Below are 113,117 nucleotides of genomic sequence, written 5' to 3' on the forward strand. Positions count from 1 at the left end.
ATGAACTGGTACAAGAGGATCAGGAATCACATTTCATATTATGGCACGATCTGGAGCCTGAACGCAAACTTATCGAAAAGACTTTCCCTGACTGTAAATCCGTATTCGGCTCCCAAAAGCTGGAATTAAGGGAAGAAATTGTTTCGGACTTTTCAGAAGGTAAGCTTAAAAAATTGGCAGGTAAACCGTGCATGCTTGGTTCAGGAACCAACCTGCAGAGATTTTGCAGCCGGTCCATCTATGCCGGTATCGGATTCAAGTTTAATGATTTCATACAGTCAATTCACCGTACTCATCGATTTGGACAGACTGGCCAAGTGATTATCGACCTGATCTATACTGAAGCTGAAAGACAGATCAGAAAGCAGCTGGAAAGAAAATGGAATCAACACAATGTAATGGTTAAAAAAATGATTGAAATCATAAAGAAATATGGCTTATCGCAAGCAGCGATGGCGCAAATGCTTACTCGTAAAATGGGTGTTGATCGTGTTGAGGTAAAAGGCGATCGGTTTACATATGTAAATAATGACAATGTTTTGGAGTTACCAAAGATTGAAACCAACTCAATTGGGTTGATATGCTCTTCCATTCCATTTGAAATGCAGTATGAGTATTCTCCTAACTACGCGGATTATGGCCATTGTGAAAGCAGTGCTGAATTTTGGCAACAAATGGATTATTCTACACCAGAAGCATTTCGTGTGCTAATGCCTGGTAGAATTTGCGCTATACATGTGAAAGATAGGATTGTGCCAGGGGGTATAAACGGACTAGGGTTCCAAACAGTTAGCCCAGTACACATCAAGTGTATTGATCATTACACCAAACACGGGTTTGCTTACATAGGAATGAAAACCATCGTGACAGATGTAGTACGTGAAAACGCGCAAACTTATCGTTTGGGATGGACTGAACAGTGCAAGGATGGCTCTAAAATGGGTGTGGGTATGCCTGAGTACTTGCTATTATTCCGTAAGCCACCAAGTGACAACAGCAATGCATATGCTGATATCCCTGTGTTTAAGGAGAAACGTGAATACATAAAAACTACTGGCAGTTTTTCCGGAAACGGTTATTCCCGTGCTAGGTGGCAAATGGATGCGCACGGATTTACCCGTAGTTGTGGGGAGAGACTTTTGAACCCAAAAGAAGTTGCAGTACTGGAATCTGATGCCATTTTTAAACTATTCAAAACACACAGCTTAGAAGAAGTTTGGGACTTTGAGCAAATTGTAAAGATAGCTGAAACTGTTGAAGCAGCTGGCAAACTCCCTCCTGGATTTATGTTGCTTCAACCTCAAAGCTGGTCAGAAGAAGTATGGACTGATATTACACGTATGCTTACCCTTAATGGGTCACAATGGAGCAACGGAAAAGAAGCCCATGTATGCCCAATGCAGTTTGATATTGCCGACAGGGTTATTGAGCAGATGAGTAACCTGGATGATATCGTTCTTGATTATTTCGGAGGATTGGGTACCGTACCACTAAGAGCAATTAAGAAAGGTAGACGAGGTTACGGTATAGAACTGAACCCTGTTTATTTTCTGGATGCTGTAGGTTATCTGAAATCTGAAGAGCTGAAGCAAAATGTTCCAACACTTTTTGACTTGATTGAGGAGGGTGCAGCCTAATGACTTTTAAGCAAAAATCCAAAAAAAGAATTTTCGATTTAGAATCTGAGATTCTTGAAGTAATAGGCAAAAGAACAACTGATGTATCTAGCATCACATATCTGGAAATCAATACTGCCTTAATAAATGTACTCAACAAAATGAACTATGAAGAGCGGAAAGGCTGGTATAACAGCGAGGTGGTTGTGAGTTATATTGCTGACTATTCAGGCGAAATAAATAAGGTAGATCACGAAAATATCTTAAAAATGGGCAGTCTTTTGGAATGCTCAAACTACAGTAAGGAGGTAGGAAATGAAAAGTAAGCAACATTTCCTGTACACAGAGGGTGGCGGGTTTAGGCCAACATTAGTAGCAAATCCTGAAGCTATTGAATTTATCATTATTGACCTTTTTTGCGGTGCTGGGGGGACTACTACCGGCTTTGCAAACGCTGAATTAAACGGCAAAAAGATAGCTCTTATAGCTGCATGTGTTAATCACGATCCAATTGCCATTAAGTCACACTGGAGAAATCATCCTGAAGTAGTACACTTTGAAGAGGATATCAGGACATTAAACCTTTCTGGACTTGCTGATATAGTTTTAAAGTATAGGATAATGTATCCTAATGCTAAAGTTATCCTATGGGCTTCTTTAGAGTGTACAAACTTCAGTAAAGCAAAAGGTGGCCAGCCTCGTGATGCAGATAGTAGAACCCTTGCAGAAAACCTGTACATGCATTATGATCCAACCAAAAAGGAGTATTACACCGGTGATTCCTACATACAGATCCTAAACCCTGATTACATCATGATTGAGAATGTTGTGGAGTTCATGAGTTGGGGACCTCTTGACGATCGTGGCAAACCAGTAAGCAAGAAATCTGGATCAGACTGGTTGAGATGGAGAAATGATATTAATAATTTGGGATATCATGATCAATGGAAAGAGATTAATTCGGCTGATTTTGGTGCATACACATCAAGAAACCGGTTATTTGGTTGCTTCGCAAAACATGGTTTACCGATCGTATGGCCGGAACCTACACATTCTAAAAAACCAACTTTCAATGGTTTATTTGGCAATCTTGAAAAATGGAAACCAGTAAAAGACGTACTTGATTTCGATGATGAGGGCAAAAGCATATTTGGACGCAAAAAACCACTATCGGACAAAACCCTAGAACGGATTTATGCTGGTCTTGTCAAATATGTAGCTGGTGGAAAGGACGCTTATTTATTACGATACAATAGTATGAGCAAGGATGGTAGCTTTAAACAAACTGCTACTGATATTGACAATCCGTGTCCAACAATATCTTGTCAAAACAGACTTGGAATGTGCTTTATTACAAAGTACTTCTCTGGAAAACCAGAAGGAAAGGTTATTTCTGTCGATGGGCCAGCAGGAACGGTTACATGCGTTGATGGTCAATCTCTTGTACAACCTATCCCCTTTAACCCCGCTTTCATTGCAAAATATTATGGTAATGGCGACAATATTAATTCGATAGATGAACCTGCTGGCACTTTAACTACAAAAGACAGACTTACAAAAATACAGGCTGTTTGGTTAGATAAAACTTTTAGCGGAAAAGCAAATCACCAATCAATAGAACAACCTGCAGGATCAATTTTAACAAATGATCATCACAATAAGGTAACAGCTGTTCCTTTTATTATGGATTCAAGTTATGGAAATGTCGGTAGATCTGTAGATGAACCGGCCCCAACATTACTTGCAAGCAGAAGACATCATTACATAGTAAATCCTTCACATGGTGGTCACTCTACCTCAACAGATGCACCTTGTCCTGTTATTATTGCGAGACAAGATAAAGCCCCTCTGTATTTAACGCAGGTGATTCCAGGATTAATGGATGTAGAGTTTAATAGCTTCTTTACGGATATAGATATTGAACTACTAGAAGAGTTGTGCAGCGTAAGATATCAGAATCTGATCAACGATAATCAACCGATTTACGGCCCTATGATAGAAAAATCTATCCGAATGAAGATTCTGGAATTCATGATCATGTTTAAGATCGGAGATATCAAGATGCGAATGCTTAAGGTTCCAGAACTACTACTTATTCAAGGATTGACCAATAATCAGGGTAAACCAATTGAGTTAGAAGGTAACCAATCCCATCAGAAAAAGCAGATAGGGAATTCAGTTCATCCATTGGTACCAAAGGCAAAGGCTGAAACATTGGGCAGAAGATTAAGAGAAATAAGACAGGAGGCAGCGTAATGAAAAAATTCAGCTCATTAAATGGTTGCAGACTATCTCCTGTTGAATTAGCAGACTTGTGTGAACTGTTCGTATCTGGTGAGCTGAATGAATTTCAACTAGCAAAAAAGTTCTCAATATCGCTTACAACCGTTGATAGATACCTATACAAACACTACTACGGATTAGTAGACAAAAAAAAACAAACAACAATAACGCTTAAAAGCAAAGAAATACAGGAGTTTATATGAATTATATTGACCTTTTAAACCACTTCTGGAAGTTAAATAAAGAGTTCTCATTCACCCCGAATGAAAAGGCTGTTTATTTCGCACTGCTTTTTAAGTGGAATGATCTACATAGAAAGAATCCATTTAATTACAGCAATGAGCATTTAACAGATGATTCTGGTATGAGTGTGAACGCTATGAAGAAGTGTAGAGAGGTCCTAAAATCCCGCGGTTTAATAGATTTTAATTCTGGTGATGGTAGAAAAATAAATACAATTTATTTGGTAAAAAATCACAAAAAAGGTGTCACATCTGAACACCTTTATGATAAACTAAAGGTGTCACCAGATGATACTTTACCACTTAAAAAGGTATCACCAAATGACACCTTATCAGAAAAAAAGGTGTCACCAGATGACGACTACATAAGTAAACTTATAGAGGAAAGGATTCCAAGTATAGATGAGGAGGTGATAGAGGGAAAAGAAGAGGAAAAATCATCACAAAAAAATCCAATTCCTTTTGGCATTTCTTCAGTGTATTCTTCCATGGAAGATGTCGAATTCATTTGCTTAAATCAAAGCCAGGTTTGGCATGAAAGCATGATGAAAAAATTTGGCATAAATGATCAGAAAGAAATGAAGAAATGGATTTCAGAATTCTTTGAATTACAGCGAGCAGCTGGACAGGACAAAAGAGATCTCAACGATTCTCGTAGACACTGTTTTAGCTGGATCAATCTTCAAATCAAAAATCAAAAAGAAAAAAGTTCCGCGCAAAAAGAAAAAGTTATCCAGAATGCACCTGCCAGCAATAAAGGTGTAGATGCAGCAATGGAATGGGCCGGAGTAGAAAGGAGGAAAAATGTCTAAAGATATTACACAAATAATTGTTGATTACACAGAGAATAATCAATCATTGCAGCGAAATGGTCAGGAGCTTGTTATTCCTGACCTCCCATCGGTAAACAATCCGCTAACAGTACCGTCAATTAAGCATAATTCTGATGATGACATATTTGCTGTTATCCTTATGGCACTGGCAACGTCTTACACTGATTTAAGCTGGAAACAGCCATCAAACAAAGATAAAGAATACATGGCTAATAAGCTTGCAGATAGTATTCCATCTAAATTCCCATCAATCAGGCTGCACGAAATACCAGAAGCATTTGCAAATGGTATCCGCGGAAAATATGGTGAATTCATGGGACTGGGAGTTGTAAGTTTTGAAAATTTTATTGAAGCACACTTATCATCAGAAAAACGTGAACAATTCGCAAAGGAAGTATTAATGATACCAGAAAGGATAGAACCGGATATCAATACAAAGTTTATAACAGCCAAAAACAACGCCTTAAAAGCTTATCAGGACAAAAAGTACGGAAAAGACATATCGCTAGTTGCGCTAGTAGTCTACACGTTCTTAAACCGATTAAAATTGATTCAATATTCAGCTAAAAAGAAATGGGAGTTTGTTGATAAAGCAAAAGAAATCCTGATAACAGGATTAAAACACAAGCTAAAACTAACATTAAGCAAACAAGATAGAAACATCATCAAACGAGACATCGAAAATATTCAAGAAGGTTTCGCAGTGGACTTGATACTTAACATGTCCAAAAGAGTAGCACTCCTACAGTACTTCGATGACATTGTCCTTTCAGGGACAAACCTTGACGAACTCATCGATAGCAAGCAGTACTTGTTTAACGAAACCGAACCAAATATTAACAAAAATGAGAATCATGAACAGCAAGAGAGTGAACAAAAATGAGAACACACGTATGTCCAGCAGCCTCGCATGTAGAAAAAATTCTGAATTGCTGATGGTGATAGGGATTGATCCTGGTACCAAGACCGGTGTTGCTGCTTACGGATACAGGAACAAATCATTGATGGATGTTAAAACGATGAAAATCCATGAGGCTTTTAAGTTTGTAAAAGATCAATGGGAGCTTGCACTTGCATTAGGAGGAAAAATACTTGTCAGAGTTGAGGATGCTCGAAAGCGTAAACGTTACGGTTTCAACTCAAACGCAAAGATGCAAGGCGCTGGAGCAATAAAGATTCAGTGTAAGCAATGGGAGGAATTTCTAAAGGCTGAAGGAATATCTTATGAGCTTGTGGCCCCTCAACGTATCAGGACAAAGGTAGATGCAAAACAGTTCCAGATGATCACCGGATGGATGGAAAGAACCTCTAACCATGGGAGGGATGCTGGCATGTTGGTTTATGGATTATAAAAAAACAAAATATGGAAACAACAATTGAAATATGCCCATTCACTGGGCGACTGGCAGGATACCTAGATCTGCCTAACGGAGATAAGGTTTGTAAACATTGTGGATCATGGGAACCTGAACAATTTTTAAAATATGTCGATGAGACCATTAAAAACGATGACATTGATTTTAGAATCGAACTTAATGACACCAGGGATAAAGTTTATGTCAACAAAGAAGGAATTAACAATGCCAAAGAAGGCGCTATCAAACACTATTTAGTGCATCTTAAAAAGTATTGTCAGGATACTGGTATAAGTGTAGAGGACATGGATAAAAAGCTTCACGTGGCTTTTACCATTAGCAAAGATAAGTCCTATGTATTTCTTCAAATTTTCGAGCAAAAGTTAAAAAACAATATGCTATGAAAGCTAACGAATTGAGAATCGGTAATTTGGTTTTAATGGCATTTGAAAATGTTGTTGAACCAGTAACATCAAGGAGGATAGGGTTTATAAATCAAGCGACATCAAAAGGACATTCACATCCATTTGAACCAATACCATTGTCAGAAGAATGGCTCATTAAGTTCGGTTTTGAAGGAGACGATGATGAAAGGCACATTGTTCTAGGCTTCGGTGGCGGGGAAGAATTAAGTGTTGAGCTGTTGACAAAAACATGCTGTTTAACCAGAACTAATAAAAATGAGCGTGATGATTATGTTTATGTAGCATATCCAGAATATGTACATCAGCTGCAGAATCTTTATTTCTCTTTAACTGGAAAGGAGCTGAAATATGATGAAGAATAACGAACTAAGGATAGGAAATATAATCAGCAAACGAGGAACTGTTATTAATGTAAAACCTGAAACGATTTTAAAAATATCAAGATATCCACTCCCCTACAAACCTATTCAAATAACAGTAGAATGGTTATTGCTTCTTGGATTTGAAAAAACCTATCATAGCAATGTAAGAACCAGATTTGACCTGATTGACAATGCAAAAATAGGATACGATTTTAACAATTATGGTGAAATTGACGGCATGATTGGATTTAGATACGTAGGAAATTATTTTGGTCACATTCAATATGTTCATCAGATTCAAAACCTCTATTTTGCTTTAACAGGTGAAGAACTGGAGGTTAAACCATGAAAGAGCAATCCGAAAAGCAGAAATACAGCAAGTCTCCATTGTACGGGTATCGTAAGCCGGAGGGTGAAGAAACTAATGGTCCATTGTGGTGTAGATGCACAAATCCTACCCTAACATCCAATCATGGTATTGGACCAAGTGCAGCATATTGTTTGCGTTGTGGGTGTAATTGGTATCATTGATAGAATAAAGGCTCTATAAAATCATATTATAGAGCCTCTCTTCTATTTATTTCTTTGCCTGAATATCTTTATAGCTTTTCACTTGTATACCTGTGATCTTAATCAGTGTTACTGAATCCTCATCATTGTTCCAAACATTAGCATCAGATCCCCAATAGAAAAAATGTTTTCCAACATTACCATTTTTAGGGGGCTCGTAAGTGTAAGTCTTTCCTCCTGAATGTTTTTTAGTGTACAGGATAACTTTTTCTCCTCGTTTAACCTGTTGATTGGGAAACCAAAAAATGTGTCTAAAGATGTTTGTTAGCTCATCAGAGGCTTCGTCATACGTAGAATCCATAGCAGCATATTCACCTATATCAGCATCAGAATTTGCCAACAGTACTAATCGCTCATCTTCACCGTCTGAACGGTATAATCTCGAAATTTCAAAATCCATAATTTAAGTTTGTTAATTCACTTCCAATATAAATGATTTCAGCTAAATTTTTGAGTTATACGCAAAAAATTACATCATCAACTTAGCATTATAGAATCAACTGCATCTATTGGATACACCATTACCTAATTTTGTTTATATAACAGATCTGGTAATGAATTTTAAAACCAAACTAATTCCTACAGTAAACATTTGGCCTAATGATGGTCAGATATCTGGCATTCCTAAAAATCCAAGATTCATTCGTGATGAGCGGTTTGACGCACTTGTAAAATCAATCATTGATGATCCGGAAATGCTGCAACTAAGGGAATTATTAGTAGTTCCTTATGCTGATGCATATGTTTCTATTGCTGGAAACATGAGGCTTAAGGCAATAATTCATGTCAAAGGACTTCCAGATGCCGACTTCATGGCCATTGTTGAACAGAAACAAGAGAATGAAAACTTTAATGAGTGGTTAAAAGCCATTACTGATTTCAGAACCGATAAAACAGTTCTCTGTAAAATCATCCCTATTGAAACCCCTATTGAAAAGATCAAAGCCTACATCATTAAGGATAATATTGCTTTTGGTCAGGATGACTTTGATTTACTGGCAAATGAGTGGGATGAACAAGAGCTTACCGATTGGGGAATGATCCTGCCTGACCTTACCCCTATCGAAGTTGATGAGCCGATCGACAAAGTATCTAAAGTCAGGTTAACGATCGAGTTTGACGAACTCGCAGAATACGACACTGTAAGAATTGAGATTGAAGATTTACTTACCAGATATCCTGGTGCTAAACTTAAGTAGATGGGAAAGAACGATCCAAATCTTAAAGCAAAGCAGAAACGTGAGCATAGGCTCGTATTGGTAGCTGACTTACATAAACGTGGTTACTCATTTAGAGTGATCAGAGAAAGAGTACTTGAAGAGTTTCCGGCTATTATCACCTATTCACTGGCCACTGTTAAAAAAGATGTTGATTTCCTGCTGACCGAAGCACGCAAAGCCAGATTAGAAGATACTCAGATTGCTATTCAGTTGGAGCTGGAAAGAATCGATATGCAGCTTGTAGAGCTTTGGGAGGCATGGGATAAGTCTAAAAAGGACAATAAGCTTACTTCAAAAAAGCAATCCGGAACAGCTGCAAAGGCTACACCGGTAAAGGTTGTTGATTCAAAAGGTGCGCTGAAAGATGAAGTTGATGATGCAAATACCGGTATCAAAACCACTTCAATAGAGCAAACAATCAAAGACAACATCAATTATGGTGATCCGAGGTATCAAGACCTGATCTACAAGCTTGGCATCGAGCGTAGGAAGATTCTTGGCCACTATGCTGCTGAGAAAAAAGAGATCACCGGTAAGGATGGCTCTCCAATATTCAATGGTTTTGATGCCTTTATGGCCCAATGTGAGGAATTAGCCAATAACGACAATGACAACTAAATATTTTGAAGCAGCTAAGCAAGAAACAATTAATAGCACTGGGCAAACTCCATTGGAATAGCCTTGTAAAGTTTGTTTTCTATGGCGGTGCAGCTGGAGGTGGTAAAAGTTGGTTAGGATGTTTTTGGTTAATGACAATGAGCTGGAGGTTTCCAGGTACAAGGTGGTTCATTGGTCGTGATAGTTTAAAAGATACGCGGGAATCCGTGTTAATCACATTCGGAAAGGTTGCCAAAGAGTATGGTTACACCGAATGGAAATATGCAGATAACGAGATTAAGTTTAATAACGGATCTGCGATTGTGTTCCTTGACTTATCGTTTTACCCTCAAAAAGACCCGATGTTCGAGCGTTTAGGCTCAAAGGAATATACTGGAGGCTGGATTGAAGAAGCTGGTGAGGTTCACTTTGCTGCTTTCGATACACTCAAATCTCGTGTTGGTAGGCACATGAATGCAGAATATGGTATTAAGCCTAAAATCCTGATCACCGCCAATCCAAAAAAGAATTGGTTATTCACAACCTTCTGGAAGCCATTCAAAAACAAGATGCTTGATCCTGCATATGCTTTCATCAGAGCATTGTACCAGGATAACCCATTTCTATCACAGGATTACATTGAGAACATGGAGCAAATCACCGATAAGGTGAAGCGTGAAAGGCTTCTTAAAGGAAACTTTGATTATGATGATAATCCAGCTGCTCTATGTGCTTATGATGACATCTTAGGAATGTTTGGCATCAACTCCGTTAAGCGTACAGGCAAAATGTATCTGACAGCAGATATAGCCAGGTATGGATCAGACAAGGCTGTTATTCTGGTTTGGGATGGTTTTGTAGTTATTGATCATATAATGTTCGAGAAATCATCTACAACCGATCTACAAACTGCTATAAACCACTTTATATACAAATACAACATCCCTAAAGACAGATGTATTGCTGATGATGATGGTGTCGGTGGTGGTGTAGTTGACAACTGTGAGATTTTGGGATTCGTTAACAACAGCAGCTCACTATTAAATCCTGAAACGAATCTCGAAGAAAACTATGCTAACCTTCAGACTCAATGCGGTTACAAGCTTGCTGAAATGATTAATGCAAGAGAAATCCTGATTGATTTAGAACTAGATCCAGATACAAAGGATGAAGTAGTGATTGAGATTGAGCAGCTGCAAACATGGAAAGTTGACGATGATAAGGTATTACGATTAAAGCCAAAGGCAGAAATAAAAAAAGATTTAGGCAAATCTCCAGACTGGAGGGATGCCCTATTGATGAGGATGTATTTCGTTTACAACGACACTGCACCACAAGAATTAGAAGATGTATTTTAAGTAACAAAGCATGAAAATAAATGATATCTCACCTGGTGCCAAAGTATCAGACCTGATTAAGATCTTAAAGAATAGGGCCACTCCTAACCCTGATATTAAAAAGCTAAAGAAACAATTGGATCCTAAACAACATGATATCCATGATCACGCTATAAGGCCTGATAAACCAATCAAGACTGATAAGGGTCCTGATTCGGTAAAGGTTGCCAGGGTGTCTTTAGCCCTTCAAAAAAAGATAATTGGTTTAGGTGCTGCCTTCGCTTTTGGTAATCCTGTAAAGCTTAATGCAGAAATCGAACAAAATAGAGAAGATCTTAAAAGTTTGCTGTTGGCACTCAAAAAAGTACTTAAAAGAAACAAAACACTTTCTCTTGACAGAACGATATATAAAACCATTTCATCTTATAAGGAAGTGGCAGAATACTGGTATTTAGTTCCAGTTGATACTAAGTTTATGGGGTATGGATTCGCCTCAAAATATAAGCTTCGAGTAACACTATTTAACCCTAAAGATGGCACCAAGCTATATCCTATTTGGGATAGTACTGGTGATTTTGTTCATTTCAGCAGGGAGTTCCAAAGAAACGACATTGATGGAAAGCCAGTTGAGTATTTTGAAACATTTACCGATGAGGAGCGAGTTCTTTGGAAGAAGAGTAATACTGACCAGGATTGGGTACAAGAGAGCAAAAGCATTTTCAAGTACAAGAAAATGCCTATTGTATATGGTAGCCAGGAGGAAGTTGAATATTATGATGTCGAAGATCTGATTAGTGAAATAGAAACACTGCTTTCAAATTTCGATGACACAATTGCCTATCATGCATGGCCAAAGATCTTCGTTAACGGTAAAGTTGTTGGTTTCGCTAAGAAAGGTGAAACTGGTGGTATTATCGAAGGTGCCCCAAATACAGAAGCAAAATATTTAAGCTGGGATCATGCCCCTGAATCAGTAAAACTATCGCTGGAAACCAAGCTTAGAATGATCAACACACTTACCAGCACTCCAGATGTCTCCATTGAATCTATGAAGTCTATTGGCGCTGAAAGTGGCTTTGCAAGAAAGATGCTCTTCATGGAACCACATTTAAAGGTCAGAGATAAAGAAGAAATATACATTCCATACATGGAAAGGCGATATAGCATCATTAAAACGCTTCTTGGTGAAATGAATAACAAATTCAAGTCAATTATTGATGATTTGGATATTGATCCAGAATTAACGCCTTACATGATCGATGATGAGGAAGGTGCAATTAATCTTATGACCATTGCCACCGGTGGTAAACCTATAGTTTCTCAAAAAACAGCAATAAGACTTTCAGGACTAGTTGAAGATTCTGATGCTGAATTGACTCAACTTAAAGCTGAAGATAAGGAATCCAAAACACTTGATGTTTATGGGCCTCCTGTTGAATAATTTAATCTTATAACCATGGAAAAAACAGTGCATTATGCAGGTATACCCTGCATCACGGGTAACAAAAAGGCACCTGAAGTTCTATCGTATACTTACACGGTAAAGTCAGTAACATGCAAGGCATGCCTTAAAAAGCTTCAATCACCACCAAAACAGTAAGAATCATCCCTTAGATGGCTAAACGCAAATTCAAGAACATTAATTCAAGTGCTTATGAAAAGGCCCACTTTGACCGTATTGAAAAATATGCTTCCAAAGTGGACTTTATTTATAATTGGGCTGCTGATGAGTTTGCGAAAATAGCCTCAACGCTTAAAAATGTTGATCAGGAAAAGTTGTTTTCTTTTTCTGATTACCCGCAAACAAATGATAGGGTAAACAATCTACTCAAACAGGTTTATTCAAACCTTAACCTGGTCATCAAAACCGGAAGTGAAACAGAATGGCTGGAAGCTGCTAAAAAAAACGATGATTTAGTCAATACCATTTTCAAGAGTAGTAAGCTTACAAAAAAGCAGCTTAACAAATACAATGATCATAACTTAGAAGCACTAAAGGCATTTCAAGATCGTAAATCTGATGGCATGACCCTATCAAATAGGGTTTGGAATTACACACAGTCTTTGAAGTCAGAAATGGAGCTGTCTCTTGATTTAGGCCTTGGTGAAGGTAAGCCAGCCACAGTGTTGAGTCAAATGCTTAGAGCTAACCTAAAAGAGCCAGAAAAGCTATTCAGAAGAATAAGAGACAAGCATGGCAATTTAGTTCTATCACAAGCTGCAGATAGATTTAATCCTGGTCAAGGTGTTTACAGATCATCCTACAAAAACGCAATGCGTTTGACAAGGACCGAAACCAACATGGCATATAAGGCCAGTGATCATATGCGCTGGAATCAGATGGACTTTGTTGTTGGTATCGAAGTAAAGCTATCCAATAACCCTAACCATTGCCCTACTTGTGTCACGCTTGCCGGTAGATATCCAAAGGAGTTCAAATTTGTTGGGTGGCACCCACAATGCCGGTGCTTTATGATATCGATCCTTAAAACAGATGAGGAAATTGATGCTGATGATATCAGGATATTGCAAGGCAAAGAGCCTTTGCCTGATTCAGTCAATAAGGTGACCGCTATGCCACCTAATTTCAATAAGTGGATCAATGACAACAAAGATAGAGCTGAACGCGCTAAATCAACGCCATACTTCATCAGAGACAACTTTAAAAACGGCAAGATAGCTGAAGGTTTAAAATTCGACACCACAAAACCAATTATTAAGAAAGCAGATGTTAAGCCTATTGTTCCGGAAAAGGTAAATTATGCTCCTGCTAACATTGAATTTTATGAGAATAAGCTTGGTGTTAAAGTGGATAAAAACCTATTTGATTTACTAAACAGATCTACTCCTTTAAAAAATGAGATTGGCGGTGCATACTTCCATCCTGACAAAAACTATGTAAATATTCCATTCGATAAAAGAAGGCTGGATAGTAAATGGTATTCAGAGGCTGTAGTTTATCACGAGTATGGCCATGCTATTGATTGGCAGCACAACATTAGAACCATGCCTGACATAAAAAATGTAATGGATAAGTACAGGAGTACATTCTCTAAAAGGAACAATGCACAATACAAATCTATTGATAGCACATTGCAAGATTTAGGTTTTGATAGCTTTGTAAACAATGATTACGACAAAATGAATAAAGTTGGTGCTGCTCATGATACGCTTATGGCTTTAAATAAGCGGTTCGGAATGGGACATTCAAAAGAATATTTTTCAAGGCCGGGTATGTCTGAAGCAGAATTCATTGCCCACATGTTTGAGAATAAATTTGCAGGTAACGAGATCTTTAAACAAGTAATGCCAGATCTGTATGATGACATGATCAAAACACTTGATGCAATCATATCTAAAATAACGGAATAGTTATTTTATAACTATTATCGGTTCCGATGGCCCCACATCAGGAGAAATAGGATATTCAATTGCTAGCTTCTTACCTTCTGCTTCTGCCTTTTCAAGCAATTCATAAATACGATCTGATTCTACATATAATGCAGTCATAACCACCCGTGAATAGTCGTCTTTCTTGTCTAGGTATTTCTTTAATAGCTCTTGTCCAGTCATTTTATTGTTTATTTTTAATTGCCGATTCAATTTGTTCTATTTCATGCTTTGAAAACTTATTCAATAAGAATTCTCTATCAGTATTTGATAAGTCTACGTATCCGGCAAATATTCTATCAATATCAACTGAAAAAAGTTCTCTCTGACCTTTAACAGGTGTTATTATTATATCCTTATCCCCTAATTGCAATTGTATCTTATCCATTATGCAAAACTCGGTTTCTTGTCCAGATAAAAAAGTCCACCTGGTGAGGTTAGTTTATCAATAACGGTCACGAAATCTGGGTACCTGATTACATGATCACGGCTCATTGGTCTAACTTGGGACATTTCACAACCAAAATGATCAGCAAATGCCTTAAAAATAGGAATACCCATACTGGCCAATTGCATGATATCAGTTTCCAACAACAAACCCTGAACCTCAAAAGTCTTGAAAAGGTATTCAATTTGGTCTATTGGTGTGCCTGTACAATAATATATCATTTCAGCCTGAGTTAATGGACGGTTACGCTCAAATTCGTTTTTAGCCATAGAATCAATTATATCTTTATACAACCTAAGAAATACTGTTTTACCATAAGAAACTCCTCCCAAAATTATCCTTTGACTGTTTTTCATAACTGCCATTTAAATTTCACTTTTAATACTAACTATTTCAGACACACGTTCCCCGTTCCTCCTTATGTAAGTCCCAACACCTTCATGATAACACACGTCAAATCCAGCTTTTTTAAACTTAGATTTAGTTGGTTTTCCTTTTATAACACCATCAGAGATAGCCTTGTCATAAACAGCTTTAAATTGAACGTCTAATGCCTTGTAGAACTGATCAAGCTGATTCGAGGCCTCTTGATGCACTTCCTTAAGGAGCATTTCCATACCAGGATTATTAGGCGTTTTATTTATTTCACTTAATAATGTCCTATCCTTCTCTGAAAGGCTATTCATGGTTCCCATGCGATGTATTTCTCCAAATAATTGATTTTTCATATCGTTACTCATTATTTGTTAATTCACCATGTCTGTATTTATAATGGGTTACATCCAGGTAGTAGATTGGGTTACTAATGTCATCATTCACGAATTGGTAACCTATTGGGGTCCTAAACCCAATATAAAATATTCCTTCACAATCAATAACATTCCCATCTTTCTGTAGTAAGACTAACTCTTCGCCTTCTTCAGGTGGGTTTCCATCAAGTAAGATCCACTCTTGCTCTTTCATTTAATTTTCTATTTAATAGTTAATACAACAAAGTAATATCAAAATAATGCTTAATGCCAATCGAAGACTTTGATAAACTAAGCAGTGAATTGATATCAATTAATTTAATCACTTGTATTGAAGCATCTTCTATGCTATCCCCTCTAAGAAGAAAGTGTTTAATAGCCTGTAATACTGGTAAGTCGCCCAAAAACCTTGATGGTAGTTGTGCTACTTTTTCTTTATGGTATTCTAATATTGCTGCAATATCATTTATATCAAAGCAAGGCAAAACACGTTTTATATCGGCAATAACCCCATCTATCTGTAAGTTATAATTTACGTTCATCATTTTGCTAATCATTATTTGATATTTCTGTTGCTACACTATCACTATTTTTCAAACGTGATTTAATCTTTTCAAAAACCTCGGTATCAATTGGGCCCGCCTCTTCAATCCATATATGATTATGTTCTATGTAATCACCACGATCTACCGAACTAGATTCTAGCTTTATGCCGAAACCTTCGTTAAGATCCATACCATTAAAAGTGATTTTACTACCTGATTCCATATTCAAATTTACTTAATTTTATCAGCTATCTTTTCCAATCTATCTGAAAAATTGGTGTCTCTTATTTCTCCAGATTCGTCAAGTTGTTTCATAAGCATTACCAAGGCCTGATATAGGTCTAAAGCTTCTTGTTCGGTTAATTCCAGTTTTTTCATGTATTCAATTTTCATTTTACATCAAGAATTGCAAAGACGATATCGATTACTACTATTCCAAGGATATAAACAAGTAACATAATCCTGGCTGTTCTATTCTTACATAGCCTAAGCCAGGTTAGTCTAAGTTCCTTACATTTCATATAAAGCGTATCTCTCATGAGTTTTATTTTACAGAGTAAGGTTAATTATGCCGGGGAAATAATGAGCATTATCCATTGCTTCCTTAACATCTTCCATCTTTAAATACACCTCCAGCTTCAACTTGCAATATCCAGCATCACTTAATTCAGGTTCAACAATTAATTCCATTGAGTCTTTTACAACATTCGGTATAGGATTACCATCAGGCATAACAGGCAGGTACTTGTTTTTCATACCGCTGACCATTTTAAGTTTAATACTCTTCATGACTAGTACCTCATATCAGTAAAATGTATAATTGCCAACTCATCGTTATGCTTAACTTTTTTAAACCATTCCCTAAATTCTGAAGCTAAAAGACCATCATTTTCAGCCAAAATTGAAGTTGTTACATCATTATCGATATCATCAATCCAATATCCCAGTAAAAAATCAACAGTAAGTTTCTGAACCCCAATTAGTCCCTTACCAAACTGCATTATCTCTTGTTGAGGGCTACAATATGGTTTATCTGACCATTGTCTAATCGAAATTATCGCAATGCCTTGATTCACCTCATCAATGCGCTTCTTCCATAATGGGTAATTAGCCCGAATGGTATGTTTCTTCTCTTTACTTAGTATCTTCTGAAAGAAATTGGTAGGCTGTCCTTTCATTGAATGCGTTACTGGGAAATTACGGGAAACCGTAAGTACGTATGTTTTCATTACTTCTTATTTAGTGGTTTATAGTTTGGATTCATCGATTCTTCCTTAAAAACTCATCCCTAATCTTAACTGCATTATTGTACGACCCTCTCCATGGAAACATTGAACCATTAACATATAATGGCTCCCACGATGATAACCAATACCGTTTAACTTCTACTTCATATGTGCCTATATTACGACCGTTAATTACTCTTGCTTTCATTTTATTGATTCTTGCCAGTCTAAAAATAATTTATGTGTAGTTCGTCCTGCAATTACTTGATTATCGCACCAGATCTTAAAAGCCTTCGCATTGTATAGGGTCCATTTTGATGCGACTATCATCATTAAGTCCTCAACTGATCTCCAACCGAAATTTCTTACGTTGGCCCAATCATCATAGCCTTTCTGTTTAGCAATACTTTCTTTTAGCTCTTCTATTGTCATAGTTTATGCCTCCCTTAAATCAGTTATCAAAAAAGAAAACGATCCTAACATCATCTTCGCTTGCTCCTGTAGCAATCATCTTTGGAATTACTTCCAGTAAAAAATCATTGCAGGTTTCACCGTAATCCCGCCAATCAAAGTTTTCAAGATCATACCGGTAAAGAAAAGAGTGCGTGTGACCATCAGTTCCATACCTATCAACCTCTTGCTTAATCTCTTCGCAGCTATCCAAAGGAATGCCACGAGGTGCAGCAACTATTTTTGGTTCGTTACAAAACTCGAATGATCTTGCACCAGCCAGTGCGCAAAAAAGATTATAGTTTCGACCTCCTGAGTAAAACTTATCTTCACGTTTTATTTCAAATTCGGGTTCACCAAATTCATCACCTTCGCTATAATCTTCATTCTTAGTATATTTATCTAAACTTTTCCATTTGCCATCAATCCTTTGTTCGGCAAACAAATGTATATCACAGCCCATTAGTACATCCCTCCTTTAACTTAACCCAACCTACCCGTACCAATTCATTCACCGACAAGCCCATCCATGACACAGCATACCCTTTTGATCTTAGAAAGTCTATAGCAATTGCAGGAAACATTTGATCATTTAATAAAACGATTGTTTGAGCAACACTATTTCCTTTTGCTGGCCAATGCATTATCAATCTAAAAACTTCTGAATCTTCATCAGTTATGGCTGAAAGCGGTTTCAGCTCTAAAATGTATTCGTTACGCTTTGTGGACACAATATCTACATCACTCCCATCAACAGCATACAAAATAGATTCAGCATGCCACATTAATACTCGTTGAAACATGTATTGTGCAAAAAAATTTGCTTTATTCTCACTGTTTATTTCTGTTTTCATTATCCTTTTTTTTGTTTGTAGCAATTAACACATAGTAGTTTGCCGTTATACTCGTGCATTGCAATGCTTTTACATCTTTTTCTACTGATATTACCATAATGACTTTTGCCTATCTTAAAAACTTGACAGTATTGTTTTTCCATATTAATCCGTATTAATTGCCAAACAAACTAGTCCAGAAAGCACAAACCAAAACAGATAGATTATTGTAGCAGTAGTGTCCCACGTTCGAGTATTTAAACCTTGAAACATAGCGCCAATTAAATAACCTGTAAGCATCATACCGAAGAATATTATTATTGATTTTGGCTTCATATTATTGAGTTACTGGTGGTTTTAAGTTGGCTATATTGTTTTTAATACCAGTTAGCAACCTTTCTGCTGTAGATTCGATCTGCAATATCTGATCAACTAGATGATCTATACCACCTTTGGTAATTAAATTAACAGCATTCCCCACCTTCTCCATATTAGTCTGTCTCCAGCTATCTACCTGACCGATATCTATTCCGGTATACTGCCTGAATTCACTGAATTGTTTTTGTAATACTGAAAGCCTTTCCTCCATTTGAGAAAGCTTATAATTTTTTGAGTTCTCACCCTCCAGTTTTGCAACTTCTAAACGTTCAGCAATGCTGTCAGCCCTGATAAATCCGTCTTTAGAAGCTGCTCTTTTCAAAATACAAGCGAGAAAACTTCTATCCATAGAGCAAGGGGCCAACTTAGGAGCATCCTTTAATATTTTAATCTTGCCGTTTGCTATATGAAGCCACCCCCACATTTCAGGTATTTCATCCATTTTAGCAACACCATCATTAGTGGTTAGTAACCACCAATAATCACAATACTTGAAAATCTCATCAGCTTTTTCAGGAGATTTTAATTCCTTTGTCCAATCTGATCTAAATGATTTTTGTTCAATACCGTGTAGAGAAAGGCCACGAGAAGGCCATAAATTCATTGCCATGTAATCAGCGGATCTACTAGCACCAAATCCAGCTGCATTACGAACCTCTTGCATTAATGCGTATTCCTTTTCAGGGAAATACTTCCTAACTATTTCAAATATGTTTAGTTTATTCATGGCTATACTCTATTATAATCAGAAATCATATCTTTAAGAACCATTATCACAGCTTGAACTTTATCATTTATCTGAAACTGCTTTGGTTCAGTATAAAGGGCATCCACAACAAACGGGACGCCTAGCACTAGGCTTTCATCCTTATCAAATCCAAGCTCTTCAACAATCCACATAGATCCTTTTGAACAGGATATTGTATGAAACTCTTCAGTATTCATATTGATTGTACCACCAACTGGAACGGTAAACTCATCAACTCTGTAGTTTCGATCGGAGTGGTACATTAATCCTTTACCCCCATTTAAGAAACTTTTGTAACCATATCGTGAAAGTTCCACGGTATGACCATCGGGATAATTTACTTCAGATGCAGAATACTGCTTAATAGAGCCCTTTATGGCTGTTAATCGAATAGGATACCTATGTGTATGCAATTGAACACCGTACGGCTTAAGTTTTTTATCCGCTATAAAAATCCTGGTTAGTTTACCAGCTTCTGAGCCATCAACCACAAGAGAGAATAAACCCTGTGCGTGGACATTGTTTAGTGACATTTTCAATGAATCGTTTTCACCACTTTCTAATCGATTCACGATGTGTTGTAAAAATTCTTGTTTTTTCATATTAGTTAGTGTTTATTTCCAAAAATCACAGTGCATATGTACACGACAGCCAACATTATTATGGCGAAAATTATTTTTGCTTTCATATCTCTTAATTTCAATTTAGTTGTGGTAAATCATAATCAATTCTAACTCCCGTTTCCTCATCAATTTCAGCACGTAATCTGCCAGTAACTTCAACACCTTTGATAAATGCCATGAATTCAGCATGTGACCAACAAAGGCAATTCAATCTTGGCCCACTCCATTTTGTGCCGTTGGACAGGTAGTAATGTGTTGTGAAAATCATGGCTCATCCTCCCAAAAGTCGCTCTCTATTTCAGACAGTAAAACCCCAGCGTAACATCCTATAACAAAAGACCATACAATGCCAGGTTTAATTAAAAAAACGGCATATGCAACAGCCAAAATGTAGAAGAACTTGAATACTACTTTATTCATCGTGGGCTATTACATTGATTTTGACCATCCATTGTGTACATAGCTAAAGGAGGAAATCCGTTTCCAATAACTTTAAGATATAGTGGTCGACCAGCGTTTAAGGCTTCGAGATCTTCTTTGTTAGGCACCCATGCAGTTAAGAAGAATTGAAAACCATCGTTATCTTCTCCTTTGTATGCGCTTAATGGTATGCACTGATCATCAGTCATAGAAGCCGGTTTACCTAAAACAATATTGGATTCTGGGAAATCTATTGGTAACATGTTATTTAATTTTAAGTTCTTATATTAGCTCCTGAGAGCGTTAATTTGGGGTTACATCGAAAGGTGTATCCCCTTCCTTTTAATATCCTACTGATCTGCGACCTTCACGTTCTATTGACACTTGGGAATCTGTTGGTTCGTTGTAAATCTGAACAACCTTAAGGCTTAAAATCAGCAACAGAATCACAATAGAAATCCCAATAACAAATCCCCTAGCCCAATTTATCGAGTACTCGTAATCCAATCGTCCAGTATCAATTCTGTATAATTGAACGAGTACCTGAGCCTCATAATTCATCATTTCACAAACCTCAGACTCCTGATCAGATATGGCTTCAGTCCAATTAGAGTACCCGTAATTGGATGCGACGTGTTTTTTAGCTTTTGAAAGTGTCATTTTGATAATCTTTTGTTTTTACCTGTTTTAACCTCTTTAATTAACACATCCATATTTGCCGTGATGTAATCAGAAACTCTACCTGCTCTATTATTATCGTGCAGAAAAAGAAGGTATTCAGCTGGAACGTTAACCATTGGATAGTCCTTGTATTGTCCAAATGGCATCTTAGATGCATCCGTTATTATTTCAACCATGATCAACTTTTAAAAAGGTTCCCTTGACTTGTCATCGATGGAATACCGACTTGATCAATCATTTTGTCAACATCCGATTCCAACTTTTTAGCCTGATTTAATGATATTCCAGATCTTGTACGGAAATATTCTTTCTGAGCATCTCGCATTTTCTTTACTGCTTCAGTAAATTTTAACAAATCTGTCATACTGCCACCTCCCTTACCTCAAATGCTCCATATGAAGCCATTGATGCATTGTTTACGATCTTTAAATCAAAACCATTCTTATCTATGATAGTATTGGCTTCTTTAATTGTACCCTCTAGGTTGCTGATGCCTCTTATTTCAGCACCACCTTTAATTATTTTGTATTTATCCCTTCCAAGTAAATGAAGGAATGACTTTAATTGACTTCCTGTTTCCATTATCTGCGTGTTAAGTCCTCTGTTAGAATTGTTTTAATATCGATTTCAATGTCCTCCGAAAGCCGGATAAGTAATAAATAGCTCGGATTGGCTCTACCTTCTTCATATGATCCTACGGACGATCGAGAAATGTTGTATCGATTTGCAAACTCATTCTGTGAAAAACCCATTGACTTCCTTAAATGAGTTACATTCTTGATCAGCGTTGAATTGATGTATTCTTTAGTGAGGTGGTTAAATCGTTGGGGTTTATTGGTTACATCTTTAGGAATCTCATCCTGATATAAGTGTATCAGCATTCGAATTGCCATGGCTGCAGTTTGGATACATTCGGTCTTTAATCCCTGAATAGATCCTTTTCCCTCATCCAGTAAATTAGCTTCTCTGACTAGTTCACCAGCCTCTTCATTGACAATTGCTGCTCTTTTAATATTGCATTCAGGCCAGAAAGGATGCTTTTTAATAGCATTATCCAGCTCCATATTGACCAATACCATGATCTCCGCATGGTCCTTGCCCATACCGGTTATTTTTAATGAAACCATAATGTTACTTGCTTTTAACGAATTCGGATGAATTACTCTGCCCCTTTATTGACTTTGAATTTTGGAAACTGATGTACAAGACACAAAGTGCCAATAACCAGGCTGCTCCAATAACCATCAAAGTAATCTTTGTTTTTGCGAGCTGTGATTGCTCTTTACTCGTGGTACACGACGTGCCACGACCATTAGACTGATCTATCATAATATTGCTGTTAAGTTGTTAATCCGTTGTTGTTGCGATCTAATAGGGCAAGGTTGCTGAATCCCCTAAAAGACAATACAATAATAAGTTACTATTTTCTAATATCCAAATAATTTAGCAAAAAAATAAACTAATCAGTTTACTGCTACAAAAGTTATCATTATTGCTATTTTAAGGCCATTTGTCTTAGTAATTGTTTCTATTAGATACGTATTAAACTAATTTTGATCAACTAATTAGTTTAACACTATGGCATATAGAAAAGAAATCTTTGCTGGGCTTAGAAAAAAGCATAAAAACACTCCTAAAGTTGTATTGGACAAAGTAGCTGATCACATCGAAACCGGTGTCAATGAAGAAGATGAAGTCGAAGCTGCCGTTGAAGGTGCAGATGGTCTTGTAATCATGATATCAGGACTTGTACAAACAGAAGGCGATAAGCGTGTAGAGGATGCTTTGAAAAAGAATGGCATTGATCCTAAAAAACCAAAAACTGGGGGCGAAGTCGATGATGACGATCCGAATCCAGGAGAAACTGGGGATAAAGCTCCAGCCTGGGCAAAAGGGATGCTTGAAATGAATAAAACATTGATAGCAAAAGTTGAAGCCTTAGAACAGGGAAAAACAGTAGAATCTAGGCTTACAAGGCTTCAAGACATCTTAAAAGATGTTGATGATAAAGAAGTCTTTAAAATCAAGATTCTAAAAGACTTCAAACGCATGTCGTTTGAAAAAGACGAGGACTTTGAAGAATTTTTAACGGAAACTGGGACTGACTTGGAAGCTTTCAATCAGGATCTTTCTGACAAAGGACTTAGCTCACAAACCGCACCACTGATGGGAGAATCCAACAAGAACGGCATTTCTACTAATGTACAGGCTTACATTGATAGTAAAGCTGCTGATAGCAAGACTGGGGGCAATCTGGGTGGTAAAGAAATCTAATTTATTCACCGTTTTAAAAAATTAAAATGCAAAATTTTAAGAGAACAGAAACTCGTAGCAAATTGGTGTTTATCACCAAGATCGAGGATGTACCTGGTGGAGTAACAGTGGCCGTTGCTGATTTAACACAAGCAGCAGTTCTTGCAGGGACTCCAATAGGAGCCGACAACAATGGGTTATACCATGTTGTTAAAACAGCTGCCTTAACTGCTGATGCGACTAACACCGCCACAGATTACCAGGTAAAAAAAGGTCACAACTTTAAAGTTGGAGATTTTTTAGCCGTTAAAACAGGCGCAAAAGCCTATGCCATTACTAACATCGTTACATCAAATGCAAATTATGATGTAATCTCAGTTGGTACAACACTCGGATTAGCCGTGTCCACCGGTGGTGTACTAATTCAGGCAAATGCCGAATCAGCAACTACTACTTCAGCATTCAAGTATGAACCATCATTAGTGACAGGTAATGACTTTGATGTGGTTGTAGGTGGTAACCATCTAGTTGATGCATGGAGAAGGTCTTCATTGAATTCAGTAAATGCACCAGCTGTTTCAGCCGACATCAAGGCTAAAATGCCTTTAACTCAATGGGTGTAATCACAATTTAATTTGAAAGGAATTTTTAATAATGAGAAAATCACTTATACAAGGACTTGAAGAAAAAGACATGCAAGCAGTCGTAAATACTTACGTACTAAACGCATTCTATTTCCCAACCCTATTCCCATTAAGGTTTACACCAACCTTAACATGGAAGGCCATTGTTGCGGATCTAGGTATCCCAGTAATGGCAGATGTGGTGTCGTTTGATTCACGTTCACCAAGAAAAACAAGGCAGATTGTATCAAGAGCGCAAGGAGATATCCCTAAGACATCTATCGGGCGCGACAAGGTAGAATCCGAAATTAATGAGTACAACCAGTTATTGCACTATGCAAATACTACTGAGGGTGCTTTAGCAATAATGAAATGGATTTGGGATGATCCTGAATTCTGCTGGACTGGTGTTAATGCCCGTTTAGAGTGGTTAGCCTTAAGAGCTGCCTCAACTGCTAAAATCTCATTAAATGCTGGTAATAATGCCGGTATAGTTACAGAGGTAGATGTTGACTTTTTGGTACCAGCTGCAAACAAAATCGGAGTTGCAGTACCAATTACTGACGCTAACGCAGCTACTTCTAAGCCAATTACCATGTTTAAAAACGTGAAAAAACAGGCTAAAGACGCAGGCTTTGTAGTAAACTATGCATTCACTAATCAGGACACGGTTGATAGAATGCTTGTATCCGAAGAAGTTATCAAAAAAGTAGCTCCTTGGATTTTACAAGCAACCCAACTTGAAGCTGGTGCAACGCTGGATTCTTTGAACAAATACCTGGCTTCCCAAAAGTATGCTCAAATAATTGTTATCGATCAAATTTTAACATTTGAAGATAAAAACAATTCCAGAACTACGGTTGAGCCATGGGAAGATGGTGTAATCACTTTTGCGCCTGAGAAAGTACTTGGAACCACCTTCCATGCTCCTTTAGCTGATGAGACAGTAGAAAGTGCTGCTGTTAAGGTTAAACGTGGTCACGTATTGATCAAAAAGTTTGCGAATGATGAGCCTTTAGTGGAATCAACTTTAGGTATGGCCAATGCATTTCCTGCTTTAGCCAATGCTTCAAGAACGATTTTCGTCGACACTTTAAACACTACCTGGACTAAGTAATACTTAACGGATATGACAATCGGGAATTACATACAAGCAAAACTTAATCGGTTTCATTTAAGCATGGGAAACGATGAATTAGATGTGATTTTATCGGCTGATAATCTTACATCAGAATCAGAGTATATCCCATCGCATGATGTAATTGTAAAAAAAGCTTTGATCACTGTAATTCCCGAATTGCTGCTTGCTCCTGATTTATCACAAGGTGATTTTTCGATTAAAAGAAACATAGCTGGAGTACGCGCTTATTACAGCCTACTATGCAAGGAACTTGGAATGCCAGATTTACTTAGCCCTGAAGTCTCTTACGATGTAAATGATAAATCAGACCTATGGTAACTAGCTTTCAATATCCTCATATTCTGCAAACCAAGAACAATCAGGGTCAGTGGGAAGATTTTTCCATTTGTCGTGATCAGCCAAATGACAAGGGGGCGATTATTCAGGTCGGAGAAGGTACATTTTATCAGTTCAGATCTATTGTATTCATGGCTATTGGGGTTGAAGATCTGCTTAACGGACAAGATGTAAGGGTTATTGATATAAACAGAAAAATAAGACTTGAAACCGAGGTGAGAAGATTTTCACAGGACAATTTACACTGTAGGTTATGGGTATAAAGCCACACTTCAAAAAAGCAGATGTAATGAAAGCTTTTCAAAAGAAAGCTGCTGACATCGAGAGAGTGATGATTCGCCAATTGAAAGTACTGGGAGAAAAGTGTGTCAATAAAGCTAGAACCCTTGACACCTACAAGGATCAAACCGGTAATCTAAGAAGCTCTATTGGCTATGTTATTTATGTAAACGGTTCACCTAAGTATGTAAACTTCGAGCAAAAAGGTAAAACAGAATCTGGAGAGTTAGGAGTAAAAAAGGCACTTGATACCGCCAATGAATACGCTGCTCAGAATGTTAAAAATTATTACGCATTGGTTGTTGTCGCTGGGATGGATTATGCTGCTGCTGTCGAATCCATGGGAATCGACGTTTTAACACCTTCTGAGCAATTGGCGGAAACTGAATTTCCTAAACTCATGACAAGGTTAATGGATAAAATAGGAAAGGCAGGTGTAATATGAAAACTCCACAAGACGGGCTAGATGAGGTATTATCCTATTTGCAGGTTCCACAGCTCATTGATGTAATTACAGGATCTGTATTCGAGAATAACGAACGTGGCAATTCAAAATTAGAAGATGTATGCCTCAATGCACTTTCAATGTCAGATGCAGATAGGCAGCAAGGAGTGATAAATGTAAATGTTTTTGCCCCTGACATAAAGCGAGAGATCAACGGGGAAATAGTTCCGGTGGCCGACAAAGAACGGTTAAAAATAATCGTCAACATCATTAAGGTACTACTGGGAGAAAAACGAGGCAAATACTTCGATGGTGGCAATTTCTGGATTTCAAATATATCTGGAGCATTACAAGAAAAGGAGATCAAACAGCACAAAGTCAATATCCGAGTAGAAATAAGGTTCAACAACTAACAGAATTATAACATTAAAATTTAAATATCATGGGATTAGTAACCATAGGGTTAAATGGATTTAATTTCGCTCCATTAGCGAGTGACGGGGGGCCAGGGACCGTATTTGTTAAACTAGGCAATACCTCCAAAGGAACCTTCTCATTTGAAGAAGATGATCCATCTGAAAAAAGGGTTGAGATTGAAGAAAGCCCAGATCCATTAAAAGTATTCAAGCGTCAAGGTGCTAGAAGAATGAAATTCAGCATTCCAGATGTTGATGTCGATGCATTGGCAAAAATTAGAGGTGGTACCGTTACAACTGCCACTGGAAAGAAAACTTATTCAGAAGACAATGCTGTATCATTAGTTGGTACTGTTCAGGTTATTCCAGAAGAAGGATTTGATTCGATTCAGTACAACCATGTTTCAATTTATGGGAAACTGAATGGTGGCCTTGGACAAGACCAGGAGCTATTACTTGAAGTGACTGTAGATGTATTAAAACCTGCAAAAGCTGGGACTAAAACATTAACAATAATCCAAGACGCACCTATTTAAGCAATTATTTCACACAGGAGGTTCTTAATTGAACCTCCTTTCTAACAGCAACACAGTGGAAGAAATTCAACAAAAGGAACTAGAACAAAGTATTATCAACATACTTCTTGACAGAGGTATGGAATTTAGCATCCCTAAAAGAAGCCTACTAAGACTCTTTTCAAAAAATAGAGAAAGGACATTCACCCTTCATGAATCCTACCTGGGAACACTTGATCTTTTAACTGATCAGTACCTAAAACTTGATATCGTAGAAAAGTCATTACAGGAAAATGTATTCCTTGAAAGTGATAGAGTGGTTAAGGTGAACCACAAACGCACAGCAAGAATTGTAGCAATCGCATGGCTTAACAGATACTGCTATGTACCGGTGATTCCATTTGTGTGGGGCTTCTATAATTACCCTTTGATATGGCTAGTCTCAAGATACTTTCACACAAGACTTAAGCCCTCAAAACTCTTAAAAATAACCACAATCATCCGTCAGTTAATGAATACAGCGGATTTTATACTCTCTATCAGATTAATGGTGGCGATCCAAAGAACGTCACAACCCAAAGCAAGTCTGGTAGAGGAAAAACGGAAGGTCTAAAAAGCACACTTGGAACCAGAGGTTCTATTTGCGCACATTTTGGATGGACCGAAAAGTATGTGCTTTGGGGAATACCGTGGATCAGAATTCAATTAATGATGATTGATCAGCCGGTTTATGTACCAGATGACCCAGATGAGGATGAAGGCACAATTAGTAACGACAATAAAAAACCTGTAGAAAACAAACCCAAAAATAAACAGGATCAATATAAAAACTTTTTAAACGGACTTGAATAATGGATTTAAACGGTGGAGCTTTAAAGTTTGATGCACTCATAAATAGGACCGATTTCGATAGGCAAATGCAAGCTATTGAAAATCGTATCCTTGGTCTATACGACCGTACTGAAGCAGAAAGTCATCGCCTTGATAAAGCTTTCACTACACTAAGCGCAACTATCACCGGTGCCTTTTCAGTAGCTGCAATTACTGGCTTTGTTCAAAGCCTAGTTAAAACAAGGGGCGAATTCCAACAAATCGAAGTTGCATTTACAACAATGCTAAAAAGCAAGTCAGCTGCTGATAAGTTGATGAAGGAAGCTGTTACTTTAGCTGCTACCACTCCCTTCGGCTTACAGGACGTAGCAACTGGAGCAAAGCAACTTCTGGCATATGGAACACAGGCTAGCGAAGTTACTGGCACATTAACAATGCTAGGAAACGTTGCAGCTGGTGTATCGGCTCCACTAGGCGATATTGTTTACCTATATGGAACCCTCCAAACACAAGGTCGTGCATACTCAAAAGACATCCAACAGTTTACTGGTCGTGGTATCCCGATCATAAAAGAACTTGCAGAACAATTCAGTGTTTCAGAATCAGAAGTTATGAAACTCGTTGAAGCCGGAAAAGTAGGTTTCCCTGAAGTTCAAAAAGCTTTCCAATCAATGACATCATCATCAGGAATTTTCTACAACCTGATGCAAGAACAATCTAAAACCTTAACTGGCCAGCTTGCAAATCTTTCAGATGCCTGGGATATGATGTTAAATAGCCTTGGTAGGTCAAATGAAGGTATCCTATCCGGATCTATTGAATTGGCTACTGAGTTGGTAGAAAATTACGAGAAAGTTCTAAGCATACTCGGTGCTTTGATTGCCGGTTATGGTGCTTATCGTGCTGCATTGATGGCTACAGCAGTCATGGAAACCTCAACTAACCTAATCAGAGAAGTTACTTTGATTAATGGAGCGAGGCTAACAGCAATGCAGAAGCTTCATGTTTTATGGATTGCAATTGAAACTAAGGCACAAGCAGCCTTAAACACCGTAATGCTGGCAAATCCCTACGCACTTGTTGCAGCTGCTGCTGTTGCATTGGGAGTTGCAATGTACGCTTTACATGATAGCGTAAGTGCTACTGAAAAGGCTCAAAGGCAATTAAACGATGAGAATGAAAAGTCAGCTAAGCACTTTGAAGATCTTAAAAATAAGGCAAATGATTTAAACACTATACTTCGCGACAAAAACGCTACCGAATTCCAACAATCAAAGGCCTACAAAGAACTACAAACTCATTACCCTGGATTACTTTCCAACCTTTCAAAAGAAGCCTATCTGAAATTAGAATCGGCTGAAGCACAGAGACAACTAAATGCTGAAAATGACAAACTAGAGATCGGAGATATCAGTAAACGTTATGATGACGCTAAAGCTAAAATAGTTGAAGTTAACAGCGAAATACAAAAGTACAATGACCTAATTCGCAGCACTGGTGATCAGGGTGGAGCGATGGTTAGACATGTAGAAGACCTTAGAAAAGAACTTGAAGTATCTAATATCAAAGCTGAAGAGCTAGGAAAGGAGTTTCAGGTTCAAAATGAAGCATTGATTTATTCTCTAAAGTCAGAAGAGGAAAAGAAAAAATATTTACAGGACCAACTAGCAGAATTGGGTAAACAGAAACAAGCAATGGTTGATCTGAATGGATCTGCGATTGATCTGCAAAATACTTTTGCATCATATAATTTCAACAATTTACTTACGCAAATTGATGCTGTTCAACAGAAACTAAATGGCCTCAATAAGGTTGACAAACAGGTTAGAACCATAACTGTTATTGATTCTGATATAGAAAAACTTAAGGATGATCAAAAAGGAACATCAACTAGAGCTGATTATGTAAAAATACAAAACCAGATAGACAAGCTGGAAGAAGAACGCGCCAAAATAACAGGAAAACGATCTAAAGAGACAACAAAATTAGTTGACGAGGAAGCTGCAGCCTTAAAAAGGAAAGCTGACATGCTTAACAAAGTTTATGACCTCAATTCAAAATACAATAACAAAACCCTAACTGATGATGAGCAAAAGTTTCAGGAGATCAGAGAAGAATACAAGGCTTTGCAGCGTGATATTGATGCATATAATAACGACCCTAAGAATAAGAAGATAAATCCGAATCTGAAGCCTCAAATGGAAAAGGCGATCGAGTACAAACAGTATGAGATTGATACGGAGAAACTAAAAACATCCTTAGATAAGGAAAAACAACTTTATTCTGAATATGAAGAATATAAATCAGCACTTGGAAAAGAAGCAGCCGATAAAAGGTATGCAAATGAACTTACAACTACTGTTAATTTCCTTCAAAAACTTGAAGCTGAAAGAGGAAAGCTTTTAGATAAAGATCCTACAACAATGACAGGTCAGGAATTGGCCAGATTGAAGCTATATGACAATTTAATTAATGAAGAGGTTTCTGCTGAAAGAAAAAAGCAGGATGACCTTACTAAGTCGCTTATCTCCTATCAACAAGAAAGATTAAATCTTATTGCTAAATACAATGAAGATCTAAAATCGCTTGAAAATGATCCTGAAGCTAAAGCAGAAAGGACAACCCGATTTAATGACGATTTGAAGGACTTGGATGATTCCCATATCAAGAAACTGGATTCATATAAGTTGCTGTTCGAGGGTATTGACCAGTTATCAGAAGCAAATGCAAGAAAAGTTGTTGCAAACGCTGGAAATTTATTGGATGAACTTATCAAGAAAGGCATTGGAAGCCCAGAACTAAGGAAGGAATTAGCCCGATTATTAAAGCAATCGACCGATGCTCTTGATCAAAAACTACCAGGTAAGCTAATAGATCTTGCTGGTCAAATAGATGGAATTGCAAACTCTGTTAGTTTAGTAGATGAAGAATTTGGCAAAGTACTGGGCACACTAGGGAACGTACTTGGACAGGTTGGCAATATTAAGAAAGGGATAAAAGATTTTGGAGATTTCGGCTCTAAAGGTGACACACTTGGTCAATTAGGTGCTGGTCTTGGTATTCTAGGTGCTGGAATTTCAATCTTCCAATCTGTCTTTAAGTTGTTTGATCGTTCCGCACAAAGGGAAGAACAAGCAGCATATTCTAGGAACCTACAAAATAAACAGACTGAAGCTCTTAATAAAGCTTTAGAGCGTCAAATATCGTTATTAGATCAGGTTTATGGCACCCAAAGAATAAAGGACTATGAAGCTGCCATTAAACAGGCAAATGAAAACGAATCGAAATATCTAGGCCAATTATCAGGAAAGTTCTTACTTACTAATGATGCTGAAACAAATAAGTTAATCACCAAAATTAACAACGGTGAGAAGGCAAAAAATATCTTCGAGAAACTCGCTATTGAGGATTTAAAAAAAGGTGGAAGTTTAAAAGGATTACCAACCGACATAGCATCACTTCAGGTTTTACTTGACGAAGGTAAACTTGATGCCAATACCGCTAATATAGTTGAAAACTTAATTAAGGCTAATGAAACTGCTCAACAATTAGCCAACAATTTAAGAGCTGAACGAGTTGGTGCAGGCCTAAGTACTATCGTTGACGAGTTCATTTCAACTCTAACTGATGGCGCACAGGATTTTGGTGGCGCCTTTGAAAAGATTATCAGAAGATCATTATTAAATGGACTGAAAGGGCAAATTACTGCTGAATTTCTTCAAAAGTTTTACGAACAACTTGATACAGCTCTTGCTGATGGTGCAATATCATCCGAAGAAGATGCCTCTCTAAAAGAGCTGTATAAACGTGCTGAAGAATATGGCAAAAAGAAGCTTGAATACATTGATACGATTGCACCGGATGATTCCAAAGACAAAGATCCTTCAGCTTTAAAACCTAATACCTTAACAGCTTCCATGAACCAGCCAACTGCTGAACGATTAGAAGGATTGTGGAGGGGACAATATGACTTAACTGATCAGATAAAATCGATTTCATTAGAGGCATTAGATATCTACAGAAGGGAATTGGAGCTTTCTGAAAAGTTCGGATTAGGGTTTCAAGATCAACTTAGCATTTTAAATAGTGTATTACTCCACATGGCAAACATTGACACAAATACACTGAGATCAGCAAACAATACAGATGGTATTGCAGACAAGCTTGATCAGATAATTAACAACACTAAGCAACCTAAAAACACGAGAGACTAAATTATGAATGCAAGTGGATTATATAAACTGGAAGGTTTGGATGTGTGGACAGCTTACAACTATGCCGTAGGTTCTGGAAGCGATGATTTATTGCAGTTATATAAATCAAAGGAAGTTTATTCTTTCGACTGGAAAGGCCAAAACGGAAGGCAGTACGATCTAACTAAACGATTTTTTGAGGACAAAATAGTAACGATATCAGGACACATAGTTGTTGATACTAAAGAAGATTTCTGGGAAAAATATTTATCCCTTTGGGATTTACTAAAAAGTCCAGGTTCAAAGCTTCTCTATTCACATGAATTAGAGCAAACATTCTCTGTTTTTTATTTGGATTCTCCTAATACCAAAAGATTCACCAGGCTACAGGAATTTCCGGATATGATAGCAGTGAAGGTTGATCTGCAACTTCAAGTTATGTTTATGGAAATGGAGCCACCATCCAGTGTACCACAACCTCCTGTAGTAAATGCAGGTGGAAACAAATCAATAACATTACCTACTAATCAATTAACAATTTCTGGTGCGTCGGCAACTCCAAAAGGTGGATCTGTGATATCTAGTATGCTTTGGGAATATATGTATAGTATCCCAGAAGGATTACAGGCACTTGTCTCACAGCAAACAACATTAACTCCCAAAGTATCCCTATTAACAGAACCTGGAGCTTATCGATTTCTGTTTACAGCGGTAGATAGTAATGGTAACCAGTCGGATGATCAAATGACGATAAATGTCCTTCCAGAGCCAGTTTCAAATAACTCACTTCCATACACTCTACCATTTAATCTAGCTTAAAAATGGCAACACAAAAAATCCAATTCCCTGATAAAATAACAGGACAACAACTATCAGCTGCTGAATTAACCAGTATAAAAACAGTTGTAAATAATAATGCTGATGAATTAAATCTAAGACCTGCTGCATCAAATGGGGTTTATCAGCCTGAAAACTTACCACCAGTGTACTTTGCTGATGTTACAGGTACTGGTACACAATCTGATCCTTTCAGGGTTTCTGGAGGTGGTTTTTCAGAAGCTCAACTTATTTCATGGCTACAGTCAAGACCTAACTTTGCACCAGATAGGGTTTTTAGAGGTGATTTAACTTGGGTCGACATGATTGACAATTCACTTGAAAAACTTGCAACCCCTGTTCTATCATTCGGAACTGCTACAGGTGATTCAATTCCTGTTAATTGGACAGCAGTAACAAATGGAACTACCTACACAGTGGAACGTGCCAGCTCGGTTACTTTCGCGGATGCAGTAGTTATTTATTCCGGATCACTATTAACTTTTACTGATATAGGGCTAACTCCTGTAACTCAATATTTCTACAGAGTTCGAGCCACTGCAAATGGGTTTAATGGAAGTAATTATGCTACCGGCAATAAAACTACCGATGTAGCTGGTAATGTTACTCCAGTGGCACCTACAATGACTGCTGATGATTCTTTAGACACTTTAATAATAGCTCATGCAAGAGGTGAAGCCGAAATTGTAGTAAGTATAAATAATGCTGCTGATGTTGCATTAACAGCCGTTGCAGGTTGGAATACAAGTACACACAAAATTGATGTTGGCAATGTGGCTAGAGCAGCCGGCTACTATAGAGCAAGAACTAAAGCTGCTTCAGGTTTTAATGCCTCACCATACGTAAGTAGTCCAGCCTTCTCCGTTTCACTACCAACACCATCGGCACCTATTACACCTGTTACTGATAATAGTGGTCGTACATTCGGATGGACCAACACCGGTGGCTTAACAAACGCTGATACAGAAAGAACATTAAACGGAGGAACTACTATTGTAGCCAATTCAGTTAATCCATTCCCAGTTGGAGATTTAGCAATTGCTGCTGGTCAAGTTGGAATAAGATATAAAGCCGTTGCAGGCGTTCGCAATGCATCCGCTTGGTTATTTAACACCGTTGCCTTTACAGCAGCACCACAATCAACTATACCACTGACATCTTGGAGAACTCCAGTAAATAATGGCGTGCTAACTGGCAATTCTTTTTTGTTTACCACAACTTCAGCATTTGGTGGAGCTAAAAGTAATTATATGATCCCTGCTGGTGGATCAGGGTGGGTAGAATTTACCGCGGATACCGCATTAAACGGAGCTATTACCCTGCATGAAGGATTAGAAAGCTACGGAGATAGAAGTTCTACTGGCTCAGGTGTAGCCTCACCTTTGGCAATGGATTACGCAAATTCTCGTTTTCAAACCTGGGTTAATGCAGTTGATAACTTTGCGAACCCGCGCCCGGCATTTGGGCCAAATACAAAAGGACGTATCAGATTTGACGGTACTACTGCACATTTTGAATGCAGTACCGATGCAGGTGTTACTTGGTCGTCAATGCGTACTACGCCACAACCGCAAGTTGACCTGTACATTAAAGCTTGGTCAAATATTAATCAGACCAACACTCCAATTAACAACATCCGTGGATTTAATTTAACTCTTGTATCATAATGGCAATAATTAAAGGCAGAAGGTTCATTGTGGTTGATGGTCCAGTTGATCCAGGAGAAGGTGATGCTATCGAGATTACTGTAACTTTTGCAGCAGCTCCTTCTTCAGTATCATCTGCATTCCCAAAAATGAAATTCAATAAGAATAAAGCTATTTTATTTGAATTTGATGATGATAGTCCCAGCGTTTTAACTGCCTATGAAAAATTAAAACTCAGTTATTATACAGATGGCTGTGGAAATAACAAAAATTTCAGTTGTGGGCTCGCTATAAATGCTAAAAACAATTTTAACAATGCAGAATGGGGGGATAATTACCCAGGGAAAACAACTTATGCAGAAAGAGGTGCATTGGTGCCTTTCGGTCTTGATTTAATGAATCACTCCTACTATCATGAGCCAACAGGGAATTTTAATAACGGATCTGATATTCAAAAAAATTTCAGAGATATGGATGCATTTGTTTTGGAGAAAGATAACCATTACAAAATGAATGCATTGGTTGTACCTACAAATTATGCTGGATACCAATTGGAAGCGCAAAATTTCGGGTATCTATTTGGAGCTTCAGAAGGAACATTTGATGGCTTAACACCATATCCTGCTCAATTTAACGCTGTTGGAGCAATAGCAAATATTCCAAAACAGGCATACACGGCAATCAAAAGAACTTTTAGTGATAACTGGACGAATGGGGGGCCACAATGGACCGCATTAACCAATTTATTTGCAAGTGGCTCTGTTGATTATTTTGAAATAGGTAGTCACGGCATTGGTGACGGGGTAAACTTTAACGCTTGGATAGATTCAATAGTTTCCCAGGCTAATGATACTCTACTCTTTCAGAGCATGCGCGAATTCATGGAATATAAGCACCTCAAAGAATATGTAACCAAAACCGAAGCTATAAACGGCAACTCGGTTAAAATAACTCTGGATTATTCTACAGTACCTAATCAGAACATTTCATGGTATGATTTATCACTGCTTCTAACTACTGACAAGGCAATAACAAATGTTAGCATCAATAGATCTGACTTTGCGCTTTCTTATAATGCCACAACCAAATTAATTAATGTTAAAAAACGAAAAACTATTTGGACATAATGGGACTTGAAATTTTCAGAGGTAGTGATGTTATAGCCGAAATACCATTTGGTAAAAACCTACGCTTCAGCCATGGCTTAATGAACCAGCATAAGATAGTTGCTACCGGCTTAAGTGGGTATGAACCTATATTGGTACAATTGGAGGACTATATTATATTTAAAGGTGTAAACTTTAAGATAAATACCGTTCCAGAACTTAATGCTAATGATCAATTAACCTATGACATAACATTTGAGGGACCAAAATACACCTGGCATGATAAATTATTCATGCAACTGGGAGAAGCCGAATTCACATACTACGGAGATTGCCTGCTATTTATGCAGCTGTTCATATCGAATATCAACGAGATAGATCCTGTTTGGGGGTTAGGTGAGATAACAGCTACTGGAAAAAAATACATAACTTTTTCAAACGTTACCTGTCATGAAGCTATTATTATTATTGCCGAATCTTTTAAACTCGAATTTGATGATGTAAATAAGATAATCAATATGGTGCCTAAAATAGGTAGAGATTCAGGATTATCATTTGAATACGGTATGGGTAAAGGCCTGTATAATCTTACTAGAACATATGTAAGTGATAAAAACGTTGTTACTAAAGTTTATGGATTTGGAGGTACAAGAAATTTACCTGTTGGCTATAGAGGATCGAAGCGTAAATTAACATTTACACCAGGCTATCATACTAACAACACAGAATTATATGGTATTAAAGAGGGTCAATTTACAGATGAAACAATTGTTCCAGAACGCGAAGCAACTGTTATCGGTGTAACATATGGCAACCCCGTTTCGACAATAACAGATAACACATTAGATTTCAATATAAACGACTGCATCATTGAAGGTCTTGATCCTAAGATAAGTTTCACCACCGGTAGACTTGCAGGCGAAGAGTTTGTGATCACTGATTACAATCCCACAACAAAAACTATTAGCTATAAAGGTTTTGTTAACTCAAACAATGTTGTACTGCCAAATGAAACTACACAGGCTGCTGTTGGCGACAAATACACACTGATTGATATGGAATTGCCAACACAATATGTAACTGCTTCAGAACAAAAAGTAAATGACAAAACCCTTCAATACGTTTTAGATAACTCTGTACCTCGTGTTGAGTACGGAGGCACTTTGGATCCTATTCATTTAAGAGACAATAGCATTGAGCCTCAACCTGGTGACCGTGTAAACTTTAAAGATGCTCGGATTGGTCTTAATGATACAATTAGGATCACGGAGATTAGCTATCCATTAGATTTTCCGGAAGTGATTTCCAAAGACACAAACATTGAAATTGTTATTTCAAATTTTGTAACCTATACCCAACAGCAGCGACTTAGGGACGACAAATTAATTGAAAGGCATGAGGTTAAAACAATTGATCTAAGATCAGTTGAGTTAGCAAGGCGAAATAGCGCAAATTTGCTAAACCTACGCGATTTGGTTATTGATCCAGATGGCAACTATTTTACAGATAAAATAAAGCCTGGTAGTATAGAGACTCTTTATTTGGCTGTTGGAGCAAAGTACACTAACTTCTCATTAAAAAATGTTGCATTCAACACCAACGCTGGAGGTAATCCAAATTCGTTTTTGGTAACTGCTGGTCAACTTGTGCATTTCAGTATGAATATTGAAGGAGTTGGTTTTGTTTGGGAAATGCAATCATTTTCTTCAACAACATTAGTTTCTGGTAATACATATTACTTATATGCAAAAGTGTCAAGAACTACATTGGTAGGATCTTGGATTTTATCAACTGACATCAAAACAGTCGAAAGTGAACCAGGCTTTTTCATTCTTCAGACAGGCGTTTTGTTTCCGGTAACAGATGGGTACCGTAATTATGAACTTACAAAAGGAATGGCTTTTATTGTAGGTGATCAGATTACTGCTGGAGTACTGAAATCGATTGATGGCTTGAACTTCTTTGATATGACACAAGGTCGTTTTAAACTTGGTGATGATCAGAATGGTTTGGACTTTAATGTTACCACTCCTAATAGACTAACTATAAGAGGTGGAATTACTCAGAATGCAGGGGGTATTACAGCGCCAATAACATTATTCAGAGGTACTTATGTAAATACAACAACGTATTATAAAGGTGATACAGTAACATATAATGGCTCAACATGGGTTTATATTTATCCTACACCTATTTTCAATGTCACTCCAGCCGAAGGACCTTACTGGACAGTTTCAGCTCAAAAAGGCAATGACGGTTTAGATGGCGATAGTGTACAGTTCCAATATTCTGTTAATGGCACAACATTATGGCATGATACTTTTATTTCTGGAGATTTATTTGCTCGTTCGCGTACTGGTTTAGGAGCATGGTCAGCAGCATTCAGAATAGTTGGAGAAGAAGGTGATCCAGGTGTTGACGGGAAGTATACAGATTACCAATTTGCAGTTAATACCTCCCTTACCACCGCTCCAACTACTGGATGGCAGGATGCTCCTCCAGCAGTAGCTATTGGCCAATATTTATGGATGAGAAAGGCTGAGTTTTTGGCCAATGGCACAATAATAGGATCATGGTCATCTGGTGTAAGGATTTCCGGTACAAATGGCAATAATGGTACTGATGGAAGTAACGGTGTTGATGGTAATTATACTGAATTTAGATTTGCGAAAAATGGAAGTACATCCGTACCACCTACATTAGTGGCTAATAATCCAAGCCCATCTGGATGGACAACCAGTCAACCTTCTGTAGGAATTGCGGAATACATGTGGATAACTAGTGCTGTTAAAACTGCTGCTGGTGCTTTAGTTGTAAATTGGAGTACACCTGTAAGATTCAATGGTCAGAATGGTGTAGATGGTAGTGATGGTGTAGATGGCACCAATGGTACTAATGGTACTAATGGCACCGACGGGAAACGAGGCCCTTTCATTACCTATTCTGGAGATTATAATAACTCACGTACTTACGTCGGTTCAGATGATAGAATCGAAGCCGTAAAATATAGCGGATTGTATTATGTAACTCGTGTCGATGCAGGTTCATTTAGTGGCACATTACCAACAAATACAACTAAATGGAATGTATTTGGAGCTGTGTTTGACAGCGTAGCTACAGGTCTACTACTTGCAGAAGCAGCTGTAATTAATAACTTAATCAGTCCGAATTTAAAAACTGCTGCTTCTGGCAAAAGAATGGAAATTCTCGCATCAGAAAACAATCAAATATTTTATGATGCGAACGGAAAGGTGCTAGAGATTGATGATGATAGCGCTGTAGTTGGTTATTTTGACACCACAACTCCACCGGTTATGAGTGGAGGTCAATATCCAAAAAATTATATTAGATCGTATGTAAATGGAGGTACTACATATTATACTTATGCAAACCTAGCAGCAGGTGTTTTATTCGGCTCTAAAACCGATGGTAATGGATTTATGGCTTTAAGTAAAAAAGGGTTAGCAATCAGTCAGGGGGGAAAATTCACTTTTGGCGAGGAAGGTTCATTCAATACTAAAACAGTTATTGATAATGATGGAATAACAGCAGACGTTTTAACCTTAAAACCAGAATCCAGACTTAATATTGGAGATCCTACTTCTATACCTGGTTATCCAGCTGTTTTATGGGTAGCTAAACCTGGTACACTTGATGCAATGCGTCCAGGCTGGACAGGGGTTGCACAATTTAGGGATGCTGATTTAAGATTGATAACCTTTACAGTTTGGCAGGGTATTATAGTTGATTATAGCAGGGTATTATAGTGAAAAACCTATAAGGTGCCTACTAAGGCATCTTATAGGAAATCACTTTTGTTTCGTTGTAACTGATCATTTCATTTATTTCTTTAACCACACGACCGTTAATTAATATTTCTGCCTTTACTTTTTGAGGTGATCCTAAATCGGATAATTTAACCTCTAAATATGCAGTTGTACCCGAAAATATTTGCACGCTATAATCCCATTTTTTAGGCACTAGTGTGTAATATCTAGGCATCAAAGGCGCTACGGTTGCATTTACATTATCACCTTCAACCCTATAAGTAACAGTGTTTACTTCTGGTGTTTGATTTTCCTTTTTACAGCTTGTAAATCCTAGAATTATGATCGCTGTTAATGTGAGAATTCTTTTCATGAGTTATATTGTTTTTTGTCTTATCGTAGTTTTTTGAATGGTTAGCATTCATCTTGGTCTTGAAGTTCAATTACCAATCTTTCGGTTTCTTCAAGTGTAGGTAGTTTGTATAATGATCTATCACACTCAAATTCGAATACATTTTCACTTTTTAATATCCAAAACAACCAGCCTTTAAATAAAAACAGATCAGATAGGTTTGATAAATCATTGTCGAATAAGCACTCTATCTGATTACATAAATCCTGCTCCCATTCTTCCTTTTCAATAATGTATTTATTCTCTACCCAAACTCGTGTATTGAACTTTTTAACGAGCGTGTAATTTTCATATGTTTTCATAATCTTTATGATTTTATATAGAACAAATATATTACGTAATACAAATATATTCGTCATTGAATTGTCATATATAATACATTTATTCTACGTATAATATTTATCTTATATTTGTGTTATGAACCTAAAGGAGCTACTAGCAAAGCACAACATTATTAAGCAAGCCGAACTTGCTAGAAAGATGTTTGATGGAAAACCATCTGCTAATACACGTTTAGCGAATAAGCTATCAGGTGTCAACTATCAGCGAATAATGCCAGATGATGAAAAAGAAGCCTTTAAAGTGCTCAAAGAACTTTCTGATGATATTGTTGAATTTGGAAAGAGCATTAAAAACGAAGATTCAATAAAATAGCATACAAAGACATCTGGTAAATTAAACCCATAATCCTCACATTTTTAACAAAAACTAAGTAAAGCACAGATCATATCTTGATTTGCTAATTTCCTGTGGCATCTATTAGATACCAATACTTTTAATTTTGTGTTGGTATGGAAGAAATAAGAGAAACATCAGATCGAGGAATTAAATTTCTAATCGAAGAAGAAGGCTTAGTAAAACGCCCATATAAGGATAAGGCAGGAATACCTACAATAGGTATTGGCTGTACATATTACGAAAATGGCCAGAAAGTAAAAATGTCAGATCCCGCGATAACAACAGAGCGGGCTATTTCTCTTTTCAGAAACTTACTTAAGATTTACGAGCTTGCTGTTTACTCTTCAACCAGAGACGACATTAACCACAATCAATTTGATGCTTTAACAAGTTTTACATTTAATGTTGGTGTTTATGGGTTTAAGTCATCCGAATTGGTTAGGAAGGTAAATTCAAACAAGAATGATCCATCTATCAAGTCAGCATTTGAAGCGTGGAGAAACGCAACGGTTAATGGAGTAAAAAAGCCAATACTATTAACTCGCAGAAAACGAGAAGCTGCATTATATTTTACTCCTGATAATTCTGCTTCAAAATCTCCAGAAGAGATATACACTGAACATGTAAAGTATATTCAGCAAAAACTGTCCATTCCTGTCGATGGCATTTTTGGTAAGAATACAAAAGCTGCTGTTATATCCTTCCAAAAAACACATGGACTTATTCCTGATGGTATCGTAGGCCCTCAAACCCTATCAGAATTAAATAAAATATGAATTCAAAATATTTAGGCGTAACACTTGAAGTCCTGGTAAACAGTTTGATTTTGGCTATCCTGGCTTCAGCTGCTCGACTTCTTTTTAGTGACATTAAAGACGTTAAAGATGCGCTTAAAATATTTTTGGGCGGTCTTATCTTCGGGGTTTTGGCTGCATACATATGCAATGAATGGACTCTATTAAGAGGTTATCTAAGAACTGTAATCATACTGGCTTCCTTAGCGGGTAAGGAGCTTTATGACCTTACTATTTCCATAGTTAGAAACCCTGCAGTATTGTTTGAAATAATCAAAGCTGTTAAAGGCATAAAAAAAGAGGAGGACAAAGATGTTAAGTAATGGAATTATTAGTTTAATGAGTGGGCTAATATTAGCCTTTTCAATTTCAAAAATCAGGCATAGGATGCCTAATTATCTAAAAAGATCTGACAAGGTTCTTATAAAATTATGTTGGCTTGTAGTTGCCAGACTGTTTATTGTTTCACTGTATCACATACCGGTGGCATTGAAATATATGACAACATCTGATTACTACTTCCAGTACTTATTTAAGGCATACACTTATGCAGATCTGCTAACCTCAATTGTAGGTTTAGGGTTTAGCTATTATTTATATATTAAATACTACGGAAATGAAAGAGCTATTTAAATACATAACAGGACTTGCTATCCTGGGTTTAATTATCTGGTCAATATTTTCGAGGATCTTCAGCGGGGAAATTCTAACAAAGGAAAATAATGTAGCTGACATCGTTAAAATTGACAACGCGCCAGCAACAATATCTACGGATAAAAAAGGTAATACTCATGCACAAAAGGAAGTAATATATCTTTCCAACGACGAGAAAGAACTATACCTAAGCAAGGAAATTGACAGTTTAAAATCGGTTATTGGCGTTAAGGATAATCAAATCGTAGGTCTTACCACTGCTGTCTCTAAGTTCAAATATGAAATCAGATACCTGACTGACACCTCCAGCGCTGGAGAAAAGAAATATATTATTGATCAAAAGGATAAGTGGTTTACAGTTAGGGGTACAATACCTGGACCAGATCCTATAACCATAGAAGGTATCGATAGTATAACGGCTGCATTCATAAAAAAAGGAAATAGGTTGTTTGTCGATGTATCATCTGCAAATCCATTAATAAAGTATTATGGAGTCAGATCATTTTTGGTGCCTGATCAGGTAAAGAATGGAATAGGCATAGGTTTATCTTCAACGCTTAACTTTGATCATAAATTCAATTATGTTACCAATTATAATTTTGGAGGAATAAAATACATGCATATAGGATCTGACTGGATGTACGAAGTTGGCGCAGGTTATGAAATGTTAAACAATACCGGCATTAAAATTCAACCAACTGTAACAATAGGTGTCTATCGAAAAATATTTTAGCATATATTTGCAAAGTTGTTGCGATTAACATCAAAGGGAGTTGCTGCCCTGTTAATCCGATTTAAGCCCGACTAGTTCGGGCTTATTATTTAGAAATAATTTAGGATATCATTTTTAATACATCATAAATTATTAGTAATCAATAGAATATACACAAAAGACACAAGTACTGAAAATCCATGTGTCGCCGGTTCGATCCCGGCCCATACCACTTAAAAAGCTTCAGAGAAATCTGGAGCTTTTCTGCTTTTAAAAGCAATTTTCGCCTCAATTCGGACTAATCGGATCACTCCCAAAACTTATGGAGCAGGAATGTAAAACTCATTCTGACACACAAGAGAAACAAAAGCTTGATACTATAATTAATAATAAGTTTGTGAAAAATATAAGTTTGTGATAGCTTCATCACTTATTTAAATATGATATATGAAAATCGTAATACTAGACGGATATACACTAAATCCCGGTGACCTGAGCTGGGACGGGTTAAAACAATTCGGGGAAGTAACCCTGTACGATCGCACCCCGGCAGATAAAGTTGTTGAACGCTCAAAAGGGGCGGATGTCATATTTACCAATAAAACACCGGTAAACGCAGAGGCATTAAACAGTCTTCCGGACTTAAAATACATTGGAGTCCTGGCTACTGGTTATAATATAGTGGATACCCGAATGGCTAGAGAAAAGGGGATAACAGTAAGTAATGTACCAGGTTATGGCACGCCATCTGTAGTGCAACTGACCTTTGGCCTTTTACTGGAACTTTGCCTGCACGTGCAGCGCCATAGTGATGCGGTAGCCTCCGGCCGCTGGGCTTCCTCTCCTGACTTTTGTTTCTGGGATTATCCGCTGGTTGAACTGACAGGAAAAACGATGGGGATTATTGGATTTGGCCATATAGGCAGACAGGTTGCTGATGTGGCCACTGCTTTTGGGATGAAAGTTATCGGAACAAGCCGGAACCGGACAGATCAGTCTCACCGCAGTAATTTTAAATGGGCAGAAATACCCGAACTGCTGGAACAGTCAGATGTTGTCAGTATCCATTGCCCTTTAACACCTGAAACCAAAGGGCTGATCAATAAAGAGAACTTACAGCGAATGAAAAGCAGTGCTTTTCTTTTGAATACCTCAAGGGGCCCTGTCATTATTGAAGAAGATCTTGCCGAAGCATTGAACAACAGTAAAATTGCCGGGGCGGGCCTCGATGTGCTTTCTGTTGAGCCGCCAGCAAAGGACAACCCGCTTTTTGGTGCAAAAAACTGCATCATTACACCTCACATCGCCTGGGCAACAATAGAAGCGAGAGCCAGGTTAATGGAGATAACTATCGGCAACCTGAATGCCTATAAAAATGGGAATCCTGTAAACGTGGTGAACCTCTAACTGAAGACATTATGCATATCCTGATTTCCCCCAATGCTTTTAAACACGGTCTGAATGCCGAAGAAGCAGCATTTGCTATTGAGGAAGGTTTAATGCGAAGTAAGGCCGGTGTTACCACTGAGTGTTTCCCGGTAGCGGATGGCGGCGATGGTACAGGAACCTTAATTATAAAAAAATGCAAAGGCACATTGTTGGATGCAGCAGTACACGATGCGCTGGGCAGACCAATAAATGCTGTATTTGGCCTGATTGATAATGGTGCAACTGCCGTTATAGAAATGGCAGACGCATCAGGCATAAGGTTACTTAAACCAGAAGAACTTAACCCTATGCGTGCCAATTCGTCCGGTACAGGGGAAATGATCAGAAAAGCACTTGATCAGGGGGTTGAAAAAATTGTAATCGGCATGGGTGGCTCGGCCACTGTAGACGGCGGTACAGGCATTTTGCGTACCCTTGGTGTCCGTTTCTTAGCTGCGGACGGCAGTGAGTTAACCATTCTTCCTGAAGATCTTGGCGAGTTAGTTACTGTTGACCTTTCAGCACTGGACCAAAGAATATTGAAATGTGAAGTGATTATTTTATGCGATGTAGACAATATGCTATTAGGTGACCGGGGATCTGCAGCTGTATTCGGCCCACAAAAAGGTGCATCCCCGGATGAGGTGAAAAAATTGGACCAGGCACTTAACAAACTTTCGGCCGTAGCTTTACTCCATACAGGCAGGGATATGGCTGCGATAAAGTACGGAGGTACTGCAGGAGGAGCAGCTGCAGGCTTATATGCTTTTCTGAATGCCAGACTGGTAAATGGGATAGATCATTTTCTTTCACTTACAGATTTTAATTCGGCACTGGGGCGGGCAGATCTGGTGATTACCGGGGAAGGCAGTATTGATGAGCAAACCTTACAGGGAAAAGGGCCTTTTGGAGTAGCGAACCATGCAAAACTTAAAGGTCTGCCTGTTGTTGCCTTCGCGGGGAAGGTGCCACTGAAACGGAGCGTAAATTTACAAGCGTATTTTGATGTATTAATGCCAATTGGAAACCAGCCCGACGATCTAGCAACCGCGTTGGCATGTACAGCAGACAACCTAACACGGACAGCCGAAACATTGGGCAATATGCTGGTCTTGATGCAAGAGAAAAGATGTTGATATAAAAGGCATCAGGAACTGATCATGTTTTGCTTTTGGTCGACTATCACTTACCCCCATCATTTTATTTTGTTATGTTATGTTTTTAATCTTACTATTCTGGTAACTTAGTAGCACCATATACTTATCAAATTAACTTTATGAGACTCTCATTCAAACTGGCAGCACTATTCTTCCTTTTTAGTTTATTATCCTGCGGTAAGAAAGATACACCGATCAAAGAAGTGCCACCCGAGCTGGAAACATTTAAAGCGCTTTCTAATTTTACACCGACATCTGCTAAAACTGGAACTGAACTAACCATAACGGGCGCAGGCTTTGGGAGCGACATAAATAAAGTCAGTATTCAATTTGCGGATGGCGCGACCATTAAGCCTAAATCGGTTGCTAATGATAAAATGATTGTGATTATCCCCACTTCTGCTATTAGCGGAAAAATTAAAGTGAGTATTGGCAATAACTCATCCTGGATGACAAGCCAGCAATCTTTTACATTGCTTTAAACAGAGTATCCAGAGCTTTAAATCTATCTCCAAATACTAAACAATTGTTAATTTACGATCAGCTCAATCTTATAAAGCAACCGCTTATCATATCCTAAACACTTTACTAAATATTTCCCTTTCCCAATTTTAATTGGAAACATATTTTTTTTAGTGGGTATTATTTTAACAAAAATGGGCGTTACTGTAGAATCTACAAGATAATTTGCATGGCTATAAATAGAAAAAGCAGCTACGCTGTCCTTATCAGAAGATAAATCTGGCATATTTATGTTAATATTTTTAACCTCTCCAGTTGCAGGAAAACCTATTGGTTTGTTTTGCATATTTATCTTATTCCAGATTACCAGATCAGTTCCGGTCTTTAAATCTTCACCTGAGTAAAGGAAAACATCGTCCTTGTTATTTGTCTCCAAATTCTTACAAGAACTTGCCATCAATGTAGTCTGATCAATTGTAAGTGGATCTATTCCGGTCATCTCCTTAAAAAAAGCAGCCATTTTTTTGGGAGTTGAGTTTTCTTGAATATGACCATACCCCGCCAACACAACAACCCTGGAATCTTTATTTAATTTAAGCGACTGATCTACAATATTCTGTACCTGTACCTGTTCTCGGTCGTCTGAATCGGTATCATACCCAATAATTTTAAATCCAATCGCCCTGGCTTTACAGACTAGGTTTGAAAACACAGGATCCCGAATATAAATGCCATCATTAAAACTAACGAATCCATTCTTCATCACTGTTGATGTATCACCAAGACCTTCGAGCGCCAAATAAGTAAAACCTTGTTTATAAAGTCTATCCAAAAGCTCACCAAGAAAATAAGCATGCTGAGGGACGTGGTGAGCAGTATTAAACATCACGACTTGCTTGTTAACTGTTTGACTAAGTATCCTTGCTGCCGCGGGCGCCAAATCCTTAGCATCTAGATTTTCTTTTTTAATACCCATAAAAGCCTCTGATGCTTTATTTGCAAGATCAAGATCCCCACAAAACGAATAATACGTTGCTAATGCCTGATCTGTGAAATTGCTCACGCCATAATTACCTCGCCTTTCAATCAACTTAAAAGGCGTCAAATAGCCATGTTCGCTAAACAAATTTTCTGCATCCTCAAAAACATTTAATACAGAAGTCATGCTTTGCCCTTCCTTTATCCGTAGCGCGGTATTTACCATGATAGTATGAAAACCTGCATCAGCATGTTCCTGTCCGGATTCTCCATATTCAATAATCGATAGAAATCTGTTCTGATCTATGCGAATTAACCCCTCATAAGCATCCCGATTTTTATACTTTATCGTTTTCATCAGATAAAAACTCTCGCGATCCACAACATTTTTGTATTCACTATAATTAATGTTTTTTGAATTCCGAACTAGACCGACAATGCTATAGGTCTTCGGTATACCGGAAAACAGAATAATATCTGATTTACCGATGTTGAGTTTTTTAAGTACTTCCCGGCAAAAAGGCGTTAGCTTAGGCCGTGAGACTCCGATATCTGAGCTAACAAAAGCTAATTCCATATCACCATAAAGTACTGCACCAACCTTTATGCTGTCATTAAAGTAGTAATTACGATATCTCTGTTCAACTCTCCCACCTTTACTAAACGTGTAAGAGCGACATCCGTATTGAACAAAAATGATGACCATTAGAAAAACACCAGATAGTTTAAGCATAAGTCATGTTAATTTAGAGTGATCCCTTTTGCTGTTCATTCCACACGCTTTTGCTCGGCTCCTTATTATTCGTTTAACACCAGCTAACTAAAAATACCTGATTTATAAGCGTTTTCCAAAATTATCTTATGCTGTTCACAACTTGGCGCTCAAAAAAACAATTTTCCAACGAAACCGAGAAAAGAATTATCTTTCTAACACTAATTAAAACCGCTATTCTTCAAAAAGCTCCTTTAATTTAATTTCGAGCTCGGCACCTCTCAAATTACTTGCCACAACCTTCCCTTTATCGTCAACCAAATAATTGGAAGGAATTGCTTTAATATTCAATTCTTTGGAAATCGTTTTTTTCGGATCTTTTAGGTTTACAAACTTTTGCATCTTATCTAGTTCAACTACAGCTTTCCACACCTTATCATCACCCTCTTTATCGGTTGAAATGGTTATTATTTTAAAGCCCAAAGGACTATACCTGTCAAAAGCCTCTCTCAAATTAGGCGTTTCTGCCCTACATGGCACACACCATGTAGCCCAAAAATCTATCAATGTGTACTTCCCAAAAGCATCGGAACCTTTAATTAGCTCATCGTTGACATTACTTAAGGAAAAATCATACATCACGTCATTTTTATTAAGCTTAGGCGGTGTAGGATAAATGGTCTTACTCACTTTCTCCATTTGAGCAATTGATTTATTTATCTGCTTACCGCCCCCAGAATTTCTTAGTTTTTCTGAAAACATATTAAAGTATTCTCTTAACTCCCTTGGAGAATACCCTCCTATTAAAGGGGAAAACCTAAAATGACTAAGTGCTACCACAGAACTCGTATTCTTCAAAATGGATGCCAGATTGGCGCTATCGGTCATTTTCATATAACGTAGTCTAACAATTCTCTTATCCAGTTTTTTCAATTCTTCTCCAATATCCGCTTTATCGATAAGCGCCTGAATACTATCAGCTTGTTTTTCGTAAAACTTATTTCTCGCTACAAAAGTATTTTCAAATTCATTTAGAGGCCCTCCAGACACTGAGTATTTTAAACTACCTGAATTAAACACTACTTCCACATTTGGCTCAAAGTAAATGACACGAGATAGGCTAATATCTGCACCTGTAACTGTATCTGCGTTGGCACAATAAACGTAACATAAAGGCCAATGACCTATAGAATCGGTTTCTCTATAGATTCCGGAAAAGCTAAATTCTTGATTTTTTATTGGCACTTTACCCAACAATTTCATTTGGCGATCAAAAAACAAGGCATTCTTAACAGCGTACTTGCCCACAACTTTACCTTTAATTGTATAGGCCTGATCTTGAGAAATAGCATCTGATGCTATTATCAGCAAGATGAATAAGTAAAAATATTTCATAATCCGTTGCTCCTAATAAAATTTTGTAAATGATCTTTTTTCAAGAACTAAAAGCTTAGTACTAACTTAAAACTATTTATTTAGTTTTCAAAGTATTCCTAAAAATTTACAATCCAACACTGAAAAATCTTTATTTTACAAAAATTAACACTTCATTTTTTGTGAATTGCTGTAAATCTCTAGTTTTGTATCTATGAACGCGTATAAAAAAGAATGGATCGATTTGCTTTTGAGACAAAACTATCCAGGTTGGCTAATTGCCGACGATCGGAATCACATTTTTATAAATATTCCTGAAGATCAGGATTTAGAAGCTGTAATGGTCGATTTCAAGAAAAAAATCCGTTCATTATCCCTAAAAATTAAAGCCAAACCCGATAAATTGGGCTTCTTTATTGGAAACAGTAAAGACAGTAGGTTTTATGAGTTAAACGCTTAACATTTCGCGTTTTTTTGGGCTTCTTAAAGGACTCTTATCCATATTTTGCTGGATTCTTACTCGTATTAGTCCTTAAAGCGCGCCTCATTTGCACATCATTAGTCTCTGGGCGAACGAGAGTCCTAAACAAGTACAAGACGCGACTAAATTATAGAGTTAACCCGAATCTTTGTTAGGATTCTGTTCAAGTCTAAAGATTAGAGAAGATTGTTTTTATAAGCCGTAATTTCGGCGCACAAATTTTTCGCAGCTGGCCAACTTTTGATCTCCTGAAAACTAGATATTATTTCAGAATAATAGTCAATATACGGATTTAAAATTAAAAAACACAAAACACTCAATCCCTCCCTATATTTACAAGCATGACAACTTTTGCCGACAGGATTATCGAATTTAATAAGCAATTGGATTTTAGTGGTTCCCTTCCAAACAACATCAGAATAATGAATCCTTACAAGGAAAATCCACTGGCACTGGCCTGTTCATCTACCTTTTACAAAAAATATTATAACGATAACGAACCAAGACACCTTATTTTAGGCATCAATCCTGGCCGTTTTGGCTCAGCCATGACGGGCGTTTCATTTACAGACCCTAAAAGAATGGTTGGCAAATGCGACATTCCATTTTCAGGGCAGATGACACATGAACCTTCATCAGAATACATCTATGAAATGATTGCCGCTTACGGAGGTATTAAAGAGTTTTACAGCAAATTCTACATCCATTCTGTGTGCCCACTGGGATTCACTATTAAAAGCGCAAAAAGCAAAGAAGTCAATTACAATTATTACGATAATCCTGAACTTTTAAAAGCAGCTTACCCTTTTATAATCCAAAATCTGGAGAAACAAATCGCAATTGGCTTCGAAACTGACATTTGTTTTTGTTTTGGAACAGGAAAAAATGAAACATTTTTAAGAAAACTCAACAACGAAAAACAATACTTTAAAGAGATCATTGCATTGGAACACCCCAGATACATAATGCAATACAAATCAAAAAACAAATCTGACTACATCAAAAAGTACCTTAATGCATTCGAAAAATTCTAATTTTATGCATGCATAGCAATTTGTTTTGGCAGATTTATTTTTAACTTAGCAACACTAATAGAAAATCAAATGATAGCACAAATCGTATTTATAGCAATTACACTGGCCGCAATAGCCCTGTTTAGCTATAATATCAAAAAAGTTATCCGAAATATACAACTAGGTAAGTCGGCCGACAGATCTGATCAGCCTCACAAAAGGTTGATGACGATGCTCAAAGTAGCATTTGGTCAAACAAAGATGTTTTTCAGACCAATACCTGCTTTTCTCCATCTAATAGTTTACGCTGGCTTTGTTATCATCAATATCGAAGTTGTAGAGATTTTGATAGACGGAATATTCGGATCGCACAGAATATTTTCCGGTCTGGGTTTTATTTATGATTTTCTAATTGGCTCATTTGAAATATTAGCCTTTGGTGTTTGGCTTGGTTGTGCAATCTTCTTAATCAGAAGAAACGTGATTAAACTTAAGCGCTTCAGTGGGGTGGAAATGACCAAATGGCCAAGATCTGATGCCAATTACATCCTAATTTCTGAGATTTTGTTAATGACTGCTTTCCTACTAATGAACGCAGCAGATGCAAAACTTCAGGCTCTTGGAGCACATCACTATACCAACGCAGGAGCTTTTCCGATAAGTCAATATTTACAAAATGTTCTACCAAATTCTGAGGGAGCTCTTGTTGCCATAGAAAGAGGTTGCTGGTGGTTCCACATCATTGGAATACTTGCATTTTTAAATTATCTGCCTTATTCTAAACACTTCCACATTCTGTTTGCATTCCCTAATACTTACTTCTCCAATTTGGAGCCTAAGGGCGAGTTTACAAACATGAAAAGTGTTACGAATGAGGTAAAAGCGATGCTTGACCCTTCATTTACACCGGAAGAGGCTGAACCAGGACGATTTGGTGCCAAAGACGTAAACGATCTTACCTGGGTAAACCTGATGAACGCTTACACTTGCACAGAATGTGGAAGGTGTACTTCCGTTTGTCCGGCAAACATTACAGGCAAATTGCTTTCGCCACGCAAAATAATGATGGACACGAGAGATCGAATGGAAGAGGTTGGAAAGAACATTGACAAAACTGGAAATGGTTTTGACGATGGTAAATCTCTTATCGACAGCTACATCAGCAGAGAAGAAATATGGGCCTGTACCAGCTGTAATGCATGTACCGAGGCTTGTCCTATCAACATAGATCCTCTTGCAATTATTACCGAACTTAGAAGATATGCGGTAATGGAAGAGTCTCAATCGCCAGCCAGCATCAATACAATGCTTGGCAATATTGAAAATAATGGTGCCCCGTGGAAATATTCTCCGGCCGACAGATTTAACTGGGCAAAAGAAAGTTAACTAAAATATTAAATCTATTATAGCTTAAAGATGAGCGAGCAACTAAATTTTGAAGTGCCTACAATGGCAGAATTGATAGCTAAAGGCGAAGAGCCTGAAATATTATTCTGGGTAGGTTGCGCAGGCAGTTATGACGAAAGAGCACAAAAAACTACTCGCGACATCTGCAAGATTCTACATCATGTAGGCATAAAGTACGCTGTTTTAGGTACGGAAGAAAGCTGTACAGGCGATCCTGCAAAACGCGCTGGAAATGAGTTTCTGTTCCAGATGCAAGCCATGACCAACATTGAAGTTTTAAATGCTTACAACATAAAAAAAATAGTTACCGGCTGTCCGCATTGCTTTAATACCATTAAAAATGAATACCCTGGTTTAGGCGGAAGCTACGAAGTAATCCACCATACGCAGTTAATACAACAATTAATTGACGAGGGTAAGCTAAAAGCAGAAGGCGGAGAGAGTTTTAAAGGCAAAAAGATAACTTACCATGACCCATGCTATTTAGGTCGCGGAAACGGCGTTTATGAAGCTCCTCGTAAAGCACTTGAAGTTTTAGATGCACAGCTTGTAGAAATGAAACGCTGCAAATCTAATGGCCTATGCTGTGGTGCAGGTGGTGCACAAATGTTTAAAGAACCTGAAAAAGGGAACAAAGACATTAACATTGAGCGTATTGAAGAAGCACTTGAAACTCAACCAAACATTATAGCTGCAGGTTGTCCGTTTTGCATGACAATGATAAGTGATGGCGTAAAACTAAAAGATCAGGACCAAAACGTACAGGTTTTAGATATTGCTGAAATTACAGTCCGTGCAAATGGCTTGTAATAAGCTATATATTGCCTCTTTAAATTCTGGAAGCAATGGAAATTGCTACTATGTTGGCAACAACAATGAAGCAATTCTTGTTGATACCGGCATTTCTTGTAGAGAAACCGAAAAGCGAATGTTACGCTTGGGTTTATCGATGAGCAATGTTAAGGCAATTTTCATCTCTCATGAACATACAGATCATGTTCGTGGGCTCTCAACCCTATCGGCCAAATACAATCTGCCTGTATACATTACACAAGGCACTTTAAATGGCTGCAGGTTCAATGTCCGCGAAGATTTGATAAGACCATTGTCTAACACTCAAACCATATCTGTGGGTGGCTTAGAAGTAACCAGCTTTCTTAAAATACATGATGCTTCGGAACCACATAGTTTTTTGGTTTCGTACGGAAGTACCAAAGTGGGGGTGTTTACAGATATAGGCGCAGCCTGCGATCAGCTTATTTTTCATTTTAAACAATGCCATGCGGCATTTCTTGAAACCAACTATGATGATGAGCTTTTAAGCAAAAGTACTTATCCATATTTCTTAAAACAACGCATTAGTGGCGGTAAAGGCCACTTATCGAACAAGCAGGCTTTGGATATTTTTGTAAACCATAGGCCATCACATATGACCCACCTGCTACTCTCACACTTATCAAAAGACAACAACAATCCAGATTTAGTGCATAGTTTATTTAGTGAGCATGCCGGTGAGGTTGAAATTGTTGTAGCCTCAAGATTTGTAGAAACTGAGGTGTATACTATTTTCGAGCAAGTAAGCGAGCATTCATCTTTTTAATAGCTTCAGTTAACTCTGTAATATCGTTGGCTTCTATATTTTTTACAGGAATAGACATGTAATCGGCCATACTATCTACGTCCTCTTCACTCCTATCGTTATAGGTTTGCACTATTACATCATCGCCTTTGGTGTATAAAAACAATACTCCAGTTGTGTCTATTTTCTGATAGTCCAGATCTCTGAACTTTATCAAATTGAAAGAGAAATATTCAATTTTACCACTCTTAAAAAACCGCTTGTATCTGCAAAAGCCACTGTTAGTAACATTGAGTTCATAATGCTTTATTTGCGAAATTTCAGGTTCCTCATTATAGTGATTTACAAGCAGTTTCTGGATATAAGTTATCTGTTCATCAAGCAGTTCAGTATTGGAGAATGCCATAAAAATGCTGCACATTATCAGTGTGACGCATATTTTTAAGTTTAATGTAAACTTTTTCATGGCGATAAGTATTTAGCATCTTCAATTTAAATATTTTTGTATTTTTGACCTATGAGTTTTTCTCCACAATCGAAAGTTTGGATATACCAAAGTAACCGCGCATTCACGAATGACGAGGTACAGGCGATACAGCAAAGATTAAATGATTTTACTGTACAATGGAAAGCGCATGGCCATCAGCTAAATGCGAAGGCTGAAATACTTTACGATTTCTTCATTGTATTTTTTGTAGATGAAGCTTCAGCAGGTGTTACCGGCTGTTCTATAGACTCATCTGTCAGAATTATCAAAGAAATTGAACAACAATATAACGTTGATCTATTCGATAGGTTTAACATGGCTTACAAGTTAAACGACAAGGTTATTGTAACCAATAAAGAAGATTTCGAAACCCTGGTAAATATTAAAGCAATAGGGCCACAAACTATTGTGTTTAACAACCTGGTACAAAATTTACAGGAATTTGAAACCAAATGGCAAATACCATTTGAACAAAGCTGGCACAGTAAAGTGTTTGCACATTTACTGTAACCAGCATTCAATATCAATTATTTAACATAAAATACATCGCCTTCTGTAAACATATTAAAGCGAAGGCTCTCCATTTTTATGTGCCCGGTTTTTGTGGTTTTTAAGTTTTTAGGATCAGCTATCCTTAATACCTGACTTTCGCCGGCAACTTCAATCTTTTTTCCTTTTACAATTATTGCCGTTCCTTCGTCGATACCTACACAGTCAAAACTTGGATGCGCCGCCAAAGCAGAGATCAATCTGTTATACCTGCTTCTTCTAACAAAATGTTGGTCAATAATAACCGACGTGAGCAGACCTAAGCCTTGCTCAAATTCGATATTCTTATCAAGCAGTTTATTAAAGGTTGCACTGTAGGCTGTATCTCCTACCAATTGATTACCGGTGATCATGTATTTACTCATTACCGCTGCCCCGGCACTTGTGCCCGCCACTGTTGCACCATTGTTATAAGCGTCATGAATGGCCTTATAGATAGACGTGTTTAATACAACCTTCATAAAACGACTTTGATCGCCACCTGTAATAAAAATCAATTTTGCGTTCGACAAAGAATCAAGCCATTGCTTGTTATTAGCATTCTGAGCAGTAAAATTAAGGTATCCGATACTATTTGATGCCTGAGAAGAGAGCTCCTCTTTAATGGCATTAAAAGAGCCTATTGGATCGCCACTAGACATAGGTAGCACTACCATATAATCTTTAGCCGTCATATTTGCTGTTTTAATCAGTTTCTGCACCAATTCTGTAGAACGTGAGCCACCACCTATTATAAACAAACTTCCTTTTGGCGAGGCCTTTTGCTGTGCTACTGAAACGCATGAAATCAACATCAGTGCAAAAACAAGAACCTGCTTTTGCACTGTTTTATACAATATATTCAAGATCATTATTTATAAATCAATACTTCTATTTTACCATCTTCGGTTACTGTACCCCTATACATTCCTTCTGTATTAAAAGGCATTGCCACGTTTCCGTTCTTATCAAGTGCTATTAATCCGCCGTCTCCACCAAGTTTTTCCATTTTATCAAGTGCCTTTTTTGACGCATCAGCTACAGGAAGATTTTTATACTCCATCATTGCAGAAACATCATAAGCCACAACACTTCTGATGTAAAACTCACCCCAGCCTGTGCAAGAGATACCTGCTGTTGAATTATTAGCATAGGTACCTGCACCTATAATTGGCGAATCACCTACTCTTCCATACCTCTTGTTTGTCATGCCTCCTGTTGAAGTTCCCGCAGCGAGGTTACCCATTTTATCAAGTGCTACAGCACCAACGGTACCGAACTTATAATCTCGATTAATGGTTCCTAGCTTCATGGATTTTTTATTACCATGATCTAGTACGGTTTTTACTGAATCTTCTTTTATAGCTTGCTGAAGTCCATCCCAACGCTCTTTAGTGTAAAAATATTTAGGATCCACAATCTCTACCCCAACCTGCTTTGCAAATTGTTCCGCTCCCCTGCTTACCATCATTACATGTTCCGACTTTTCCATTACTGCCCTGGCAGCAGTAATTGGATTACGGATTATGGTTACTCCGGCTACAGCTCCTGCTTTTAACGTTTTACCATCCATAATAGCAGCATCCATTTCGTTTTTACCATCGTGAGTAAAAACAGCTCCCTTTCCGGCGTTGAACAATGGCGAATCTTCAAGCACATGTATCGCAGCCTCAACAGCATCTAAGCATGTTTTTCCAGATTTTATGGCGTCATAACCTTGCTGTAAAGCTTTGGTTAATGCCGCCGTATATGCTACCTCTTTTTCAGGAGTCATGTTTTTCTTTAAAATTGTTCCGGCACCACCATGTACAACAAGTACATATTTTTTTTGTGCCTGTAAGTTTAAAGACGCGAACAGCATTAAAATAGAAAAACAATATTTAAGCTTAAGATTCATAGGTGTTGAGTTTAGTATAATGGATTTTGTTTAACGTTAGAGTTGGCTTTAATTTCGGCATTAGGGATAGGATAAGCATATTCCTTATTTGTCGAGGACAAGTTTATAGCTCCTAAAGCATTAATTGCATCTGCCGGTTCACGGGTAATTGGCAAGTTGTTTCTTCTAAGGTCAAAAAATCTATGGCCTTCAAAAGCAAGTTCTTTGTATCTTTCTAGAACAACTGCTGTTAACAAGACTTGTTTATCTGCAAACGTAGCATCAGTATAACCATCAATCCTTGCTTTCCTAAGTTCGTTTAAATCTTGTGCTGCTTGAGGAAGATTGCTCTTCTCAGCGTAAGCTTCTGCTCTTATCAGATACATCTCTCCGGTTCTATAAAGCTTTACATCGGTAAGATTTGGTAAACCGGAACTTCCTGCAAGATATTTGTTTACGCTGTATTTAGACTTACCGGCACCACGTGTGTCATCAAATTTTATGTACGCTGAATATCTAACGTCATTTGTTTTATCAAAAGTGTTTATCAACTCAAATGCAGGAGCATACACAACGATATTTTTGATATCATAGTAGAAATCACCCAAACGACTATCACCTGTTACTCTTTTGAGTTTCCAAATTACCTCGTCATCAATTCCATCTTTCCAGATATCTGCAAAGTCATCAATACTTGATAAAGGCGCGGCATTGATTGCTTCTGTACTATACTTAAGGGCATCATCCCAGTTTTTTTCGTACAATGCAACTCTGGCTTGTATTGCAGAAACCGCATTGAGGGTGATTCTTGTGTTGTCATCAAAATCTGATGGTATTAAACCTTTTGCGGCTAAAAGATCAGCTTTAATTTTACTTATTGTTTCTGCAAAAGTTAGTCGGCTAGGATTAGAAACTTTAGATTCTTCCATATATGGAACACCCATTGCAGAAGCTTCATATTTAGATGCAAAGTTTCTAAGTAACTCAAAATGGCAATATGCCCTTAATGCCAATAGTTCTCCTTTATATTGATTTTTAACTTCCCCTTCTGATGGTTTCGTTTTTACCTTATCCACATAAGCAAGCACTCGGTTTACCCTGTCGATAGAGATATAGTTGCTTTCCCATCCTGCTGTAATTGTACCGCTGCTGCCATCGTACTGCCAGCGATAAGTAGCCACGCCACGGCCGGTACTATTTTCACTTGGCAAAGTGCATTCATCAGAGGTAAGAGATACATTGGTTATTGTAGTGGCATCTAGAGAAGCATAAGCTCCAATTAAACCACCATTAAGATCCGGTACCGTCTGAAAAGCCTTTGAATCATCAATTGTATCAGATGGTTTCAAATCCAGTTCTTTGGTACAGGAAGCTGCTAAAAAGGCCACCAGAAAAATGGCACAAAGAGAAAGTTTATTGCTATAATATTTTAACATGATTGTACGATTAGAAGTTAACATTTAAACCAAAAGTGTATGTTCTTGAATTTGGATAGTCGAACATAGCTTCTCCATTGTTGTCTTCCGGATCAAAGCCTTTCCACTTAGTCCAGGTAACAAGGTTACTCGCCTGAGCAAATACCGTTACACCACTAATAAATTTAGTACCTGTCAACAATGATTTTGGTAATGAATAATTTAAGTTCACGTTTCTAAGTCTGATGTAAGAAGCATCCTGAATGTCTTTTGATGAATAGCTTCTTTTGGCATCATACTTTGGTAAAAGAGCATTATCACCTTCTTTTTTCCACCTGTTATAAAGCATTCTTACTGATTGTCCGCTGGTTCCAAAACTTGGATTTTCATTATAATAATCTTCGTTATTATACCTGTACACATGATTTGCAAAACTGAACAACGCAGTTAAATTTATTCCTTTATAGGTTAAGGAAGTATTAAATCCTCCTGTAAATGGCGGATAAAGACTGCCAAATTCGGCAACACTCATTGTTGTAGCATTATAATCTGAGGTTTTAGTTCCATCAGGATTATAATACAATGGATCACCTGTTTTCGGATCTACTCCTGCCCATTCAGGTGCATAGTGTGATCCATAAGGCAATCCTTCTTTTACAATTTCGGTTGTATTTTTCTCAAAACCCTCAGATCCCGCCAATGAAGTAATCTTATTCTTGTTATAAGCAAAATTAAGCCCTACGTTCCATTTGAATGATTCATTCCTAACCACATCTACTCTTAATTCGGTTTCGATACCTCTATTGCGCATTGAACCTGCATTTAATGGCAGGGCACCAACTCCTGAAGTAAGCGAAACCGGAAGATCTAAAAATAGATTTGCAGTTTCTTTGTTATAAATATCAGTTACCAAATGGATGCGGTTATTCCAAACATCGAGGTCAAAACCAATGTTTAGATCTTTCGCATATTCCCAATCATAGTTTGAGCTACCATAAGCAAAAGGATAAATTCCACTGTTACCACCATAAGAAGTAGTTGCAAATGTTGGCAGGTAAGTGAAATTACCCGAAAATGGACTCGCAGTAGTTCCATAACTTGCGCGGAACCGTAAATCGTTGATAAACTCGCTGTTGGCAAGGAAGTTTTCTTTCTTAACATTCCATGCAAAACCTACTGAGTAAAAGCCATGCCATCTGTTTTTCTTAGGCAATGTAGAAGATCCATCGTACCTGTAACTTGCATTAACAGTATAACGATCATCAAAAGTATAACGTCCAAGAGCTATGTATGAGATCAGTGCATTTCTTGTTCTACCCCCATTAAATTCAGGGATGAATGAGTTTTCATCAGATCCTGGAGTTGCCCCTGCCGGAGTTTCAGGCAATCTTGGATCTATACCATAAGCAGTATAGCCAAAGCTTCTGAAATGTTGCTTAGTGATCTCATAAAGTCCGCTTATCTCGAAGTTATGCTTATCAATAACCTTAGCATAAGTTAATCCTGAGGTAGAGATCATAGAGAAATTTCGTCTTAAGTTTTCACCAAAACTTCCTTTTTCTCCATTTTCGTTTGATCCCGAGTAAGAATCAGGTCTAACAAAACGTTCGTCAGCAGATTCTCTAAAATCAATGCCTAGTCTGGTTTTAACAGTCAGATCGTCGGTTATTTTATAATTTAATGCACCGCTTAAAATCGTTTTATATTGATTGGTTTTATTAGTGGTATTTAACAATCTTTCTAAAGCATTACTACCCTCACGTTGGTCATAGATTTCATAGTCATCAGAATTACCATAATGTACTAATGTTCCATCAGAAGCATAAGGAGACTCATATGGGAGCGCATAATACACTGCTGCCAATGGATTTGCTCCTCTGCTTGATCCTTCACGCTCAATAAAACTTGATTCTGAATACCCAAGACTTGTGTTAATGGATGCAGAGAACCTACCTGCATTAAAATCTACATTGTTTCTTAAGGAATAACGTTCCAGACCGGACCTCACTGCAATACCATCTTGCTTATAGTAATTTAACGAGCTATAAAAACGCACATTTTCGTTACCTCCGCTTGCATCAACCTGTTGTTCTGTAAACTTGCCTGTTCTAAAGAAAATATCTTTCCAATCGGTGTTTATTTTTCCAATGCTATCCAAAATATAATCTGCTCTACTTTTTTCTGCAGAACTCATATCAGCATACTCAGGGTTCTTTTTAGAGAATGTCCAACCGGGTCCAATTTCTGACCCTGTTTCAAGTCCTATCTCTTCTTCAAACTGCAATCTCTGTGCAGTGTTCATCATATTAAACTTTGGCGAGGTTAACTTAGAAATACCGTATTGAGATTTATAGTTAAACTGAACCTTTCCTGATTTGCCCTTTTTTGTGGTGATCACAATTACACCATTAGCACCTTTTGAACCATATTGTGCTTTCGAAGTCGCATCTTTTAAGACTGTTACACTTTCAAAATCAGATGGGTTCAGCGTTTGAAAATAAGCATCTTCAACTGGTATTCCATCTAAAACATATAGCGGAGAGGTGTTGCCATTGATTGTTCCTATTCCTCTTAAAATTACCTGAGCACTGGTACCCGGCTGTCCGGAACCCGACGACACCTGCAAACCGGCTACTCTACCTTGTAGGATCTGATCAAAAGTTGAAAGGGGAACCTGACTCATGTCCTTACCTGACACTACAGATGAAGCACTTGCAGATTGCTGTTTGGTGTAACTTGTGTAGCCTGTTACTGTTATTTCTTCCAAATTCTGGCTATCAGTTTTCAGTGTTACATTAATTACTTTCCTGTTGCCAACACTAACAAGTTGTTTTGCATAGCCTACAAATGAAAACTCTAGACTGGACGAGTTATCTGGCACACGTATGCTGTAATCCCCATTGGTATCTGTTACCGATGCAGTTGCCAAGCCAGCCACTTTAACTGAAACTCCCGGAATTGGAAGCCCCGTATCGTCGACAACCTTTCCACTTACAACAATGTCTTTTTTATTGGCTAACGCCATTGGATAAATTACAACGAGATTGCTCTCTTTTAAGGCATACGTAAGCTTAGTATCTTTTAAGATCTGGTTCATTGCCTCATCTAGTGATACATCCTGAACATTAAGGGAGTTCTTATTATTACCGGAAATTGTATTGCTACTATATACAAAACGGTATTCTGTTTGCTTTTCAACTGCTTTTAGTAATTCTTTAATGCTAAGCTGACTGGCATTAATGGTAATTTTCTGCTGCGCAAATCCTGCGGCAGAAACCTGCATACATAAAACAAGCAAGATAAATCCTGTAATTTTCATACTCAATAATATCCGGTCGGTTAAAGAATACTTACTACAATGTTCTAAAAGTACATATTTTCTCATATTTGTTGGTTTAGGTTGTTTTCTGTGTTGGATAGCCTGGTTACAGCTATTTTGTTATTGTGATTTTATTGTTTTTAATCTCAAACTTAAAGGGATAGGATAATTGCAACGCTTCGAGGGTCTTAACAATAGTCTCATTTTCAAATGTTCCTGAATATCTGTAATCCTTTACTTCATCATCTTCTATTTTAACTTCTATACCATACCAGTTTTGCAATTTCTGGGCAATAACTGATAAGGGCAGGTCATCAATATCAAGCCTGCTTCTGATCCATTTGGTTTCTACAGGTTGCTTCGTAAGCGCATCATTTTGCAACGAAGAAACCTGATATTCTTTATTAGCAGACACATTAACACGCTCAGGCTGATTGCTACTTATCACCTTTTGGTTAGGCTTTAGAACCACAAAATGACCCGGGTTGTTTTTAGAATCTACACGAACACTTCCATGTATTAATGAGGTTTCGGTGATTTTTGAATTAGGATAAGCTTTTATGTTAAAGGTGGTTCCTAAAACGCTGACGTCATTAAAAGAGGTATGTACAACAAATGGGTGGGTAGCGTCATGTTTTACATCAAAAAATGCCTCGCCAGTAAGCCATAGTTCCCTTTTCCCAGTATCAAATGATTTATCTAATTTGATTGTACTTTCCTTAGCCAGAGTAATAACTGTTCCGTCACTTAGAACTATCGTTTTACGAATGGACTTGCCGGATGAGAAAAGTTCAGAAATATCAGCTGTATCTTTATCTTTTGAATAGGGGTTTAGATAGAAGTATAAAAATAAAACTGCTAAAACAGCGGCTGCCACACCTACTGTATATTTTAGATGTGATGGCTTAGGGTTAAGCTTGACCTCTTTATTAAGTTCAATTTTCTCAGCAAAGGCGTTTCGATTTTTTATTCCTTCCTTTAACTCCTTTATTTGAATTAAACGGCTTCCCTGCTTAACGTTTAATATATTGACTATTTTTTTTGCTTCTTCAAAATCAGCTTTTCTATGTGGAATTGTCTCTATCCATTCATCCCATAAAATCTGATCTTCAAGGCTAAAACCCAGACAATACTGTTGAAAAGATTCGTTACAAATCAATTCTTCAATGTAAAAATCATCTTTAAGCCCAATCATAGTAATTACTTTTACTATACAGACGGAAGAATTGACCTCTTTTCCTAAGGAAATCTTTATTATTTTCTAAAACAATTACTTTAAGAGTTTTTTCAACATCTTAATCGCATCGTAAATAGTATTATAGGCTGTTTTTACAGTTTGCGAATTGCGCTCTGCTATCTGTTCATAAGTTAATCCTTCAAAAAACTTTAACTGTATCAACTCCATCTGTCGTGGAGTTAATTGTTTAATTGCTAATTGTAGTTTATGTTTTAGCTCATCATCTTGCTGAACTGCTATCATGATTTCTTCATAGGAGAGCTCAGCACTTTCTTCTTCTGCACCCATCCTGCTAACGGCCATATTCATTTTATCCGTATATGCCAATTGATCAAGCATACATCTTCTTAAAGACGTCATGAGGTATGATTTTACGTTATCTACAGCATTCAAACGGGATCTTTTATCCCACAAATTCAGAAATATCTGATTAACGCAATCCTTCACCAATTCATCGTCGGCATTAATTTTTAATCCAAAACGAATTAAGTGAAAGTACATGTTATTGTACAATTCAAAGAGCGCTTGTTTATCGCCAAGACGCATTTTTTCCCAATAACTTCTAACATCTTCCTCGAACAGCATAGTCAAGGCTTAATATAGGGATTTTATAAGCTTTAGGAAATTAAAAATCTAAAGGCCCTAATCTTCTCATATTTTTCATAATAAGAAATTGTCTATGCCTTATATACTGAGTAGCTTTTTTAGGAGTCCACCTTCTGGGATTAGGGAAACACGCGGCAATTAAAGCTGCCTGGGACTTAGTAAGCTTGCTGCAGGATTTACTGAAGTATGATTGAGCTGCTGCCTCTGCGCCATAAATGCCATCTCCCATCTCGATTACATTTAAGTATACTTCCAGTATTCTTTCTTTGCTCCAAAGCATTTCAATTAACAAAGTAAAATAAGCTTCAAACCCTTTACGTACCCAGGAGCGACCCGGCCACAGGAATACATTTTTGGCAGTTTGCTGCGAAATTGTACTTCCACCCTTTATCTTTTTGCCTTTCTTGTTAGTAGCAAAAGCTTTTTCTATAGCTTTTAAATCGAATCCAATATGTTTGAGAAATAGTTGATCCTCAGCAGATACAGCTGCTCGTTTCATATTATCAGAAATATCCTCAAAATCGACCCATTTTTTCTCCATTTTAAAAGGCTTTTCATCAGAGCTACGCTCTATATTTCTTTGGATCATGAGCAGTGTAATGGGAGGATTAACAAATCTGTAAATCAACACCCAAAGCACTGTGACCATTAAAAACCAAAGAAACACTTTAGTAACAATATTTGTTATTTTTTTAAGAAGGGGAGATTTTGAGTTTGTTTTACCAGTTGCCCATTTGCGCTTTGCCATCGGCCAAAGGTAAGGCAAAGGCCGATAATTTTAAAACCTGCTTACAAGATTATATGCAAAAAAAAGCGTCCCGAAATGGGGACGCTTTTTAATATCCAGAAGATAGATGATTACTCAGCTACAACCGCGAAAGGAACTTTAACTTTCACTTCTTTGTGTAAGTTTAAGTTGGCAACATATTCACCAACAAATTTAGGCTCAGTTTCGAAAGTGATACGGCGACGGTCAACATCAAAACCTTGTTGTTTTAATGCATCAGCAATCATAATGGTATTTACTGCACCAAAAATCTTACCTGTTTCACCAGCTTTAGCACCGATAGATAACTTAACGTCAGTTAAACGTTGAGCAATACCTTCAGCATCTTTCTTAATTTTATCTTGTTTAAAAGCAGCTTGCTTTAAGTTTTCTGCTAATACTTTTTTAGCTGAAGGAGTAGCTAACTGTCCAAATCCTTGAGGGATTAGATAGTTACGGCCATATCCTGGCTTTACAGAAACGATATCATCTTTTTCCCCTAGGGATTTGATATCTTGTTTTAAAATAATTTCCATCTCTCAGCTCCTATTTTAATTGGTCAGCAACGAAAGGCAACAAACCGATATGGCGAGCACGTTTTACCGCTTGAGCCACTTTACGTTGAAACTTCAATGAAGTACCGGTTAAACGGCGAGGTAAAAGTTTACCTTGATCATTGATAAATTTCAATAAAAAGTTTGCGTCTTTATAATCAATATATTTAATACCGTTTTTTCTGAAACGGCAATATTTTTTTCTGTTATCGTCCACTTTTGGAGCGGTAACATATTGTATTTGATCTTTAGCCATTATCCTGCAACCTCCTGTTTAGGTTTTTTGTTAAAAGCACCACTGCGTTTCTTTTCGTTATAAGCAACCGCGTGACGGTCTAATCTTATAGTTAAGAAACGTAGAACACGCTCATCGCGTTTAAGCTCTAACTCCAACTTGTTAATTAATTCACCTGAAGATTTGTACTCTGTAAGGTGGAAAAATCCGCTTGCTTTTTTTTCAATCGGATACGCTAATTTTCTCAAACCCCAATTGTCCTCTTGAACAATTTCGGCACCGCTGTCAGCAATGATTTTGCTAAATTTGGCAATAGCCTCTTTTGCAACTTCTTCTGACAACAACGGGGTTAGAACGATAACAGTTTCGTACTGATTCATTGTTATTATTTGTTTTTTAATTTAATCCACGTCTTTTAATACGGGGTTGCAAATCTAGGAATAAAATTCTATAAATCAAAACCCTTAATGCTTACCGAACAAGTAATTAACGCCAACCTTGTACCTTTGCATAGTAACACTGTAATAAGCATAATTAGTTATTGCAGCTGGACCAATATAACCTAGCGAAATTTCGATCTTTTTATTTAAGACAACACCTGCCGTTCCCTGGTAGGAAAAATTAAAGTTCTGCATGTCTACAAAGTCCTTTGTTACGTCCATACGCATTTTAAAAGGATTATATACAGCGGTTTCATTATTACTATAACTCGAAAGATTTAAAGAAAAACCGATTCCACCGAAAACTTTAATGCGATTAGAATTATAGAAGTTATAAATCACTTGTGGTGTTGCTGCAACTGATAATTGATCAAAAGAATTTCGTTGCACCGAGCTGCTTATTTCATTCTTGCTCATCAATAACGACAATTCAACCCTATAGATCAATTTGCCTATTGAAGGATTTGCAAAAAAATCAATTCCTGTAGTGATTAATGGCATGTAGGAGGTTTTACTTTTTGCATCAGGTTTTGCGAGTAGATGACCACCTTTATAGCTCGCTTGACTAATATTTAAACCAGTACCTGCAAAAAATCTGGAAGCAGAAAATTTTGACTTAACCGGCTGCTCGTCATTTATCTTATAAACAATCTTTAAGAGATCTTTATCTCCGTAATTAACCCTTAAGAGGATTCTTTCATCTAACATATCAGGAACAATAAACAGTCTCATTTTTGACCTTAATTGTCGAACATAAACATTCTCTGTAAGCATCCTACCCGGTTGATCTGGCTTGAAATAAAAATTACGGACAAGCTCAACAGGCTTAACTTCATTCTTATCCATAATATAATACCTCTTCTTTATATCATCTTTGTAGGAAAACAAGGTAATGTTTTTACCACGATTCAACACCTTAAGCAATACAGTATCAATCCTAAAAGACGAGTCTCTGCCAACTAAAATATTCGACAATTCTTCGCGACTTGTACTAACTGAAACAATGTATCTTTCATACTTTTCTAGACTATCAATTGAGTAGGCTGTGCATTCATCAATAGTAAAAGTACGCGGCTTACTTTCAGAATTGTCTTTAAATTTAATTGAGCTTGGATTAAAAACAGACTCCTTATAGTCTATATATCCTCTTAAAGTATCTTTTGAATTAGTAACCACATATCCTTTTTGAAAATTTGATTGAGCAATTGATAAAAAAGGAAGTACCCATAAAAGGGTGAAGAGCGAGTATTTCATATAATTATTTTGATTTTTGTGCAAACTTAGAAATAAATTCTGCCATACATCTGTAATTCAGCTTGATTTTTATTTAAACAAATAATGGATTCCGAATGTAAAACGGCTGACCAAAACCTTAAATATCTGATAATCTGTAGTTGCAGAATTTATATAATAGCCACCGGAAAACTCTATTTTTTTGTTCACAACAAAACCGGCAGTAATCTTTGGTGCGAAACTAATCGCATTTAAATCAACATCACTTTTTTTAGTTTCAGCTCCTTGCTCCAAAGTAGACATTACGTTATTACTATAACTTGATATGTTAGCTGATAGCCCTGCACCTGCATAGAACTTAAACATATTACTGTTGTAAATGTTATAAATGATCTGAGGAGAGACTCCCAATGTAAGCTCGTCAAAAGAATGCTTTAAATTATTACTCTCCTTATAAATTTCATTCTTGCTCATAAATAAAGTCGCATTGACTCTGTACACCATCTTACCAATCAACGGCTTCGGAATATAATCCAATCCAACTGTTATCGTCGGATTACTCGATTTCTTTGCCACAGCGGTAGCATTTGCCAGTGAGTGGCGCCCTTTATACACAAAAGAGGTCAAACTCAGTCCTGCACCTATAAAAAACCTGGTATCTTTTACTGCAAATTCTTTGGCCGACTGATTATTTATTTTAGATACGACCTTAATTAAGTCGTCTGCATTATACTTTGCCCATTCTAATTTCACATCCTTAAGCGTCAGATTTTTCTGATATTTCTGCATCAACTGATACAATTGAACTTGAAATTTATTTTCAGTTTTTGCAAACCGCGGTCGCTCAAAATAAATGTTTCTAATTAGTTCCAATGGAACGGCATCTTCTTTCGATTGAATATAAAATCTAGTTTTAACATCATCTGTGTACATAAACAAGGTGGCATTTTCTCCAGATTGCAATATCCTTAGAAATACTACATCATTTTTTGAGGAGGTATCTCTTCCGGTTGATATTCTATTTAGATCATCTTTACTCATGCTTATATTGACAGTTTCCCTGCGATATGAATAAAAATTCTCGACAACATAGGCCTTGCAATCCTTTAAAGGAAATACCTGAGTTTTATCATCTGGGGTTGGTCTGAAATATACTGCAATTGGATTTTCAGATTCTTCCTTAAAACTAATGAAGCCCCTAAGGGTATCTTGTGCGTTGGTTATCAAATAGCCACTACGATAACTGGTTTGGGCAATAGACAGAAATGGAATAACCCAAAATAGGATTAAAAGAGAGCGTTTCATACGTTTATATTTTTGTTAGTCGTAAACATAAATATAATTTCAGACATTTTATTTTCCCACATTCCTATACAGCTCCGTAAAAAATTTCTAATTTCGTTGGCGAATGGAAAATTTTATAGTATCAGCCCGTAAGTACCGTCCGGCAACGTTTGAAACCGTTGTTGGCCAGCACCATATTACAGGTACGCTAAAAAATGCCATTAAAAACAATCAGCTGGCTCAAGCATTTTTGTTTTGTGGGCCAAGGGGTGTAGGTAAAACTACCTGTGCACGTATCCTGGCTAAAACTATTAACTGTACTAATTTAACTGAAGATCAGGAAGCTTGCGGAACATGTGATTCATGTGTTTCATTTCAAACCGGTCACTCTTTTAATTTTCATGAACTTGATGCTGCCTCAAACAACTCAGTTGATGATATCCGTAGTCTAATTGAACAGGTTCGTATCCCGCCACAGGCAGGAAAATATAAAATCTACATTATAGATGAGGTGCACATGCTTTCTGCTAATGCATTTAATGCGTTTCTAAAAACGCTTGAAGAACCGCCATCTTATGCTATTTTTATATTAGCTACTACAGAAAAACATAAAATACTACCCACTATTCTATCAAGATGTCAGATTTTTGATTTCAATAGAATACAGGTTGATGATATCTCTGGCCATCTGAATAAGATTGCACAGCGTGAAAATATTTCAGTAGAAGCTGACGGATTACACATTATAGCTCAAAAGGCTGATGGTGGTTTAAGGGATGCACTTTCAATGTTCGATCAGATTGTAAGTTATACCAATAAAAACTTAACCTACAAATCTGTAATCGACAACTTGAATATTCTTGATTACGATTATTATTTTAAGCTTACTCAAAATCTGACAAGTGGAGATGTGAGTAATGCACTAGTCTTATTTGACGAGATTTTAAATAATGGTTTTGATGGCAACAATTTCATCAATGGTTTAGCAAGTCACCTACGTAACTTATTGGTAGCCAAAGATCCTCAAACTACAAAACTATTAGAGGTAAGCGAGAACATTAAACAGAAATACATTACGCAAAGTCAGCAAACACCTGTTTCGTTTATACTTACGGCGTTAAATCTTGCTAATCAGTGCGATCTTAATTATAAGAACAGCAAAAATCAACGATTGCAAGTAGAGCTGGCTCTAATAAAAATGTGCCACATACCTTCGGTCCTTCAACTAGCCCAGCTGCCTAACAATTCCGCCACTGACATAGATCAGATTAAAAAAAAAAACTAATGTAAGTTCTGTTGCTCCAGCAAATACACCACCAGCAGAAGTACAAAATAAGGCGCCAGAAACTATTACAATACCTGAAGTAGCGAAGCAACCGCAACAGGATTCACCCCCTTTACCTTCAATTCCTGTAGCAAAAACGACTAGTTCTCCACCAGCTACCAAGATTGCACTAAAGCCTCTTGCTGACAGTAAAAAAATTGCAACATTAATTCCGTCGTTAAATGATATTGGACGTACAGAAGAAGGCGAAGAAGGTGATGAGCCAAAGTACATTAGCGGAGATGCAAGAGAAGCTTTTACATACGAGCAGCTGTTTACACTCTGGACTCAATATGCGAACAAAGCAAAAGATGATGGCAAGATCAATATATACACCTTGCTTAGCAGTTCAGATCCAATACTTGACTCTCCGGAGGAAATTACGGTACATGTAGAGCACAAGCTACAGGAAGCTTTATTGCAAGAAGAAATGATAGATTTTCTAAATTTCTTAAGACCAAACCTGAGAAATTTTAATCTTTCAATTAAGGCCAAACAAGTGGAAAGGACAGTGGTTAACAGACTCTATACCAATAAAGAAAAGTATGAGTATCTGATTGAGAAAAATCCTAAGCTGGAAGAAATGCGTAAACGTTTCAACTTAGACGTTAATTCCTAGAAGGTTTCCCTGGCGGCGGTGTATCATTAACAGGGTATCCCTCTTCATCCAAATCATCACGATCATCTTCCGGAGTACGTGCCAACAACTGATCTTCCGGTTCTAGTTCAAGACTTTCTAAAGTATCAATATGCATAGCCGCACTTTCAAGGTTTTCTCCTATTTGTTTATCTTCATCATAAGCAGATCCATTATATGGATTTGCCTCATCGTATGTAGAAATACTATCCTCACCATTAGGGGCAGAAGTATCATAAGGGAGTGGATGATCATACTCACTATCCTCACCTCTTACATCAAATTCAAAACTATTTCGGTTCTTATCGTATGACAAATTATCAAAATCTTTAGTTTCTCCTAACTCAGTAGGATGAAGTTTGTCGAGTGCTTTTCTATCTCCTGGAACATTGTTTTGGTCTGCGCTCATAATGGTAAATTTTAAATAAACTTAGATAAAATTGTTTTTATATACAATAAGGCTTTCATGGATATGATGTGTAATTACAACCTCAAAAAACATAGAATTGTTTTCGGTTTTTAAATGAAAAAAAGAGGCCTGCTTGCTGATGCAAACAGGCCTCTTTTTTAACCTTTTTTATCTTACAAACCTGCTAATGCAGTATTTAATGTTTCGCTTGGGCGCATTGCTTTAAATGCCAAGTCATCATTAGGGTGGTAATAACCACCAATATTTTGTGGTTTACCTTGCGCACCTATTAATTCTCCTGTAATCTTCGTTTCATTTTCAGCCAAAGCTTTAGCTAGTGGCACAAATCTTTCCTGCAACTCTGCATCTTTGGTTTGTGCAGCAAGGCCTTCTGCCCAATACAACGCTAAATAGAAATGTGATCCTCTATTGTCTATCTGACCTACTTTACGAGCAGGAGACTTATCGTTTGCAAGGAATTTTTCAGTAGCTAAATCTAAAGTTTCAGCCAAAACCAAAGCTTTTGGATTATTTTGCGTTTGACCTAAATGTTCAAGAGAAACAGCTAATGCCAGGAATTCACCTAATGAATCCCAACGTAAATACCCCTCTTCAATAAATTGTTCGATATGTTTTGGTGCAGAACCACCCGCTCCAGTTTCGAACAAGCCACCGCCATTCATTAATGGTACTATAGATAACATTTTTGCAGAGGTACCTAGTTCTAAAATTGGGAACAAATCTGTTAAATAATCACGTAATACGTTACCGGTTACTGAAATGGTATCTTCTCCTTTTCTAATTCTATCTAGAGTAAATTTGGTAGCTTCTACAGGTGATAAAATACGAATATCTAAACCAGTTGTATCATGGTCTAACAAGTACTTATTTACTTTTTTAATAATCTCTCTATCATGTGCTCTGTTTTCATCTAACCAAAAAACAGCTGGTGTAGCTGATAAACGAGATCTGTTTACCGCCAACTTAACCCAATCCTGAATTGGAGCATCTTTAGTTTGGCACATACGGAAAATGTCGCCTTTTTCAACCTTTTGATCGAAGAAAACCTGTGCATTAGCATCTGTTACGCGAATTGTTCCCGCAGCAGTAGCCTGGAAAGTTTTATCATGAGAGCCATACTCTTCTGCTTTTTGCGCCATTAAACCTACGTTTGGCACAGAACCCATTGTAGTAACATCAAAAGCACCATGAGCTTTACAGTCGTCAATAGTAGCAGTATATACACCCGCATAGCAACGATCTGGAATTATAGCAATAGTATCTTGTTGTTTGTTGTCCTTGTTCCACATCTGACCAGAAGTGCGGATCATTGCAGGCATAGAAGCATCAACAATCACATCAGAAGGGACGTGAAGATTAGTGATTCCTTTATCTGAATTTACCATTGCCAAAGCAGGGCCATTTTCAATTGCTTGTGCAATTGCAGCTTCAACTTCAACTTGTTTAGGGTTTCCTGCTATTTTAGCATAAACATCACCTAAACCATTACGGGTATCAACATTTAATTCTTTGAATAACTCAGCATATTTAGCAAAAACATCTGCAAAATAAACTTCTACTATAGCACCAAAAATGATTGGATCAGAAACCTTCATCATGGTAGCTTTTAAATGTGCTGAGAGTAAAACTCCAGCAGCTTTTGCCTCTTCAATAGCTTTTGCAACAAAAGATTTTAAAGCAGAAAGACTCATTACCGAACTATCGATAACTTCACCTGCTTTTAAAGGTGATAATCCTTTTAATTCAGAAATGGCTCCGTTTGCATCAACAAACTCAATTTTAAATTGAGCGGCTTCTGCTACTGTAGCTGATTTCTCAGACCCATAAAAATCGCCTTCGGTCATGCTTACAACCTTAGTTTTAGAATCTGCAGACCAAGCTCCCATTGAATGTGGGTTAGCTTTTGCATAATTTTTAACTGCTTTAGGTGCTCTGCGATCTGAGTTACCTTCGCGTAAAACCGGGTTAACAGCCGAACCTAAAACTTTTGCATATTTTGCTTTGATTGCTTTTTCTTCCTCAGTCTGTGCATTATCTGGATAATTAGGAATAGCATACCCTTGAGATTGCAACTCTGTAATTGCGCCAACTAATTGCGGAATAGAAGCTGAAATATTAGGTAACTTAATAATGTTAGCCTCTGGTGTAGTAGCCAATTGGCCCAGTTCTGTCAATGCATCTCCAACCTTTTGGTCTTCCTTTAAAAACTCAGGAAAGTTTGCCAAAATTCTTCCGGCCAAAGAAATATCTCTGGTTTCTACATCAATACCAGCTGATGCTGTAAAAGCTTGTACAATTGGTAATAATGAATAGGTTGCCAACATTGGCGCTTCATCTGTTTTGGTATAGATAATTTTTGATGTATTCGACATATTTTTATAAATACGATTATATGAATAAAAAAATAAAAGCAGTGTTGTTTATGATAAACGTGCTTTCTATTAAAATCGCCTAAAGATATAATAAACAGATGAATTTCATGGTGTTTATTTTGTCACATCAACCTTACTTTTTGACTAAACATTTTGCTAAAACTAAAGATGGCCTATTATTTTTGCCATTAAATTTTAGCTTTGTTAAAGAATGAAAATATTTTTAACAGGCCTGATAGTACTTGCAGGAATTACAGCTTCAGCCCAGACACAACAAGATTCAACTAGAAGGTTAAACGAGGTTACTATAAGACCTTATTTTTCTAATCAATCTTTAATCAGATCCACGGGAGCAATTGGCCTTATCGACAGTACAACACTTGACAGGCAATTGGGCAATTCGTTTGTATCAGCACTAAATACTGTTGCCGGAGTTAGAATGGAAGAACGGTCTCCTGGAAGTTACCGATTATCTATAAGGGGCAGTTTATTAAGATCTCCGTTTGGAATAAGAAATATAAAAATATATCTGGATGATTTCCCTTTAACCGATGCAGGAGGAAATAGTTACTTAAATGCTTTAGATGTTGCAAGCGCAAGCCAGATACAGATTTTAAAGGGGCCTCAGAGTAGTATTTATGGAGCTAACTCGGGAGGTGTTGTTTTAATACAACCACAGGGCTCCAATGCTATAACAAATAATAACTCGATAGCACTAAAGCTTGAGGGAGGATCTTTTGGTTCTTTTCATCAAAATGCTGTATTACAACATCAGGCTGAAAAATATAGTTTAAATATCACTCAAGCTTATCAGAGAAGTGATGGCTATCGTGATCATAGTGGCATGGAACGTAAATATTTCCAAGCTCTTCAAAAATGGGATTATACTAAAAATGCCAGTTTAAAAACCCTACTATTTTATTCTGATTTACATTACAATACACCAGGCGGACTAACCGCAGAACAGTATTTACAGAATCCATCATCATCTCGCCCTGCGGCAGGACAAACCAAAAGCGCCATAGACCAAAATGCCGGCATTTACAGTAAAACTATATACGGTGGAATTTCTAATAACTGGATCATCAACAGTCATTTTAAACATGTAATTTCTGTATTTTCTTCTTACACGGATTTTAAAAACCCATTTATTACTAATTATGAAAAGCGCAAAGAGTTTACGCTAGGCCTACGCTCTTATTTGGAATATGCCAGAAGTTCATCTGATGTAGACTGGAAATTTAATATCGGACTAGAAAGCATGAAAACAGGTACTGATTTTGACAATTATGATAACAACTTTGGTCAACCAGGTGCAGTTCAAGCTTCGGATAAACTAAATGCTAATTCAAATTTTGCGTTTGCTCATCTTGGCATCGATATATCTCAAAAGCTATTAATTGAGTTATCAGCAAGCGCAAACTTATATGGCTACAATTACCGAAGCATTGCTCCGATCGCTATCTCTAAAAAAACAAATAAATTTGACGTACAATTCATGCCAAGGATTGCTTTATCTTACTTAGTCGACGATCAATTTTCTCTAAGATCATCCGTAAGTAAAGGCTACTCTCCACCCAGTCTTTCAGAAGTACGTGCTTCAAACAATGTAATTAATATTGACCTCCAACCTGAATATGGCTGGAATTATGAAGCAGGAGTTAGATATGAAGGTCTAAATAAGAGGCTTTTTGTAGATGTTACGGGATTTTATTACAACCTTAAAAAAGCAATTGTAAGACGAACAATTTTAATAAATGAAAAGGAGGCTGATTATTTTGTAAATGCGGGAGGCACAAAGCAATGGGGCCTGGAAAGCTCATTGGCATTTTGGATTATCCCTACCAATGAAAATAATTTTATAAGAGGACTACAATTAAGAAATTCATATACCCTAAGTCATTTTAAATTTGACAAGTATATAGATAAGGCCAATGATTTCTCTGGCAATAACCTTACAGGGGTACCCAAAGTAACAGTTATTAACAGTACTGATGTTCGGTTACCAAAGGGATTCTATCTGTTTTTACAGCATAATTACACCTCAAGCATCCCATTAAATGACGCAAATACTGTATATGCTAAAAAATACCATTTAGTACAGGCAAAAGTTGGCAAAAAGAACCTTCGTATAGGCAAAACCCTCTTCGAAGTTTATGCAGGAGCAGATAATTTGTTAAATGAAAAATACAGTTTGGGCAATGATTTAAATGCTCTTGGTGGCAGGTATTTTAATGCTGCTGCAACTCGTAACTTTTACGGAGGCTTAACAATATGTTTATAACTAGTTAATAACTATTCTCATATCACCTTTTATTTTAAATCAATTGTTCGTAATTTTCTGTTAGACAATACGAAACAATGAATTCTAGCAACGAAACCTTATTTTCAGAAAAGCAGCGCTTTGGTCAAAAATGGATTTGGGCAATTCTAATTGGAGCCAACTTAATATTTTGCTATGGTGTGTTTTATCAGGTCTTTGAAAGAAAATCTTTCGATGATAACTCCATGAGCAATATGCAATTGATAACGGCTTCAGTACTTATGTTTTTACTTACACTTGCATTTCTAGTACTGAAACTCGAGACCTACATTAAAAAAGATGGGATCTATGTGCGTTTTTTTCCATTCCATTTAACAGTTAGAAAGTATTCGTGGGACAATATTCAAAGATTTTCTGTTAGGCAATATGATCCAATTTCGGAATATGGAGGATGGGGTTTTAGATTCGGATTTTTAAAAAAAGGGATGGCCTTTAACGTTTCAGGAAATAAAGGAATACAACTTGTTTTAAAGAATGGATCAAGGTTGTTAATAGGCACCAATAAACCAGAAGAGGCTTCAGAAACACTTCAAAAGCTAAAGCTTGGGTCTAATGTCAATTATTAAGGCTTTATTTTTTGAATATAGGTTTTATTGGATATCTCCTGTGTCTTAAATTATTGAACACTAAAGCTACCAGAAACAAAATCATTATCCCTGACAACACTGGAGAGAGCACATACATATAACCTAAAGCTTTTATCTTTTCACTTCCGATTACAGCTATCAGTGCAGTAGCTCCACCAGGAGGATGTAATGTCTTGGTAATTTGCATCGCTACTATTGAGATTGAAACCGCTAAAGCACAGGCCAACCAGACTTCTCCGGGAAAAAATTTGGCAACCGTAACTCCAATTATTGCTGAAATCAAATGACCACCTATTAAGTTTCTTGGTTGTGCCAAAGGACTATTAATTATACCATAAATAAGTACCGAAGAAGCACCAAAAGAACCTATCAGGTATAAATTATCATTAGCTACCAGGTATTTACTATTTAACAATCCAATTAAACCTATACCAATAAATGATCCAATAAAAGTAAGGATATGCTCCTTTGCATCAATTAAAGTTTCACGATACAGTACATACCTCGCCCTACGATAGTGCTTCCTAATTCTCTTTCTTGGCATTGCTCTTTAAAATATGGCGCAAAAGTAAGGTTATATCTCACCAATTACTAGTAATCATCTTAATATCACCACTTTTTACAAACCACAAACTAAAAAGGTGACCTCCATTTTTGCCTGCATTTGTTTAATGCACACATAAACTTTATATTAACAGGCGCTTATTATTAGCAAGTTTCGGGTTTCCAAGCAGCGTACGTAGGTGTAAATTTGACTAATAAACAAAAGATCATGGAAACATATAGTCAGATTGATTACAATAGAATTGCACAAGCAATAGCATATTTAAAAGTAAATTTTAAACAACAGCCGTCACTTGATGATGTTGCAGAACATGTTAACCTTAGTCCTTTTCATTTTCAACGCATATTTAAAGAATGGGCCGGAGTTACACCAAAAAAATTCCTCCAGTATCTTTCAATTGAATACGCTAAAAGCATACTTAAAGACAATCAAGTTACCTTATTCGATGCGGCTTATGAAACCGGTCTATCAGGTACCAGTCGCCTTCACGACCTCTTTATAAACATAGAAGGAATGACTCCCGGCGAGTTTAAAAATGGAGGTGAACAGCTCACTATAAATTATAGCTATGCTGAAAGTCCTTTTGGATCTCTGATTGTCGCATCTACAGGAAAAGGCGTTTGCTATATGGCATTTGCAGATGATCAACATGAAGCATTGGAAGCTTTAAAAAATACTTTCCCCAATGCCCAATATCATCAGCTATTGGATATGATACAACAGAATGCACTTTACATATTTACTCAGGATTGGAGCAGAATAAATGAAATAAAACTTCATTTAAAAGGAACCGCTTTTCAATTAAAGGTATGGGAAACCTTGCTAAAAGTGCCAATTGGAGGTTTATCCACTTATGCTACTATTGCTGCGTCTATTAATAACCCAAAAGCAAGTAGGGCTGTGGGCTCTGCAGTTGGAGATAATCCTGTCGCATTTTTAATTCCATGTCACAGGGTTATCAAATCTACTGGAGAATTTGGTCAGTATCATTGGGGTAGTTCACGTAAAACGGCAATTATTGGTTGGGAAGCTGCAAAAACAACATTGGGTAAAATTTAGCACTTCTTTGAAAGACTTCGCCAAAGATAAAATACCAAATAGCTCTCCCACCCCGGGTAATTACTAAAAAACAGCTCAATTTCCTTGTGCTGTTTTTTATCTGCAATAATTTTATGGTTTAGCAATGAATTTAGAAGCCCCGCATCCCCATAAGGAACACATGAATGTTCTTTTAAAGACTTCATAAGCGCATAGTTAGCGGTCCAAACACCTATCCCCTTAATGTTATTCAGAGCTTTTTGTCTTGCAATAAGATCCGGCAAGGCAAGTAATTTATCTTTACTAATTTCTCCGGAAGCGAATGCTTTTGCAATAGTAATCAGATATTCTGCCTTGCTTTTAGAAAACTGCATTTCCTTCAGATCATCAGGATAAAGTTCAGCTAGCACCGCACAATTTGGAAACACATGATAATTGAACCCATTATAAGACATATAGGTTCCATACTTTTCAACCAGTCGTCTCTTTAATTTATATGCAAAAGTAAGATTAATCTGTTGACCTATTATTGCCCAACAAATGGCTTCAAATAAATTAGGTATGCCGATTAAACGGAGCCCATTATAGGCCGTTGCCATATAAGCTAACCTTTGATCATTTTTTATTAACCGATAAAAGGACTCCATATCTTTCTCAAGATCAAACCAATCAGATACAAATTTCTTAAGCTTATTTAAATCGGGCTGCTTAAGATCGCCATCAAGTAACTCAATCTGCAATTTATGCTCATAAAAAGCGACACTAACCAATACTTGCTGACCTTCAATTTCGACAACTTTTATAACCTGATCTGTATCTACTTTATGCATACAGTCGTCAAAATTCCTATCCAGAAACCATAAACATTCTTGAAAATCAAAATTCAAAGGGGCATCAATTGAGATGATTTGCTTACTCATATCTCAAAAGTATTCATTTGCTTGAACAATAAAATCTGTTTCTTGCTCAATATAAATTCAGGTAACCATAAAAATGGCAGGGCTATTGCAGGAAGAAAGAAGAATAATTAATGTCAATATGAAAAAATCACTTATCCTATTAACCGGCATCGCCTTAATTGCATCTGCCTGCAATAGTAGTAATACTGACAGCAAAGGTGTCGACAGCACATCAGTAACTTCCGTTGATACGACGCTTACGCCAGCAGTGCCAGATCAAGTAAAGATCACAGACTGTTACATTTACACCAAGAACAGAGACACCATAAAGCTCAAATTGAATACTGAAAACGAAGAATTAACTGGAGATTTAAGTTATAATCTGTTTGAGAAAGACAGTAACAAAGGTACTATTTCCGGAGAAATTAAAGGAGATACTATCCTAGCAGAATATACTTTTGATTCAGAAGGAATGCGATCAACAAGAGAGGTTGTCTTTTTAAAAAGAGATGGAAAATTATATGAAGGTTTTGGAGATGTAGAAGAGAAAAGTGGCAAAACAGTATTTAAAAATAGAGCGCAGTTAAAATTTGAAGACGCAATAGTACTTTCTTTAACAGAATGTAAATAATCTAAAAATTCTCAAAACGCTCCCAAAAACCGTCAACAGGTAGCTTTGCAAAAATATTCACAGGTTCTTTCTTTACCGGATGGATAAATTGCAGCCTGCGAGCATGCAAACAAATACTTCCTTTTCGGCTACCTCTAGGGTAGCCATATTTATTATCACCTACAATTGGGCATCCTAATGTAGACAACTGCACTCTGATTTGATGAGATCGCCCGGTAAGTGGATCAACCTCTATTAGATAATAACCTCCCAGCTCACCTAATAACCTGTAACTTAATTCTGAACGCTGACTCCCCGGCACTTCTATATTATGCGGAGTAACCACATTCTTTTGAGGGTTTTTAACCAGCCAATGCACTAATGTTCCAGAAGGTTTAGCTGGTTTATTTCTAACTATGGCCCAATAAGTCTTTTTTACTTCGCGATTTTTAAATACTGCATTCATTCGCTCAAGCGCCTTACTGGTTTTAGCAAAAAGGATTACCCCACTAACTGGCCTATCTAGGCGATGTACAACCCCCAGAAAGGCACTATTAGGTTTGTTATATTTTTTAGCAAGATACTTTTTTACTTGCTCGTCAAGAGGCTCATCACCTGTCTCGTCAATCTGAACAATATCACCTGCCCGTTTTAATACAGCTATCAGGTGATTGTCTTCGTAAAGTACATCTTTATCAGTTACCGGCATTAATACTGTTCCTTTTCGTTCGGGAAATCTTTTGCTTTAACATCTTTAATATATGATTGTGCGGCGTCTAATATGCCATCATATAAATTTATATATTGACGTAAAAAACGAGGCTTAAATCCTTTTGTTAAACCAATCATATCATTAACTACCAATACTTGTCCATCACAATCCGGACCAGCACCAATACCTATAGTCGGTATTTGTAAACTTTCCGAAACTATTTTAGCTAGTTTAGCGGGTATTTTCTCAAGTACAATAGCAAAACATCCTGCTTCTTGCAATGCAAGTGCATCAGTTTTTAATTTTTCTGCTTCATCTTCATCTTTCGCTCTAACAGTATAGGTGCCAAATTTATAAATAGACTGCGGAGTTAATCCAAGGTGCCCCATAACAGGAATCCCTGCCGTAATGATGCGTGATATAGATTCAGCAACTTCAGTTCCCCCCTCAAGCTTTACGCCATGCGCACCAGATTCTTTCATGATTCTGATTGCCGAATTCAATGCCTCCTTAGAGTTCCCCTGATAGCTACCAAAAGGCAAATCTACAACTACGAAGGCACGCTTTGCACCTCTAACAACACCTTGAGCATGATAAATCATCTGATCAAGAGTGATAGGCAAAGTGGTTTCATGACCAGCCATTACATTAGAAGCCGAATCACCAACTAATAATACGTCCAAACCTGCATCATCAAGAATGGTCGCCATCGAATAATCGTAAGCGGTTAACATGGCTATTTTTTCTCCACTAGCCTTCATTTCCTGAAGTATATGTGTGGTTATGCGTTTAACCTCTTTGTTTACTGACATAGTTCTATCGTTTTGTAGCGACAAAATTAGTTTTTACATTCGAAATAAAGACAGTTTTATCGTTTTTGTGACATTTAGTTCATGCCTTATTCCCTTTCCTACCATACAATATATAATAGAAGCACCAAATAGCTATCGGAAGTCTACCAAAACATTCTAAAAAAAACTCTTGAATTTAAATCATCAAAAATGTATCTTTGTATCCCGAAATGAGGGGGTCACTTAACAGCACATATGTTAATTACAATAACGGCATCAAAGCCGTGCTAGAACCATCATTTTCTCCTTTTTTAATCCCAATAATTTCTCTTAATAATTACCATGACTAATTACACCAAGTTACCTGCAATCTTGTTACTGGCTGATGGCACAGTTTACCACGGTAAAGCCGCTGGAAAAATAGGCACAACAACAGGCGAAATCTGTTTTAATACAGGTATGACAGGATACCAGGAAATTTTTACTGACCCTTCTTATTTCGCTCAGATTATGGTAACCACCAATGCGCATATTGGAAATTATGGTATCCACAAAGATGAAACTGAATCGGAAAACATAAAAATCGCTGGTTTAGTTTGTAAAAATTACAACATCGGTTTTAGCCGTAAAGAAGCTTCTGAATCTATACAAGATTATTTTCAGAACGAAAACATCGTAGGTATTTCTGACATCGATACGCGTGCTTTGGTTCGTCACATCAGAAATAAAGGAGCAATGAATGCAATCATCTCTTCAGAAATCACTGACCTTGATGAATTAAAAAGCAAATTAGCTGAAGTGCCATCAATGGACGGGTTAGAATTATCTTCTAAAGTTTCTACCAAAACTCCTTACTTCTACGGTTCACCGGATGCTACCTACAAAATAGCAGCCCTAGATTTAGGAATCAAAAAGAACATATTACGTAATTTCGACGCAAGAGATATTTACGTTCAGGTTTTCCCTGCCAAAACCACTTTCGAGGAAATGGACAAATGGGGTGCTGACGGTTATTTCATCTCTAATGGCCCTGGTGATCCATCAGCGATGCCGTATGCTATCGAAACTGTTACTAAAATATTAGCAGCCGACAAACCTCTTTTCGGAATTTGCTTAGGTCATCAATTGCTTGCAGAAGCAAATGGCATAGGCACAATGAAAATGTTTAACGGTCACAGAGGTTTAAATCACCCGGTTAAAAACATCATTAAAAACCACTGCGAAGTAACTTCTCAGAACCATGGTTTTGGAGTAATACCTGAAGATGTTAGAAAATCTGACAAAGTAGAAATCACTCACATCAATTTAAATGATCAATCTATTGAAGGTATCCGCGTGAAAGGCAAAAAAGCATTCTCAGTACAGTATCACCCTGAGTCTTCTCCTGGCCCACATGATTCACGTTACCTTTTTGACGATTTCATCGATATGATCAAAGGTGAATTAGCCTGGTAATACTTACCGATTAAGAACTATCATTTTACCGACATTTTAGAAGGTTTAGCAGAATAGCATTTTCTATTCCTCTAAACCTTCTTACATTTATAACATGGATAAAACGAATGCCATTATCAGTGTAAAAGACCTGGTAAAAAAGTATGACGATTTCACTGCTGTGCAAGGTATCAGCTTTGATGTTTATGAGAATGAGATATTTGGCCTTTTAGGACCAAATGGTGCAGGAAAAACAACTACACTTGAAATTATAGAAACGCTTCGTGAAAAGACTTCAGGAGAAATCATAGTTGATAGCTATTCGGTTGACAAGGACGCAAGCAAAATCAAAAGGATTATTGGAGTACAATTGCAAGCAGCAGGTTACTACCCAAACCTAAATCTGGTTGAATTAATGGAGTTGTTCGCTGGGCTTTATGGCGTAGACGTAAAACCAATGGAAATGCTTGAGAAGGTAAATCTTCAGGACAAAGCAAAAGCCAAGTATAAAGCACTATCTGGTGGCCAGAAACAACGTTTTTCAATTGCCACTACACTTATCAACTCTCCTAAAATCATTTTCCTTGATGAGCCAACTACAGGATTGGATCCTCAGGCACGTCGTAATTTATGGGATTTAATTATCGATATCAGAAATAATGGCACAACCGTAGTGATCACAACCCATTACATGGATGAGGCAGAACAACTGTGTGATCGTGTTGCTTTTGTTGAACGTGGTGAAATCATTGCATTAGATACACCGGACAACTTGATAGACAACCTGATCAATAGTGGCTTTGAACGCCAAAAAGAAGTTAAAAAAGCTAATCTGGAAGATGTTTTCATCAACCTGACTGGAAAAGAGTGGCGTGAAGATAATTAACAAAGAACATGAGTAAACCTTATAATAATACCAAAGCTACATTGGCACTTGCAAAAGCAAGTTTTCGTTCCATCATGCGTAGCCCTTCGGCAGTTGTTTTCACCCTTGCCTTTCCTTTAATTTTCATTCTTGTTTTTGGCTTTTTAGGAGGTGGTGGTGTAAAGGTTGATTTGGCTATTGCACCAGGTTCTGACCTTCAAAACCCCATTATTAATGCAATCGAGCAAATCAATGTCATACATATCGTTAAAGACAAGGATGCTGATGAAATAAAGACCGAACTTGAAAAAGGGCACATAGCTGCCGTAATCGACGTTCAGAAAAATACTTCCGGTACGCCGGCCTACCTTGCCAACGTTCAATATACTTCAGCATCTATCGATAAAGGGAGTATCCTTAAGTCTGTACTGGCTAACCTGATGTTTACTTTAAACTCAAAAGACATCAAGCCTACAGTGGCCCAGTTAAACGAAAGCACTGTTCAAGGTAGAATTTACCGTACCATAGACTTTATTTTACCAGGACAGCTGGGCTTCTCTTTATTAAGCACAGGCGTATTTGGAACAGCATTTGTATTTTTTAGCTTAAGACAAACCCTGGTTATTAAACGCTTCTTTGCTACCCCTGTAAGCAGGACGAGTATTGTTTTTGGCGAAGGCATTGCTAGAATAGGTTTTGCACTTTGTGGAGCTGTATTTATTATTCTTATTGGGCATTTTTTTTTCCATTTCACATTAATACATGGCGTGATCACAGTACTAAATATGCTTCTGCTTGCCATCATTGGGCTAGTAGTATTTATGGGCTTTGGCTTTATCGTATCTGGAATAGCAAAAAGTGAAAGTACTATCCCTCCTATTTCAAATATCATTACGTTACCCCAGTTCTTATTATCGGGCACCTTTTTTTCTATCGATGCATTTCCGTCATGGCTTCAACCAATAAGTCGTGCATTGCCGCTAACATACCTTAATGATGCCATGAGAAAGGTAGCTTTTGAAGGCGCTGGTTTGTGGGATGTAAAACATCAAATCCTGATTATGGCTATCTGGGGGATTGGAGTGTATATCGTTGCTGTTAAGGTATTTAAGTGGGAGTAAACTACTAATACCTCTAATTTTTTCTAGGAAAAATGAATATTTGTTTTTAAATTTCATAATAAAAAAAATAAATATTCTACCATTAATTTAACAACCGGATAGTGATAAAAAATTAGTGTCACTATCATTAAACTAAATTAAACTCCTATGAAAAAACTAGCAGCAGAATTTATCGGTACATTTTGGCTTGTTCTAGGCGGTTGCGGTAGCGCCGTTTTAGCCTGTAATTATCCAGGTGCAGGCATTGGCTTTGCCGGTGTAGCACTCGCCTTCGGACTAACAGTAGTAACCATTGCTTACGCTCTTGGTCACATATCCGGAGCACATCTAAATCCCGCAGTTTCAATCGGCCTTTGGGTTGGTGGGCGCTTTGACGGAAAAGATCTTATCCCATATATTATTTCACAAGTATTAGGAGGCATCGTAGCCGCTGGAGTACTTTACATCATCGCTACCGGAAATGGCAGTCCTATTGGAGGCTTTGCCGCAAATGGTTACGGGGACCTCTCTCCTGGAAAATATAACATGACCGCAGCACTGGTTACAGAAATAGTAATGACCTTCATTTTTTTAATCATAATATTAGGCGCAACTGATGAAAGGGCTCCAAAGGGATTTGCAGGTTTGGCAATCGGTCTTGGATTAACACTAATTCACCTAATTAGTATCCCTGTAACGAATACTTCAGTTAATCCGGCAAGAAGTACCAGTCAGGCAATCTTTGTAGGCGGTGAAGCTTTGAGTCAACTTTGGTTATTTTGGGTTGCACCCATTGTTGGTGCCATTTTAGCCGGAATTGTATACAAAGCTATTTTTGCCGCAAAGTCAGAAAATGCATAAACTTAACTAACTACAAAACAACTCGATAACAACAAAACCATTAAATAATCAACATTCAAAAAGTCGTAATTAAATTAATTACGACTTTTTTGCGTTTAATTTTTAACTTTGGATATCGCCTTAGTAATTGTAACTTTTACACTAAGGGTTATTTACAAATAAAAACCAATAAAAATGAGTTTAATAATTGATGTTCGTGCGCGGCAAATACTTGACTCCCGCGGCAATCCTACAATCGAAGTAGATGTAATTACAGAAAATGGTATCCTTGGTCGTGCAGCAGTGCCATCAGGAGCTTCTACTGGTATGCATGAAGCTGTGGAGTTAAGAGATGGTGATAAAAAAGTTTACTTAGGTAAAGGTGTTTTAAAAGCCGTTGCTAACGTGAATGATAAAATTGCTGATGAATTAAAAGGTGTTGACGTATTTGAACAAAATGCTATCGACAGCTTAATGATCAAGCTAGACGGAACAGAAAACAAAGGAAACCTTGGTGCTAATGCTATCCTAGGTGTTTCTTTAGCTGTTGCTAAAGCTGCAGCTCAGGAAAGCCGTCAGCCTTTATACCGTTATATCGGAGGTGTTAATGCTAACATTTTACCTATTCCGATGATGAACATCGTAAATGGTGGTTCTCACTCTGATGCTCCTATTGCTTTTCAAGAATTTATGATCATGCCAGTTGGTGCATCTTCATTCTCTGAAGCATTAAGATGGGGAACAGAAGTATTCCATAATTTAAAAGCTATTTTACATGATAGAGGTCTTTCGACAGCTGTAGGTGACGAAGGTGGATTTGCTCCAACTTTTGCAGGCACTGAAGATGCAGTTGAAACTATCATCCAAGCTATTGAAAAAGCAGGCTACAAAGCTGGCGAGCAAATCTTCTTAGCATTTGACTGTGCTGCTTCTGAGTTCTACAAAGATGGTAAATACGACTATACTAAATTTGAAGGTGATAAAGGTGCTATCCGCACAAGTGCTGAACAAGCTGATTACCTTGCATCTTTAACTGAAAAATATCCAATTATCTCTATTGAGGATGGTATGGATGAAAATGATTGGGATGGCTGGAAAATGTTAACTGATAAAATCGGTGACAAAGTTCAACTTGTAGGTGATGATTTGTTTGTTACCAATGTAACTCGTTTACAAGCAGGTATCGACAAAAACACTGCTAACTCTATCTTGGTTAAAGTAAACCAAATTGGTTCATTAACTGAAACTATCAACGCAGTTTCTTTAGCGCAAACTAATGGTTATACCTCAGTAATGAGTCATAGAAGTGGTGAGACTGAAGATACTACTATTGCGGATCTTGCAGTAGCATTAAACTGCGGTCAGATTAAAACCGGTTCAGCTTCACGTTCAGACAGGATTGCAAAATACAATCAATTGTTACGTATTGAAGAAGAATTAGGTGATGCAGCACGTTTTATTGGTAAAGACTTCAAATTCTTAAAGAAGTAAGAAATACTTATCCTAAGTTTACGATAGGATAAATACCCTAATAACAAAAATCCCCGATGCCCAAAAGCTTCGGGGATTTTTGTACTGATCAATTTCCAGGCTCATACAGCATTAAATCTTCTATTATAGTTGAAATCTTTTCGTACGGATATTTATGTGTAAGAAAATAATGTCCGGCATTAACATCTGCATCCCATAAATTAGATCCATCTTTATTTACGATAAATTTACCCGGGCCATTAACATAAAAATATTTTTCAGGCTTTCTGATTGCACATAAAACTGCTGTTTGATCCCAGGAGGGTCTATTGGCCGGCTTATTTTTGTCATAAGTAGCCAGATTGTACTGATAAGCCCATGCAGCAGGGTTTTTATTAATATTTCTCTTTGCCAATTTGCTACCGGTATGTATTTTATCTCCTATTTCAAAGCCGCTCAACAATAATGGTTTCGGCCATCTACTAAAAGCTTCATAAGCTGCTTCCTTATGCTCATTTACATTAAATTCTACACCATTTGGTATCATTCCAGCCATTGCAACCCAATTTTTCACTTTCTTTTTTACAAGATCCATTCCCGAAAGACTGGAAAATTTATCTGGTTTAGAGTTAAGCAAGTCCATGATATTTGATAAAAAACCAACTGTCACTATGGTTACACTATTATCATCCTGCTTTGCCAATACTTTCCTATAAACTTCCAAAGCGCTAGGATAATTAGCAATCTGTTTATTTTTAAGGAAATGTGTAACCAATGAATCGTTCCAATTGTTGGGAGATATAAAACCTGGAGCCTTTACGGAAGCAATACCTATAGGAATATTAGGTTTCCTAAAATATTGGTTAAAAACTTCAATAGTAGGAGCAACAGAAGGATGGCTATCAGATGAGACTGTTGCAAGAATTTCGCATTCACCTTTAGCGGCCAATGCATGCAAAACAGTTATTGCACCTACATCATCAAAATCTGGCCCCATATCACTATCGAAAATAACTTTAGCTCTCTTATCTGGTTTCCCATGTTTAACAGACCAGCCAGACGATGTAAGAACAATAAGCATCAATAATGAGTAAAAAATAGTTTTCATTTGTTTGCGTTTAATTTAGGTTAGCGTTGTATGGTTTCTTTACAAGCTATATACAATATCTGATCTTTACACTAATTAACTGTTATTGAAACATATAATTTACTTTCATTTAGACCTAATATGTTGATAAGTGGAGAATACTCATTTGATTAAAAGCCAAAGCTTTTAAATCTTCGTGTCTTATTTTATATCTTTGTCAATATGAATCGCCTGTTAGAACTTTTACGCAACAAATACTTCCTTAGTGTAATGGCATTCGTGGTATGGATGTTATTTTTTGATAAGAATGATGTAGTAGCCCAATACGAATACAGGTCACAGGTAAATAAACTTCAGGAAGAAAAGGATTTCTATGTGAAAGAAATTGCCAAAGTTAAAAAAGACCTTAACGAGCTAAATACCGACCTAAATACTGCAGAAAAATTTGCTAGAGAAAAGTACTTCATGAAAAAAGACAATGAAGATGTTTTTGTCATTATCCAGGAAGCTCCTAAAAACTAGTAGCCAAACCTCGGTAACGTCAGCTTATACTTTACTACCACTATTCTTAAGGTAAAAATAAATGCAATCACCGCAACCTTTGCCAGATCTTCTTTTAAATTAAAATACAGAAGAGTAAAGTACAATATACCTCCCATAATACAGGCGGTAGCATAAATTTCTTTTCTGAATATTATCGGAATCGTATTCAATAGTGTGTCCCTTATAATACCACCAAAACATCCTGTAATGGTTCCAAGTGCAATGCAAATACCCGGGCTCAATCCGAAAACTATGCCTTTCTGAATGCCCAGCATGGTAAACAAGCCAAGACCTAAAGAGTCAAACAGGAAAAGAGTCACCTTAAATTTTTTAATGTGAGTTTTAAAGAAGATGGTAGCAATTGAGGTAAGTAAAATCAGTAAGCAGTAGTTTACATCTCTCATCCATGCAACAGGTGTATCACCCAGTAAAAGGTCACGAACAGTACCACCACCAATTGAAGTTACAAAAGCGATAATAAGTACCCCAAAAGGGTCTAATCTTCTCTGCATGGCTGCAAAAGAGCCAGATATCGCAAAAGAAATGGTTCCTAGGATCTCTATGGCATCCATGGTGTTTATTTGCATACTTCAGGACTTAAATTTCTCCGTTTCTTTTTCTTAAAAACCATTCAAGAGTAAGCAATGCGACAATCAAAGCGAACACCCATTTAAAGTTAATCAATTCCTCATATTTACGATCCTCATAACTCAAAGTCTTTATCTGGTCGTTAGTACTTATATCATTTAAAATATGAGATAAATTCTGTGGCATATACATTTTACCGCCCGTTTGAACGGACATAGTATTTAGCAACTGGTGATTAGCAATGGTTTGCTGATATTCTGCAACTAGTGCATTTACATAGAAGAGACCTTGCGCAGTATGCTTTTTATTGCCCAAAGTAGTGGTTGCAGTATAAGTATAATTTCCGGCAGGCAACATTCCTGCATCAAGCTGATAAGCAGTCTCAGTTCTCGAAAACAAGAAATTATATGCTTTTCCTTCTTCATTTTTGATCTGAATACTTACCTCAGGTGTATTTACCGAAACGTAGCTATCATTATAAAAAACCGCATTGATTAGCACATTTTCATTTTCTTCAAATGTATTTTTGGCAGTATAAACTTTAAATTTACGTTTGTCGTCCTTTACAGCAAGGTATTGAACCATGTTTGATATCAGTGTATTAAAAACATCTGTCTTTTGCTCGTTCTGGGCTTCTGTTAACTTCCAGCGCCATATCCCCTCTCCAATTAAATACCCTGTTTTTTTCCCATCGGCATTCATAAAGAGCAACTGTGGAGACTCTGTTTTAATTTTACCTACCCGCTGTTTTAAAGCTACCTGCGCTGTACCATTTATTCTTACTTCACCAAAAGGAGCCTGGAGAGGATCGAATCCCTCCATTTGTTTATCAAGTGATGCATTCATTTCAAACGCTGTAAAACCAGTATTTACAACCGCAAAAGCTTCCTGTAAAGTATTATTACTCCCATTAAAGTTAACCCCACTTTGCATCTTATTAAACGCAAATAAATTACTTTGAGCTCCTAAAATGTACCACAATGGCACATTAATCTGCTGAATTTTATTAATAAAAACTCCTCCATCATTTTGAAGAGCAGGCAACTGATACAAAATAATTAAGCTATAGTCCTTAGGGTTAACGATGTTTAAGTCATCCCCTAAAGCAACTTTCAGATCGTAATGCTTATTTAAGGTAATCGCCTGTTTTAATGCTCCAATATCAGGATGTGGGGCAGCCGAGGCGAGTAATATCTTTTGCTTTGCATCAATCACTTCTATAAAAATATTTTGAGCATTATTACGCTCTGATACTTCATCATTTAGTGGATTTAACTGAATAGTATATTTTTGAAGACCAAGCTTAGTAGCTTTTAGCTTAATTGTTACGTTCTTTACAAAAGGGTTCGAATTAATCTGAAGCTCTTCATCGTAAATCTTTTTTCCACCTTCAGTAACTGAAATTCTGGATTGTTCGCCTTTACTTTCAAAAGCTTGCACCTGAACCTCTAGTGTAAATTCATTATCAAGATAAACCAAACTATTGTGGTTTACATTAGCAATCACTAAGTCCCTCTTCGGAATTGTATCCCCCAGTGCAATGGTATAAACCGGAGCTTTCAACTTGTTTAAATCATAAAGCGGGCTGCCACCACGATTAAAAATACCATCTGTAGCTAAAATAACTGAACCAACGTTACGGTTCAGCAATTCATCATTTAACTGATTAATGAATTTTGAAGCATTACTTAATTGGCCTTTATTTTTAAAGTCGTATCCTGATTTAATGCTGTCACTAAAATTGTAAATCTTAACCTCATATTTTTCCGACAACTTATCCGCCAAATCCTGCATATCCTTTTCATATTGTTGTTTATTGAACCCGTTAGATTCAATCACTCCAACAGACAAAGAATTGTCTTGCCCAATAATAATTACCGGTTTTTCGAGATCATACGAGATACTCCTTACCAACGGAAGGAACAGCAGTGAGGAAATTACGGTTACTACAATAGTCCGTATAGCAAATAGTCCATACCGTAGCCTTTTATCTAAATGCTCCGTTTTACGGTACAATAACCAGGCAAAAAGAACCCCTGCAAGCAAGCATCCCAGTAAAGCCAATAAAGTGTATAAGCTAAAAGAATCGTTCATACGTGTTTGGGTAAAGATGCTAAATTTTAAAATGCTCGCACAATTTTATATAAGTTTGTTTATAGTAAAACATTATGTCAATTCCTACACTTGCCCAATCTAGCTTTAAAACGCAGCAATTAACATTTAAACGTGTTAGAGAGGCTTATGATGTAAAGTGGGATAACTTGCAAAAAGAACTCGCTAAGGAGCAGATAACAGGGCAATTCAGTTTGTATATAGCCGCTTACAAAGCAGAAAAGAGATTAGAAATTTGGTTAAAGCAAAACACTCAAAAGCAGTACAAACTGTTTAAAGTGTATCCATTTTGTACATTATCAGGAGTATTGGGGCCTAAATTAAAGGAGGGAGATTTACAAACTCCGGAAGGATTTTATCACATTTCTGCATTTAATCCTAAAAGTAATTTCCACTTATCTTTAGGAATAAATTACCCCAACAGTCTTGACCTGTTAAGAAGTGCCAATGAAAAGCCCGGCAACCACATTTACATTCATGGCAATTGTGTAACAGTGGGTTGCATTCCATTAACAGATGAAAAAATAAAAGAGGTTTACATATTAGCCGTGGAGGCAAGAAACGCAGGACAAAATAAGATTCCTGTTCACATTTTTCCTTTCAAAATAACGGACACTAGCCTTAACAATCATCTAATGGCATTCCCTCAACACAAAGTTTTCTGGGCAAACCTTCAAGAGGGATATGCTTATTTTGAAAAGTACAGACAAGTACCTGAGGTAACAGAGCTTATAAACACTTATCGATTTAAATAAAAAAAGGTATCAGAAAATCCTGATACCCTTTACAAATATTTATAGTTAGCTTACAACATTCCACCGCAAACAGACAACACTTGTCCGGTTACATATGCACTCATATCAGATGCAAGGAATACACACGCATTCGCTACATCATCAGTCTCGCCTGCTCTTTTCAAAGGAATACCATCTTCCCAACCTTGTACTACTTTAGGGTCTAATACGTCTGTCATTTCAGTACGGATAAATCCTGGAGCAATAACATTGGTACGGATATTACGTGATCCTAGCTCTTTAGCCAACGACTTAGAGAATCCAATGATACCCGCTTTAGATGCAGCATAGTTAGCCTGACCCGCATTTCCTTGAACACCTACTACTGAGCTCATATTAATGATAGATCCTTTACGTGCTTTCATCATCACTTTAGATGCAGCTTTAGACACGTTAAATACAGACTTAAGGTTAACATTAATTACCTCATCCCAGTTCTCCTCGCTCATGCGCATCAATAAACCGTCTTTAGTGATACCAGCATTGTTTACTACAATATCTAATGCCCCAAAGTCAGCAACAATATCACTAATCAATTTCTCTGCTTCATCAAATTTAGAAGCATCAGAACGATATCCTTTAACCTTAGTACCAAAACTTTGCAATTCTTGCTCTAAAGCCTCTCCCTTTTCTACTGATGATAAATAAGTAAAAGCTACATTAGCACCATGCTCTGCAAACTTTTCCGCTATTTTGCGGCCAATTCCTTTGGATGCACCCGTAACAAGTGCTGTTTTTCCTTCTAATAACTTCATCTGTATTTCTTGTTTGGTTATATTCAATTAATTTATGTCGATTATAAAAGCGATTAAATAGATGGTTCCTGCTGACTAAGGCAATGGAAACTACCCAATCCCCAAATAATATCTGTAGAATCTATTCCTACAACTTCTCTATCTGGAAAAACACCTCTTATGATCTCCAACGCTTTCTCATCATTTACATCTCTAAAAGTTGGTACAATTACCGCAACATTTGCAATGTAAAAATTAGCGTATGAAGCCGGCAATCTTGTGTCTTCGTGGATCACTGGAGAAGGCATTGGCAATTTCACGATATTTAAAGGTTTCCCGTTTAATAATCGCATAGCCTTTAATGCTTCTAAATTCTCTTGTAACAGCAGATAATTTTCATCCAGAGGATTACTCTCTACAACTGTTAAAACGGTATCCTCGTTAACGAAACGAGTAATGTCGTCGATATGACCATCAGTATCATCACCAACTATCCCATCACCTAACCACAATACTTGCTCTGCACCATAAAATTCTTTTAGGTATTGCTCAATCTGCTCCTTATTTAAATGAGGATTTCTGTTCTCATTTAATAAGCATGCTGTAGTTGTAAGGATTGTGCCTGCACCATTAAACTCAACCGATCCACCCTCCATCACAATATCAGGATGGTAAACAGGTAAGTTAAAATGCTCAGCTATTTTGGTTGGAATTACATCATCAAGATCATAAGGAGGGTATTTATCTCCCCATGCATTATATCCCCAGTCTACTATGGCTCTTTTTCCCGTTTCCTTATTTAACAAAAAAGCAGGGCCATGATCTCGGCACCAGGCATCATTACTTGGATTAAAATAAAACTCTATCTGACTTAAATCAGCACCAACCTTTTCCAATTCAGAAATAGCAAAAGCCTTAGTTTCTTCATCGTTAATGTTAATTCTAACCTTTTCACCGGTTGCTACAATTTTAATAAACCGGCAATACGGTTCAAATATAGTTTCTAGTTTTCCTGGCCATGAAGCCTCTTTATGCGGCCAGCTTAACCAGGTTGCCTCATGTTTTACCCATTCGGCAGGAAAAGCGTATCCAGTCTTTTTAGGACTATTATTAAATATTACTTCGTTAAATGATGACATCTCTAAATCTTAATCTTCGTCAATAAATCTTTTAGTGATCGGCTGATAAGAGTCTATTCTACGATCTCTTAAGAAAGGCCAATGTTTACGGAAGAAATCAGACTCAGATAAATCTAATTCTACTACTTTAGTTTCTTCATTTTCATGTGAACCCAAATAAAGCAATCTACCCTGAGCATTTGTTGCGAAACTTCCACCCCAGAATTTCATGGCTCCATCTTGTTCAAGCCCAACACGGTTTACACTTACTACAGGCACTCCATTAGCAATAGCGTGAGAACGCTGAATGGTCTGCCATGCATTATACTGATCTTTATTTGTTTCTTCATCCTGATCTGTAGCCCAACCTATAGCAGTTGGATAAAACATAATCTCAGCACCCATCAAAGCTGTAATACGTGATGCTTCAGGGTACCACTGATCCCAGCAGATCAATATGCCGATTTTGGCAAATTTTGTCTGAAACACCTTATAACCTAAATCACCCGGAGTGAAGTAAAACTTCTCATAAAAAGCAGGATCATCAGGAATGTGCATTTTACGATACTTGCCAAGATAAGTTCCATCAGCATCTAAAACAGCTGTTGTATTGTGATACAAGCCTGCTGTACGCTTTTCGAATAAAGAAGCAATAATTACCACACCCAACTCTTTAGCGATAACTTGTAAAGCATCTGTGGAAGGACCGGGAATAGCCTCAGCCAAATTGAAGTTGTCATAATCTTCAACATCACAAAAGTATAGAGAAGTAAAAAGCTCTTGCAAACACACAATTTGTGCACCTTTTGCTGCTGCTTCCCTGATTTTTAAAATTGCTTTATCTAAATTTTCTTGCTTATTATTGGTACAGCTCATCTGCACCAACCCAACTTGTACTTTTGCCATTCTTTGTTAACAAATAATTTGACGCAAAGTTAGCCAAAAAAATAGATTTTATGAAGCCATGGCGTCTCTGTACTCTTGCTGAAGTTCAAATAAGCATTTAGCACACAAACACCCGTCATGCAGTTCACTAATATATTGCATCTCATTTAAATCAAGCTGTACAACACTGCATTGGCATTTAGTGTATGAGTTAGCCTTACACTCTATTGGTGTTCCACAACGCTCGCAGGGTATAATTTCGTGTTTAGCCATCAGCTACAAAGATACAAGATCAGGAACTAATGATACTTAGTTGTTTGTTAAAAATGACAAACAGGATATTAAAACACTAGAGCTGGTTATTGGTTTGTAGAGGCCCCTTTAAAGATGAATCTTATTAGAGATTATATTGAGAATGAAAAGAGAATTTTATTAGACAATAGTCTAACAGAGTCTGAGGTGACTCTGAGTTGAGTCTGACTTGTTAACAAAAAGAGCAGGTATTTTGTACCTGCTCTTAAATATATCATTACTAAATGGTGATTAACCTGAACAGCTAATGCAACCTTCTTCCATCGAACAAACCGGTCCGTCGGCAATTTCTTCTGCTACCTGCTCAGAATCCATATGTTCTGGAATTACCGGTTCCATGTTTTTACCTGCTTGATTCTCTACTGTAAATTTAACAGCCTGTGAAGCAGCTTGAGTACGCAGATAATACATTCCTGTTTTTAATCCTTTTTTCCAAGCATAGAAATGCATTGAAGTTAATTTAGAAGTATTTGGTGCATTAATAAACAAGTTTAGAGATTGAGACTGGCAGATGTAAGCACCTCTGTCGGCAGCCATATCAATAATGCTACGCATTTTGATCTCCCAAACTGTTTTGTATAATTCTTTGATATAATCAGGGATCTCAGCAATATCCTGAACAGAGCCATTCGCTAAAATAATTCTGTCTTTCATTGCCGGTGTCCATAAACCTAAGGCAACAAGGTCTTTCAGTAGGTGTTTATTAACTACCACAAACTCACCACTTAACACCCTTCTGGTATAGATATTAGAAGTATATGGTTCAAAACATTCGTTGTTACCCAAAATCTGTGAAGTAGAAGCCGTAGGCATTGGAGCAACAAGTAATGAATTGTAAACACCATCCTTAACTACTTTTTCACGTAAAGTTTCCCAATCCCATCTGCCGCTATCTGGTTTCACATTCCAAAGATCGAACTGGAATTTACCTTCTGATAAAGGAGAACCTTTAAATGTTTGGTAAGGACCATTTTTAACCGCAAGGTCATGAGAAGCAGTCATTGCAGCAAAGTAAATTGTCTCAAAGATTTCTTTGTTCAATTCACGTGCACCTTCACTTTCGAAAGGTAAACGCATTAAAATAAATGCATCAGCTAAACCTTGTACACCTAAACCAATTGGTCTGTGGCGCATATTAGAGTTTTTAGCCTCTTCTACAGGATAGTAGTTATAATCGATGATTTTATTCAGGTTTAAAGTAGCCTGATAAGTAACATCATATAATTTTTGGTGATCAAATTCACCGTTGATTACATATCTAGGTAAAGCTAAAGATGCAAGGTTACAAACTGCAACCTCATCCTTAGAGGTATATTCAATAATCTCTGTACAAAGGTTAGAGCTCTTGATGGTACCCAAGTTTTGTTGATTAGATTTGCTATTTGCAGCATCTTTATACAACAAGTAAGGAGTTCCGGTTTCAATTTGCGAATCAAGGATAGCAAACCACAATTCCTGAGCTTTGATGGTTTTACGTGCTCTTCCTTCTTGTTCGTAACGCTCATATAAAGCGTCGAACTCTGCGCCAAAGCAATCAGCTAAGCCTGGTGCTTCATGCGGACAGAATAAGCTCCAATCTCCGTTTTCTTCTACACGTCTCATAAATAAGTCGCAAACCCAAAGCGCATAGAACAAATCACGTGCACGCAATTCTTCTTTACCATGGTTTTTACGCAAGTCTAAGAAACTCAATACATCAGCATGCCAAGGCTCTAAATAAATTGCAAAGGCACCTTTACGCTTACCTCCACCTTGATCTACGTAACGTGCGGTATCATTAAATACCTTAAGCATTGGTACAATACCATTACTTGTTCCATTAGTACCACCAATATAAGAACCTGTAGCACGAATGTTATGGATACTTAAACCAATACCGCCTGCACTTTGAGAGATTTTGGCAGTTTGTTTTAATGTATCGTAAATACCTTCAATGCTATCATCCTGCATGGTTAACAAGAAACATGACGACATTTGAGGTTTAGGAGTAGCGGCATTAAATAACGTAGGTGTAGCATGGGTAAACCAACGCTCACTCATCAAATTATAAGTCGCGATTGCGCTTTCGATATCACCTTTATGGATACCAACAGACACACGCATAAATAAATGCTGAGGACGCTCAACGATTTGTCCGTCAACTTTTAATAAATAAGATTTCTCAAGAGTTTTGAAACCGAAATAATCAAACCCAAAATCTCTATCGTATATAATTGTGCTGTCAAGTGTGTCAGCATTTTCTTTAATTACTTCCCAAACGTCATCAGCTATAAGAGAGGCTGATTTACCTGTTTTAGAGTCAATATAATTATACAACATCTCCATAGTTTTGGAGAAAGATTTAGTTGTATTCTTATGAAGGTTAGATACTGCAATACGTGAAGCAAGTAGCGCGTAATCTGGATGTTTGGTAGTTAAAGAGGCTGCGGTTTCAGCTGCAAGGTTATCCAATTCAGAAGTTGTAACCCCATCATATAAACCTTCAATCACCTTCTTGGCTACATCTATCGGATCTACAAGTTCAGCATTAAAACCATAGCATAACTTTTCAATACGGGCAGTTATTTTGTCAAACCTTACCGCTTCTTTGCGGCCATCTCTTTTTAGTACAAACATATTTTTCAGGTATTTATGGTGCATATTGAGCTTGTGATGAGCAAACCCAGCATAGGCACCTAATTAATTATTTATTTATATTCCTTATCGCCTAACCCGATAAGTATTAAAAATCATCATCTAAAGAGAAAGCCGCAGCTTTATCCTCGGTAGAGGTTAATACACCACTCTTTTGATAATCACCAACTCTTTTTTCGAAGAAATTGGTTTTACCTTGTAGTGATATCATCTCCATAAAATCAAATGGATTGGTTGCATTATAGATCTTAGTATAACCAAGTTCCTGTACCCATCTGTCGGCAACAAACTCAATATATTGCGACATTAGTTTTGCATTCATTCCTATCAGTGCTACTGGAAGAGCATCTGTAATAAATTCTTTTTCAATTTCTACAGCATCTTTAATGATACCATGAACTTGCTCTTCGCTAAGCCTATTTTTAAGCATGCTGTACAACAAGCAGGCAAACTCGCAATGTGATCCTTCATCTCTTGAGATCAGTTCATTACTGAAAGTTAATCCCGGCATTAAACCGCGTTTTTTTAACCAGAATATAGAGCAGAAACTACCGCTAAAGAAAATACCTTCAACAGCTGCAAAAGCTACCAAACGCTCAGCAAAATTACCACCTTCTATCCAACGTAGTGCCCACTCCGCTTTTTTCTTAACGCAAGGAACCGTGTCTATTGCGTGGAACAATCTATCCTTTTCGTCAGGATCCTTAATATAAGTATCAATTAGCAATGCATAGGTTTCAGAGTGGATGTTCTCCATCATGATCTGGAAACCGTAGAAACAACGTGCTTCAGGCAACTGAACCTCACTCATAAAATTCACTGCCAGGTTTTCATTTACAATACCATCACTTGCAGAGAAGAAGGCCAGGATATGAGAAATAAAATGTCTTTCGCCATCATTTAGGTTATCCCAATGTTTCTGATCGTCTGAAAGGTCAATTTCTTCTGCAGTCCAAAAACTAGCTTCACTCTTTTTGTACATTTCCCAAATTGCCGGATATTTAATCGGTAAAAGAACAAAACGATCTTTGTTTTCTTTTAATAATATTTCTTCTTCTTGCATAAGCCTTTGTTTAACGTAGTGAATGATTTGAACAATAAAAACCCTCTTAATAAACACTAACAGTCGGCGAAACCATACTTAATTTAAAGATTTTAAAAGCCTTGAAACTCTATGACAACCTTAACCAACTAAATACTAAACCCTTAACTGAAAACCTAAGTGTGATTTATTAAAGAATTTTACTTAAACAAATATAAAGTATGAGGTCTTTTTAACAGAACAAAGTTGTTAACACGCTGTTAGATATCGTTGTTTAAAAGATCAGAATTCCGTCATAATCAACCAGTAAAAAAGCTAATTATTTCTTTTTTAGGGGGTAGTAAAAACTTTTGAATGTTAATAATTTAAAAAAGCTGACTTTATACCCCCTAAAGTTTAAAAGTTACTCGGTTTCTGGCAGATAGCTAATTTCAAGTTTAGCAACCCCTTTTCCATAAAACCCAAGCTCTTTTGCTGCTCCCGAAGAGAGATCTATTTTAAATTTTCTAGAGTGCGGACCTCTGTCATTTATTTCCACATCTACAGATTTTCCATTTGCCGGATTAGTAACCGTTACGATTGTCCCGAATGGTAAGGACATGTGGGCCGCAGTCATTTTTTTACCCCGATATCTTACACCGCTTGTAGTCCTTCGTCCTTCAAACTTCTTTGCGTAATATGTTCCGTAAACGGTTTTAGAGATTAATTTAGAAGATAGATTGGATGACGATTCTGCTATTGTTTCGGGAGCAGAATCTGAAGTTGCTCCGTCAGTAATTCTTTGAGAAAAACCCAAGGAAGAAATTAGCATACCGCATAACAATAAACAATACTTCATATTTACTATAGTTGGTGAACGTGCAAACATAAGTAAACTAATTACTTATAAACAAGTAATGCCCGACAAGTTATCATCGGGCATTATACTTATGTCATTCCAAAAGATTTTATTTCTTATCGGGCACAAAACTCATAGAAATTGAGTTCACACAGTTACGTGTATTTTTAGATGTGAAGCCTTCGCCCAAAAACACATGACCTAAATGTGCTTTACAATTGGCACAAACAATTTCTGTACGTTGCCCATCTGCATCAGGAATTCTTAGCACCGCTCCTTTAATTTCGTCATCAAAGCTCGGCCATCCGCAATGCGATTCAAATTTCGACTCTGAACGGTACAACGGTGCATTACATCGTTTACAGATATAGGTTCCTTTTTCCTTGTTATTCAACAACGCTCCAGTTCCAGGATATTCAGTACCCTTGCGTACAATCACATCCTCTTCCTCTTTAGTTAGTTTATTCCACTCCATATTGTTGGTTGTTTTTTTTACTTCTTCTTTTTTTGGCTTTTGAGCGCAGGCTACAAAACTAGTTATCACTAACAAGCCAGCTAACATAAATGTTTTATTGATTAAAGCTTTCATTTGCGTTATCATTATTTAATACAAGATACGGACTAAAGTTTCCTCCGGTTTCATAATAGAAGTAATAATAATGTCAGTTCTAAAAAAAAGCTCCGATGAATGAAATCACCAGAGCCTTTGCATTATACAAGAAGATCTTTATTATTTCTTTAACAAGGCAGCCATAGCTTCGCCAATTTCAGCAGGGCTCGCTACAACATGAATACCGCACTCTGCCATGATTTTCATTTTAGCAGCAGCAGTATCATCGGCACCGCCAACAATAGCACCAGCATGTCCCATTCTACGTCCAGCAGGAGCAGTTTGACCAGCGATGAAGCCAACAACTGGCTTTGTGCCATTTTCTTTAATCCAACGAGCAGCTTCAGCTTCCATACCACCACCAATTTCACCAATCATGATGATACCTTCAGTTTCCGGATCGTTCATCAACAATTCAACTGCTTCTTTGGTAGTAGTACCAATGATTGGATCACCACCGATACCGATTGCAGTAGTAATACCTAAACCTGCTTTTACTACCTGATCAACAGCTTCATAAGTTAAAGTACCAGATTTAGAAACTACACCAACAGTACCTTTTTTGAAGATGAAACCTGGCATGATACCAATTTTAGCTTCATCAGCAGTGATAACACCTGGACAGTTAGGGCCGATTAAACGGCAATCTCTGTCAGAAATATATTCTTTAACCTGAATCATATCCTTAGTAGGGATACCCTCAGTAATACAAACAATAACTTTAATTCCTGCTTCCGCAGCTTCCATGATAGCATCTGCAGCAAATGCAGGAGGAACAAATATAATAGATACATTAGCACCGGCCTTATCAACCGCATCCTTTACAGTATTAAATACTGGTTTATCTAAATGAGTCTGGCCACCTTTACCTGGTGTAACACCGCCAACAACGTTCGTTCCGTACTCAATCATTTGAGAAGCATGATAAGTACCCTCATTTCCTGTAAAGCCTTGAACAATAACTTTTGAATCCTTATTTACTAAAACACTCATGTATCTTTATTTTTTTGTGCAAACTTAGATAAAACTGCGGAGCATTCATGAAAACAATTGAAAAAAAATATCAGGCTATCTTTTTTTCTACCCGTCTTTCTGGTATAAACCAGATTATCGCAACTAAAATATAACATACAATACCTATCCAGGAACTAATAAAACTGCCTCCAATTGCAATAACATACAATAAACAAGAAACAGTATCCTTTAGACTTGTTCCAAATGTATCGGCAAATTCGGAATCCGGGCCATGTAACTTTTTCAATGTACTTTCCAAAATAAAATAAGCCGTGGCTGCCATGAGCATTACGCAACCATACATTACAACCGGCCAGGTATCATAATGGTTCTCGCCCATCCATGCGGTAGCAAAAGGAAACAGAGAGAGCCAAAAAAGCAAATGCAGATTAGCCCATAATACTTTTCCATTAACCTTTTTAACCATTTGCATCATATGATGATGATTATTCCAATAAATACCAACATAGACAAAGCTCAGCAGGTAGCTCATAAATACTGGGATTAGTGGCTTTAATGCCGACAAGGAACTGCCATGAGGAACTTTTAATTCCAAAACCATAATGGTAATGATGATAGCCAAAACTCCATCACTAAATGCTTCTAATCTGCTCTTGTTCATAAATTAAAGATATATTAATTCATTATTGTTTCAAACTAAGCTTAAATACTCATTTATTTGTAGAGATAAGATTAACCTTACCGCAAATAACACAAAATGAAACCACTTAAAATCTATTTTAAAGTATTGCAAACAGGAAATGGAAAATACCTGAAAACGAAAAATGAGGTAAATAACCTTATTGTTGATGTGATTGACAGGAACCCAACCAAATCGTCATCAGCAATAAGGGAAATAACTATTGAGGATTTTAAAAACAATGATAAAGCGCAAAAAGTATTACGCACCAGCGAACGTTTCTTTATTGAAAGTATTTCTGACATTGAAGTTGCCATCACTTTTTTACCGCAGGAGAAATTAGCACAGGAGCAATTTTACACCCAATGGAGATATATCCAAAAATCTGAAGCTTACAGACTAGTACAGTATTTAGATGAAAACAAGCTTGTGGTATACAGCGAAAAGACAAAAGTGCTGCATACCGTAAAGCTAGATAAAGATATTTCTGTAATAGTTGAAGAGGAATAACTCCCTCTATTTTTTGGCAGTTCTCTTTAAACGAGACAAATCTTTTATTTCAATATTCTTAAAATCAACTGGCTGACCTTCGCTTTGCAGAGCGATAAAACCACTACTTAACAACTTGCCGTCTATTTTAATTTTAGGATCGTAACCGTTTGCTACGCCACCGCCAATCTGAGGTTTAGAATATTGCAGTACAGTATCGCCATTAATAACATGAGTGATTAAAGAATCACCAAGCACGATCAACTCTCCTCGTACCCATTGATCACCATCATATGTTTTTGATGTAGAATTTAAGCAGTGCGAATCAGCTATCTTTCCTTTATAAACCACATTGGTTCCAGGCGAACACATATTACCGGTTGGTCTTGGATTTCCATCACCTAATCCAGCTAAAAGCTGCATCTCTACTGAAATTGGCCAGTCCTGTTCTTTTAGCATTGTTCTTGGGTCCTGAGAATGAAACATTACCCCACTGTTTAGCAAAGTATATTCCGGAGCACCTTTCTGCAGTTTTCCTACAAAACGATATTCAAATTTCAGATGATAATAAGAGAATGGTGTTTTATAATAAAGGTGTGCAAATTGATCATTAAAATCGCCGTACTGATCGTATCTAACTTTAATTATACCATCTTCAACCCTAAAAGTATTTCCAAAATTTTCGCCAACTTCATGATGGTGCACTTTTACAAACCAGTCATTAATATCTTTACCATTAAACAATGAAACCCAGCCTTTTTTATCATCAGATTGATTTGAGTTTTGTTTAATTCCTCCGCAACCTGCAAAAATAGAGCAGGAAATTAGGGCAATAAAAGTGGTTCTTTTCATAATTGTGTGTGTGGTTTATTTTAGTTGGAGGCAAAATACAATAAAAAATTAAATATCTAATTCCTCTGCCTTTTCAATAGCTGCAGGTTGAATTGCCCGCTGATATTTTTCTTCATCGAACTCATTCTCGCTTTTGGCAATCACAATAGCGGCAATACCATTTCCAATCATATTGGTTATAGCTCTAGCCTCCGACATAAACCTATCCACCCCTAACAAAATGGCAATATGCTCAACAGGCATTAATTTCAAAGCCGTTAAAGTAGAAACCAACACAATAAACCCGCTACCTGTAACTCCTGCGGCTCCTTTTGATGTAACCATCAAAACAGCCAGCACACTTAGCTGTTGCCCAATAGAAAGATCTACACTAAAAACCTGGCACAAGAATATCACCGCCATAGAAAGATAAATTGCTGTTCCATCGAGATTAAAGGAGTAGCCAGTAGGAATAACTAAACCAACCACAGATTTATTACAACCAATAGCTTCCATTTTTTGCATCATACTAGGCAATACCGATTCAGAAGACGAGGTGCCCAAAACAATTAAGATTTCCTGACGAATATATTTAAGGTACTGCCATAAGCTAAACTTATAGTATCTGCAGATAGCATTTAATACTACAAAAATGAACAAGAAACAGGTAAGGTAAACCGCTCCCATTAATTTCGCCATGGGCAATAAGGTATGTAATCCATAAGTACCTACACTAAATGCCATCCCACCAAAGGCACCTACCGGAGCAAGACGCATCACTACTTTCATAATGTTAAAAAACACCTTTGCCATTTTATCAAAAAAACTAAGCAATGAGTCTCCGCTTGGTCCCATCTTATTTAGCCCATAACCAAACAAAATGGCAAAAAACAATATCTGTAAAATATCCCCTTTAGTAAAAGCCTCAAAAACATTATGAGGTATAATATGTGCAAAAAATTCAGACCAGTTAATTTCTCCGGCCTGCTCAGTGTACGCCTTTATTTTATTCACATCTCCGGTTATCGGATGTATTCCTACACCGGGTTTTAATAAATTAGCCACCACCATTCCAATCACAATAGCCAATGTGGTCACTATCTCAAAATATAAAAGTGCTTTCCCCCCTACGCGTCCAACTTTCTTCATATCACCCATATAGGCTATTCCCAATACTATTGTTAAAAAAATGATCGGAGCAATGAGCATACTGATCATATTGATGAAACTCTGGCTTATCAATTTGGCGTGTGGTGCAAAACCCGGGAAAAATGCCCCTACTGCAATACCTAATGTAATAGCCACTAAAACCTGAAAAGTAAGGTTCGAAAGAATAGATTTCATTGTACTATAATAGTGAAATTTTGTTTAATGTACTTAGCTTTATGGCATGGAAAACAAAAATGAAAATCCCTATGTACAATTCAATCATAAAATTCTGAAGGACTGGAAAGACAATGGGGTAAAATACATCAAACTAGTAGAGCTAGAAGCTGATCTCGCTATTAAGTTTTTTGAGCTTATTCCTGATTCTGAAATTCCTGACGCAGGCGAAACAATATATCATATCGAGTCAGACGACATCACTGAACTTTTAGAGCCAGTTGCTAAAGTGAAGTTTTTAGTGCATGAAATTTACCTTGAAGAGGAGGAGTAAATGTATCCTGAACTTTTAACCCACATCAGAAGATACGTACAGCTTGAGCCGCATGAAGAGCAATTGCTATGTGACCATGTGGAGTTTAAAAGCCTTAAAAAGAAAGAGTATCTTCTGGAAACCGGAAAATTATGCAAAGGCGATTATTTCATCCTCAAAGGATGTTTAAGGCAGTTCTATATAAATAAGAAACTGACCGAGCAGATTATAAACTTTGGTCTGGAAAATTGGTGGATAGCAGATCAGGACAGCCTGCTTAATAGACATCCATCTACAACTAATATTCAAGCTATAGAAGCTTCTGAACTTTTGCTTCTTAGTGAACAGAATAAAGCTATCTTATTTGAAAAAATACCGAGATTGGAAAGTTACTTCAGGATCATGATGCAAAAAGCATTTGTTGCCTCCCAACGCAGAATAGGATACATTTTCAACCAAACTGAAGAAGAGCGTTATAGACATTTCTCAAAACTATTTCCAGACTTCATGCAACGTGTACCACAATACATGCTGGCTTCTTACCTGGGCTTTACCCCTCAATTTTTAAGTCGCTTACGAGCTAAAAAGGACTAAATTTTTCTTAACCGCGGTTCATTTTTTGGAAGCGTCTTATTGCTCAACTTTGTGATAACAAAAACAAATAGTTATGAGCAATAGAATTAAAATTAATGAGGCAGAACCTGCTGCATACAAAGCTATGTTAGCGTTTGACAGTTATGTAGAACACAGCAGTCTTACAACTAAACACAAAGATCTTATCAAAATAAGGGCATCCCAAATTAACGGATGTGCTTACTGTATAGACATGCACACCCGCGATGCACGCAAAGCGGGTGAAACAGAACAAAGAATTTATGCACTTAATGCATGGAGAGACACTCCATTTTTTGATGAGCAAGAACGTGCATTATTAGCCCTTACTGAAGAAGTAACCTTAATTAGTAACAAGGTATCTAACGAAACTTACAATAATGCAGCAGCACTTTTTGACCATGGTTATCTTGCGCAGATAATCATGGCCATAATTATTATTAATGCATGGAACAGAATTGGAATCAGTACTGGATTGGAACCCAAATAACTATACTCCTTCCATACCGTATTGTTTCAATACATCTGCAGGCACGCCTTCCCAACGGTTAGGCACATTACCTACATAACCGAGGTCTTTAACACCGATCTCGGTTGTAAAGAATCCCGAGGCGGTCAGATTACGCATCAAACTAAAGAAAGATACCCCTTGCTGCATTCCTGGTTTTACTTTTTCAGGATAAGCAATATCATCAACCATCTCAATTTGTTGAGCGGATGATGCTTCTTTAAACGTTTTCTGATAACGGGTTAAGCATTGCATATCAAGCCACTTTAATCCCCCACGCATTGGAGTTTGATGTCCCGGCATGTCTTTAACAATAAATTCTATGAAATCAGGGACTTTAGCATCCGAAGCGCTTCCTGATTTGTCATCCTTAGGAATAATAATATCCGCTAATAGTGTTATTGTGGCCATTTCATGTTCCGTAAAGAACTTCCATGAGTTTAATTTCTTATCACGTTCTACTTCAAATTCCTGTCTGCCGGGATGGCCTTCGCCATCAGTACCTGCGGCTGCAACTTCCGGTTCTTTTCCTGGTTTGCAAGCTTCAAGCACCACACCTGCACTAATTGCAGTAAGGCCCAAAGCTTTTAACGAATCACGTCTGTTCATATATATAGATTTGAGATCAGCTAATGTTTAAATTTTTCTTTTGTTCTAAAATGTATTCTGCAGTACGCATAGAAAGCGCAAGAATTGTCCAGGTAGCATTTTTATCACCTTGCTGTACGAAAGGGGCAGCATCTACTACAAATAAGTTTTTACAGTCATGCGCCTGACACCATCTGTTTAGCGCAGATTTTTTAGGATCATCACCCATTCTTACTGTACCAACTTCGTGTATAATCTTACCTGGAGCTTCTAATCCGTAATTCGTATCAGCACCAGGAGGCTCAGAAGCAACAGCCCCCATTGCATGCATAATCTCCTTAAAGGTTTCTTGCATATGCTTAGCTTGTTTTACTTCTTCCGGTGCCCATTTATAATTGAATCTAAGAACCGGAATCCCGTATTTATCTACTACGTTAGGATCTATTTCGCAATAGTTGCTCTCTCTGGCTATAGCAGTTCCCCTACCCGCCATCCAAACACCTGTACCGTAGAAACGTCTGTAATCATCTTTCAAACCAGCCCCATACCCACCAGCTTCTTTCTTTTTTCCATCTTTACCAGGTATAGTTCCATTTTGGCCCTCTATACCCCATCCAAATCCATAACCTGGCATACTAAGTCCACCACCATATTCTATATGGTATCCCCTCGGGAAATCAAGTTTTTTATTATCAAGCCACCATGGAGAGTATATATGTATACTTCCTGCACCATCTTCATTATATCGTTTACGATCTACCAGTTGAGGTAAATATCCACCCATACTGGCTCCTGTAGAATCATGTAGGTATTTACCAACTACTCCACTGCTATTTGCGATTCCATCAGGGTGGGCAGCAGATTTAGAGTTAAGTAATAATCTTGCCGATTCACATGCACTAGCACCAAGAACAATGGTTTTACCATTAACCTGATATTCCTGCATATCTTTTGTATTTACGTAAGATACGCCGGTAGCTTTCCCGGTTTTATCGGTAAGCACTTCTCTCACCATGGCATTTGTAATAACAGTAAGATTTCCTGTCTTTACTGCCGGAATAACCAGGCAGGAAGAAGATGAAAAATCAGCATAAACTTTGCATGATCTACCGCACTGACCGCAATAAAAGCATTGTCCGCGATCTTTGTTATCTTTTAATCCTTCGGTAAGCACAGAGCCTCTTCCCGGAATAACACGTACTCCTACCTTTTGTGCAGCTTTTTTTATGAACAACTCATTAAGCCTTGGCTTTGGAGGAGTCATAAATATACCATCGGGTTCACTTTCAATGCCTTCTACAGTACCATAAAGACCAATCATCCTATCTACCTTATCGTAAAAAGGTTTTAGCTCCTGGTAAGTAACAGGCCAGGGATCTGTAAGTCCATCTTTAGGTTTAAAATCATCTGGTCCCATTCTCAAAGAGATACGCCCCCAGTGATTTGTTCTTCCACCAAGCATTCTGGAACGGAACCAAGAAAACTCCGAATTATTTTTCTGAGTATAAGGTTCTCCTTCTAGTTCCCATCCGCCATAAGCGGCATCAAAATCACCAAAATGTCTGGTAGTACCTGCACCTCTTCTAGGAGATTCCCATGGCCATTTTAATTGCGCAGAATCAACTCGCGGATCAAAATAAGAACCAGCTTCTAACATTAACACTTTCAAACCTGCATTGGCAAGTACATATCCGGTCATACCTCCCCCGGCACCTGATCCTACAATGATAGCATCATATTCGACGCCTGATTTCTTAATTTCAAATTCGCTCATTTATAATTTGGTTTTTTTTTAAAAGTAACGATTTACTATCCATTTTATTCCCAAAACAACCATCTGTAACAACAATAATGGTTTGGGATAAAAGTTAAGAACGTAAGAATAAGTAATATACAAATTTTAGAATTCCACTGAAAAATCTAGGCTTATTTATAACGACTCTAATTAATGAATTCATCACACAAAACTCATAATTAACAACATAAAGCTATAAACAAATCCATATCTATAAATTTGCACCTATGAAAGTAGATATCTGGTCGGACGTGCGTTGCCCGTTCTGTTATATAGGGAAAAGAAAATTTGAGGCTGCTCTTGAGCAGTTTGAGCATAAGGATAAAATTGAAGTTGAATGGCATAGCTATGAGCTTGATCCAAATGCTGAAACCACTCCTGAAATCAGCGCCTATGAATACTTGGCTGACAAATATGGCAGATCGAAGGAATGGGCTATAGAAACTCATGAGCAGGTAAAGGAAACTGCAGCAGCTGTTGGGTTAGATTTCAATTTTGATATCTCCGTAGTAGCAAATTCTTTTGATGCACATAGATTAATCCAATTGGCAAAATCGATGGGATTGGGTGATGAAGCTGAAGAGCAATTATTTAAAGCTCATTTCACAGATGGTGTTAACATCAGCGATCATCAATCACTAGTTGAAATCGGTGTTAAAATTGGCATTGACAAACTTTCGGTTCAAACCATGCTGAGCAGTACTGATTTTACTGACGAGGTAAGATATGATGAAAATGCTGCACAAACTATCGGAATTAAAGGTGTTCCTTTTTTCATATTCAATCAAAAGCTTGCTGTTTCGGGAGCACAATCACCGGAAACATTTTTAGGCGCGCTGAATCAGGCGTTTCAAAAAGGTTAAAATAAGTATTCTCTTCAAAGTCTGGAATCTTTTGTCCCTGAAAAAGGGACAAAACTTCCTAGGCCTTTTCTGAGAAACTGATTTTAAAGTAAAACCCACCGTCTATTTTACGTGACAATTTAAAATGGGGATGCATTGCCTTCAACCTTGCATTTAGCCATTATGCATAACTATTTTACCAAAAAAACCGTGTTCTTCGAAGACATGCAGATTTTTCCCTTCAAAAATCTGAGGATGAGAAGAATCATGATTTTTTTCCCTTTAAACTGAGGTAGAAATACCAGTTGAGTTAAACTGCAAATCGTACAGTTTCTTATAATAACCATCAAGCTTAAGCAATTGCTGATGTGTTCCCATTTCTTTGATCTCACCTTTTTCCAATACAAGAATCTTATCTGCTTTCTGTATTGTTGATAATCGGTGGGCAATCACAATAGAAGTACGGCCTTTCATTAAATTCTCTATGGCACGCTGAATAAGCATTTCAGTTTCAGTATCAACAGATGAAGTAGCCTCATCCAATACCAAAATTGCAGGATTATAAACCAATGCTCTGATAAAAGAAATCAGCTGAGCCTGCCCTGCCGACAATGTTGCCCCACGCTCCATTACATTATATTGATATCCACCCGGCAATCGCTCTATAAAATCATGAGCGCCTACTTTTTTTGCTGCATCAACCACCTCTTCCATAGTGATCGAATCATTATTAAGCGTTATGTTGTTAAAGATGGTATCCGAGAAGAGGAAAACATCCTGCAATACGGTCGCGATTTGATTCCTCAAATAGCCTAATTCGTAATCTTGTATCCTTTTTCCATCAACCTTAATCTCCCCCTTTTGAATTTCATAAAAGCGGTTTAAGATGTTTATTGTTGATGATTTCCCAGCACCGGTCGCTCCAACAAGCGCAATGGTTTTACCGGCTTCAACTTCAAAGGATATATCTTTCAACACATAGTTCTCATCATTATATGCAAACCAAACCTTATCAAACGAAATATTACCTTTCATCACTTCCGGAGCATACGTACCCTTGTTCTCTGTAACCTCATCGGTATCTAAAACCTTAAATACGCGTTCGGCACCAACCATACCCATTTGGAGCGTATTAAATTTATCAGCAAGCTCTCTAATTGGTCTGAAAAGCATACCGATGTACATAATAAACTCCGTAATAATTCCTGGTTTAATATCAGGATTACTAAGGATTGTTCTGGCACCATACCAAACCAATAAACCAAGCGACATTGCAGAGATGATCTCTACAACTGGAAAAAATATAGAATAATACCAGTTAGAGCGGATGTTAGCATCGCGATAGCGACCATTAATTTTTAAAAACTTATTGTACTCTTGCTTTTCTCTGGCAAAATACTGGATAATTGAAACCCCTGTAATATGCTCTTGTAAGTACGTATTTAAATTAGACACTTCGGTTCTGATTTCCTGAAAAGCTGATTTAATTGCTTTCTGGAAAATCGAAGTAGCAATAATAAGTAAAGGCATAGGTAATAACACCACAAGTGATAAAGCCCAGTCCTGATATATCATCACTCCGATAATTACAATCACCATTAAAATATCACCAATAATTACAATTAAACCCTCAGAAAAAATCTCTGCAATGGTTTCAAGATCTGAAACCGTACGGGTAATCAATTGGCCTATCGGTGTATTGTCAAAATATTTAAGTCTTAATTTGGTGATGTGGTTAAACACATTGATCCTAAGATCACGGATCGCCGACTGCCCCAAAGTATTTGTAAGCAAAGTATGGCTATACTGCACTCCTGTTTGTACAACAAGCAGGATAACCATAAGTATGGTCATATTCAATAATCCGCTATAATCCCCGGTAATAATATGATGATCTAGTGTGTACCCGATAAGAATCGGTCTTAAAGGAGCCAAAACAGCAAGCAGTATCGTAAGTATTACAGAAATAATAAAAATGCGCTGGTATGGTTTTACGTATTGAAAAACCCTTTTCAACAAGCCTACATTAATTACATCACCGGTTATTTTAGACATATTTTATTTTACAAAGGGATAGACTACGCTCACAAGATATAAACCGCATGCAGGTACTGATTGTCCGGCATTACTTCTATTTTTACTTTCAATTATTTCTTTAAACTGCTCCAGGTTAATTTCCTTTTTACCAATTCGCACCAAGGTACCAACAATTGCACGAACCATATTTCTTAAAAATCGATCTGCCCTTATAGTAAACAATAAAGATTCATCTTTTACTTGAAAATGGGCTTCTGTAATTTTACAATTGTTAGTAAACGTTTGAGTATTCGATTTGCTGAAACAAGAGAAATCGGTATGCTTAAGTAAGATTTCGGCAGCCTCGTTCATTGCTGCAACATCAAGATCTCCTTTATAAAGCCACGACCGATCAAGCTTAAACGGATCTTTATGAAAATGTATATGATAATGATAAGCTCTTTCTGTTGCTCCAAAGCGAGCATGAGCCGTATTTTCAACTTCAAAAATACGTTTTACTGATATTTGATAAGGCAATAGAGAGTTTATACCTGTTACAGAACGGCCAAAATTTAAAGGTTTAAGTTCATTCGTTTCACTTTCTTGTACAATATCAAAGTGTGCATAAAATTGAGTTGCGTGCACACCGGCATCTGTCCGACCGCAGCCAAGTGTAATAATAGACTGTCTAAAATATGTAGACAGTGCCTTATCAAGGCATTCCTGCACAGTAATGGCATTAGGCTGTACTTGCCAACCATGGTAATCCGTACCATTATACGATAATTCGATAAAATAACGTTGCGTGTTCACTGTTACAAATCTAATATTCTAAATCTGTTTTTAGATTGCTTAGTGTTTCGCTTTTAATATCTTTGCTAAAATTATGGAATTGATATGATACAAAGAGTGCAATCTATATGGCTTTTATTAGCTGCCCTAACACTTACTTGCATGTTATTTTTGCCTTTCTTAACTAAAAATGTTAATGGAAGTGAATTTAGTATTTATACAAATGGTCTTCATCAGACAATTTCTGGAGATAGCGGAACAGGCCAAAAAGTAGAACCGTTTTTACCACTGTTTATTTCAAATATTGCAATTGCTGTGCTTTGCATTGTTACATTATTTAGCTTTAAAAACCGAACTATACAAAAACGTTTAGCTAGTGTAACCATCATATTAACCATAGCTCTGTCATTTTGGGGCTTTAATTATGCTCAAAAAATCCCTGGTGGAATTGAAGGTGCAACTTACGGTATAGCAGCATTTTTACCTATCTTAAGCATCTTATTTTGCGCACTTGCGATCCGCGGAATCCGTAAAGATGAGCAATTATTAAGGTCCGCAGATAGACTAAGATAATTAATTAGCTCATTTTTATTTAGTTACGTATCCGTAAAATACCAAATATTAAACTTACCTTTGCGGCTTAATAAATAATATACATGATAAACCCATTTAGTAAATTGGGGATAAGTGATGACGTTGTTAATGCTGTAAAGGATTTAGGTTTCGAAAATCCAACACCTATTCAGGAACAAAGTATTCCTGTGCTGTTAGAGGGCAATAACGATTTTGTTGGTTTGGCCCAAACAGGAACAGGAAAAACAGCCGCATTTGGTTTGCCGCTGTTAGAATTGATAGACTTTAAAAGCAATAAGCCTCAGGCATTGATTTTATGCCCTACCAGAGAGCTTTGCCTGCAGATTACCAGCGACATCAAGAATTTCTCAAAAAACATCTCTGGAGCTAATGTAGTTGCCGTTTACGGTGGCGCAAACATTATGCAACAGTTGCGTGAAATTAGAAACGGTGTACAAATTGTAGTGGCTACACCCGGCCGTATGTTGGACATTATTGGCCGTAAGGCTATAGATTTCAGTAATGTGAAATTTGTAGTTTTAGATGAGGCTGATGAAATGTTAAACATGGGCTTCCAGGAAGACATCAACGACATATTGTCAACAACTCCTGACGACAAAAAAACATGGTTATTCTCTGCAACTATGCCTCCAGAGGTTAGAAGAATAGCTAAAAACTACATGGATCAGCCAGTTGAGCTAACCATGGGAACAAAAAACACAGGTAACGTAAACATTGAACACGAATACTATATTGTTCGTGCAAGAGATAAATACGCTGCTTTAAAACGTATTGTTGATTTTAATCCAGAAATTTTTGCAGTAGTATTCTGTAAAACCAAATTGGATACTCAAGACGTTGCTGAACACTTAATTAAAGATGGCTACAATGCTGATGCATTGCACGGAGATCTTTCTCAGCAACAACGTGACAAGGTTATGCAACGTTTCCGCGATCGTAACATGCAGTTGCTTATTGCTACTGACGTTGCTGCCCGTGGTATCGATGTAAATAACGTTACTCACGTAATCAATTACTCTTTACCTGACGAAATTGAAAGTTACACTCACCGTAGTGGCCGTACCGGTCGTGCTGGTAAAACAGGTGTTTCTATCTGTATCGTTAACTCTAAAGAAATTGGTAAAATCCGTCAAATTGAAAGAATCATTGGTAAACAGTTTACTAAAGCTGAACTTCCTACAGGTTTTGATGTTTGCGAAAAACAATTATTTGCTTTAGTACACAAAGTTCACAATGTTGAAGTAAACGAAAACCAAATCGAGCAGTACATGCCTCGTATTATGGATGAGTTTGCTGAACTAAGTAAAGATGAGGTAATTAAACGTTTTGCATCTTTAGAGTTTAACCGCTTTTTAGAATATTACAAAAATGCACCTGATCTTAATTCATCTGCTGATGACAGAGGTGAGCGTGGTGAACGTGGAGAAAGAAGTCACAGAGGTAGCGATGGTTACACCCGTTTATTCATAAACTTGGGTTCTGTTGATGATTTCACAAGAGGTGATTTATTATCTTTTGTATGTAACAACGGTAAAATCAGCGGTAAAAGCATTGGTAAAATCGACTTAAAAGGTGTTTATTCATTCTTTGAGGTTGAAGATGCAACTGTTGAGTCATTATTCAGCAACTTTAAAGGAGTTGAATTTAACAACCGTGGTGTAAGAATCGAAAAAACTGCTGACAGTGATGGCGGTGGTCGTAGTCGTGGTGGTTCAGGCGGTGGTAGACGCGAAGGCGGAAGCTACGGTGGTGGAAGACGCGAAGGCGGAGAGAGAAGAAGCTACGGTGGTAGCGGCGGCGGAAGACGTGAAGGTGGAAACAGCGGTGGTGGTTTCAGAGATTTCTCTGGAAGAAGCCGTGAGGATAGAGGTGCAGGTGGAAGTGGAAGACGCGAAGGCGGAAACGACAGAAAACGCAGATCTTAAT

General features: G+C 37.3%; 132 protein-coding genes (1 of these 132 running past the window's edge). 65 read left to right on the forward strand and 67 right to left on the reverse strand.

Annotated elements, in window-relative coordinates:
- The 11 genes in view from J1905_RS17765 to J1905_RS17815 are tightly spaced (at most 11 nt apart) and all read left to right on the forward strand, a layout consistent with a single transcriptional unit that may run on beyond the window.
- Positions 1-1,637, forward strand: partial view of a DNA methyltransferase gene (locus J1905_RS17765; RefSeq protein ID WP_214228606.1) — the 3' portion only. It extends 958 nt beyond the left edge of the window; only the last 1,637 of its 2,595 coding nucleotides appear in the window; its start codon lies beyond the left edge, outside the window; its stop codon occupies positions 1,635-1,637.
- Positions 1,637-1,942, forward strand: a complete 306-nt coding sequence (locus J1905_RS17770) for a hypothetical protein (RefSeq protein WP_214228607.1) — start codon at positions 1,637-1,639, stop codon at positions 1,940-1,942. The genes J1905_RS17765 and J1905_RS17770 overlap by 1 nt, the downstream gene beginning before the upstream one ends.
- Positions 1,932-3,872 (forward strand): DNA cytosine methyltransferase, encoded by a 1,941-nt coding sequence (locus J1905_RS17775; protein ID WP_214228608.1) that lies wholly within the window; start codon positions 1,932-1,934, stop codon positions 3,870-3,872. The genes J1905_RS17770 and J1905_RS17775 overlap by 11 nt, the downstream gene beginning before the upstream one ends.
- Positions 3,872-4,102: a hypothetical protein gene (locus J1905_RS17780; RefSeq protein ID WP_214228609.1), complete on the forward strand. Its 231-nt coding sequence runs from the start codon at positions 3,872-3,874 to the stop codon at positions 4,100-4,102. Before J1905_RS17775 ends, J1905_RS17780 begins: the two co-directional genes overlap by 1 nt.
- The gene (locus tag J1905_RS17785) at positions 4,099-4,953 is read left to right on the forward strand and encodes a DUF7833 domain-containing protein (protein WP_214228610.1); all 855 of its coding nucleotides are present in this window, start codon (positions 4,099-4,101) and stop codon (positions 4,951-4,953) included. Before J1905_RS17780 ends, J1905_RS17785 begins: the two co-directional genes overlap by 4 nt.
- Positions 4,946-5,857 (forward strand): hypothetical protein, encoded by a 912-nt coding sequence (locus J1905_RS17790; RefSeq protein WP_214228611.1) that lies wholly within the window; start codon positions 4,946-4,948, stop codon positions 5,855-5,857. Before J1905_RS17785 ends, J1905_RS17790 begins: the two co-directional genes overlap by 8 nt.
- Positions 5,829-6,326, forward strand: a complete 498-nt coding sequence (locus J1905_RS17795; protein WP_214228612.1) for a hypothetical protein — start codon at positions 5,829-5,831, stop codon at positions 6,324-6,326. The genes J1905_RS17790 and J1905_RS17795 overlap by 29 nt, the downstream gene beginning before the upstream one ends.
- Before the next feature lie 11 nt (positions 6,327-6,337).
- A complete protein-coding gene (locus J1905_RS17800; protein ID WP_214228613.1) occupies positions 6,338-6,733 on the forward strand; it encodes a hypothetical protein in 396 nt (131 codons plus the stop codon).
- The gene (locus tag J1905_RS17805) at positions 6,730-7,116 is read left to right on the forward strand and encodes a hypothetical protein (RefSeq protein WP_214228614.1); all 387 of its coding nucleotides are present in this window, start codon (positions 6,730-6,732) and stop codon (positions 7,114-7,116) included. Before J1905_RS17800 ends, J1905_RS17805 begins: the two co-directional genes overlap by 4 nt.
- The gene (locus J1905_RS17810; RefSeq protein ID WP_214228615.1) at positions 7,103-7,465 is read left to right on the forward strand and encodes a hypothetical protein; all 363 of its coding nucleotides are present in this window, start codon (positions 7,103-7,105) and stop codon (positions 7,463-7,465) included. Before J1905_RS17805 ends, J1905_RS17810 begins: the two co-directional genes overlap by 14 nt.
- A complete protein-coding gene (locus J1905_RS17815; protein ID WP_214228616.1) occupies positions 7,462-7,647 on the forward strand; it encodes a hypothetical protein in 186 nt (61 codons plus the stop codon). The genes J1905_RS17810 and J1905_RS17815 overlap by 4 nt, the downstream gene beginning before the upstream one ends.
- A 46-nt stretch (positions 7,648-7,693) precedes the next feature.
- On the opposite strand, the gene J1905_RS17820 is transcribed toward J1905_RS17815, so the two are convergent.
- Positions 7,694-8,086 carry a hypothetical protein gene (locus J1905_RS17820; RefSeq protein WP_214228617.1) on the reverse strand — a complete coding sequence of 131 codons (393 nt, stop codon included), beginning with the start codon at positions 8,084-8,086 and terminating at the stop codon, positions 7,694-7,696.
- 154 nt (positions 8,087-8,240) lie between these two features.
- Between J1905_RS17820 and J1905_RS17825 the strand changes: the two genes are divergently transcribed.
- From J1905_RS17825 to J1905_RS17845, 5 genes are all read left to right on the forward strand, one after another.
- A complete protein-coding gene (locus J1905_RS17825) occupies positions 8,241-8,885 on the forward strand; it encodes a hypothetical protein (protein WP_214228618.1) in 645 nt (214 codons plus the stop codon).
- The gene (locus tag J1905_RS17830) at positions 8,886-9,524 is read left to right on the forward strand and encodes a hypothetical protein (protein WP_214228619.1); all 639 of its coding nucleotides are present in this window, start codon (positions 8,886-8,888) and stop codon (positions 9,522-9,524) included.
- Positions 9,525-9,529: 5 nt separating this feature from the next.
- On the forward strand, positions 9,530-10,861 hold the full coding sequence (locus J1905_RS17835) for a phage terminase large subunit (protein ID WP_214228620.1): 1,332 nt from the start codon (positions 9,530-9,532) through the stop codon (positions 10,859-10,861).
- 10 nt (positions 10,862-10,871) lie between these two features.
- Positions 10,872-12,281, forward strand: coding sequence for a phage portal protein (locus tag J1905_RS17840; protein ID WP_214228621.1), 1,410 nt, complete (start codon positions 10,872-10,874; stop codon positions 12,279-12,281).
- Between the two features lie 173 nt (positions 12,282-12,454).
- Positions 12,455-14,212, forward strand: a complete 1,758-nt coding sequence (locus J1905_RS17845) for a hypothetical protein (protein ID WP_214228622.1) — start codon at positions 12,455-12,457, stop codon at positions 14,210-14,212.
- Here the strand turns inward: J1905_RS17845 and J1905_RS17850 are convergent, their stop codons facing one another.
- From J1905_RS17850 to J1905_RS17960, 23 genes are all read right to left on the reverse strand, one after another.
- Positions 14,213-14,413: a hypothetical protein gene (locus J1905_RS17850; RefSeq protein ID WP_214228623.1), complete on the reverse strand. Its 201-nt coding sequence runs from the start codon at positions 14,411-14,413 to the stop codon at positions 14,213-14,215. It lies immediately after the preceding gene.
- Between the two features lies 1 nt (position 14,414).
- Entirely contained in the window at positions 14,415-14,618 is a 204-nt protein-coding gene (locus J1905_RS17855) for a hypothetical protein (protein WP_214228624.1), read from the reverse strand.
- Positions 14,618-15,034 (reverse strand): hypothetical protein, encoded by a 417-nt coding sequence (locus J1905_RS17860; protein ID WP_214228625.1) that lies wholly within the window; start codon positions 15,032-15,034, stop codon positions 14,618-14,620. Before J1905_RS17860 ends, J1905_RS17855 begins: the two co-directional genes overlap by 1 nt.
- A gap of 9 nt (positions 15,035-15,043) precedes the next feature.
- Positions 15,044-15,418 (reverse strand): hypothetical protein, encoded by a 375-nt coding sequence (locus tag J1905_RS17865; RefSeq protein WP_214228626.1) that lies wholly within the window; start codon positions 15,416-15,418, stop codon positions 15,044-15,046.
- Positions 15,411-15,641 (reverse strand): hypothetical protein, encoded by a 231-nt coding sequence (locus J1905_RS17870; protein ID WP_214228627.1) that lies wholly within the window; start codon positions 15,639-15,641, stop codon positions 15,411-15,413. Before J1905_RS17870 ends, J1905_RS17865 begins: the two co-directional genes overlap by 8 nt.
- A 19-nt stretch (positions 15,642-15,660) precedes the next feature.
- On the reverse strand, positions 15,661-15,972 hold the full coding sequence (locus J1905_RS17875; RefSeq protein ID WP_214228628.1) for a hypothetical protein: 312 nt from the start codon (positions 15,970-15,972) through the stop codon (positions 15,661-15,663).
- Between the two features lie 4 nt (positions 15,973-15,976).
- Entirely contained in the window at positions 15,977-16,195 is a 219-nt protein-coding gene (locus tag J1905_RS17880) for a hypothetical protein (protein ID WP_214228629.1), read from the reverse strand.
- Between the two features lie 8 nt (positions 16,196-16,203).
- On the reverse strand, positions 16,204-16,365 hold the full coding sequence (locus J1905_RS17885) for a hypothetical protein (protein ID WP_214228630.1): 162 nt from the start codon (positions 16,363-16,365) through the stop codon (positions 16,204-16,206).
- 156 nt (positions 16,366-16,521) lie between these two features.
- Positions 16,522-16,728 carry a hypothetical protein gene (locus J1905_RS17890; protein ID WP_214228631.1) on the reverse strand — a complete coding sequence of 69 codons (207 nt, stop codon included), beginning with the start codon at positions 16,726-16,728 and terminating at the stop codon, positions 16,522-16,524.
- Positions 16,729-16,763: 35 nt separating this feature from the next.
- Positions 16,764-17,201: a hypothetical protein gene (locus J1905_RS17895; RefSeq protein ID WP_214228632.1), complete on the reverse strand. Its 438-nt coding sequence runs from the start codon at positions 17,199-17,201 to the stop codon at positions 16,764-16,766.
- A 31-nt stretch (positions 17,202-17,232) separates the two neighbouring features.
- Complete coding sequence (locus J1905_RS17900; protein WP_214228633.1) at positions 17,233-17,406, reverse strand: hypothetical protein; 174 nt, start codon at positions 17,404-17,406, stop codon at positions 17,233-17,235.
- Positions 17,403-17,630 (reverse strand): hypothetical protein, encoded by a 228-nt coding sequence (locus tag J1905_RS17905; RefSeq protein ID WP_214228634.1) that lies wholly within the window; start codon positions 17,628-17,630, stop codon positions 17,403-17,405. The genes J1905_RS17900 and J1905_RS17905 overlap by 4 nt, the downstream gene beginning before the upstream one ends.
- A 19-nt stretch (positions 17,631-17,649) precedes the next feature.
- A complete protein-coding gene (locus J1905_RS17910) occupies positions 17,650-18,111 on the reverse strand; it encodes a hypothetical protein (RefSeq protein WP_214228635.1) in 462 nt (153 codons plus the stop codon).
- Positions 18,101-18,502 (reverse strand): hypothetical protein, encoded by a 402-nt coding sequence (locus J1905_RS17915; protein ID WP_214228636.1) that lies wholly within the window; start codon positions 18,500-18,502, stop codon positions 18,101-18,103. Before J1905_RS17915 ends, J1905_RS17910 begins: the two co-directional genes overlap by 11 nt.
- Before the next feature lie 316 nt (positions 18,503-18,818).
- On the reverse strand, positions 18,819-19,586 hold the full coding sequence (locus J1905_RS17920; protein ID WP_214228637.1) for a hypothetical protein: 768 nt from the start codon (positions 19,584-19,586) through the stop codon (positions 18,819-18,821).
- 2 nt (positions 19,587-19,588) lie between these two features.
- Entirely contained in the window at positions 19,589-20,209 is a 621-nt protein-coding gene (locus J1905_RS17925; RefSeq protein ID WP_214228638.1) for a hypothetical protein, read from the reverse strand.
- 97 nt (positions 20,210-20,306) lie between these two features.
- Complete coding sequence (locus tag J1905_RS17930) at positions 20,307-20,498, reverse strand: hypothetical protein (protein ID WP_214228639.1); 192 nt, start codon at positions 20,496-20,498, stop codon at positions 20,307-20,309.
- Between the two features lie 148 nt (positions 20,499-20,646).
- On the reverse strand, positions 20,647-20,859 hold the full coding sequence (locus J1905_RS17935) for a hypothetical protein (RefSeq protein ID WP_214228640.1): 213 nt from the start codon (positions 20,857-20,859) through the stop codon (positions 20,647-20,649).
- A 133-nt stretch (positions 20,860-20,992) separates the two neighbouring features.
- The gene (locus tag J1905_RS17940) at positions 20,993-21,310 is read right to left on the reverse strand and encodes a hypothetical protein (protein ID WP_214228641.1); all 318 of its coding nucleotides are present in this window, start codon (positions 21,308-21,310) and stop codon (positions 20,993-20,995) included.
- Complete coding sequence (locus tag J1905_RS17945; RefSeq protein WP_214228642.1) at positions 21,307-21,507, reverse strand: putative quorum-sensing-regulated virulence factor; 201 nt, start codon at positions 21,505-21,507, stop codon at positions 21,307-21,309. The genes J1905_RS17940 and J1905_RS17945 overlap by 4 nt, the downstream gene beginning before the upstream one ends.
- A 184-nt stretch (positions 21,508-21,691) precedes the next feature.
- Positions 21,692-21,913, reverse strand: coding sequence for a hypothetical protein (locus J1905_RS17950; protein ID WP_214228643.1), 222 nt, complete (start codon positions 21,911-21,913; stop codon positions 21,692-21,694).
- Positions 21,913-22,458, reverse strand: coding sequence for a helix-turn-helix domain-containing protein (locus tag J1905_RS17955; RefSeq protein ID WP_214228644.1), 546 nt, complete (start codon positions 22,456-22,458; stop codon positions 21,913-21,915). The genes J1905_RS17950 and J1905_RS17955 overlap by 1 nt, the downstream gene beginning before the upstream one ends.
- Before the next feature lie 4 nt (positions 22,459-22,462).
- Positions 22,463-22,660: a hypothetical protein gene (locus tag J1905_RS17960; protein WP_214228645.1), complete on the reverse strand. Its 198-nt coding sequence runs from the start codon at positions 22,658-22,660 to the stop codon at positions 22,463-22,465.
- 249 nt (positions 22,661-22,909) lie between these two features.
- On the opposite strand from J1905_RS17960, the gene J1905_RS17965 reads away from it, so the two are divergent.
- The 15 genes from J1905_RS17965 (at position 22,910) to J1905_RS18035 (ending at position 39,719) form a co-directional block, all read left to right on the forward strand.
- A complete protein-coding gene (locus J1905_RS17965; protein ID WP_214228646.1) occupies positions 22,910-23,605 on the forward strand; it encodes a hypothetical protein in 696 nt (231 codons plus the stop codon).
- 26 nt (positions 23,606-23,631) lie between these two features.
- Entirely contained in the window at positions 23,632-24,207 is a 576-nt protein-coding gene (locus J1905_RS17970) for a hypothetical protein (RefSeq protein ID WP_214228647.1), read from the forward strand.
- A gap of 31 nt (positions 24,208-24,238) precedes the next feature.
- The gene (locus tag J1905_RS17975) at positions 24,239-25,324 is read left to right on the forward strand and encodes a major capsid protein (protein WP_214228648.1); all 1,086 of its coding nucleotides are present in this window, start codon (positions 24,239-24,241) and stop codon (positions 25,322-25,324) included.
- 12 nt (positions 25,325-25,336) lie between these two features.
- Positions 25,337-25,666: a DUF6706 family protein gene (locus J1905_RS17980; RefSeq protein WP_214228649.1), complete on the forward strand. Its 330-nt coding sequence runs from the start codon at positions 25,337-25,339 to the stop codon at positions 25,664-25,666.
- A complete protein-coding gene (locus J1905_RS17985) occupies positions 25,660-25,947 on the forward strand; it encodes a hypothetical protein (protein WP_214228650.1) in 288 nt (95 codons plus the stop codon). Before J1905_RS17980 ends, J1905_RS17985 begins: the two co-directional genes overlap by 7 nt.
- Positions 25,938-26,408, forward strand: coding sequence for a hypothetical protein (locus tag J1905_RS17990; RefSeq protein WP_214228651.1), 471 nt, complete (start codon positions 25,938-25,940; stop codon positions 26,406-26,408). The genes J1905_RS17985 and J1905_RS17990 overlap by 10 nt, the downstream gene beginning before the upstream one ends.
- A complete protein-coding gene (locus J1905_RS17995; protein WP_214228652.1) occupies positions 26,405-26,821 on the forward strand; it encodes a hypothetical protein in 417 nt (138 codons plus the stop codon). The genes J1905_RS17990 and J1905_RS17995 overlap by 4 nt, the downstream gene beginning before the upstream one ends.
- Before the next feature lie 29 nt (positions 26,822-26,850).
- Positions 26,851-27,360 carry a hypothetical protein gene (locus J1905_RS18000; protein WP_214228653.1) on the forward strand — a complete coding sequence of 170 codons (510 nt, stop codon included), beginning with the start codon at positions 26,851-26,853 and terminating at the stop codon, positions 27,358-27,360.
- Between the two features lie 55 nt (positions 27,361-27,415).
- Positions 27,416-27,952 (forward strand): hypothetical protein, encoded by a 537-nt coding sequence (locus tag J1905_RS18005; protein WP_214228654.1) that lies wholly within the window; start codon positions 27,416-27,418, stop codon positions 27,950-27,952.
- A gap of 95 nt (positions 27,953-28,047) precedes the next feature.
- On the forward strand, positions 28,048-28,191 hold the full coding sequence (locus tag J1905_RS18010; RefSeq protein WP_214228655.1) for a hypothetical protein: 144 nt from the start codon (positions 28,048-28,050) through the stop codon (positions 28,189-28,191).
- A complete protein-coding gene (locus tag J1905_RS18015) occupies positions 28,191-32,384 on the forward strand; it encodes a tape measure protein (protein WP_214228656.1) in 4,194 nt (1,397 codons plus the stop codon). The genes J1905_RS18010 and J1905_RS18015 overlap by 1 nt, the downstream gene beginning before the upstream one ends.
- A 3-nt stretch (positions 32,385-32,387) precedes the next feature.
- On the forward strand, positions 32,388-33,182 hold the full coding sequence (locus J1905_RS18020) for a PKD domain-containing protein (RefSeq protein WP_214228657.1): 795 nt from the start codon (positions 32,388-32,390) through the stop codon (positions 33,180-33,182).
- A 2-nt stretch (positions 33,183-33,184) separates the two neighbouring features.
- Positions 33,185-34,867 carry a phage tail protein gene (locus J1905_RS18025; protein ID WP_214228658.1) on the forward strand — a complete coding sequence of 561 codons (1,683 nt, stop codon included), beginning with the start codon at positions 33,185-33,187 and terminating at the stop codon, positions 34,865-34,867.
- Positions 34,867-35,973, forward strand: coding sequence for a hypothetical protein (locus J1905_RS18030; protein WP_214228659.1), 1,107 nt, complete (start codon positions 34,867-34,869; stop codon positions 35,971-35,973). The genes J1905_RS18025 and J1905_RS18030 overlap by 1 nt, the downstream gene beginning before the upstream one ends.
- Positions 35,973-39,719 carry a phage tail family protein gene (locus J1905_RS18035; protein ID WP_214228660.1) on the forward strand — a complete coding sequence of 1,249 codons (3,747 nt, stop codon included), beginning with the start codon at positions 35,973-35,975 and terminating at the stop codon, positions 39,717-39,719. The genes J1905_RS18030 and J1905_RS18035 overlap by 1 nt, the downstream gene beginning before the upstream one ends.
- A gap of 22 nt (positions 39,720-39,741) precedes the next feature.
- On the opposite strand, the gene J1905_RS18040 is transcribed toward J1905_RS18035, so the two are convergent.
- Both J1905_RS18040 and J1905_RS18045 read right to left on the reverse strand, forming a co-directional pair.
- Entirely contained in the window at positions 39,742-40,092 is a 351-nt protein-coding gene (locus J1905_RS18040) for a hypothetical protein (RefSeq protein WP_214228661.1), read from the reverse strand.
- Positions 40,093-40,133: 41 nt separating this feature from the next.
- Positions 40,134-40,433 carry a hypothetical protein gene (locus J1905_RS18045; protein ID WP_214228662.1) on the reverse strand — a complete coding sequence of 100 codons (300 nt, stop codon included), beginning with the start codon at positions 40,431-40,433 and terminating at the stop codon, positions 40,134-40,136.
- Positions 40,434-40,548: 115 nt separating this feature from the next.
- On the opposite strand from J1905_RS18045, the gene J1905_RS18050 reads away from it, so the two are divergent.
- The 8 genes from J1905_RS18050 to J1905_RS18080 all read left to right on the forward strand — a co-directional run bounded on the left by J1905_RS18050 (position 40,549) and on the right by J1905_RS18080 (position 46,036).
- Positions 40,549-40,785: a hypothetical protein gene (locus J1905_RS18050; protein WP_214228663.1), complete on the forward strand. Its 237-nt coding sequence runs from the start codon at positions 40,549-40,551 to the stop codon at positions 40,783-40,785.
- Between the two features lie 137 nt (positions 40,786-40,922).
- Positions 40,923-41,585, forward strand: coding sequence for a glycoside hydrolase family protein (locus J1905_RS18055; protein ID WP_214228664.1), 663 nt, complete (start codon positions 40,923-40,925; stop codon positions 41,583-41,585).
- Positions 41,582-41,926, forward strand: a complete 345-nt coding sequence (locus tag J1905_RS18060) for a hypothetical protein (RefSeq protein WP_214228665.1) — start codon at positions 41,582-41,584, stop codon at positions 41,924-41,926. Before J1905_RS18055 ends, J1905_RS18060 begins: the two co-directional genes overlap by 4 nt.
- Positions 41,927-42,101: 175 nt before the next feature.
- Positions 42,102-42,236: a hypothetical protein gene (locus tag J1905_RS23750; protein WP_284445124.1), complete on the forward strand. Its 135-nt coding sequence runs from the start codon at positions 42,102-42,104 to the stop codon at positions 42,234-42,236.
- Positions 42,220-42,990: a hypothetical protein gene (locus J1905_RS18065; protein ID WP_214228666.1), complete on the forward strand. Its 771-nt coding sequence runs from the start codon at positions 42,220-42,222 to the stop codon at positions 42,988-42,990. Before J1905_RS23750 ends, J1905_RS18065 begins: the two co-directional genes overlap by 17 nt.
- A 426-nt stretch (positions 42,991-43,416) precedes the next feature.
- Positions 43,417-44,376 (forward strand): D-2-hydroxyacid dehydrogenase, encoded by a 960-nt coding sequence (locus J1905_RS18070; RefSeq protein WP_214228667.1) that lies wholly within the window; start codon positions 43,417-43,419, stop codon positions 44,374-44,376.
- 11 nt (positions 44,377-44,387) lie between these two features.
- Entirely contained in the window at positions 44,388-45,533 is a 1,146-nt protein-coding gene (locus J1905_RS18075) for a glycerate kinase family protein (RefSeq protein WP_214228668.1), read from the forward strand.
- A 140-nt stretch (positions 45,534-45,673) separates the two neighbouring features.
- Positions 45,674-46,036 carry an IPT/TIG domain-containing protein gene (locus J1905_RS18080; protein WP_214228669.1) on the forward strand — a complete coding sequence of 121 codons (363 nt, stop codon included), beginning with the start codon at positions 45,674-45,676 and terminating at the stop codon, positions 46,034-46,036.
- Between the two features lie 47 nt (positions 46,037-46,083).
- Here J1905_RS18080 and J1905_RS18085 read toward each other — a convergent pair whose 3' ends face one another.
- Together J1905_RS18085 and J1905_RS18090 are read right to left on the reverse strand one after the other, a co-directional pair.
- On the reverse strand, positions 46,084-47,727 hold the full coding sequence (locus J1905_RS18085) for a hypothetical protein (RefSeq protein ID WP_214228670.1): 1,644 nt from the start codon (positions 47,725-47,727) through the stop codon (positions 46,084-46,086).
- A 213-nt stretch (positions 47,728-47,940) separates the two neighbouring features.
- The gene (locus J1905_RS18090; protein ID WP_214228671.1) at positions 47,941-49,101 is read right to left on the reverse strand and encodes a TlpA family protein disulfide reductase; all 1,161 of its coding nucleotides are present in this window, start codon (positions 49,099-49,101) and stop codon (positions 47,941-47,943) included.
- 193 nt (positions 49,102-49,294) lie between these two features.
- Here J1905_RS18090 and J1905_RS18095 point away from each other — a divergent pair, with 193 nt between their 5' ends.
- The 5 genes from J1905_RS18095 to J1905_RS18115 all read left to right on the forward strand — a co-directional run bounded on the left by J1905_RS18095 (position 49,295) and on the right by J1905_RS18115 (position 53,581).
- Entirely contained in the window at positions 49,295-49,540 is a 246-nt protein-coding gene (locus J1905_RS18095) for a hypothetical protein (RefSeq protein ID WP_214228672.1), read from the forward strand.
- A 362-nt stretch (positions 49,541-49,902) separates the two neighbouring features.
- Complete coding sequence (locus J1905_RS18100) at positions 49,903-50,595, forward strand: uracil-DNA glycosylase family protein (protein ID WP_214228673.1); 693 nt, start codon at positions 49,903-49,905, stop codon at positions 50,593-50,595.
- A 69-nt stretch (positions 50,596-50,664) separates the two neighbouring features.
- Entirely contained in the window at positions 50,665-51,960 is a 1,296-nt protein-coding gene (locus J1905_RS18105) for a 4Fe-4S dicluster domain-containing protein (protein WP_214228674.1), read from the forward strand.
- A gap of 30 nt (positions 51,961-51,990) precedes the next feature.
- Positions 51,991-52,791: a (Fe-S)-binding protein gene (locus J1905_RS18110; protein WP_108205232.1), complete on the forward strand. Its 801-nt coding sequence runs from the start codon at positions 51,991-51,993 to the stop codon at positions 52,789-52,791.
- On the forward strand, positions 52,781-53,581 hold the full coding sequence (locus J1905_RS18115; RefSeq protein WP_214228675.1) for an MBL fold metallo-hydrolase: 801 nt from the start codon (positions 52,781-52,783) through the stop codon (positions 53,579-53,581). Before J1905_RS18110 ends, J1905_RS18115 begins: the two co-directional genes overlap by 11 nt.
- On the opposite strand, the gene J1905_RS18120 is transcribed toward J1905_RS18115, so the two are convergent.
- Entirely contained in the window at positions 53,544-54,026 is a 483-nt protein-coding gene (locus J1905_RS18120) for a hypothetical protein (protein WP_214228676.1), read from the reverse strand. The two genes, J1905_RS18115 and J1905_RS18120, sit on opposite strands and share 38 nt — an antisense overlap.
- A 51-nt stretch (positions 54,027-54,077) precedes the next feature.
- On the opposite strand from J1905_RS18120, the gene J1905_RS18125 reads away from it, so the two are divergent.
- Complete coding sequence (locus J1905_RS18125) at positions 54,078-54,557, forward strand: ABC transporter ATPase (protein ID WP_214228677.1); 480 nt, start codon at positions 54,078-54,080, stop codon at positions 54,555-54,557.
- A 17-nt stretch (positions 54,558-54,574) separates the two neighbouring features.
- On the opposite strand, the gene J1905_RS18130 is transcribed toward J1905_RS18125, so the two are convergent.
- The 12 genes from J1905_RS18130 to J1905_RS18185 all read right to left on the reverse strand — a co-directional run bounded on the left by J1905_RS18130 (position 54,575) and on the right by J1905_RS18185 (position 67,561).
- Entirely contained in the window at positions 54,575-55,447 is an 873-nt protein-coding gene (locus tag J1905_RS18130; protein WP_250318137.1) for a cyanophycinase, read from the reverse strand.
- The gene (locus tag J1905_RS18135; RefSeq protein ID WP_214228678.1) at positions 55,447-56,472 is read right to left on the reverse strand and encodes an isoaspartyl peptidase/L-asparaginase family protein; all 1,026 of its coding nucleotides are present in this window, start codon (positions 56,470-56,472) and stop codon (positions 55,447-55,449) included. The genes J1905_RS18130 and J1905_RS18135 overlap by 1 nt, the downstream gene beginning before the upstream one ends.
- Positions 56,473-56,483: 11 nt before the next feature.
- Positions 56,484-57,887 (reverse strand): RagB/SusD family nutrient uptake outer membrane protein, encoded by a 1,404-nt coding sequence (locus J1905_RS18140; protein ID WP_214228679.1) that lies wholly within the window; start codon positions 57,885-57,887, stop codon positions 56,484-56,486.
- 10 nt (positions 57,888-57,897) lie between these two features.
- Positions 57,898-61,251 carry a TonB-dependent receptor gene (locus J1905_RS18145; protein ID WP_250318138.1) on the reverse strand — a complete coding sequence of 1,118 codons (3,354 nt, stop codon included), beginning with the start codon at positions 61,249-61,251 and terminating at the stop codon, positions 57,898-57,900.
- A 46-nt stretch (positions 61,252-61,297) separates the two neighbouring features.
- Positions 61,298-62,380 carry a FecR family protein gene (locus J1905_RS18150; protein ID WP_214228680.1) on the reverse strand — a complete coding sequence of 361 codons (1,083 nt, stop codon included), beginning with the start codon at positions 62,378-62,380 and terminating at the stop codon, positions 61,298-61,300.
- 75 nt (positions 62,381-62,455) lie between these two features.
- On the reverse strand, positions 62,456-63,007 hold the full coding sequence (locus J1905_RS18155) for an RNA polymerase sigma factor (protein WP_214228681.1): 552 nt from the start codon (positions 63,005-63,007) through the stop codon (positions 62,456-62,458).
- A 40-nt stretch (positions 63,008-63,047) separates the two neighbouring features.
- Positions 63,048-63,776 (reverse strand): monofunctional biosynthetic peptidoglycan transglycosylase, encoded by a 729-nt coding sequence (gene mtgA, locus J1905_RS18160; RefSeq protein ID WP_214228682.1) that lies wholly within the window; start codon positions 63,774-63,776, stop codon positions 63,048-63,050.
- 110 nt (positions 63,777-63,886) lie between these two features.
- The gene (gene rplI, locus J1905_RS18165) at positions 63,887-64,330 is read right to left on the reverse strand and encodes a 50S ribosomal protein L9 (protein ID WP_173091021.1); all 444 of its coding nucleotides are present in this window, start codon (positions 64,328-64,330) and stop codon (positions 63,887-63,889) included.
- 10 nt (positions 64,331-64,340) lie between these two features.
- Positions 64,341-64,604, reverse strand: a complete 264-nt coding sequence (gene rpsR / locus J1905_RS18170) for a 30S ribosomal protein S18 (protein WP_084291565.1) — start codon at positions 64,602-64,604, stop codon at positions 64,341-64,343.
- Positions 64,604-64,963: a 30S ribosomal protein S6 gene (gene rpsF / locus J1905_RS18175; protein WP_108205226.1), complete on the reverse strand. Its 360-nt coding sequence runs from the start codon at positions 64,961-64,963 to the stop codon at positions 64,604-64,606. Before rpsF ends, rpsR begins: the two co-directional genes overlap by 1 nt.
- A gap of 84 nt (positions 64,964-65,047) precedes the next feature.
- Positions 65,048-66,277 (reverse strand): putative outer membrane beta-barrel protein, encoded by a 1,230-nt coding sequence (locus tag J1905_RS18180; RefSeq protein ID WP_214228683.1) that lies wholly within the window; start codon positions 66,275-66,277, stop codon positions 65,048-65,050.
- A 69-nt stretch (positions 66,278-66,346) separates the two neighbouring features.
- The gene (locus J1905_RS18185) at positions 66,347-67,561 is read right to left on the reverse strand and encodes a hypothetical protein (RefSeq protein WP_214228684.1); all 1,215 of its coding nucleotides are present in this window, start codon (positions 67,559-67,561) and stop codon (positions 66,347-66,349) included.
- Positions 67,562-67,664: 103 nt separating this feature from the next.
- Here J1905_RS18185 and J1905_RS23840 point away from each other — a divergent pair, with 103 nt between their 5' ends.
- Positions 67,665-68,825, forward strand: a complete 1,161-nt coding sequence (locus J1905_RS23840; RefSeq protein WP_214228685.1) for a DNA polymerase III subunit gamma/tau — start codon at positions 67,665-67,667, stop codon at positions 68,823-68,825.
- On the opposite strand, the gene J1905_RS23845 is transcribed toward J1905_RS23840, so the two are convergent.
- On the reverse strand, positions 68,766-69,098 hold the full coding sequence (locus J1905_RS23845; protein WP_214228686.1) for a hypothetical protein: 333 nt from the start codon (positions 69,096-69,098) through the stop codon (positions 68,766-68,768). The genes J1905_RS23840 and J1905_RS23845 overlap by 60 nt on opposite strands.
- An 88-nt stretch (positions 69,099-69,186) precedes the next feature.
- On the opposite strand from J1905_RS23845, the gene J1905_RS23850 reads away from it, so the two are divergent.
- On the forward strand, positions 69,187-69,483 hold the full coding sequence (locus J1905_RS23850) for a DUF8439 domain-containing protein (protein WP_502928740.1): 297 nt from the start codon (positions 69,187-69,189) through the stop codon (positions 69,481-69,483).
- Here J1905_RS23850 and J1905_RS18205 read toward each other — a convergent pair.
- Together J1905_RS18205 and J1905_RS18210 are read right to left on the reverse strand one after the other, a co-directional pair.
- The gene (locus J1905_RS18205; protein WP_173091025.1) at positions 69,473-69,910 is read right to left on the reverse strand and encodes a hypothetical protein; all 438 of its coding nucleotides are present in this window, start codon (positions 69,908-69,910) and stop codon (positions 69,473-69,475) included. The two genes, J1905_RS23850 and J1905_RS18205, sit on opposite strands and share 11 nt — an antisense overlap.
- Before the next feature lie 173 nt (positions 69,911-70,083).
- A complete protein-coding gene (locus tag J1905_RS18210) occupies positions 70,084-72,303 on the reverse strand; it encodes an NADP-dependent isocitrate dehydrogenase (protein ID WP_214228688.1) in 2,220 nt (739 codons plus the stop codon).
- Between the two features lie 211 nt (positions 72,304-72,514).
- On the opposite strand from J1905_RS18210, the gene J1905_RS18215 reads away from it, so the two are divergent.
- Together J1905_RS18215 and J1905_RS18220 are read left to right on the forward strand one after the other, a co-directional pair.
- Positions 72,515-74,587, forward strand: a complete 2,073-nt coding sequence (locus J1905_RS18215; RefSeq protein ID WP_214228689.1) for a TonB-dependent receptor — start codon at positions 72,515-72,517, stop codon at positions 74,585-74,587.
- Between the two features lie 77 nt (positions 74,588-74,664).
- The gene (locus J1905_RS18220) at positions 74,665-75,192 is read left to right on the forward strand and encodes a hypothetical protein (protein WP_214228690.1); all 528 of its coding nucleotides are present in this window, start codon (positions 74,665-74,667) and stop codon (positions 75,190-75,192) included.
- A 4-nt stretch (positions 75,193-75,196) separates the two neighbouring features.
- Here J1905_RS18220 and J1905_RS18225 read toward each other — a convergent pair whose 3' ends face one another.
- Entirely contained in the window at positions 75,197-75,757 is a 561-nt protein-coding gene (locus tag J1905_RS18225; protein WP_214228691.1) for an HPP family protein, read from the reverse strand.
- A gap of 228 nt (positions 75,758-75,985) precedes the next feature.
- Between J1905_RS18225 and J1905_RS18230 the strand changes: the two genes are divergently transcribed.
- Positions 75,986-76,837 carry a bifunctional helix-turn-helix domain-containing protein/methylated-DNA--[protein]-cysteine S-methyltransferase gene (locus J1905_RS18230; RefSeq protein WP_214228692.1) on the forward strand — a complete coding sequence of 284 codons (852 nt, stop codon included), beginning with the start codon at positions 75,986-75,988 and terminating at the stop codon, positions 76,835-76,837.
- Here J1905_RS18230 and J1905_RS18235 read toward each other — a convergent pair.
- Positions 76,834-77,736 (reverse strand): DNA-3-methyladenine glycosylase family protein, encoded by a 903-nt coding sequence (locus J1905_RS18235; protein WP_214228693.1) that lies wholly within the window; start codon positions 77,734-77,736, stop codon positions 76,834-76,836. The genes J1905_RS18230 and J1905_RS18235 overlap by 4 nt on opposite strands.
- Before the next feature lie 118 nt (positions 77,737-77,854).
- Between J1905_RS18235 and J1905_RS18240 the strand changes: the two genes are divergently transcribed.
- Complete coding sequence (locus J1905_RS18240; protein ID WP_214228694.1) at positions 77,855-78,346, forward strand: hypothetical protein; 492 nt, start codon at positions 77,855-77,857, stop codon at positions 78,344-78,346.
- A 1-nt stretch (position 78,347) separates the two neighbouring features.
- Here the strand turns inward: J1905_RS18240 and J1905_RS18245 are convergent, their stop codons facing one another.
- Together J1905_RS18245 and panB are read right to left on the reverse strand one after the other, a co-directional pair.
- Entirely contained in the window at positions 78,348-79,034 is a 687-nt protein-coding gene (locus J1905_RS18245) for an RluA family pseudouridine synthase (protein WP_214228695.1), read from the reverse strand.
- Complete coding sequence (gene panB, locus J1905_RS18250) at positions 79,034-79,849, reverse strand: 3-methyl-2-oxobutanoate hydroxymethyltransferase (protein WP_173091035.1); 816 nt, start codon at positions 79,847-79,849, stop codon at positions 79,034-79,036. The genes J1905_RS18245 and panB overlap by 1 nt, the downstream gene beginning before the upstream one ends.
- A gap of 321 nt (positions 79,850-80,170) precedes the next feature.
- Between panB and carA the strand changes: the two genes are divergently transcribed.
- The 5 genes from carA (at position 80,171) to eno (ending at position 85,558) form a co-directional block, all read left to right on the forward strand.
- Positions 80,171-81,283, forward strand: a complete 1,113-nt coding sequence (carA, locus tag J1905_RS18255) for a glutamine-hydrolyzing carbamoyl-phosphate synthase small subunit (protein WP_214228696.1) — start codon at positions 80,171-80,173, stop codon at positions 81,281-81,283.
- A gap of 94 nt (positions 81,284-81,377) precedes the next feature.
- Positions 81,378-82,148: an ABC transporter ATP-binding protein gene (locus tag J1905_RS18260; protein WP_214228697.1), complete on the forward strand. Its 771-nt coding sequence runs from the start codon at positions 81,378-81,380 to the stop codon at positions 82,146-82,148.
- Between the two features lie 8 nt (positions 82,149-82,156).
- Positions 82,157-83,248, forward strand: a complete 1,092-nt coding sequence (locus tag J1905_RS18265; RefSeq protein ID WP_214228698.1) for an ABC transporter permease — start codon at positions 82,157-82,159, stop codon at positions 83,246-83,248.
- Between the two features lie 147 nt (positions 83,249-83,395).
- Positions 83,396-84,088 carry an aquaporin Z gene (gene aqpZ, locus J1905_RS18270; RefSeq protein ID WP_214228699.1) on the forward strand — a complete coding sequence of 231 codons (693 nt, stop codon included), beginning with the start codon at positions 83,396-83,398 and terminating at the stop codon, positions 84,086-84,088.
- Between the two features lie 174 nt (positions 84,089-84,262).
- Positions 84,263-85,558 (forward strand): phosphopyruvate hydratase, encoded by a 1,296-nt coding sequence (gene eno, locus J1905_RS18275; protein ID WP_108205208.1) that lies wholly within the window; start codon positions 84,263-84,265, stop codon positions 85,556-85,558.
- 88 nt (positions 85,559-85,646) lie between these two features.
- Here the strand turns inward: eno and J1905_RS18280 are convergent, their stop codons facing one another.
- Positions 85,647-86,645: a nucleoside hydrolase gene (locus J1905_RS18280; protein WP_214228700.1), complete on the reverse strand. Its 999-nt coding sequence runs from the start codon at positions 86,643-86,645 to the stop codon at positions 85,647-85,649.
- 201 nt (positions 86,646-86,846) lie between these two features.
- Between J1905_RS18280 and J1905_RS18285 the strand changes: the two genes are divergently transcribed.
- Complete coding sequence (locus J1905_RS18285; protein WP_173091041.1) at positions 86,847-87,146, forward strand: FtsB family cell division protein; 300 nt, start codon at positions 86,847-86,849, stop codon at positions 87,144-87,146.
- Here the strand turns inward: J1905_RS18285 and J1905_RS18290 are convergent.
- On the reverse strand, positions 87,143-87,754 hold the full coding sequence (locus tag J1905_RS18290) for a trimeric intracellular cation channel family protein (RefSeq protein ID WP_214228701.1): 612 nt from the start codon (positions 87,752-87,754) through the stop codon (positions 87,143-87,145). The two genes, J1905_RS18285 and J1905_RS18290, sit on opposite strands and share 4 nt — an antisense overlap.
- Positions 87,755-87,764: 10 nt before the next feature.
- Complete coding sequence (locus J1905_RS18295) at positions 87,765-89,849, reverse strand: hypothetical protein (protein ID WP_214228702.1); 2,085 nt, start codon at positions 89,847-89,849, stop codon at positions 87,765-87,767.
- Between the two features lie 74 nt (positions 89,850-89,923).
- On the opposite strand from J1905_RS18295, the gene J1905_RS18300 reads away from it, so the two are divergent.
- Entirely contained in the window at positions 89,924-90,622 is a 699-nt protein-coding gene (locus tag J1905_RS18300; protein WP_214228703.1) for a L,D-transpeptidase family protein, read from the forward strand.
- Between the two features lie 50 nt (positions 90,623-90,672).
- Here the strand turns inward: J1905_RS18300 and fabG are convergent, their stop codons facing one another.
- The 10 genes from fabG to J1905_RS18350 form a co-directional block, all read right to left on the reverse strand.
- A complete protein-coding gene (gene fabG, locus J1905_RS18305) occupies positions 90,673-91,416 on the reverse strand; it encodes a 3-oxoacyl-[acyl-carrier-protein] reductase (RefSeq protein WP_173091045.1) in 744 nt (247 codons plus the stop codon).
- A gap of 53 nt (positions 91,417-91,469) precedes the next feature.
- Positions 91,470-92,534, reverse strand: a complete 1,065-nt coding sequence (locus J1905_RS18310) for an agmatine deiminase family protein (RefSeq protein ID WP_214228704.1) — start codon at positions 92,532-92,534, stop codon at positions 91,470-91,472.
- A 9-nt stretch (positions 92,535-92,543) separates the two neighbouring features.
- Positions 92,544-93,419 carry a carbon-nitrogen hydrolase gene (locus tag J1905_RS18315; protein ID WP_214228705.1) on the reverse strand — a complete coding sequence of 292 codons (876 nt, stop codon included), beginning with the start codon at positions 93,417-93,419 and terminating at the stop codon, positions 92,544-92,546.
- A 48-nt stretch (positions 93,420-93,467) separates the two neighbouring features.
- Positions 93,468-93,671 carry a cysteine-rich CWC family protein gene (locus J1905_RS18320; RefSeq protein WP_173091048.1) on the reverse strand — a complete coding sequence of 68 codons (204 nt, stop codon included), beginning with the start codon at positions 93,669-93,671 and terminating at the stop codon, positions 93,468-93,470.
- 270 nt (positions 93,672-93,941) lie between these two features.
- Positions 93,942-96,326, reverse strand: a complete 2,385-nt coding sequence (locus J1905_RS18325) for a ribonucleoside-diphosphate reductase subunit alpha (protein ID WP_214228706.1) — start codon at positions 96,324-96,326, stop codon at positions 93,942-93,944.
- Between the two features lie 106 nt (positions 96,327-96,432).
- Positions 96,433-97,407, reverse strand: coding sequence for a ribonucleoside-diphosphate reductase small subunit (locus tag J1905_RS18330; protein WP_214228707.1), 975 nt, complete (start codon positions 97,405-97,407; stop codon positions 96,433-96,435).
- A gap of 382 nt (positions 97,408-97,789) precedes the next feature.
- Positions 97,790-98,197, reverse strand: coding sequence for a septal ring lytic transglycosylase RlpA family protein (locus tag J1905_RS18335; RefSeq protein ID WP_214228708.1), 408 nt, complete (start codon positions 98,195-98,197; stop codon positions 97,790-97,792).
- Positions 98,198-98,333: 136 nt separating this feature from the next.
- Positions 98,334-98,813 carry a methionine-R-sulfoxide reductase gene (locus J1905_RS18340; protein ID WP_173091052.1) on the reverse strand — a complete coding sequence of 160 codons (480 nt, stop codon included), beginning with the start codon at positions 98,811-98,813 and terminating at the stop codon, positions 98,334-98,336.
- A 141-nt stretch (positions 98,814-98,954) separates the two neighbouring features.
- Positions 98,955-99,827 carry a succinate--CoA ligase subunit alpha gene (sucD, locus tag J1905_RS18345; protein WP_048907383.1) on the reverse strand — a complete coding sequence of 291 codons (873 nt, stop codon included), beginning with the start codon at positions 99,825-99,827 and terminating at the stop codon, positions 98,955-98,957.
- 70 nt (positions 99,828-99,897) lie between these two features.
- A complete protein-coding gene (locus tag J1905_RS18350) occupies positions 99,898-100,470 on the reverse strand; it encodes a TMEM175 family protein (RefSeq protein ID WP_214228709.1) in 573 nt (190 codons plus the stop codon).
- Between the two features lie 96 nt (positions 100,471-100,566).
- On the opposite strand from J1905_RS18350, the gene J1905_RS18355 reads away from it, so the two are divergent.
- Positions 100,567-100,998, forward strand: coding sequence for a hypothetical protein (locus J1905_RS18355; RefSeq protein WP_214228710.1), 432 nt, complete (start codon positions 100,567-100,569; stop codon positions 100,996-100,998).
- A gap of 6 nt (positions 100,999-101,004) precedes the next feature.
- Here the strand turns inward: J1905_RS18355 and J1905_RS18360 are convergent, their stop codons facing one another.
- Entirely contained in the window at positions 101,005-101,829 is an 825-nt protein-coding gene (locus J1905_RS18360) for a 3-keto-disaccharide hydrolase (RefSeq protein WP_214228711.1), read from the reverse strand.
- Positions 101,830-101,877: 48 nt separating this feature from the next.
- On the reverse strand, positions 101,878-103,152 hold the full coding sequence (gene dctA / locus J1905_RS18365; protein WP_214228712.1) for a C4-dicarboxylate transporter DctA: 1,275 nt from the start codon (positions 103,150-103,152) through the stop codon (positions 101,878-101,880).
- Positions 103,153-103,198: 46 nt separating this feature from the next.
- On the opposite strand from dctA, the gene J1905_RS18370 reads away from it, so the two are divergent.
- From J1905_RS18370 to J1905_RS18380, 3 genes are all read left to right on the forward strand, one after another.
- Positions 103,199-103,465, forward strand: coding sequence for a hypothetical protein (locus J1905_RS18370; RefSeq protein WP_214228713.1), 267 nt, complete (start codon positions 103,199-103,201; stop codon positions 103,463-103,465).
- Complete coding sequence (locus J1905_RS18375) at positions 103,466-104,038, forward strand: Crp/Fnr family transcriptional regulator (RefSeq protein WP_214228714.1); 573 nt, start codon at positions 103,466-103,468, stop codon at positions 104,036-104,038.
- Positions 104,039-104,111: 73 nt separating this feature from the next.
- On the forward strand, positions 104,112-104,546 hold the full coding sequence (locus J1905_RS18380) for a carboxymuconolactone decarboxylase family protein (RefSeq protein ID WP_214228715.1): 435 nt from the start codon (positions 104,112-104,114) through the stop codon (positions 104,544-104,546).
- Here J1905_RS18380 and J1905_RS18385 read toward each other — a convergent pair whose 3' ends face one another.
- Positions 104,547-105,173: a gluconate 2-dehydrogenase subunit 3 family protein gene (locus tag J1905_RS18385; protein WP_214228716.1), complete on the reverse strand. Its 627-nt coding sequence runs from the start codon at positions 105,171-105,173 to the stop codon at positions 104,547-104,549. It lies immediately after the preceding gene.
- Between the two features lie 16 nt (positions 105,174-105,189).
- On the reverse strand, positions 105,190-106,926 hold the full coding sequence (locus J1905_RS18390) for a GMC family oxidoreductase (protein ID WP_214228717.1): 1,737 nt from the start codon (positions 106,924-106,926) through the stop codon (positions 105,190-105,192).
- Positions 106,927-107,174: 248 nt separating this feature from the next.
- On the opposite strand from J1905_RS18390, the gene J1905_RS18395 reads away from it, so the two are divergent.
- Positions 107,175-107,810 carry a DsbA family oxidoreductase gene (locus tag J1905_RS18395; protein ID WP_214228718.1) on the forward strand — a complete coding sequence of 212 codons (636 nt, stop codon included), beginning with the start codon at positions 107,175-107,177 and terminating at the stop codon, positions 107,808-107,810.
- Between the two features lie 261 nt (positions 107,811-108,071).
- Here J1905_RS18395 and J1905_RS18400 read toward each other — a convergent pair whose 3' ends face one another.
- Together J1905_RS18400 and truA are read right to left on the reverse strand one after the other, a co-directional pair.
- Positions 108,072-109,844: an ABC transporter ATP-binding protein gene (locus tag J1905_RS18400; RefSeq protein ID WP_214228719.1), complete on the reverse strand. Its 1,773-nt coding sequence runs from the start codon at positions 109,842-109,844 to the stop codon at positions 108,072-108,074.
- A gap of 3 nt (positions 109,845-109,847) precedes the next feature.
- On the reverse strand, positions 109,848-110,618 hold the full coding sequence (gene truA, locus J1905_RS18405; RefSeq protein ID WP_214228720.1) for a tRNA pseudouridine(38-40) synthase TruA: 771 nt from the start codon (positions 110,616-110,618) through the stop codon (positions 109,848-109,850).
- 84 nt (positions 110,619-110,702) lie between these two features.
- On the opposite strand from truA, the gene J1905_RS18410 reads away from it, so the two are divergent.
- Both J1905_RS18410 and J1905_RS18415 read left to right on the forward strand, forming a co-directional pair.
- Entirely contained in the window at positions 110,703-111,170 is a 468-nt protein-coding gene (locus tag J1905_RS18410; protein WP_214228721.1) for a DUF4293 domain-containing protein, read from the forward strand.
- Positions 111,171-111,253: 83 nt separating this feature from the next.
- Entirely contained in the window at positions 111,254-113,116 is a 1,863-nt protein-coding gene (locus J1905_RS18415) for a DEAD/DEAH box helicase (protein ID WP_214228722.1), read from the forward strand.
- The last annotated feature ends 1 nt before the right edge of the window (position 113,117 follow it).

Origin of the sequence: Pedobacter sp. B4-66 (assembly GCF_018492665.1) — a bacterium.
Taxonomy (GTDB): domain Bacteria; phylum Bacteroidota; class Bacteroidia; order Sphingobacteriales; family Sphingobacteriaceae; genus Pedobacter.

What these genes read in the sequence shown, in the direction of transcription:
- J1905_RS17770 (WP_214228607.1), top strand. Translation starts at nt 1,637, where the DNA reads ATGACTTTTAAGCAAAAATCCAAAAAAAGAATTTTCGATTTAGAATCT.
- J1905_RS17775 (WP_214228608.1), top strand. Translation starts at nt 1,932, where the DNA reads ATGAAAAGTAAGCAACATTTCCTGTACACAGAGGGTGGCGGGTTTAGG.
- J1905_RS17780 (WP_214228609.1), top strand. Translation starts at nt 3,872, where the DNA reads ATGAAAAAATTCAGCTCATTAAATGGTTGCAGACTATCTCCTGTTGAA.
- J1905_RS17785 (WP_214228610.1), top strand. Translation starts at nt 4,099, where the DNA reads ATGAATTATATTGACCTTTTAAACCACTTCTGGAAGTTAAATAAAGAG.
- J1905_RS17790 (WP_214228611.1), top strand. Translation starts at nt 4,946, where the DNA reads ATGTCTAAAGATATTACACAAATAATTGTTGATTACACAGAGAATAAT.
- J1905_RS17795 (WP_214228612.1), top strand. Translation starts at nt 5,829, where the DNA reads ATGAACAGCAAGAGAGTGAACAAAAATGAGAACACACGTATGTCCAGC.
- J1905_RS17800 (WP_214228613.1), top strand. Translation starts at nt 6,338, where the DNA reads ATGGAAACAACAATTGAAATATGCCCATTCACTGGGCGACTGGCAGGA.
- J1905_RS17805 (WP_214228614.1), top strand. Translation starts at nt 6,730, where the DNA reads ATGAAAGCTAACGAATTGAGAATCGGTAATTTGGTTTTAATGGCATTT.
- J1905_RS17810 (WP_214228615.1), top strand. Translation starts at nt 7,103, where the DNA reads ATGATGAAGAATAACGAACTAAGGATAGGAAATATAATCAGCAAACGA.
- J1905_RS17815 (WP_214228616.1), top strand. Translation starts at nt 7,462, where the DNA reads ATGAAAGAGCAATCCGAAAAGCAGAAATACAGCAAGTCTCCATTGTAC.
- J1905_RS17820 (WP_214228617.1), bottom strand. Translation starts at nt 8,086, where the DNA reads ATGGATTTTGAAATTTCGAGATTATACCGTTCAGACGGTGAAGATGAG.
- J1905_RS17825 (WP_214228618.1), top strand. Translation starts at nt 8,241, where the DNA reads ATGAATTTTAAAACCAAACTAATTCCTACAGTAAACATTTGGCCTAAT.
- J1905_RS17830 (WP_214228619.1), top strand. Translation starts at nt 8,886, where the DNA reads ATGGGAAAGAACGATCCAAATCTTAAAGCAAAGCAGAAACGTGAGCAT.
- J1905_RS17840 (WP_214228621.1), top strand. Translation starts at nt 10,872, where the DNA reads ATGAAAATAAATGATATCTCACCTGGTGCCAAAGTATCAGACCTGATT.
- J1905_RS17845 (WP_214228622.1), top strand. Translation starts at nt 12,455, where the DNA reads ATGGCTAAACGCAAATTCAAGAACATTAATTCAAGTGCTTATGAAAAG.
- J1905_RS17850 (WP_214228623.1), bottom strand. Translation starts at nt 14,413, where the DNA reads ATGACTGGACAAGAGCTATTAAAGAAATACCTAGACAAGAAAGACGAC.
- J1905_RS17855 (WP_214228624.1), bottom strand. Translation starts at nt 14,618, where the DNA reads ATGGATAAGATACAATTGCAATTAGGGGATAAGGATATAATAATAACA.
- J1905_RS17860 (WP_214228625.1), bottom strand. Translation starts at nt 15,034, where the DNA reads ATGAAAAACAGTCAAAGGATAATTTTGGGAGGAGTTTCTTATGGTAAA.
- J1905_RS17865 (WP_214228626.1), bottom strand. Translation starts at nt 15,418, where the DNA reads ATGAGTAACGATATGAAAAATCAATTATTTGGAGAAATACATCGCATG.
- J1905_RS17870 (WP_214228627.1), bottom strand. Translation starts at nt 15,641, where the DNA reads ATGAAAGAGCAAGAGTGGATCTTACTTGATGGAAACCCACCTGAAGAA.
- J1905_RS17875 (WP_214228628.1), bottom strand. Translation starts at nt 15,972, where the DNA reads ATGATGAACGTAAATTATAACTTACAGATAGATGGGGTTATTGCCGAT.
- J1905_RS17880 (WP_214228629.1), bottom strand. Translation starts at nt 16,195, where the DNA reads ATGGAATCAGGTAGTAAAATCACTTTTAATGGTATGGATCTTAACGAA.
- J1905_RS17885 (WP_214228630.1), bottom strand. Translation starts at nt 16,365, where the DNA reads ATGAAAATTGAATACATGAAAAAACTGGAATTAACCGAACAAGAAGCT.
- J1905_RS17890 (WP_214228631.1), bottom strand. Translation starts at nt 16,728, where the DNA reads ATGAAAAACAAGTACCTGCCTGTTATGCCTGATGGTAATCCTATACCG.
- J1905_RS17895 (WP_214228632.1), bottom strand. Translation starts at nt 17,201, where the DNA reads ATGAAAACATACGTACTTACGGTTTCCCGTAATTTCCCAGTAACGCAT.
- J1905_RS17900 (WP_214228633.1), bottom strand. Translation starts at nt 17,406, where the DNA reads ATGAAAGCAAGAGTAATTAACGGTCGTAATATAGGCACATATGAAGTA.
- J1905_RS17905 (WP_214228634.1), bottom strand. Translation starts at nt 17,630, where the DNA reads ATGACAATAGAAGAGCTAAAAGAAAGTATTGCTAAACAGAAAGGCTAT.
- J1905_RS17910 (WP_214228635.1), bottom strand. Translation starts at nt 18,111, where the DNA reads ATGGGCTGTGATATACATTTGTTTGCCGAACAAAGGATTGATGGCAAA.
- J1905_RS17915 (WP_214228636.1), bottom strand. Translation starts at nt 18,502, where the DNA reads ATGAAAACAGAAATAAACAGTGAGAATAAAGCAAATTTTTTTGCACAA.
- J1905_RS17920 (WP_214228637.1), bottom strand. Translation starts at nt 19,586, where the DNA reads ATGAATAAACTAAACATATTTGAAATAGTTAGGAAGTATTTCCCTGAA.
- J1905_RS17925 (WP_214228638.1), bottom strand. Translation starts at nt 20,209, where the DNA reads ATGAAAAAACAAGAATTTTTACAACACATCGTGAATCGATTAGAAAGT.
- J1905_RS17930 (WP_214228639.1), bottom strand. Translation starts at nt 20,498, where the DNA reads ATGATTTTCACAACACATTACTACCTGTCCAACGGCACAAAATGGAGT.
- J1905_RS17935 (WP_214228640.1), bottom strand. Translation starts at nt 20,859, where the DNA reads ATGACTGATGATCAGTGCATACCATTAAGCGCATACAAAGGAGAAGAT.
- J1905_RS17940 (WP_214228641.1), bottom strand. Translation starts at nt 21,310, where the DNA reads ATGACACTTTCAAAAGCTAAAAAACACGTCGCATCCAATTACGGGTAC.
- J1905_RS17945 (WP_214228642.1), bottom strand. Translation starts at nt 21,507, where the DNA reads ATGGTTGAAATAATAACGGATGCATCTAAGATGCCATTTGGACAATAC.
- J1905_RS17950 (WP_214228643.1), bottom strand. Translation starts at nt 21,913, where the DNA reads ATGGAAACAGGAAGTCAATTAAAGTCATTCCTTCATTTACTTGGAAGG.
- J1905_RS17955 (WP_214228644.1), bottom strand. Translation starts at nt 22,458, where the DNA reads ATGGTTTCATTAAAAATAACCGGTATGGGCAAGGACCATGCGGAGATC.
- J1905_RS17960 (WP_214228645.1), bottom strand. Translation starts at nt 22,660, where the DNA reads ATGATAGATCAGTCTAATGGTCGTGGCACGTCGTGTACCACGAGTAAA.
- J1905_RS17965 (WP_214228646.1), top strand. Translation starts at nt 22,910, where the DNA reads ATGGCATATAGAAAAGAAATCTTTGCTGGGCTTAGAAAAAAGCATAAA.
- J1905_RS17970 (WP_214228647.1), top strand. Translation starts at nt 23,632, where the DNA reads ATGCAAAATTTTAAGAGAACAGAAACTCGTAGCAAATTGGTGTTTATC.
- J1905_RS17975 (WP_214228648.1), top strand. Translation starts at nt 24,239, where the DNA reads ATGAGAAAATCACTTATACAAGGACTTGAAGAAAAAGACATGCAAGCA.
- J1905_RS17980 (WP_214228649.1), top strand. Translation starts at nt 25,337, where the DNA reads ATGACAATCGGGAATTACATACAAGCAAAACTTAATCGGTTTCATTTA.
- J1905_RS17985 (WP_214228650.1), top strand. Translation starts at nt 25,660, where the DNA reads ATGGTAACTAGCTTTCAATATCCTCATATTCTGCAAACCAAGAACAAT.
- J1905_RS17990 (WP_214228651.1), top strand. Translation starts at nt 25,938, where the DNA reads ATGGGTATAAAGCCACACTTCAAAAAAGCAGATGTAATGAAAGCTTTT.
- J1905_RS17995 (WP_214228652.1), top strand. Translation starts at nt 26,405, where the DNA reads ATGAAAACTCCACAAGACGGGCTAGATGAGGTATTATCCTATTTGCAG.
- J1905_RS18000 (WP_214228653.1), top strand. Translation starts at nt 26,851, where the DNA reads ATGGGATTAGTAACCATAGGGTTAAATGGATTTAATTTCGCTCCATTA.
- J1905_RS18010 (WP_214228655.1), top strand. Translation starts at nt 28,048, where the DNA reads ATGATGATTGATCAGCCGGTTTATGTACCAGATGACCCAGATGAGGAT.
- J1905_RS18015 (WP_214228656.1), top strand. Translation starts at nt 28,191, where the DNA reads ATGGATTTAAACGGTGGAGCTTTAAAGTTTGATGCACTCATAAATAGG.
- J1905_RS18020 (WP_214228657.1), top strand. Translation starts at nt 32,388, where the DNA reads ATGAATGCAAGTGGATTATATAAACTGGAAGGTTTGGATGTGTGGACA.
- J1905_RS18025 (WP_214228658.1), top strand. Translation starts at nt 33,185, where the DNA reads ATGGCAACACAAAAAATCCAATTCCCTGATAAAATAACAGGACAACAA.
- J1905_RS18030 (WP_214228659.1), top strand. Translation starts at nt 34,867, where the DNA reads ATGGCAATAATTAAAGGCAGAAGGTTCATTGTGGTTGATGGTCCAGTT.
- J1905_RS18035 (WP_214228660.1), top strand. Translation starts at nt 35,973, where the DNA reads ATGGGACTTGAAATTTTCAGAGGTAGTGATGTTATAGCCGAAATACCA.
- J1905_RS18040 (WP_214228661.1), bottom strand. Translation starts at nt 40,092, where the DNA reads ATGAAAAGAATTCTCACATTAACAGCGATCATAATTCTAGGATTTACA.
- J1905_RS18045 (WP_214228662.1), bottom strand. Translation starts at nt 40,433, where the DNA reads ATGAAAACATATGAAAATTACACGCTCGTTAAAAAGTTCAATACACGA.
- J1905_RS18050 (WP_214228663.1), top strand. Translation starts at nt 40,549, where the DNA reads ATGAACCTAAAGGAGCTACTAGCAAAGCACAACATTATTAAGCAAGCC.
- J1905_RS18055 (WP_214228664.1), top strand. Translation starts at nt 40,923, where the DNA reads ATGGAAGAAATAAGAGAAACATCAGATCGAGGAATTAAATTTCTAATC.
- J1905_RS18060 (WP_214228665.1), top strand. Translation starts at nt 41,582, where the DNA reads ATGAATTCAAAATATTTAGGCGTAACACTTGAAGTCCTGGTAAACAGT.
- J1905_RS23750 (WP_284445124.1), top strand. Translation starts at nt 42,102, where the DNA reads ATGACAACATCTGATTACTACTTCCAGTACTTATTTAAGGCATACACT.
- J1905_RS18065 (WP_214228666.1), top strand. Translation starts at nt 42,220, where the DNA reads ATGAAAGAGCTATTTAAATACATAACAGGACTTGCTATCCTGGGTTTA.
- J1905_RS18070 (WP_214228667.1), top strand. Translation starts at nt 43,417, where the DNA reads ATGAAAATCGTAATACTAGACGGATATACACTAAATCCCGGTGACCTG.
- J1905_RS18075 (WP_214228668.1), top strand. Translation starts at nt 44,388, where the DNA reads ATGCATATCCTGATTTCCCCCAATGCTTTTAAACACGGTCTGAATGCC.
- J1905_RS18080 (WP_214228669.1), top strand. Translation starts at nt 45,674, where the DNA reads ATGAGACTCTCATTCAAACTGGCAGCACTATTCTTCCTTTTTAGTTTA.
- J1905_RS18085 (WP_214228670.1), bottom strand. Translation starts at nt 47,727, where the DNA reads ATGCTTAAACTATCTGGTGTTTTTCTAATGGTCATCATTTTTGTTCAA.
- J1905_RS18090 (WP_214228671.1), bottom strand. Translation starts at nt 49,101, where the DNA reads ATGAAATATTTTTACTTATTCATCTTGCTGATAATAGCATCAGATGCT.
- J1905_RS18095 (WP_214228672.1), top strand. Translation starts at nt 49,295, where the DNA reads ATGAACGCGTATAAAAAAGAATGGATCGATTTGCTTTTGAGACAAAAC.
- J1905_RS18100 (WP_214228673.1), top strand. Translation starts at nt 49,903, where the DNA reads ATGACAACTTTTGCCGACAGGATTATCGAATTTAATAAGCAATTGGAT.
- J1905_RS18105 (WP_214228674.1), top strand. Translation starts at nt 50,665, where the DNA reads ATGATAGCACAAATCGTATTTATAGCAATTACACTGGCCGCAATAGCC.
- J1905_RS18110 (WP_108205232.1), top strand. Translation starts at nt 51,991, where the DNA reads ATGAGCGAGCAACTAAATTTTGAAGTGCCTACAATGGCAGAATTGATA.
- J1905_RS18115 (WP_214228675.1), top strand. Translation starts at nt 52,781, where the DNA reads ATGGCTTGTAATAAGCTATATATTGCCTCTTTAAATTCTGGAAGCAAT.
- J1905_RS18120 (WP_214228676.1), bottom strand. Translation starts at nt 54,026, where the DNA reads ATGAAAAAGTTTACATTAAACTTAAAAATATGCGTCACACTGATAATG.
- J1905_RS18125 (WP_214228677.1), top strand. Translation starts at nt 54,078, where the DNA reads ATGAGTTTTTCTCCACAATCGAAAGTTTGGATATACCAAAGTAACCGC.
- J1905_RS18130 (WP_250318137.1), bottom strand. Translation starts at nt 55,447, where the DNA reads ATGATCTTGAATATATTGTATAAAACAGTGCAAAAGCAGGTTCTTGTT.
- J1905_RS18135 (WP_214228678.1), bottom strand. Translation starts at nt 56,472, where the DNA reads ATGAATCTTAAGCTTAAATATTGTTTTTCTATTTTAATGCTGTTCGCG.
- J1905_RS18140 (WP_214228679.1), bottom strand. Translation starts at nt 57,887, where the DNA reads ATGTTAAAATATTATAGCAATAAACTTTCTCTTTGTGCCATTTTTCTG.
- J1905_RS18145 (WP_250318138.1), bottom strand. Translation starts at nt 61,251, where the DNA reads ATGAGAAAATATGTACTTTTAGAACATTGTAGTAAGTATTCTTTAACC.
- J1905_RS18150 (WP_214228680.1), bottom strand. Translation starts at nt 62,380, where the DNA reads ATGATTGGGCTTAAAGATGATTTTTACATTGAAGAATTGATTTGTAAC.
- J1905_RS18155 (WP_214228681.1), bottom strand. Translation starts at nt 63,007, where the DNA reads ATGCTGTTCGAGGAAGATGTTAGAAGTTATTGGGAAAAAATGCGTCTT.
- mtgA (WP_214228682.1), bottom strand. Translation starts at nt 63,776, where the DNA reads ATGGCAAAGCGCAAATGGGCAACTGGTAAAACAAACTCAAAATCTCCC.
- rplI (WP_173091021.1), bottom strand. Translation starts at nt 64,330, where the DNA reads ATGGAAATTATTTTAAAACAAGATATCAAATCCCTAGGGGAAAAAGAT.
- rpsR (WP_084291565.1), bottom strand. Translation starts at nt 64,604, where the DNA reads ATGGCTAAAGATCAAATACAATATGTTACCGCTCCAAAAGTGGACGAT.
- rpsF (WP_108205226.1), bottom strand. Translation starts at nt 64,963, where the DNA reads ATGAATCAGTACGAAACTGTTATCGTTCTAACCCCGTTGTTGTCAGAA.
- J1905_RS18180 (WP_214228683.1), bottom strand. Translation starts at nt 66,277, where the DNA reads ATGAAATACTCGCTCTTCACCCTTTTATGGGTACTTCCTTTTTTATCA.
- J1905_RS18185 (WP_214228684.1), bottom strand. Translation starts at nt 67,561, where the DNA reads ATGAAACGCTCTCTTTTAATCCTATTTTGGGTTATTCCATTTCTGTCT.
- J1905_RS23840 (WP_214228685.1), top strand. Translation starts at nt 67,665, where the DNA reads ATGGAAAATTTTATAGTATCAGCCCGTAAGTACCGTCCGGCAACGTTT.
- J1905_RS23845 (WP_214228686.1), bottom strand. Translation starts at nt 69,098, where the DNA reads ATGTACTTTGGCTCATCACCTTCTTCGCCTTCTTCTGTACGTCCAATA.
- J1905_RS18205 (WP_173091025.1), bottom strand. Translation starts at nt 69,910, where the DNA reads ATGAGCGCAGACCAAAACAATGTTCCAGGAGATAGAAAAGCACTCGAC.
- J1905_RS18210 (WP_214228688.1), bottom strand. Translation starts at nt 72,303, where the DNA reads ATGTCGAATACATCAAAAATTATCTATACCAAAACAGATGAAGCGCCA.
- J1905_RS18215 (WP_214228689.1), top strand. Translation starts at nt 72,515, where the DNA reads ATGAAAATATTTTTAACAGGCCTGATAGTACTTGCAGGAATTACAGCT.
- J1905_RS18220 (WP_214228690.1), top strand. Translation starts at nt 74,665, where the DNA reads ATGAATTCTAGCAACGAAACCTTATTTTCAGAAAAGCAGCGCTTTGGT.
- J1905_RS18225 (WP_214228691.1), bottom strand. Translation starts at nt 75,757, where the DNA reads ATGCCAAGAAAGAGAATTAGGAAGCACTATCGTAGGGCGAGGTATGTA.
- J1905_RS18230 (WP_214228692.1), top strand. Translation starts at nt 75,986, where the DNA reads ATGGAAACATATAGTCAGATTGATTACAATAGAATTGCACAAGCAATA.
- J1905_RS18235 (WP_214228693.1), bottom strand. Translation starts at nt 77,736, where the DNA reads ATGAGTAAGCAAATCATCTCAATTGATGCCCCTTTGAATTTTGATTTT.
- J1905_RS18240 (WP_214228694.1), top strand. Translation starts at nt 77,855, where the DNA reads ATGAAAAAATCACTTATCCTATTAACCGGCATCGCCTTAATTGCATCT.
- J1905_RS18245 (WP_214228695.1), bottom strand. Translation starts at nt 79,034, where the DNA reads ATGCCGGTAACTGATAAAGATGTACTTTACGAAGACAATCACCTGATA.
- panB (WP_173091035.1), bottom strand. Translation starts at nt 79,849, where the DNA reads ATGTCAGTAAACAAAGAGGTTAAACGCATAACCACACATATACTTCAG.
- carA (WP_214228696.1), top strand. Translation starts at nt 80,171, where the DNA reads ATGACTAATTACACCAAGTTACCTGCAATCTTGTTACTGGCTGATGGC.
- J1905_RS18260 (WP_214228697.1), top strand. Translation starts at nt 81,378, where the DNA reads ATGGATAAAACGAATGCCATTATCAGTGTAAAAGACCTGGTAAAAAAG.
- J1905_RS18265 (WP_214228698.1), top strand. Translation starts at nt 82,157, where the DNA reads ATGAGTAAACCTTATAATAATACCAAAGCTACATTGGCACTTGCAAAA.
- aqpZ (WP_214228699.1), top strand. Translation starts at nt 83,396, where the DNA reads ATGAAAAAACTAGCAGCAGAATTTATCGGTACATTTTGGCTTGTTCTA.
- eno (WP_108205208.1), top strand. Translation starts at nt 84,263, where the DNA reads ATGAGTTTAATAATTGATGTTCGTGCGCGGCAAATACTTGACTCCCGC.
- J1905_RS18280 (WP_214228700.1), bottom strand. Translation starts at nt 86,645, where the DNA reads ATGAAAACTATTTTTTACTCATTATTGATGCTTATTGTTCTTACATCG.
- J1905_RS18285 (WP_173091041.1), top strand. Translation starts at nt 86,847, where the DNA reads ATGAATCGCCTGTTAGAACTTTTACGCAACAAATACTTCCTTAGTGTA.
- J1905_RS18290 (WP_214228701.1), bottom strand. Translation starts at nt 87,754, where the DNA reads ATGCAAATAAACACCATGGATGCCATAGAGATCCTAGGAACCATTTCT.
- J1905_RS18295 (WP_214228702.1), bottom strand. Translation starts at nt 89,849, where the DNA reads ATGAACGATTCTTTTAGCTTATACACTTTATTGGCTTTACTGGGATGC.
- J1905_RS18300 (WP_214228703.1), top strand. Translation starts at nt 89,924, where the DNA reads ATGTCAATTCCTACACTTGCCCAATCTAGCTTTAAAACGCAGCAATTA.
- fabG (WP_173091045.1), bottom strand. Translation starts at nt 91,416, where the DNA reads ATGAAGTTATTAGAAGGAAAAACAGCACTTGTTACGGGTGCATCCAAA.
- J1905_RS18310 (WP_214228704.1), bottom strand. Translation starts at nt 92,534, where the DNA reads ATGTCATCATTTAACGAAGTAATATTTAATAATAGTCCTAAAAAGACT.
- J1905_RS18315 (WP_214228705.1), bottom strand. Translation starts at nt 93,419, where the DNA reads ATGGCAAAAGTACAAGTTGGGTTGGTGCAGATGAGCTGTACCAATAAT.
- J1905_RS18320 (WP_173091048.1), bottom strand. Translation starts at nt 93,671, where the DNA reads ATGGCTAAACACGAAATTATACCCTGCGAGCGTTGTGGAACACCAATA.
- J1905_RS18325 (WP_214228706.1), bottom strand. Translation starts at nt 96,326, where the DNA reads ATGTTTGTACTAAAAAGAGATGGCCGCAAAGAAGCGGTAAGGTTTGAC.
- J1905_RS18330 (WP_214228707.1), bottom strand. Translation starts at nt 97,407, where the DNA reads ATGCAAGAAGAAGAAATATTATTAAAAGAAAACAAAGATCGTTTTGTT.
- J1905_RS18335 (WP_214228708.1), bottom strand. Translation starts at nt 98,197, where the DNA reads ATGCTAATTTCTTCCTTGGGTTTTTCTCAAAGAATTACTGACGGAGCA.
- J1905_RS18340 (WP_173091052.1), bottom strand. Translation starts at nt 98,813, where the DNA reads ATGAAAGCTTTAATCAATAAAACATTTATGTTAGCTGGCTTGTTAGTG.
- sucD (WP_048907383.1), bottom strand. Translation starts at nt 99,827, where the DNA reads ATGAGTGTTTTAGTAAATAAGGATTCAAAAGTTATTGTTCAAGGCTTT.
- J1905_RS18350 (WP_214228709.1), bottom strand. Translation starts at nt 100,470, where the DNA reads ATGAACAAGAGCAGATTAGAAGCATTTAGTGATGGAGTTTTGGCTATC.
- J1905_RS18355 (WP_214228710.1), top strand. Translation starts at nt 100,567, where the DNA reads ATGAAACCACTTAAAATCTATTTTAAAGTATTGCAAACAGGAAATGGA.
- J1905_RS18360 (WP_214228711.1), bottom strand. Translation starts at nt 101,829, where the DNA reads ATGAAAAGAACCACTTTTATTGCCCTAATTTCCTGCTCTATTTTTGCA.
- dctA (WP_214228712.1), bottom strand. Translation starts at nt 103,152, where the DNA reads ATGAAATCTATTCTTTCGAACCTTACTTTTCAGGTTTTAGTGGCTATT.
- J1905_RS18370 (WP_214228713.1), top strand. Translation starts at nt 103,199, where the DNA reads ATGGAAAACAAAAATGAAAATCCCTATGTACAATTCAATCATAAAATT.
- J1905_RS18375 (WP_214228714.1), top strand. Translation starts at nt 103,466, where the DNA reads ATGTATCCTGAACTTTTAACCCACATCAGAAGATACGTACAGCTTGAG.
- J1905_RS18380 (WP_214228715.1), top strand. Translation starts at nt 104,112, where the DNA reads ATGAGCAATAGAATTAAAATTAATGAGGCAGAACCTGCTGCATACAAA.
- J1905_RS18385 (WP_214228716.1), bottom strand. Translation starts at nt 105,173, where the DNA reads ATGAACAGACGTGATTCGTTAAAAGCTTTGGGCCTTACTGCAATTAGT.
- J1905_RS18390 (WP_214228717.1), bottom strand. Translation starts at nt 106,926, where the DNA reads ATGAGCGAATTTGAAATTAAGAAATCAGGCGTCGAATATGATGCTATC.
- J1905_RS18395 (WP_214228718.1), top strand. Translation starts at nt 107,175, where the DNA reads ATGAAAGTAGATATCTGGTCGGACGTGCGTTGCCCGTTCTGTTATATA.
- J1905_RS18400 (WP_214228719.1), bottom strand. Translation starts at nt 109,844, where the DNA reads ATGTCTAAAATAACCGGTGATGTAATTAATGTAGGCTTGTTGAAAAGG.
- J1905_RS18410 (WP_214228721.1), top strand. Translation starts at nt 110,703, where the DNA reads ATGATACAAAGAGTGCAATCTATATGGCTTTTATTAGCTGCCCTAACA.
- J1905_RS18415 (WP_214228722.1), top strand. Translation starts at nt 111,254, where the DNA reads ATGATAAACCCATTTAGTAAATTGGGGATAAGTGATGACGTTGTTAAT.